Origin of the sequence: Pseudomonas sp. R5(2019), from assembly GCF_009905435.1 — a bacterium.
GTDB lineage: Bacteria > Pseudomonadota > Gammaproteobacteria > Pseudomonadales > Pseudomonadaceae > Aquipseudomonas.
In genome coordinates this window covers 1-109,355 of sequence record NZ_JAAAMT010000011.1, presented here as the reverse complement: position 1 = coordinate 109,355, position 109,355 = coordinate 1, and the positions used below count along the sequence as shown (strand labels likewise).

Below are 109,355 nucleotides of genomic sequence, written 5' to 3'. Positions count from 1 at the left end.
GTCATTCTTCAGCCACAGCGCAGTTATCCGCGCCGTGTCTGAGGTTTCGGTAGCCATGGAAACCGTATCTAGTTTCTGGAAGAAATTTCACATCGATAACCAGAAGCGCAAGCGCAACCCCTTCACTCCAGCCATGCGGAGCAAGGGCGAGAAGGCGCGTAACCGTCACAAGCGAATTAAGTAGGAAAATCTGCATCAACAGCCCGCCAGTCAGAGCGGGCTTTTTTGTGTGAGCAAACTCTAAAACAAACATAATTTCAAATACTGGCCAACGTCGGTGAAAACCTGGCAACGAAAAATTATGGCCACCTTAGGCCCGGTCTTTCAGGACGAAAAAAACCCCGCTTTCACGGGGTCTTTCCAGCTGAAACTTTACAATCAGGTCTCAGGTGTTTGTCAAAAACGCCTGCAACAATCGATAAAGTTCCATATGAGGTAGGTGCTGTCGCTGCCTTGGCCGATGGGATACCGGGTCGTGCCTCCCTGCCATTTGTAGGGATGATCTCCGATCATGTGCCCGCGCTTGGTCTCTGGCGTGGGATAGAACATCGTCATCTTGTATTGCTGTTTCGGAATGGTGGGGTATATCGATCCCCTACAGAGGTTGTCGTCTCCTACGGTCGCGTAGGCCAACCCTCTTCTGTGTTGTTGTGCAAGGATCTTGGATGCCAGCAAGGAGGTAGTTCTTGCAGGGTCCATAGCCTGTCTGAACCCGGCCAGCGGGTACATGCTTCCCCAACTCCCTGCGCACCACCAAAGGCTTTCCGTTGGCATGTTTCCGGCGAATTGGCTGACTGCATCGACCGAACAGGCGGTTTCAGCCAGGATGTTGGCCACCGCGGCTGACTCAGGCGCTTGGAAGAAAGCCAGCTCCTCGTTGTTCCAGGTTGGGTCAATCTCGGTAAACGAAATGATGTCGAAGTCCACGTAGCCGGATACGTCGCAGTCAGCAGGCAAAAACAGATCGAGGATCTCCAGCAATGGGAGCGCGTACAAATGTGCCTCATAGAAGCTGGTCGCTTTCGTTTCTGTGCCGCTTGCACCGCTCATGTGATCGATCTGTGAGCCGTACATATAGTTGCTACCCAGATTCAGCTTCGCCCCGCCCAACGAGCTGAGGCAGCCGGGTGTGCGCGTAAGCTCGATAATTCGTTGTGGCTGCCAAAGCGAGTTCACGATGCCAGGGTGGTAGACACCCAGCCCATCGGAACACGAGCAAAAAACCTGCTTGGATGCGTTGTTAGGTGACTTGCCGCCGCCGAGGGGGATACCGGCCACCCTGATCGGAAAGAGGCATGACCAACAAATATCCGTGAACAGCTTCGAGGAAATAATGTCGTTTGATTTGCACTGAGGATCTACGTTCACGGACCCTGCGGGGGCGTCGGCAGTCGCGCTTACCGGCGTAACCAACGTGCCTAATGCGAGTGCTCCGACGAGCATGAGTTTTGAGCGCCACGATCTGAATGCGGGCAAGAATAATTTGCTCATAGTTGAGCACCCTCCGCGCTTGCTTCAGGAAACTCTTCGACGATGAAGTCACTGTCATTGGCTGTGAGCACGGAAGGGATTTTTTGAATCTGAAAGCGGTTTTTCAGACCTTCGTCCAGAAGCCCAATTCTCGCACCGATGTAATCAGAGGTTTTGCCGAACGTGCTCCAACCATCGTCAGCATCAACATTCGTTGTAATGACGGTGACCCGTTGCTTGCTTTTGAATTGCTCCACCTGGTTCTTGGCGAATTCAACCTGCCAACTCGATGTGGCATCAATGAACACAACACGCTGCGTAAATTTGCGCAGCTTGAGCGGATTGATCGATCCGGCTCTTGCCACTACATCGCCGTTTGGCGAGGTGATGTCCGACGGCAGAATAACCGACGCATCGACGTGCCTAACGTCGTGTTCTGTCGCAGTGGGCAGGATTTCAAGCTTCTTGTTTTTCCAGTAGCGAGCGAGAGCTTTGGTTTTCATCTCCTCGAAATCCAGCTTCTCAATTCGCTCTTGAACCAGGCTCATGAAGTCAGGTTCGAGGATGCTGAGAGTAGGCCCACGTACCCCCAGGTCGCCGCTTTTCCCTTCGGATAAGGCTTGCTCCAAATAATCCGTCGTTGAAAGTCCAGAGACCTTCGCAATAAGTTTCTGGTCCTCCTCCTTTACGACGGTTGGCACCACATCCGTATTGGTGCGCTGAAATAGGAACGGATCTATCAACACGGACACTTCCGACTTGGACTCAACGGTTAACGAGTTCATTTGCTCCAGGGCATCGAGCATGGTGGTGGACTTTGGGATGCCACGGAAAACGACCGCCGCGTTCTGCCCCTGCATCCGGTCCATGATCTCCAGCAGCTCTGTGCGCGGCATGGACCATGAAACCAGCACGTAGGTGACTGGTCCCTGCTCCACCGCCCTGTTCGGGAACGGCTTGCCATTGCCTGTCTGTTCCCCGCTCGATCCGCCGATAGGTAATGCGCCATTGCGGATCAGCTCGGCCACTTGCTCTTGGCGTTTCTTCTGTATGTCACCGATCCACGCGGTATCTTGGTCTGCGCGCTCCTGCGCTCGCTTGCGGGTGCCGTCAATCAGCACTTGGTCATCCAGGCTCAGGGCATTGCTTTTGAGCTGTTGGCTGAGGCTCTGCATGTCATGCATGTCGAGTTCGGTGGCCCACGCCGGGATGGAACCACTAAGGCACGCCGCGACCACCCAGCAGTGAGCCAAACGAATTGGTGGCGTTACCATATGGGATACGCTCTCCCGATGATTGAAGACGCTGAGATGGAGTTCCAGTAGCGCGAGTCAAAGCTGTTATCGGTGCGGCCCATCAGCCAGATCTTTCCGGCAGGCACGTGGCCAGACCGGCTGAGCTGTTGAGGTGTGAAACCGAGCTTTTCTGCAAACATCAGGCCGTGGCCAACAACCTTGCCATTGACTGTGGTTTTCTCGGCATCAACCACTACAAGATCACCAGGCACGCCGTCCACGAACTTGATGCCCTGGCCATACCGCTCCATGTACTCAGACTTAAACGCAAAAGTTTCTCCTCGAACGGGCGTTTTGTCGTACTTGTCGATCAGGAAGATGCGCCATGGTAGGCATTGTTTATTTTGGGGATCGATGCCCACCGAGTATCGGTCAAAGGCATAAATGAACACTGGCGCAACCAGAGTGCAAACCAGCACGACCTTAGGGGCAAAGGTCTTCCAAGGCTTCTTGTTTGGGTTGTGCAGGAGCCTTTGAATGAGGGAGCGTCTTGGGAGGTTCGCGGCATTCACAGCGAGCATTATTCGCCGTTCTACCGACTTCGCTCTCTTTTCAAGGCGAGACTTTTTCCACTTGTCGAGTTTTGTCTGCATTTTCATTTGGATGCCTTGCGTTCTGGTATTGGAAGCAGTTCCAATTCTGTTGGCCACGCTGCCAATTGGTTGGCGTTAATAACGACATAGCCTGCCTTCGCAAGATCCTGGGCGCGATTGATTAGCTCTTCGCCTTGTTCACCAGTTAACCCAACCCGTAGATTAAGCACCGCGATGCGGTCAGGTTCGGGTGCCAGATAGTCTATGAGCACTACCGTGCATATACATGACATCAAAACAGCAACGATAATTGCTGTCACTGGGGTAATTACACGTTCCTTTTGATCCGTCATTACGGCGCTCCCTTAGATTTAAATGTCCCAACCGCGATCATGCATGACTGCCTGAATGGCCGCCGCCGTTTCCATGCCCTGACTCTTTTTCACCGCAATGGCGTTGACATCATCCGGGTTGGTCGAATAGAGCAAGAGCGAAAACTTATCTACAAATAACCGAGCGATGCCGGAACCGGAGTTCGACAGAATAAAAATTTCGGAATAAACGCCGCGAATGGATCTCACAGTTTTCAGAAATTCGTAACCGGTATCGTTCAGGTCAAGGCGCTTCTCTTTTTTCGCTGTATCGAGTGCGCCGGATTTCTGACCTAGAAGGAAGGTATACGGGGAGTTGTCGGCAATTGCTTTACCGGCAGAACCCTCGTAAAGGTCGTTAATTGACTGCGTGATGGTAATAGCTGAACCATTGTATTTACGGAAACGACGATAACCAGTTTCAATAAACTTGGCAATGTTACCTTCCCGAAGCAGTGCCCATGCTTCGTCGATAATCAGGATTTTTCGTGTGCTACGATCTCCCATGTACATATCTTTTTGAATTTGGTAAATAAGTTGTAGCAGAACTACTTGCTGAAGGTGCTTACGGCCCTCAAGTCTGGACAGCTCCAAGATAGTGAACGGATTATTAAAGTCAACGTTGTTCTTGCCATTAAAATATTTACCGTACGTACCCTTGGTCGTGAAAGGGTATAGCTGTTTGCCAATATCTTTTACGCGTGTGTCTTCATCAGCAATCAATGCTTCGGCAATGTCGTCAACAATCATGTTGTTGCCTTTGACCCGGTAGACGTTTGCGGTGTGTTCCTTCAATGCCGCTCGTTGCCTATCGATTAAAGGCTCGGTTGGAGCAGCCATCGCTTCCAGCAAGCCGATGATAAGGTCTTCGTCACCGCCTTCATCATCGTCTTCATCGTCACCAAAATAGTTCTGGATGAGTTCGAATGGGTTACAGCAAAGATTCTTTGAAGGATCGAAATCCACGAAATCTCCGCGATACTCCTCACAGATTTTCTGGTATGAGAACCCCACGTCGATAACCCAAACTTTTGCGCCTGTTGAGCGGTAGGCAGTGATCAGGTAGTTGGTAAGGAATGACTTACCTGAACCAGACTCTGCCGCAACAATGGCGTTATAGGAGGTCTGCGAGTCAAACAAGTCCAGTGTCATGAGCTGGCCGTTGCGACTTGTAAAGCAGAGCTGAGGCGTCGGCGTCCCCTTCCAATCCGAGTACAGCGGGGCCAGGGCGATTGCTTGAGACGCGGAAAAAGTACGGTACCGGAACAACTCCATGGCGGCCGATTCTTCTGTGAACATCGGTAGAGCATTTAGGAAGATTGGTAGCGCCATGTATTTGTCTGGGAGCATGCCGAACTGACGAATGGCGAAGTAAGACTTTGCAGCAGATGTGTTTTTGACCAATTGATCTCGGTTTTCGGCGAAAACCACGCAGGTAAATTTTCCGCGAATGACCGGCTCGCCCTCATCCAGCTTTTTGAATAGGATATCGAACCCTTCTTTCTTCTCCCGTATCCTCGGGACAAAGTTAATGATAGGGCCCTGCGCTTGTTTGATGGTCCAGTTACGCATCCGATTCAATTCACCCTTTTTGCTCTGCTGGTCAGGGAACAGCATGGTGAACGATAAGATGCAGTTGCATCGAATTCCGACCGATCCGGACATCAGGTCGCCGAGATAATAAGAAGCTTCGCCCTGGTATACACCCCGAGGATATCGCTTAACGCTAAGTGTCCTCGCGTAATGATCTCCAATCTGTATGCAGTCCTTGAAGACCGTAACGTCCTTATCATAGTCAAGTATCTGGGAGGCGATTAGCGCGTCTTCATCGACATCGATCTTTCGACCGTCCCGCCAAGATACGTCTTTACCAAGGTTAAGAATTGAACTCATGACGTTGATATAACTGTATGAGTCCAATACTTTCGGTTGAAAGCCACTATTGATTAGAGTGGTTTCCAAGGTTGCTCTTAACTCACTGGCACCAATTATTTCGGTTTCGGTTGGGAACGTTGCGGAGATTTTGATTTTTGCGGTAATAAGCAAAACGTGGTCACGGACCCTAACACCATTGGAGTCAATAGGATGCAAGGTTTTAGACTGTAGGAATTCGCCTCGCTTCACGATTGCATCGCGCAGAGTCCGTTGCGGACAGTCTTCGCGCATTTCCAGCATACGGTTAATATCGGCGGTGATGTTTTGATGGCAAACAAGGTCAAACTGCACGATAGAGCCAGCAGGCCAACCAGCGGACAAAGTTGCTCGAAGTTGTGAGGCTTCCTTTCCGTTCGTGCCATTAAGAGGCTGGCATACAAACCCAAAAGAAATCATGTTTCCCTCACATTGAAACATGAAATTATCTGCGTCGTAAGCCAGGACTGGACACAATTTGTAGAACTTGTCCCGAGCGTTCAGAAAGCGGCTGATAAAGGCGCCCATGTTGTCGTACCTATTCAGTTGTTCAGAAAGTCTTTCAAAGACGACTTGGGAAGTCCCGCCATATACCGCCCGTCATTTCGGATGATAAACGGTACGGCAGCTACCCCAAATATCTGGGCAGCCACACTTCGCTTCATGAACGCCTCTCCGTCGCACGTACCAGGTACCCGCTTTATTGGTGTCGTGTTGTCGCCCGCGAGGAACAATGCATTTGCTTTGCGTTTATCCTCCGCGCAGTAGATGTCAGCTACCCTCTGCTCGCTCTCCTTTCCTAACAAGCCAAGGGTGAGAATCTGCACGGTGTACTCTTTCGGGTCCAGATCTTTGACTTGATCAATAACCTTCTTGCAGTACCCGCAATACGGGTCCGTGAAAATCACAATGCTTTTAGGGCCTGTACCAACTGTAATTGGTTCAAACTCAGCAAAGTTCAGCTTCATGTCTTGAATAGGGATTTTTTGCGCGCTATCTCGGATTGCACCCAGCGAGGTCAAACTTTTCTTTGACCAGTTGTCGATGATTTCACCGATTATCGTATAACGTCCGTTCGTAGTAATGACGACAACCTTGCCACCTTTTTCCGTGGCAAGAACTCCAGTTGCTGGAAGCGTTACAACTTGGTCTGCCACTTGTTGCTCAACTTTCTGCGCTGGTGACTTCTGCGCTGCGTCGGCGGTAAAGCTCTCAGGAAAGATAGGTTCGATTGCCGCCTGAGCCTGGGAAAAGCTCACACAAAGTAGAACTCCCAAGGCAATGTTCGTCAGTTTCATTAGTCACCTCCTAGATTTATAGGAGGAGTCTGCCATTGGCATAACTCTGAAACTGGTCGAATTTGACGAATAATTGCATAAATAAAAAAAATAGCGGACCAGTGGCCCGCTTTCTAAATGTGTACCTGCCAGGCGACGACTGCTGAGCATGCTCCAGAATCGTCCACCACCATTTGAATCTTAGGTGGTTCGGGTAGCTGGCCCAGTGGGAGTGATTGGCGTTGGAGGTGTATCGAAGGGCAAATAGAAAGCGGGCCTTGCGGCCCGCTCGTGTGTTACCAGGTAACTGGGTTAGATCTGCCGCCTGAATCATCAACCCCAACGAGTTGAATTTTCGGTTTCACAGGATAGGAGCGTTTGCTGATGGAGATCGAGCTACCGCGAATCGCTTGAATCTGATTGTCGATAGACCACTCATAAGACGCCATCTTACCGTCTTCATCCCCACATTTTGACGAGACTACGTACGCTGTTGAAGTCTGTTTAACGGCGAACTCGCATACAGGTATTTTGTTCTCAACTACCTCAATTTCGGTTTGGCCATGGCTTCCGAAACCCAGCTCTGTGGTCAGGTCCAGTGCCAGGGTGTACCGACCGGGGGTAGGGAAATCGAGGTTCACATAGCGGGAGTCAGCCGCCACCTCTCTACCATTGACCTTATAGCTGTAGCCTTTGATCGAATCGTATTTGTGCCCTCTGGTGATCTGCGGTTTGGTCCGAATATTGAGAGTCGCCCGATTGGTTGAGTTTGATCCAGTCCATTGCAAGTCAATGATCCAAGGCGGTGCTTTGGAAATCACAAAGTCCTGCTCCAGGACAGTCCGATTGCCACGGGCATCGCTGATGGTGACCTTTACCGGATAGGTGCCCGGCTCAGTGACACTCGCCACTCGCCGGGTGTCCAGTCGGCCATTAGTCATCACGAAGTTGCCAGACTCAGGCAGTTCCCATTCATACGACAACTCTTCAATGCGGGTGGTGCTGCCCACACTTTCTACCCGCATGTCGAGGGACATGGGCGCATAGAGACCCGGATCATCAATGGCGCGAAGTGAGAACACCGGCCAGGCATATTCCCAAGCACGGAGCTTTTTGGTCACGGTACGCTTGGAGTCCGTTTCATAGCCTTCGATCCACGCCTCAAACATGATCAATTCGGTGCCAGTAGGCTTTACCGTGGGCCGGTAATCCAGGGTGAAACCTTCCACGATAGAGCCATCGGGTAGAGTGAATCTGCCTACGACCTGCCCCTGCATGTTCGAGTAAGGAAGATTGACGGTAGCGGCGTATAGGTTTGACTTGTTCACCTCCGGCTGAGATGTGCCAACAAGGCCTATCGTGACCTTGGCCGTCTTCCTGACGGACACCGCTGTTTTGACGATCTTGTACGCGTAGCTGTCTTCAGCTGGGGAACTGGCGTAGCGGATACGCGCCCAGAGGGGGTAGTTGCCAATCTCACTGGTATGGTTAAAAACATATTTGTCCTCGGAGACCGCCCAAGTTTCCCCCCGGTCGGTGCTCCATTCATAGACAATCTCATTGCTGTCGGTCAGCCTGTTTCCTTCTTTGTCTGTGACGTACATATCGCCCTGTTGCCCCATGAGCATGACCGTTGGGCCTTTGATATAACGGGCATTCGGTACGTGGTAGGCCTGAATTTGGAGCGTGGAGGTGTACGACTGGACACCTGAATATTTGTTGGTCAACCTTGCCCGCACTTGATGAATGCCAACGTCATAGACGTGCGAGAGCATTTTGCTCGCGACGGTAGGCGATCCCTCGATACCTTTCCAACTCGCACCGTTGTCCTCGCTTATTTGCCATTCGACCAGACTTACCAAGTCCTTCTGATCGGAGACAAGAGAGGTAGACACGGCCAACGGCGCAACCCCGGAGACCTTGTACGACTTCAACTCACCCTGCACAGGGGAAGCATCGAGCACAGTAATTGTCACGGTGTTGGCAGAAGTCTTCGACATCTCGAAGCCGTCTTGTTGGCTGGCCAGCGTACCTTCCGAGCCAACGTGCATGGTGTCCCCGGCGCTCAAGTTCAGAGGAAGGTCGATCGTCACGGTACCGTCACTGTTGACCGGTACCCAGGACGAAATTGGATGGCGGTTTTTGGCCGACTTCACATCCACCAGTCGCACTGACCAATCACCGGCGTCTGCAACGCTGTACGGCGTGTTGACGTTGGACTTGTTATAGAAGCCAACAGTGACGGGGATCGTGTCACTGGACAAGGCCTTGCTCAGTTCGGTATTGACCTTCATCGACATGTCGTCGTCGGGAACCGTGACCGTCCTGATCTCCTTGGCAATGGTGATGTCCGGCAGCTTCACGTAGCTGGCCATGAGGGTGTATGACTGATTCGCCCAGAGACTGCCTTGCGTCTCGCTGTTCAAGCGGTAAGAGGCAGTTTTTTTGGCGTACTCGGCCTTGTCGGACGAGTCGGCAATCACCGTTCCCCCGCGCAGCACTTTGTACACCACAGCACCCTCGGCCAAGCCGACGAAGTTCACGGTGCCAATATTGGTTGGCTTTTTCTGCACGGTATACAGATTTTCGGCAATGAGCCTGGTGGACTGAACATCAATCGAGGGTGGCGGCGGGTTGACCACATCAACGGTCATGGTCTGCTTCGACAGGGTGACGGGGAACGCTTCGCCCAAAGGGCTGTAAGCGACCAGTTCCCACGCGATGGGATAGGTGCCAAGCTCCGACACGGTACCACTGAAGCTGTAGCCCTTCTGTTCATCGCCGATGGTCTCCACGCCGGGAGGCGCGGAAAGCCATTTGAAATAGCACGCTACAGAAGCGATACCTTTCTCGGCGTTCATCTTCGCGCCGCTGGCTTTCGCCTCGCTCTCGCTGTTGGTGATCGAGCCGCAACTTGGACCCGAGGTTTGGACCAAACTCTGATTTATAGATTGAATTGAACGGTAGAGCGTGATTTTAGCGCTATCGTCACCGAACTTGATGGAGTCAGATGCATCTCGCGCATTTAGTTTTAGCTCAACTGATTCAACGGGAAGCTCAATTACAACCTGCTCTCTACTTCCACTCGAATTGAGATACGTACCTTTCATCTTCGCGCCAGAAGCACTACCGGCGGGAATATAAGTACTGGTCACTTGAGCAAGCCTGCTTTGCAGAACCGAGTAGTTTTTATCTTGGTAAAACTCTAAGCCATTTTCTAGCGCAGTGTTGAAACAAGCTGGGCTTGAAATGATATCAACGCTGGAAATGCTGTTGATCTCCGATTTCGGACGCCAGTTACATTTGCCAGAACTGTCTTTTAATGCTATTGAAAATACGTCAATTAAAATGCGACCATCAAGCTTTGTTTCAAACGGATCGACGGATACTTTCGGAGACCAAATATTAAAACTTCCAACAACTATGGAAGCACCAGGAGCGCCACTGGTAACTAGCAAATTCGCTACCCCTTCACTGCCATTCTTTACAGAATAAACGGGTAGCGCCAGATGGCCTTTGCTTGAGGTAAAGTCAAAACTTCCGATGTTTTTTGTTTCACCCGGCTTCAAAATTACACCGTTGATTGAAATTGGGCCAGAAGTAGAGTCTAAACGCAATGTACCTGTTAGCTCGTATGAGCCGGTGAGGGGAGTACCTTCATAGTTTGTTAGCGTCTCCGAGTAAAACGGAAATTTCCCGTTTGCATGTACCCAGGCATACTGACCAACGGAAGGAATGCCAAAGCCATCTTCCTCAAGCCCGACAGTCGGTGGCTCATACTTGAAGTCTAGCTTGTTGGTGGTTGTGTTACCCGACTCATCCTGAACCGTCACAGTGAGTTTATACCCGGCACCAAGGCTAGGGAAAATGACTGGATACTCAAGATTGTATTCGTTCGGAGTGATTTCCCGAACAGCCAGATAGACCACACTATTTGATGGCCCGCCTTCCAGCTTTACGGAAGTGATTTTTGGTCTTTCCGTAACGTCATCCCCTACAACTACTTTAATATCGTCAAGTGACACAATATTGGCATTGGGCGTATTGAATCGAACAGTTGGGGCCTCCCCATCATTATTGATGGAGAACAGTTCTTTCTCGCCATAGTTTCCATAATTGTCCTGTGCCCAGCCGAAAATATTCCAAGTGCCGGATTTCAGACTTTTATAAGAAGCAGTAAATACTGTGTTATTACCTGAATTGGTCATCTGACTGGACGAGAGCTTAACCTCTGTACCCGTTGCATTTTTTGCGACCAATCCGCCAGCAGCCATGATAACTCGGCCCCACGTTGAGCCAGAGAAAAGCTCAATGCCAGAGAAGACGACCACCTTATTCAAGGTGTCGTGGCTCACCAGTTTATCAATAACCGGATCGGAACCATCCCATTCCCAGACATAAACCGCTTTGTCTGTGGAGGTTCGAGCTTCAGGTTGTCCTTCTCGGTATATAAAAGGCCGAGAGTGGTAGTAACTTGCGGTACCAGTAGTATTAAATTTTAAATTTGTGTCTGCAATGCACTCGCTAGCACCAGCGGGAATGACACAACTAGCGCCATATCCAAGAGCAACGACTTGATTATAAGCTCTTGGCTCGGCGGTGGCCCTGATTTTAGAGATTGTAAGATCTCTTGCGAAACTGCCACCTTTTGTTGTAACCGATAATCCTAGCCAACCGTAACCCTCGATATAAGGACTTGTCGATATCTGTACAGGAGGTTTGGTGCCATCACTGAATACAGGATTTTTTACTGCAAGCGCACTACAACGCCACGTGCTGTTGTTGGTCCAACCCACGCTGTTCCAGTTCATTTGCCCATTGTCTTTAATTGTTTCTTTGACAATAAAGTAAGTGAGCCCACCTTCCGATTTAACGATGGTATAATCCTGTGCCCCAGACGCATAACCGCCGAATATTTTGCCTTCATCAGTAGCTTGAACTTCTCTGTTGGGTAGCCGAAACATCACCCTCGCCGGATTTTGGGATACAGGCGTAGTGCTTTGCCCCTCCAGAGAGCGAAAGCCACTGACCCCCATATAGCCTGGACCAGTATAGGAGCTATCCTGAATAGCCACAGGCTCCGGAACCGCACCGCACTTTGAGTTGTTCCAGAAGTTTAGCGTGGAGTTGGAATGGTTACCCGCCTTGTCCTCTACAATAAACTTTATTGAATATTTTCCTTGCGCACCAACTGGGAATTGGGAGTTGCCGATAGAGTTAACCCCCCCCGTTCCGAGCATTACCTTATTGCTGTCAGCAATGACATTAACAATACCTTGACGCACTTGTTTTACGGTGCCGTCCTGGGCATGTTCAAATGTCTCGTAGGTCGCTTTGCTGACATCGCTGCTATCCGCAACGTTCAATGTGATATGTCTGGCTTCAACTGTTGAGAAGATCGGTAGTCCGTCAGGAGCTGTACCCCTGCCATAATTCATTCCCCATGACCACGCACCAAGAACCGGGGGGGAACTATCGATCACTAGATTGACGGTTTCCGAACTTACCACAACGTCTTTCGAAGAGAGTGTTTCAGCCAGAAGCTTGTACGAGCCATCGACTGGCTTCGTAAACCTCAGCTCAGCACCGTAATAGCTCTTGTCAGCGATTGTAAAGCGGTCAGCAGAACCGATGAGCTTGCTTGTGGCTGTCGAAACAGGAGTGTCATCCTCTTTCAGCAGCGTTACTTTCACCTTCCGGTCGATCCCAGCGCTAATTGATACTGTGAACGCGGCCTTAGGGTTCACATAGCCGAGTGACGACGATACGGACTTTTCCTGGCCGTCGGTATCGGTAAACTTATATTGAAGTACTTCCGCGAAGGCGCTGGAGGACAGGCCCAGCGCAGCAGTCACAAGTGTTAACTTGAAAGCCCCGAAGCTGCGTATTTTCATGATTGTTTTGGCGGGTACCAAAGTATTTGGTCCGGATGGCTCGCGCTTGTGCGCCTTTCCCGCGCCCCTCTCTTTTCGCCATCTCTGTGCTTCAAAAGCAAAAAAGCCGGTAGGGTTTCCCCTATCGGCTTCTGTTTGACCCGCTGGAGTTACATGCCGGTTGGCAACACCAGGCCTGCAACAGCGTGCGTCGAAGTGATGATGCCTTCGATGATTTCCGGGCTGTAGAACAGGCCGATAGCCGCACCGACCGCAACAGCGAAGGACATCAGGGATTGGCGAACAACACCGGCTGCAACGCCGACGATCACGATCAGACCCACCAGCACGCGGCCCATGGTGCCTTTCAAGTACTCACTGATCGCGGCCCAGACGTTATCGAAGCCATCGCCGCCACCGGTACCGGCATGCGCCATGGTTGCGAAGGCAACGGTGCAAACCGCGACGACCAGGAACAGCATTACGTACTTTTGAAACGGGGAGACGTTTTCTTGCTTCAGAGATAGTGCAGTCATGGAAAGCTCCTAAACGGAATGAAGTCGAACGAATTAGAGGACCAAGCGCACTATCGTTTAGGGGTTAAGCCGCCTAGCTCCTCTCGATATACATTTTCCTCAAGACGACGATTACAAAAATACGAATGTTGACAACAAACCGTACCGAATCGACTATTTTGGAGAATAATTGCTGCTATCGTCTTGACTCGATCTTGACTGAACGTTTGAGGCTGATACGTACGATGGAACGGCGCAGAAAGTTGAGAAGGCTATCACTTGAAGCCTGGCATAGTGTTGCCCATCAGCTAGAAGACCACAGTCCAAGGAATTTGGAAGCGGCGCGTATGGTGCTGGTCGAAGGCAAGTCGCAGAAGTATGTGCATGAGCATCTTGGATTAACAAAGCAGCGCGTTAGCCAAATTGTCAAAACAGTAATGACCAAAATAGAAAAGTCTAGAGATGGTTGGGTCTACATATCAACTTGGGCTCCCGCCACACTTGCGAAGGAATTTCAGGCCAAAGTTGAAATCGCGTTGATGAGCATGTCAACCGGGGACATACCAAAACCGGACGAATGAGCGATGTCATTTGCGCGGGTTTGTAAACCGGGAAGGACATTGAAGTGAAAGTCAGAGTAAAAAAAACCGGGATCAAATCCCGGTTTTTTTTATTGTGTGCTCTGTGCGTTGCGTCTAGCGCTTTTTGCAATCTCAGCAGCGCTCTGGTTTGGTGCGGCCTTCGCCGATGGCATCTGCGTCGTTGGGACCGCCTGCACCTGCAAGGGGTGAAGCGTAGGAGTTTCTGGTGGCCGTTCAACGCCAACCTCCCAGCGCCGTGGTGCGATTTCGGTATAGATGTAGCCTGGCACGTTCAGATCCCCCTTCTCATCCTCCCACGGCGCGAAACCGATACGCATGACCGTGGCCGGTGTCCGGATAGGCAATGGATTCCGTGCGGGCCGTGGTGTCACGTACTGCTCCCCAGGCACTTCGCGAAGCACCACCGTGCCGCCTTCTGTTTGGTCGTCCGACGCGCCGTCGTCACCCGCTTTCTTTCGAGCCTTTGCAGCATTTTCCTTTTGAAGCTGGGTCTGGAAGTTCGGGTCATCTGTCATTTGATAAACATCCCGCGCTGACACGCAGTTGACGCCTTCGGCCAGGCCCTTACAAGCGTAATCACTGCTCGCGCTAGAGCAGCCACTTAATATTGTGGTGGCGACGGAAAGCAGTGCAGCGAATCTAAGTATATGCATGAATATTCTCCTAGTTAGCTGGACTTGGACTTAGGCACGGACTTTATTTTCAAGCTCGCACCCTTCTTAATGATGAAATCGATTTGACGACCGGCATCGATCTCAATGATGGGAAACAAATTTTCTGCCATGTCCATGTAATATTCAGAAATTCGGTTTAGCGCATTGCCAACACCGGCTACTGCGGCTCCCTGCACTGCATCTGGATTAAATGCCTGCTGGAATGCTGCTTGATCTTCACTATCGCTATCCCCGCGTGAGATGCGAATAGTAGGAATACTTTGCACTGAGAACAGTTGAGACGCACCTTGTATAAAGGCTGCCATCATCGCTCGGGTGATATATTCTTTCTGCTTGCTCACCACATTCCCGCGCACACCAGCCTTGCCATCTTCGCCACTGGCGTATGCATCAACAGAAACCTCGATCACACCGCCATCGTTTCGCACACAGGAGATTGTTTCTCCGCGAAGGTAGGCCCGTTCAGAACTAAGGTCGCCATAACCCCCGACGATCATGCCGCAGTCGCGCACATCGGCGCGAAAGTTGTTTGGTAGAATTGCTTCTTTTTGAATTCTGACCAGAGCCGGGAACGGATCAGTGCGGGCCTGTTTTGAGGTAGGTGCGTCCATCCCCGTAATAAGCGTGCCTGTAAGCATGGTTGTAGCTGGCAGATATAGCACGTCCGATTGGTCATCCTTTGCCGCGACCTCTTTTGGAAGTTGCTCTTCAATGGTACGAATCTTCAGTGTTGCACCTTCCTTTTTTACATCCGCCTCACCAACAGATGTTTGTATCCCGCTTACGGAATCATTGGGCTCCAGGTCAGCCCTGCGATACACGTCCTCTGGCCGAAGTGACTTCGCGTTTGCAGTAAGGGCATGTTCTGCTGCTGCGACATCATAAGGGCTTTTACCGGCTCCGGATTTTGGCGTGTTTTGAGTTTGACCATTGGCGCTATTCGCCTTCTCGCTCTCTTGGTCACTCTTATGTTTCTTTAACTCCTTAATTTCCTTCTTGAGCTCTTCTAATTCCGCTCTACTGGCATCCTTGCTATCGCTCTTTACACCGTCCTTTACAGTGCCTTTAAGTTCATCGAGTGTAACTCTTAACTCTCGGATTTCGGAGCGCATCGAGTCGATACCGACCCCGCGTGTGTCTGCGTCGGTTAATACAGTGCTGGCCACTGGATTGATCGCTCGGCGCTTTGGCTTTTCTTCGTTGGCTACTGCATACCACACGATAGCGATAACGACCGCAAAGGCGGAGCCAATCATCACAACCCGTTTCGTGGCCGGAGAAAGAGGAACCGAGTCAAACTTGTCTAAAAGATCCTTAAAAGATGCCATGTCGAGTCCTAATTTAATTATCCAGAAGACTTGGACGCTTCGAGGCTCGAACTATGTTATTCGCTGATCTTGTCGCAACGTACAACTCTGTTCGCTCACCCGGTTCAAGTACATTTTTCGGCCAAACGGCGGTTGCCGCTAGTAACGGGTGAGTACACGCCATTTCGTCGAATTGGAGTGTTTGGCCCGAGATGTTTCTTACCGTCGCAACGATGGCGTTGTAATCATGTCCTTTAATCAACTGTGCATTTTTGAAGTCAAACTCGAAGCCACTCAAATGACAACTGGGAATTGCGGAGCCGGAAAGCAATTTGCCTATGGAGTACCCTTGTGGCACTTCACCGAGCGCTAGGGACCGCATGATCACCTTTATGGTCTCCATATAGGGTTGTGCCTGTTCAAACTGCTTGGCTTTTGCTGTGAACGCAGTAGTTCCGTCCACTGAATGGAGACCGCTGAGCCCTGCGTTGATTGGTGCAGAAATTACGAGGTTTGCCTGAATGGGTGGAATTTGCTGCGGCAAAAGAGTTAGCGAGATCGCCGCGGATTCGTCATCTTTCTCTGTGATGTACACAGCGACCGGATTTTTGTCTCCGGGGGATATGTAAATCACATTTTGCATAATTTTGGTTTCAGCGCTGCTCAGTGTTTGCACCACGGGCCGTTCGAATGGAGTAACGATGCGGTTGGTTTGCCCGATGGAAACAGGAATTAGTGTATTAACACCAGGTTTGATAACGATCGTTTGGTTGGTTTGTACTGGATCAGCTGGTCGCCCCAGGTTGCTCACCACCGATTTCGGAACGTTTTGAATATCGTTGTTGTCGGGCGAGCCATCAGCTCTGGATTTGGCAATGGAAACAACATTCGCGTTGGCATCAACCACGAGTGGAGCGAGCGGTGTGCCCACTTGTCTCAGGTCTGTACCTGCGGGTGCCGGTGCACTCGCCGCATAAGGCATGTTGCCGTCTGCGAGCACTTGAGAAGACACGCCCATTGCGAAGGCCCACAGCAACGGCCACCGATTAATGAGTTTATTGGTCATGGTTCGAGTCCTTGCTTTTTCCGCATGTCAGCTTTGCGGTTAGTCATACGTTTCTCCCGCTCTAGAGATTCCGGCGTTTTAGGCTGTCCAGCGTATGTTTTAACCATGGTGAGCACCGGTTTGTAATTTCGAATTTCAATATCCATTTCGTATGTTCTTCTGCCATCGACCTTATTAGCTGAGGTGCCAGTTACGGAAGAGTCGCCATACACGTAATATTTATTTGGGGTGCGCTTGTCCTGGAGGATTTGCTTTGGTTCAAAAGCAATACTCACGCTATCGCGGCGGATTTGGTTAATCTGGTCGTCAATAGCTGCAAGGATATCAGCCTGAATCGCGTTATCAAGCAAGGGGGTGATCGCAGTTTTAATTAGCGCACCGTTTTTCGGGTTTGCGTTGCCAAGCAAATACGAAATATAGAGAGCCCACGATGACGTGTACGACTCTGATGCTTTCTGCCGATCTAGCCAACCTTGCTCTGCCATTGTCGGAGGTACGATTGTTACGATGGTGTCCTTAGAATTTGCTTTCACAACCAAGAACAGAACAACTACTCCCAAAAGCACTACCAAAGCCTTCAGATAGAAGTTGTCCGAATGCAAACCATTGAACGTTTTTTTGAATTTGCCGGCATTCATTGGATATAAATCCTTGAGAAAGGATTAGGGATTGTAAGCTTCCGACCTACAGTCAACCCGCAGTACCAATAAAGAAGATGCATCGCTAGGCCATCTGGGTTTGCGTCTAGAAGCTTTTGATAGAAATGCATGATCACAACACCGATGGTCAGCATTGGCAGCAGTTTCCCTACCACGATTCCCACAAAAAGCATGGATATAACAGGCAGGATCTCATCCAGCGTCCAGAAGAGAAGCATCGGTGGCCCGTCCACCTCGTGCGGTAAGCGAATATAGTCATCTGGCATTTGGTAACTCCTACAATCAAAAAAACGTGGGCACCATCCTATTTTGAACGCGTTAGAAAGATGAAAATGGCAGTAGATGGCAAGATGTTGCACAGTTTGGGGGAAAATTGAGAATTTCACGTTACCTCCAGCGCTGCGCCCTGGCTACTGGGCAGAGAGCAACGCTGGTGGTGGAGCGAACCGTCAGATTCGCTTTGGAAGATTGCTGATAATCCACATAAACGCGATTGGGAGCAGCACCACAATCAGCATGCAGATCAGCATCGGCGGGATCGATACCGGCACCAAGACCGACAGGATCACCAAGAGCGGGGACCACGTAATTATTTGGTGCCCGTAGTGGTTAAAGAACGGTGAACTGTAGTCAAAATTGTATTTCTTAATTTGCCATTGCATGAATCCAGCGAAGATCGAGGGCAACCCCATAGCAACAAAGTAAGGGAACCAGTAGAGATAGCTCACGACGCGATACGTCGCGAGATACACCATTGTTTTTAGAGCCCCTACCCTGTTTGAAAGCCAATCAAACCAGGGCTCAGTAGCTTTTTTCGCAAACCTATCGACAAATGTCGTCGGTGCAGCTTTTGGAAAGAACACATCATGAACCTTGTCATTGAGACCACTCTCGATGAATACGGTCGAATACGCTTCGTTCGTGGACTTCACCAGCTTGTTTGACTCTTGCACCCCATAGATGCTGACAGCCCAGTCCAATTCACGTTGCAGCTGTCCCTGGATCATCGTCTTTGGGAGGGCCACGGCCACCAGAAAGGCTTCCAGTACCAGCACGAGTAGGCAGGCCCATAGTGCTCGCGGCCAGCGTTCGTCCTTTGCTTCCTCTGCCATCTCTACTTACCCTTTGGCGTCGATGATGTCATGTAGGTATCGATTGAGCGGGCCTTGAAGGTGTCCTTGAGACAGGCCCTTCAAGACCTCCACCTGTCGTGTTGCTTCAAGGATCGGCGTAACAAAGACCTCCAGCCGCTCTCGGTCACTTTTCACTATGCTGCATTCTTCTTGATAGTTCGTGAGTGCAGAGGTCAGCCCTTTGGCCACTGTGCTGGACACCGGCAATTCTTCCAGGGTGTATGTCTTGGGATGCCGGTTGCATTTAACGATGAGGTCTCTCTCTTCACTATTGCAGGTAATTTCCACGTACTTTTTAATTAGTCCGTCTACGCACGGCCAAAGTGTAGTAAGCGAGCCAAGCCAAAGCTTTGCACAACGATTATTAGGAAAATAGTCCATAAACCTGAACCAGTTAGTGGTCATGGTAAAAACTCCCTCACTCATACTGCTGTCGCTTTTTTGATTGATTTTTTTAGGTTGGCATAAGCTTTGTTTCGTTTATCGCTACTATCGTTGTAATTGATTAACGGAATTTTCCCTTTCACTAATCGGCCACCGGAGATGATTCCGAAATACTCCAGGTTTGGAAGCTCGCCAGCGAGCGCGGCGGGAAACAACTCTGCTTCTTCTTCCATCAAACGTTCACCAATACTGCCCTTCACCTCATGCGGCGTTGTACCGGCGTTCCCGCTCTGTGTACGCATGACATAACGGAAACGGGTCTTGGGCACCTTTTTGAAAATCTGCTCTTGTGTTTCCGGTGTATTGCTGCGAAGCACGATTACGTGGTTCATGTTTCCCAATATCTTGCCTGCTTTCGCGGCACTCCCTAAGCGGGCTTCAAAATCCTCAATTGTCTGTGTTGCAACGATCAGGTTGAATCCAGCACCCCGGCCTTTGTTCAGCAGTTGAATCAACTGGTCGTTAACTACTTCGGCGGCTTCATCGACAAAGATGTTTACCGGTTTGGCCTCGTGATAGTTGTAAATGTTGCCCGCTACCGAGGTGATGTCGGAGAGAAAGATAGAACCAATTGCTGAGCCAACCATAGAGTCTGACAGGGAATCCAGACCCATAAACAGAACCTGATTGGATGCAACGATTGTTCGAGTGTCGCAAACCTCTACTTCAGCGTTAAATTCACTTTCACTTTGAGGAGAAAGTAATTGCCCTAAATGACCGGCAGTCAGCTTGACGAGAACTGGCAGTAGTGCCGTGATCATCTTGCTGAAGTGCTCTTTGTTATGCTGAAACATGGTCAACCCGCCCTCAAGGTCGGGGTAGTTTTTCTGTGGCTGTATATCTCTGTAGTAGATGCTGCAACAAATCTTTGCGATTTGCTCAAGGTCGTCTTTCATCTGACCTCTTAGCTTCATTTTCTCTTGAGCGAAAATCGTTTCATAAGTGTGCTCACCCAACACTTCGTGCCCGATAATCTTAACCGCATCAATTACGAGTCGCGCCGTGCCAGACTCCAGGGCGCTGCGCAGCGATACTAATGTTGGCTGCTTGTCACAAAACAGCATGAGCTGAACGCAGTTGATCAGAGACATCAGACCGAAGTTCTGGAAAGGGTCAGACGCGGATTCAGTGCTAACCAATTCAGCGATCCGGGTTGCCAATTCAGTTGCACGGCCATAATTTTTTGTAGGTGAAATCCGAACTGACTTTTCCGGGAACGCCGGGTTGAAGTATTTGAACGCCTCCGGACGGCCAACTGTCTCACACGCCCTTCTTGCAAGTTTTGGCAAGTCTTTATCGCCCTTGGGGTCGATTATAACTACCGGTTCTCCTCTGAAAATGCACTGGGATATTAATAGGTCAAAAGTACGGGTTTTCCCGGCACCTGTAGTTCCTATCACCAGTGTATGAAGAGCACGCAAATCATTGCGGATAAACTGAGACTGTTCTTTGAGTCTGCCGATACCGTGGATAAAGGCCTTGCCCATATAGCCTGGTGGTGGTGGGGGAACGAGTTTTGATATGTCGCGCTTTAGCAATTCGAATACTTGCTGTCCTTCCGTTTGCGTCCACTCGAAGCCTTCGCCCAGGTACGTATCCAGCGGATTGTCACTCATCAACTTCATCAGTTGGGAAGAGTCCAGTTGTATCGGCGGCTTTGCCTCTAACCCCTTTTTGGAATTGCGTACATAGAGTGCCTTCGGCATGGCCTTGACCATTAGGGAAGCCTGTAAGCCAAGAGTTACCACATAAGGCAAGGTTGGAAGACTGTAAAAGAGGTAGGCGGCTGAGGACATCGCAATCCCAGTCGCCCACCCAGTGATCTGGTAGGCTTCATAGTTCTTGCGCCAGGGCATATCATAGGACCATTCCCCCATGTTTATTCTCCAAAGAATACAATTTCTGTAGCGCGTGATGGGCTGGGACGAACAGAGCCAAAGTGAATTCTGAATATATTCAGTAATTCCGTATTGGTGATCGATAGATACCGCGCGATATCCGTTTGTGCCTTCTTGCTTAGGTTGTAAAAACTTTTATGATTCAAATCGACTTCTGGGAGACAGAATTTCTGCACTATCCGCTTGAGAGCTGACATATCGATCTCGGGAATTTCGACATCAAAAGGTATGAATGCATCATCATAACTGGCCATTAAAAACGCAGCGTCGTAGGTTAGGCATACCCAGTTTTTTCGGTACTTATACGTCAGTCCCGAATAGCCTTCGATAACACTTTTAAATACCAGCGGTGACGCTACAAAGGCGTGCAACTCATCTTCAGTAAATCTGCCGTCGTCAATCGGTAGTTCCACGCGCATTTCAGGCGTGTACTTCCTTAGCTCACCGCATTCGACAAAGAGTTCCCTTACCTTACCCTGAACAGTTGGGCTCAACTTTTCGAAATCGATGTTGGCTCGCTCTATGGCATGTTCCGATAGCCTGAATACTGCGCCGGTCGCGGGTATCTCAATCGTCGATAACTGCTCACCAGGAACGAAAGTCGGCGTGTCTGCAACTTTGGGCGTTTCGACACATGGGACTTCCGCAATTGCTTCTTTTGTCGGCATCAGCGCTTCTTTCAATAAGTCCTTTTTTTCTGCGGGCTTTTCGTTGGTTGGAGCATTGTTGAGCGCCAAGAAATTCATTGCGACCAACATATCCTCTGTACTTGGTGGCGGCGTGCTGGGCTCCTCCTGCTCTGCTTCAGGCGCTTGACCATCTGCACCCTCAAGGTGATGCGCGGGAATGCCTGCGCTCAACTCTGTTAGCTCTTGCTCGACTTCCGGGGGATCATCGGCCAGAGGTACCGCCACCGTGGGTTCGTCTTTGGATGACATGCCGAGGGCGTTTCGAACTTCATCCGCCTGGACAATCTTGCGAGTGGTTTTCCCCGCGTCTGGCTTGCTGGATGAGGTTTCAGCGGTACCAGGATTGGACTTTGTTCCAGCTTTTTTGCCCGCCAACGCGGCTGGACGGTTGGCAGCCATGTGATCCGCTTTCGGGCCTTCTGCCGGACTTTCGGAGTTTCGAGCGAGTTCCTTTTGCACTTCCCGCGCAGCAGACTTCTCAGTCAAAAACTCCAACACTTCATTATTGGATTTCACGCTGATCGAGACAGGTGCAGGCCGTTGCTCGAAGTTGAAAATGTGATGAGGATCCGGGATGTATAGGCATCTCAACCAAATATCTTTTTTGGTTTCGTCGTGATCACGCTTTCTGAGCATGTGGATTGCGATGGACCAGTAGGTGTCCCCGGTGCTGTCCGCTTCGGCGATCCCATGATCAATCAAAATTGCAGCAAGGCTATCGGAGCTTCGCGGGATCCCTTTGAAGCCGTTTGCCAGTACATCTTTAACGGCATCAGGGCACGCGTCAGCCCATTTTATGTAGATACCTTGAGTAGATACCCAAATTGGAGAGCCTGGCCGGTTAACCTCCCACAGGCCTTTGCCGATCAGGCGTTTGATCGCATCGAGGATCAAGCTCGCCACCGGTACGCCAATTGCTGCCGACCGGGATGCATCACCACCATGATCTCTCATGTCCGTTGCGACCGAGGCGCTGTCAGCGCGCTTGATCATGCGAGTCAGTTGCCGGTTATCGCCCTCACCGGCAATCGCCATGGTCATGTCGGTGTAGATGTCCTCGCCATTTTCTAGGATCCATTCACGGAGATCTGTAGGGATGACGCGCTCGACCAGGGTCAGCGATTGGAGTTTATGGCTTTCGTGCCGATCAGGAATCCAACGGAGGAAATAGCGTTCCAGGTTGTTCACTTCGGCCCATTCAGGAATGGTCCGAATTGAGGGTTGCCAGACGGTTGAACCGTCCTCGCTGATGACCTTGAGGTCTGTTAGGACTTTCCCGGCGTCGTGCATCAGACCTGCGGCAATCGCCGCTACTCGCCACACGGTAGATCGTTGGTCCCGGCGACCCGGCAAGTCCCTCGCGTCAAAGACTTCGCACTGTGCGTAAGTCAGCGCGTTCACTGCTACCTCTAACCCATGCCGGAGTAGGCCGCCAAAGCCACGATGGTGGTGGTGCTGCGATGCAGGAAGCATATGCACGAGGTCTGCAAAGTTGAGCAGCATGGGATAGATCAAGCGCTCATAGTTGGCTTCGTCGAATCCCACGCCACCTTTCAGCATTCGCAGTTTGTCTGTATGCAGCTTCAGTAGGTATGAAGCCGGAACCCACGCGGGGCATCCTTCAGTAAACGGCGGATAGCGCATGATCGACTCATCGCCATCTCGCAATTTAACTAGGAGATGCTCAGGAAGATCTTCTATCGCTGGGTGTTGTTCTTTTCGTAAGCGCGCTAGTTCCTTCAGCTTGGTATCTGCCCCACGCTTTTCACCCCACAAGCTATTAAGCATCGATCTAATAAGTTTCATCCATCTCGCGCCATTCGCACTTCGTCGCCAAATTATCCCCCGGCGTTTTTCGAAAAATGTGCAGAACGTGGCAAATAGTTGTCACCTTTCAAAACATTTTGTTTTTTCCTCATTGGATAATTTGGGCATCAGCTATTAAGGAGGTCGCATGCGAAATCTGAAGCTCGCGGCATTGGCCATTGCCATTGTTGCTGCCCAAGGATGTACAACCGAGAAGCAAAAGCAGGAAACTGCCCGAGTACAAAACGAGGCCCAGTTGACCGCGTTGCGGCAACAAGAGCTCCAGGAAATTCAAAGCGTCCTACCTAAGGACCGAAGCCGTGAATGGGCGAGTTCTTGGGAGCAGACCCAACGCGGCGGCGCAGCATTGCGTCCCCCTGCGTATGAGCATGTTTTGGGTACCGACAGGTTACTTCAGGACCGCAGCGGCCCCATGTATCCGGCACTACAGCCGAAGCCAGCGAACGTGATCGATCAGTACATGAAGTACGGCCCGACGGGTGCAGTTAGCTACGGGGCCAGCAACACGCAACCTACGTTCAATCGCCAAGACCAAGACGAATGCCAGGCCATCTTGAGCAGCGGCCTTGATGAGCAGGGAGCAATTGTCTCTGCACGACGCAACGTTTCGAACTACCTCGTGGTCAAGCAAAAGCTCTGCCGTGGTCAGGAAAGGCTCACCTACGCCGAATGGGAAACCTTGGTGAACGGTACACCTAAAGACCTTCCTCTATACCTGCAATACAAGGGAGCCAAACCATGACCGTAACCAAACGATCGATGTTTTCAGACTTCACTTTTGTCCTTTTGCTGGGTGCTCTGGGCGTGAATGCATGGACGATAAAGCAGGTACAAAGCCTTCAGGATGAGGTCAGCAAACTGAGCAACCCTGTCGAATACGACAAGCTTGTTGAAAGCAGCATGGCGCGTATCCAGCAACAAAAGTTCGCAGCACAGGCCACAAAGAATTTGGCAGAGTGGGAAACATCTTCAGACGCCCCGACTGCCGACCGCATCAAGCTCTACGGCAACCCTTCAGCTCGCTTCACCATCACCGAGTACAGCGACCTTGAATGCCCTTATTGCCGGAATTTCCATGCAACTCCGAAGTACCTGGTGGACAACAGTAAGGGCAACGTGAACTGGCAGTGGAAGCATCTTCCACTCAGTTTCCACGAACCCGCTGCGACCCAAGGTGCGCTTGCGAGTGAGTGTGTCTACGACCAAAAAGGCAGTCGCGGCTTTTGGGCTTTTACAGATCAGTGGTTCAAGCTGAGCCAAGGTAATGGCAAAGGCACTGGCCAGCCGATCACAGAAGTCGCAGCCAGCGTGGGGGTAGATACCGAGGTGTTCGATGCATGTCTAGCGAATGCAGAACATCAGGGGACTATCAACGAACAGAAAGAGTACGGCGCAAAGATCGGCATCACGGGAACACCGGCATCCATGATTGTTGATAATTTGACTGGGCAAAGGGTGTTTGTGAAAGGTGGCCAGCCCGTTGCGAACTTGGCCAAAGCAATCAACGAGCTGGCTAAGCAACCCCCGACGGGGTTACCAGTGCCCGCCCTGGCGGAAGTCGAACAAGACCGTCTTGCCATCAGTGGCCAACAGAAACTGGTCGCCGCCCCTTCCACCAATTGAAGACTGGTTAGTAGGGGATCAGCGACGTAACCGAACGGTACAACGCATTCACATCCACGTTGCCGCCCAGTAGTAAGTAGGTCGTTGCCGCACCAATGAGGGCTTTCCAAAGAAGCCCTCTCACCAACGAAACCCCAGTACCTGCGGCGAAGCCAATAATCATGTCGGTGCTTATGGTCAAATTGCCTACGTCCATTAGAGACCCATCCCCTGCGTTGCATCGCCAACGAAAATAAAATACCAAACGCTTATCAAGCCCAATATCCAGGCCACGATGATCGCTTTGGTCTCCTTCTGAAACTTGTGTTTCAGTTTGTGTTTCAGAAGCCTTTGAGCAATGTAGGCACCCGGCCACCCGCCAAAAATAGCTAGCGCGTGTAACCGGAACTCCTCAATTCGCCAACGTCCCTGTTCGGCATGCCGCTTATCGCGGTGGTACACAATCACTGTGATCAAGCTCCATGCCATCAACCACAGCGTTGAGTATAAAAAGAAATTAAGCATTCTAATGTCTGCCACAGAATTCCACTTAATCTTAATATAAAAAAAAAAGGGCGTCATCATGACGCCCTTAGGAACTGGATTTATCTGCTATTCGTAGGCTTTGGCAAGCTCAAGGAAACCTTCGGACAGCGCTTTGAAATTGGCAGCATGCTGCTCTAGCGTTTTGCCCAATGCTTCGTTGGCGGTGATGTGCTTGTCCAATTTGTTTTTCAGTTTGCGGACGAGTTTTACCCACGATTCGACATCTTCACCTTCGGGTGTTGGTTCACCCTCCAGCTCTCGCTGGGACGCAAGTAACTGGCCTTTCTTGGCTGCCTTGATCGATTCGCGAATCTCCTCCTCGATCTTACTTGCGCTGGTGGTGAGCACGATAGTTTTTGCGGCCAAAGCTGCCATCTTTGTCAGCGACTTCGGTGTCAAATTACCTAGCGGCGAGTTTGCTGCACCCTCATTGTCGTTAGAGGCTTGCCCTCCACCTTGAGTTGTATCAAGCGTCCCGGAATTTTGAGCCGTGTCACCAGAGAATTCGTTGTTGCCATTTTCTTCCAGGTTGCCGGATTGATCGCTGTTGACGTTTGCCATTTGTTTCTCCGAGTAAGAATTTGATTAGGATTAAAGTCTCTCACGCTTTTTTTGGAGTTCAATAGCGAGTGGTGATGTTTTTCAAATGGTAGCGTGCTTGGCCTGTTTAAGGTTGAAGCCCTTTATCCACATCAACAATTGTGCTTCAGGCACTTTGGGGGGCACCGTCTTGGAAAAATGTAATTCCGTTTTTCGAGTTCTTTTTTTATAGGCTGCTTCGACCCAACTAAAATCTTTATTGGTAGTGGCCGCATAGCCCATTAGACCGGCATAAATGTTCTGGCAATCTTCTTCAGATAAATATTCCTTATCCTTTGTGCGTTTCTGGAAAGGATCTCCCGAGAACCATGAAAGCTCACCTTCGGCATGAGCAGGCCGTTCGTAGGAAACTTTGCAGGTGCCACAGCTTGTACAAACTGTCCCTCTCGCAACCACGGTGCATTTAGGGCATATCAGCAGTGGAATATCTGATGGTCGCTTGACATTGCGGTCATGCTGCACGGATTTGCTTTTCCCATCGTCGAGATGACTGGGCGTTGGATCAGTTGGCAAGCCGTTAAGCAGGACGTTACCGGCGTGGTCGAAATAATAGAGATTCTTCTTGCCGAGCCAGGGTGCAGGTCGCGCACCTCTTCCCATTTTCTGCCTGTGCCTCATTAGGCTCCTGGTTGGAGCACAATCAACGATGCAGGACGTTGCCGGATCGTCGTAACCTTTGATGAGCATACCCACCGAAAAAATTACATTCAGGTCACCACGCTCATAGGCCTTCAGCTTCTGGACGGCGATCTCAGGCTCACAATGGCAATCGATAAAGTCTGCTTCCACCCCGCACCGGGAAAACTCCTGCGCGAAGGCCCTCGCCTCGGCTGTGTTTATGGCGTAGCCCAAGGTTTGCCGGTTTTCCCCGTACTCCAGCCAGTGATTGGCCGCATCATCGATAACACGCTTCTGGCCCATGATTTTGGCGAGTTCGCTTCTAATCCACCGGGCATCTGGCCGACCGCCTACAGTAGGCACCTCACTCAAGTCGGGTATGAACGGCGCTCTTACTACGGTCGGTACCAACTGCCCGTCCGCAATCAGCTGATCCGCAGAGGCAAGAACTATCAGCCGATCAAAGTGCTGGCCAAGCCCTTTAGTGAAAGGCGTTGCCGACAGTCCCAAATAGGGAATCCGGTACACACGACAGTCCGCGATGATCCGCTTGTGCGCCTTATAGAGGACGTGGGCCTCATCCCCAACAATCACATCGGGGCGCAAGCCAGGCTCCGCGATTATCCGACACCAGCGTGAGGCTAATGTCTGAATCATGCAGATCTGGACAGGTTGCCGGATATCCGTAAGTGGGTGGTCCGCTTGGATAACACCGAGGCGCACGCCTTCCTTCAGCAAGCGCTCAACTACTTGCTCAAGTAGTCGGAGATCGTCAACGATAAAGAACGCCCTACGTCCCTTCGAGACAGCGCTCTTGATCAACTCCAATGCGGTATGCGTTTTACCCGAACCAGGAGGCCCAGAAATCAATTGACTGATATCACCGGAAAGCCAGCCTAATCGCGCCTTCTCAATTCCTGTGAGCTGATAATTACGAAGCCCTGACACAGCTTATCCCTCCATCAATTACTTCATATTCCCATGCATTTGTTCTCTTTCAAGTCAGCAACTCAAGAAGGGGTAAAAAGCCAAAGTTTTTATTGCATTCAGTTAAAAGAATGGGAAAATTGCGCCAAGCAAAAGGATAGCGGTAATGAACATGTTGACCGATGAGCAGAAACCCATTGCTGAGTTCGATGGTCCAGACAGACTGTTAGTCGTCTTTGCATACGCAGGTTCGGGTAAAACGTGGACGCTGCTTGAGTTCGCAAAATGGCGGCCACAGGTGAAGATGTTGTACGTTTCCTATAACAGGGGAATCCGCGATGAAGCCCATCGTAGATTTCCAAAAAATGTGGAGTGTAAGACGAGCCATCAGTTGGCATGGCCGACTTTTGGCAAAATGTATAGTCATAAGTTGGCAAATGGCAACATCCGGCTTATGGATATATCGCGTGCGTTAGATCTTAAAGATTGGAAATTAGTTCGAAACTCACTAAACACCGTTAATAATTGGTTAGCCAGTGCTGACGACTGCATCACAGAGGCACACGCAATACAATGCTTCAATGAGAAAGAATTAGAGAAAATTAGGCCGGAGCGTATAAGCGTTATTAAAAAAACTGCTGAGCAGATATGGTCACTGATGTGTGACGTGGAAGATGCGCTACCGATGCCGCATGATGGTTATTTAAAACTATATCAGTTGTCTAAACCGGTTATTGACTCCAAGTACAAATGGATACTCTACGACGAGGCACAGGATGCGAATCCGCCTTCGACGGAAATTGTTCTTAGCCAAACTTGCAAGGTCATCGCAGTGGGTGATCGTCACCAACAAATTTATCGGTTTAGAGGGGCTGAGAACGCTCTCGATTATTTTGTGCAGGCCGGAGCCAAGCGATTCAACCTCACCAAAAGCTTCAGATTCGGTCCTAAAGTCGCCGCTGTCGCAAACGTGGTACTTAGCTTTAAGGGCGAGACAGTTCCCGTTGTGGGCATGGGGAAAGAGGACTTTCTGTTTGACGAAATACCGGCAAAGATGATGTACGGTAGTCCTATGATCATTTGTCGAACAGTAATGGGCGTTCTTGAAAATGCAATTGCTGCTGCGATTAATGAGCGCACCGTGAAGTTTGTAGGTGGAAAATCAGCCTATAATCTTCAATACCTGCTAGACGTATTTTATCTTAAGAATGACAAACTGGATGACATCCAGGACAAGCAGTTAAAGCGAGACTTCCAAAACTGGGACGCGTATGCCGCGATAGCCGAGGAAACTAAAGATTCCGAAATGAATCGGGCTATCAAGATAGTCGAAACTTATGCCGACATCCCCGAAACATTGAAAACGCTAGAATCGTTTATCGTTGGCGAGGAGAAGGATGTTGAGGCATACCCTGACTTTCTTCTGACTACAGCCCATAAGTCAAAAGGGTTGGAGTCCCCTGATGTCATTCTGCATGAAGACTTCCCGGATGTACTTGATCCACAAATGCCGCCAGCTACGCAGGAGGACGAACTAAACCTTCTTTATGTTGCTGTGACCCGTGCGATGCGAAATCTTGTGCTCAACGAGACAGTTAAGGATTTGATTAAAAGTGCATATGAAAAGAAAAAGAAGTTGGCCGGGTAGGGAAAATTCAGAATTGTATTGCCAACGGCGGTTTCTTGCTCAGCTCTTGATCTCTCAAGCCAATATGTGAAAATGAATTAACTTTTACGATTCGAAGGGATGCGATCATGACACTGAGAAAGCTTTTTTCGTTGAGCGTACTTTCGTTGACGCTGGTAGGTTGCGCATCTACGCCGCATGACGAGGCACCTTCTCGCGCAATGCAGATCACGAATGAGGCGCAGATCCAGGGCGTTCGTGACGTGTCCTATAAGAAGGTTCTGCAGGGTGATGGTCGCGGCCAGGTTACGTCGAAAACACAGGTGTTTGACGGCGCACTCGATTACTACGCCATCGGTTGGGCAGGCGGGATCTCCGGCCTGATTGGTCAAGCTGTTTCCGGTGGCTATGGGCAGTTCGTAGCCTGGGTACCCGAGTCGGAGGCATCCAGCGGTGAAGAAGCCGTCGCCAAGACCAAAGCGCTACTTGAAAATCGCGCTTTCTGGCCAGAGCTTGAGAACAACCAAAAGCAAAAGTGGGGCTGGCAGGCAGAGCCAAGACGTATGCCGTATGGTGATAATCGGATGAACACGTTGTTGAATCCGGTTAAGTCGTTTGTGTTCACTCCCCCGCCGTTGGTTGATGCTCCAGCATTCGTGGGCGGCAAGGCGTATGGCCCGATCTACTTTTTGGCTCCGAACATCATCGACTGGAACAAGAAGAAAACTAACGTCGAGAATTTCTCAAAGATTTCGAGCGCCCTTCCCGCTTGGATCTATCTCTATCAGCCTGCGCTTGAAACTGACAAGCTCGTTCCAGCAGTGTTTAACAAGGGCGAAGTGCTCGTGTTCGTAACACAGCCTAAGTAATTACCTAGCGGCGCGGCACTCGCGCACGTCACTCAACAGACCGCAATTTGGGCCACTTCAAGCTATTTGAAGTGGCCTTTTTTCGTGTGGTAAGAAGCTGTTATTTGACCTTGACGGCTTCGCGTTACCGAACTCGCCTTGCTGAAGGTCGCTGACGCGCTGCATCCAAGCGGTGCCAAGCCCGAGGTGCGCTTGCGAGCAGAAATCACCAAGGGTGCAGATGAGATTGCGCTTTGAAATTGATGCTCCCTTTTCGTAGCACAGGCACGTCTAGCGCCGAAAATAGCAAAAACTAGCGATTCATAGCGATTCATAGCGATGTATAGCTATGTATAGTGACATTCGCTATACCATGCTATATTTAGGTAGAAATCAGTATATTTGAGGCTCACATGGACCCGTTACGTAATCCTTTCGCTCCAGGAGCTGGAAGCAGACCGCCTGAATTGGCAGGTCGAGACACGATCCTTGATGCAGCAAGGATTTCTTGTGGGCGGGCACTTCATGGACGGAGCGCTCGATCTATCATGCTGCTCGGTTTGAGGGGAACCGGCAAGACAGTACTCTTAAATGAAATTGGGAAAATCGCTAAGGCAGAAGGTCTTCTCGTTTCCAAGGTGGAATCTCCTGAACGTGAGAGCCTGGCACGTCTTCTCTATCCTGAGATGCGCAAGATCATGCGCACGCTTTCAGGGGTCGAGGCTGCAAAGCAAATCGCTAGCCGTGGACTGAAGGGGCTTCGCAGTTTTGCGTCAATCTTCAAAATTGACATTGCGGGAGTTGAGATCGGCGTTGAACCTGAAGCTGAACCGGGATTCGCCGATAGCGGCGATCTTCAGTACGACCTCCCAGACCTGTTTGAGGTAATCGGCGAGGCCGCACAAGCTGCTGGGAAAGGATGGATTCTTCTCATTGACGAAGTGCAGTACCTCTCAGAGGCCGATTTATCTGCACTTATCGTGGCCATACACCGAATGGCACAGGAAGGTCTTCCAGTACTACTAGTCGGCGCTGGCCTTCCCCAGGTTGCGAGATTGGCGGGTGAGGCGAAGTCCTATGCTGAACGGTTATTTCTCTACCCCGGTGTTGGTGCACTCGATCCATCGTCAGCAATGCAAGCTGTTCAGAAGCCGATCGTAGAAGAAGAAGCCTCAATCGATGAGGCGGCTCTTAGCAGCATCGTAGATCGCACACGAGGCTATCCTTTCTTCCTACAGGAGTGGGCTTCTACAGCTTGGAACAACGCAGACGGACCAGAAATTACTGTTGGTGACGTGGACCAATCTTACACAGAGACATTGGCTTCTCTTGATGCGGGCTTCTTCAGGGTCCGTATTGATCGACTGACAAAGGCAGAGGTTCAGTTTGTAAAGACAATGTCGGTACTTGGCGATGGCCCCTATGCCATGGCTGATATTGCGAAGGCGATGGGGCGCTCTCCAACATCGCTGGGCCCAACTCGGGCCAACATAATTTCGAAGGGAATGATCTACAGCACAGATCACGGCTACCTGAACTTTACGGTTCCACTGTTTGCGGAATACATGCGGCGTCAGGGCTGATCAGAAATCCGCTCAGCTGCACCCCAAGCCCCGCCTCAACCGCGGGGCCAGGTGCGTAAAAGGACGCCATTTTTCGCGTCCACATAATCGAAGGGATAACGATATGGCGACTACGCACACAGCGAAGGCGAAGGTAGATAAAGCTCTGCGCAATCTTAAATATCAATTGGCGCGAAAAAATCAGACAGCAAGGTTCTGGTCTGTAGGTTTCTACCGCTGGTTCTGGACTACGATCTTGAAGCGGCACCCTGCAAGGGAATATTTCCACAAAGACTGCCTTGATTTGGAACGTCGGATTGTTCGTATCGAACAACGCTTCTGGTATCTCTTCGAAGTCAAGCAGGCCATAACAAAGTGAGCCCGACGGGTTTTGGCAGAACCGGGGTGCATTTTTTCTCATCCGTGAAATCAGCAGAAAGGATCTCCTTTGATGACGACCCAAAACGAAGAAGAAATGGCGCTCAACCGCAATCGAGTCGCTAATTTGATTCAGAAAATCCAGTCAGCGCCTACAAGCTCGGATGCGGTACAAGCGATGCGCGTTGTAGAAGGATATCTCAAGGCTCTGGGCGACTTGGACGCGCTGCCATGGTCCGAGTGCAACGTCCTTTTGCTACGTGCGCAAGATGCCTGTGATGCCTGGAGTGGGGACGCCAGCTAAACGCCGGACAACATTGAAGGCGGATATGCAGCCCCCCGAAAACAGGATAAGCCCTGGAACATCCAAGCCCCGCATCTATGGGGCCGTGGACGTAGAAGAGGCGCGAAGCGTTCGCGAATATAGGTAGGTAATCTTCATTGAAAATTGACGCTGGCACGCTCAACGACTATCTGACAGCAACCTTGGAGAACGCTCAGAATCATACGGCTGAGCCACCTCAGTTGATGTTCCTGGTAGACCAGATGGACCAGATATTCCATCAAGAGATCTTCGAACACAGCTTTGAGGTGCACCCCGTTGTCGGCCTTCTTGTAATGAACTCGTACACGCTGGTGTTAAGTGCAGTTCGGCAGGCGCTTTCGGGACATGTAGTGTCAACATATCCGATAGCACGTGCGGCGCTCGAATCAGCATGCTATGCGTTTCTGATTGCTCGTGATGAGGCTAAAGCAGACATATGGATTAACCGCCACAATTCAGAAAGCGCGCTTCAGAGATGTCGTAAGACCTTTACTGCGAAGAATGCAGCAAATGAGTTGAGGATAATTGATCCAGTTATGGCCGAGTACGTGCTTGCTCACTACGACGCCTCAATAGATTTTGGCGCACACCCAAATCGTAAATCTGTGATCGAACATGTGGAGGACATGGGGCCAGTTGGGGATGATTTACATGGTTTCTCGCTAGTAGGTGTATACGGTCGGAATAGCTGGCACGTAAACCATGCGTTACTCGTCTGTGTGGAAGCTGGCCAGGCTATCGCTTTTCTAATCGCGGCATCTGTAGAGAATCACCCTCTCATTCACCATCGCGTCAGTGTCTTCCAAGACTGGATGGATGCAAAAAATAGAATGGTTGAGGAGCTCAATGGTGGGCCAATCGAATACACAGGACCAATGTACTGTTCGGTAATACCGCCGACTTAGGACGAGGGCACATAGGCCCTCGGGATCGAGCAGGAAAAAAAACGGGGCTATTAGCCCCGTCTTAACTTAAACACTGCGTCTATTTATTCCTTAACCCAGTCTCGGTATCCTTCTTGATGGTGTTGAAATCAACGCCTTGCATATTCTTGATAGTGCGCTCGCTAGTGTCATCCCGGTTGCCACCCTCAGAGACACTGTTTAACACACTGCCGGTCCCTGTTAGGCTGTCGAGCGTATATTTCGTGTCCAATATGCCCGCTTGGTACAGCGTGCCAATCCACTCACTAAGATCAAGTTTGGTGAAGTCGATACGCGAAAACTCATCAACCGTTAGTCCTCTACACTCAGGGGACTCTGCGTCACCCCAAGATATGCCGAGTTGAGCCCGCCCCTGCTCTTGAATTATTCGGCCTACCTGAGAGTTATAGGTGCAGTAAGATTTTCTCTTCTCGATACAGCCAAACGGTGTTTTGGTAGCGCAATAGCTGCCGACATACACTGCCAGTTTAGTTTCACGTTTAACTGCAAGAGTGAAGTCTGTTTCACTGCACTGCCACACCATTTTGACGAGCATGTCTGCGATCTGATAAATCATATACGCCATCGCCACGGCACTCATGACAGCGGTAATCGCCGGGTTCAGCGCGACTACAGTTCCATTGCCCGCGTTGGAGCTGACAGCCCCTGCCGCATCGGTTGATACCGCACTACCGCTCGCGGTGAAATTCCCGGCAGCGTTCACACTACCCGACACGAACAGTGTGTTTGCCGCAGCAGCACCAAATTGCTGTGCCACCCACATCGCAATTTTTTCCTGAAGGTTGTAAACCACGGTATCAATTGCAAAGCCCACACCTTGGTCTGCCAGGGCGGATGCAGCCTCGTTCGACCCGCCCATTATGGTATCCAAGCCTGACACCACCGGTTTTACAATAGGGCTGACCGCTTCATTCACGGTCGCTTTGGCGGCATCGAGTACCCCGGCCCCGTAGGATTTAATGCCGTCCAGCGCACCGGTTTTATTCGCCAGGGATAGTGAGGTTACAGACAACTTCACGTAATCCAGCCAGGTTGTGTTGACCGGCATGTCACAGCAATCCTGCCAACCACCGACAGCCTGTAGACATTCCATCGCCTCACCTTTGAACAAGGTGCAGGCCTTTGTCGTGGTAACGTCATCATTGTTGCCGCAATCAAGGTCCGCTTCAGCGTATTGCGCGACTTGTAGAGCGGCTACGGCCTGATTGAAGTCTTGGCTTTGCTCATATACTGGATTTACACAGTCGCCATTCATGCACTGCACCCCGCCTTGGCAACTGATATTTTCGCCTGTACCAATGACGGTAGGGGTTGAGACATCCACGCCACAATCCCAGACTTCATCAAATGCGAAGCAACCATTTTGGTCTCCCTCCGAACCCTTGATGCACTTTTGGGAAATAAACCCACAACTAGGATTCTGCTCGAAAGCAGCGCAAGAATTTAAGTTCCCACCACCATTGGTTGGACAGATCCGATTGCCTTTGACATCCGTATAGCAAGTCATTTCACCTGTGTAGAAACTGCATTGCGCGGTAACTGTGACTTTTTTGCAAAGCGGGGATATACCTGGGACTGGACTAGGTTTGAAAAAGCTTTCGCACACTTTTGTGCCAGCAATTTCGGTACAACCTTGCTCGTTGAGAGCTGGCATCGAGTCACAGCTATACGATTGAGATGAGCACATACCATTGTTAATCGCATCAATGGTCTTAAATGCTTCAGCACCTTCCCAAATATCTTCAGAAACAATCTTTGTTGGGTCATACAGGATTTTGATACGTGCGTAGATTTCCCCACGGACACCAACGGATACACGCATTTTTAGTGTTTGAACATCATCCGCATTTTTAAATTGGTCCGTGATATCGACACCTCCCCCTACAAGCGTGCCCGTCCCACCAAGATTACCTACATACTCACATTCCCAACCAGGCGGCAACTGCCCAGGATTTTCCGGAAAGAAGCCGACAGGGTTTAACCAGATTCTATCGTTATTCAAGTAGATTTCGGCGAAGTCATCCCACTGAACATAATCGAGTTTCGCGCTAATAATTGCTTGCTTAGTGATTACACGATATTGAATTGCCTGCTCGTAAACCGTACACCATCCCGACAAATAGTTGTCACCGACGGTACCTACCCATAGATAGAGACACCCCTCCCCGCAGCTCTGGAAATTTGGATCTCCGGACATGTAGTCAATCAATCCAGCACTGTAATTATGAGTAAGTGTTGTGGTCCCCGTAGCATCTGTAACGCGAGTGCATTGTTTGTAGTCAGGTATGTGATTGACCTTGCTGGTTGTCACAGTGTTGATGCTTTTCGAGCAGTCCCCGAGGATATCTTTGTACTGGTTTAAATTGCCATATACATCCATCTGGGTGTTAAAAATCGGGTCTTTAGAGAAGTCTACCGAGGCTCTCTTTGAACTGTCCTTCAGCGTCCTATAGGCATCCCCCGTTAGAGAGTTTTCAGTAGACAGCGTGACGTTTGCAGAGTTACCAATATTTGTTGTACCTAAGTCGTCTCCATAAACACTTTTCAAACCAGGCAGGTTGGAACTCGCCGTGTTGCTTTGCGGGTACACCGAATTCATATCAATTGGTGTGCTGCTACCCCACGACACAGCACCGGAGCCGGTGACAGATACACCGGGGAGCGAGCTGGCCAAATCTTTGGCTGACTTCGCTGCGGCCACCTCCGCGTAAGCTGGGAAGATCGATAGGTTTACATAAAGTGGTAGCACTAGACTCGCGACGGTCAGCTTGAAAGGCTTACTGCGAAGACATTCGAAAAAGCGCATGATTCAGCAATCCGTAATATAACTTTTGACATGGAAACACAGCGGCAGCCCGGATATTGGCGGAATTGTGCAATAAGTTGTTCATTTCCATGAATTCCCTAAAAAAGTACAAAACACAAATTAAAGGCAAAAAAAAACCGGCCACAGGGGCCGGTTTCATTCATCTGCTTCGCGATATCAAGGGATAACCTGCGCGAAGAATTCTTTAGCATCACTGACTCGTGTACCTTTCGGAAAACACTGCCACTCTAATTCAAGGTTTTGCAAATTTTCGTACTTTTCCAATACATGATCTATCGATTGAAAGAAGTCAGGGTGATGTTCCTGCTTCCACGCTAGGTGCTGCGATAATCGAGCCTGGGCCATATGACGGCATGCACCATACGTTGCCAAGACGACGCTCGCAACGCAACTACCATCGCGTTCCTCAATGAGTTGATAGTCGTTATCGGCAGTACGCTTGATCATGAATCCGGAATCAGTCACGCCTTCCCAGAAGATATAGTGCGTGCGCCCGTAGGAGACACTGTCGTCCAGAGCATGACTGGCCACATACAACGGAAGTAGTCCCGCAGCATAGCAACGGGACTTCTCAACCGCGTCTACCAGGTTATCAGCTGTGACGAACACCAGCTTGGTAGCCAGTGTGTTTTGATCGTCACATTCCGGTTGGTACGAATTGCTAAAAGCGATTTGGTAGTTTTTCATTTCAATCTCCACTTAAATGCTAAGCGGAGCTATAACCCCGCAGGGTTATAGCCCTGCAAGGGTTATTATTTATTAGAAAAGCATCGCCTGAAGTTCAGGATTTGCTTTCAAGGCTTTAGGGTCAACGTTTGAAATCGCGGTGAACTCAGATACAGCATCTTCCTTTCTGATCCTGAACGGGATCACGATCCCGTCATACGCTTCTGGTTGTGCTTCCACGTCCACTAAGGAACATAACAGAACGCCCAGATGGGTATTCACCGATACAAATTTTGGAAAAATTCCAGACTGACCTAATACCTCGTTTGCAGTTGTATTGGACAGTCCATTGATTACCTCAAGAGGCACGCCTTTAACTCGTGCGTGTTCATTTGGTGTTAGAAGGCGCGACAACTGTGGGTTAGTTGGATGCAGTATAAACGGCTCCGTTGACCTACAGCGGGAATAACCACGCCCAATGGTGCCGCAAGTTGGTTCTTTACCAGTTAAAAGCTGCCGAGCAAAGTTCTTGCCAGCCGCTTTATCCCGTATTTCTTTCTTAGCAAGGTATTCAAATGGTTTCCAAAGCTCTGAATCCAACGGAATGTTTTCGAGCACATCGGAAAGCATCTCTTCCTTTTGCTTGACTGAGCGCAATTTAGAGAAATCGAACTCAATATCAAGCCCTCTCGTTATTGCAATTACGACCATTCTGCGCCGATCTTCCAGGGCCCCAAAATCACTTCCAGTCAAGACCCCTTCATACAGCACGTAGCCAAGTGACGACAGGACCGAACGAATGACCGCCATTCCAGCTGAGTTGGAATACTCAACGACATTTTCAAGCTCAATAATTGCAGGATTGGTTGCTTTGACGGCCTCTAAAAAGTCCATAAACAACGTTCCCGCAGTTTCGTGCTCCTCGATGATTTTATTTTTATTCTTTGCACGACCAGCCTTTGAGCTGGAAGTGCAAGGAATACCCGCGATACAAATATCTGCCTGTGGTGCATTTCGCCCGAAATTCACATCCCGGATGTCAGAGCAAATAGCGATTGAATCCCCCGTCCAGATTTCAGGATTATTCCTGAGCGAACTGTCCAAATAATCAGAATCCATTTCCACACCGACCTGCACAAATGAGTCCAGGCCAACACGTCTCAAGCCACTATGCAGGGCTTTATCGATCACGCCACCACCGTGAAAAAGGCTGAGTATCCCCAGCTTTTCCTTGTTACGGAGTTTAGTCATCAGACGGGTAATGCGTTCGCGTATCCGAGTTTCAATATAGTTGGAAGTTACAAGAATACGACCGAGCCGGATTGCAACCTTAACTCGTTCGATATTCTTGAACACCGTCTTCAGCAAATTGGTTCGAATTTCAATGAGCGGCGTGGTGATGCCATTCCGTTCACGTTTAGAAACGCTGAATGTAGGGCCGGTGAAGTCAGCATCAACTTCCTTGAACTCCAAATGCTCAGAGTCCGCGTCCCCTTTAATCAGGCCGTATTTACTACCTATCTTCAGGCCTGCACGAACCAGCTTATAACCCTCCAGCCAGATACGTGGAACATCCCGCGACATACCTATTTTGGTATTTACGATTGTAGTCATGTTCATTCTCCTTGACCCGCAATAGGAGAATGCCCAAGCGGGAATTCTCCCGCGCAGGGTTTTGTATTATTAGTTAACGAGCAATAACACGAGCGATGAATAGCAAAATACGCCATTCATCGCTCTATTGATTATGCTGCTTTTGATGTGGAACTATTGGCAACGGCGGTAGTGCTTGGTTTAAGTTCCTCAGCAAACTCCTGAATGAGGTTATATAGCGTGACCTCACAGGCCAATTGAACGTCAAGTCGCATGAAAAGCTCAAACTTATAGACATCAGAGTGTGAGCATTCGATTGAGAATGACGTGCAGTGACCAAAAACCTCAAGCACACCCAAAACATCAGACTCACTAAGCACACGAAACGTAGCTCTGGGAGATTTCCCCAAAACAAACACTAATTTCGCAGGCCCCATACGAACTTCGTAGAGATCAGTTACACCGGTCTCCATGATTTTCGTTATACGAGAGTTACCAACCTCGATAAAATTCCTGTCATCACCACCCAGGGATAAGAGATCAATCGTGAGATTCATCGTCGTTCTCCCGAATTTCGACAACCCGAACTATCCAGTGGTTCTTTTTCGCGTGAACTTCTTTGCTGCCAATGAATTTTCCATTGCTATCAATCAATCGCTGTTGGACAACAACATCAGATTTATCGATTTTCTTAATGGCTATTTTATCACCAGTATTAACCCCTGCATCTTTTAACGCAGAAGCAAGTTCAACGCCCCAAACATCACGTCCATCAAGCCTTACCACATAACACGTGTTTTGGCCTTTTCTGAATTTATAGGGGTGATAGCCCATGTATTGGACGGTCCCAGTAATCCAGCCTGCGATGCTTCCAAGGTCGTCGTTCTCAGCTTGTTCACGTTCAATGAACTCACCAGAATGGACTTGCTGCACCTGCTCAATTTCCGGTAGAGATGGCAATTGCTCAGGTACGACCGCGACACTTGCGACAGCAAATGAACGCAGTGTTTCACCTTGGTTGAGTAGACGCTGTTTACGCTGCTCAAAGGACTCCGACAGAGCGTCGGTAGAAGGACTTTGAGAGATGAGTACATCAATTATTTCATTCGATACGCCGACCCGTTGCCAAGACGGTTTATCGAAAAGACTCCAGTCACGCTCAGGCGTCATCAACTCTTTCGGAAAGAGACGTTCTGCTTGGGCACGGGGAGCTTTAGGTTTGAACAGGTTCAGGTTGAGGTTCAGCATTTTCATTCTCCTTGGATTACAGGCGAATGAACCCCTCAGGGGACATTCCCCTGCGGGTTTTGGTTATGTGATTTTTCGCCGGAAACGACAAAACACCCGGAGGGTGTGAATTCACTAACCTATTTTTTGATTGGCTTTTTACGCCAACTCTATTTAATTAAGTACTGCATTTTTTTGGATCAAAAAATCATTTTTAAGGTTTTAGTCGCTTTATTTTTACTGGTGCGATGCCAGCATCAGATATGTAGCGCTGCTACATATTAGAATTTCTGCAAATTTTCTGTTGCTAAGCCTGTCTGTAAGGCTTGATTTGAGGAAATGTAAGCACAGGTTCTCCAACAAATCAAGCTCCACCGACGCTGCGTAGTTGCGTTAGATCTTTACATAACCTCTCGCTGGATAAAGCTATTTTTCGAAGATGATCATGTTGTCGCGTTCAGCCGGGTTCCTAGTCAACGCCAGGGTGAACGAATAGAACCTGTCACCATGTTGGATCAGCAAATCCGCTACCGAAGTCGATGAGGCATTCGGCTTCCGCTCGACGATCACGACCCCCTGATTGAACTGCTTTACCACCCAGTCTTGGTCGTTCGACAGGAATGAAATCAGTTTCCCCTTCGGATCCGGCAAGAGTCGAATTTTCGTCGGCAGGTCTTTTGCTACCTTCAGGAAATAGACCTGCTCGCTGGAATGCTTGAGTTTCACCACTTTCCCGACGACGGTCTCTGGCGATGGATCTCGGTAGACCGTTACACCTTGTGGCGCACCATAGCTGCCATTTGTTACTGCTGGGGCTATGGTGCTGCTGGCAGGGGGCTGATTGGACGATATGGCCACCTCGGGCTTATCACGCTTGTAAGCCGCCGCAATGCTGCTGCCTGGAACGTGATTGAACGCCGCTGACGCCGCTTCGCGGAGCGCGATGGCTTCCTGTTCCGGGTTAGGTTGGTTCTTGGCTGGTACGGCACTGGAGGCACTACCCTGCGAGCCGATCGCTTCGGGTGCGGGCTGCTCAAGCACCATCTCGGGCTTCGCCTTTGGCGGCAACTGACCTTGTTCTGTTGAGGGCTTGTCCTCAGTCACCAGTGGCTTGACGACTTCGGGCTCAACGGGTGCCTTAGCGACTTCAGGCTCAACCATTGGCTCAGCGGTCGTTCCCGTCGAGTCCAGGGGCTCACCATCCGTGACCGGCTTGCCCAAGAGGCTCAACACCGGTTTGGTTGTTATCGAGCTGTCTATTGGCTCATTCACTTCGTCGCTGGTTTCAGTCGGCTGCTCCTGCGCCGCTGCAACGACCGGCTCTACAACACCAGAGTCAGAACTCAAAGATGTTTGGGGCTGAACCTTTTCCTCACCACCAGGCAGCAGGCTATAGACTGCCGCCGCCCCGGCAGCGGCCATAGCCACGCCCAGCAAAGTTTTTTTCAGCCGTGGCGTCATCAGTATTTTTTTTGGCCGCTGCTCACCTACGATGCTCTCTGTGGCGCCGCCGAGTTCTTCGGGCTGTTCATTTTCAGTTTGCATTGGTTCCATCCTCGATCTAATAAGCCGATTGCCAAAGAACACCGTCGGAGTACCGGGACTCCCAGTGGTTTAAATATTGTTTCGCTAACTCAGGTACATTCCATATTGCTAAAACATTCTCGCTATTGCGAGTTTCAGCGGATCTCGAATAGTTGAATGAACCGGTCTGCAAGTGCGCTCTATCTGATACGACGAATTTGTCATGATGAATTTGATACTTGCCATTCAATCGTACAGATATTCCGTTGTTCACTAACAAGTTGAGAGCCTGGCGACTTGCGCTGTTTGAGGCGTTGCCTTTTTTATCAACAACCACTTTCACATCAACACCACGTCTCTTGGCTGCGATCAATGCCTTTACGACTTCAGGGCTGGTAAACGAATACGCCGCGAGTCGAAGTTCATGCTCGGCCCCATTGATCATGTTCAGCACTACACGGAGCCCTCCGGGTCCGGGTGAAAAGCCGACTTGCAGCACTGCCGCCCCCGGTAGTGGCATGCCGGTGGACGCTTCTGGCGTTGCCCCTTGAGTACGGCCTTTAAACGATTGCGAGTCATCGATAATGGGTCGAATGCTTCCGGCATCTGCCCCTGAGGTAATGGTTGCAGAAGCCGTTTTTGTATTGCGGGTGGAGTCTATTAGCGGCCTGTACGCCAATGCTGCAATCACGACGGCCCCGACACCAACCATGATCAAGCTGTTTCGTGCCCTTGGGGAAAGCTTCATTTACTGCGGTTCCCTGGCATTCGCTTTTTTCGCTGGCTCACCATCCGCTTTGGTCAGCTCAGCGAGCGCTTCCATCAGCTGCTCGCCCGAGTACATGCCTTGCAACAGCGCATGGCGATCCTTGTAAACAAGCAGAGAGCTAGGCGTTTGTTGAATGCCCAAACCGATGGCCTCATCGAGGTCTGCACGCACCTTACCGATTGGCGTTTGCTGATCCATGCAACGCATAAACTCTCGGTGGTCCAGGTTGAGCTCCTTTGCCAGTTGACCAACCGGCCTGACCACGCCCGCGCCGTTTCCTTCCGTGGTCTCGAAAATCAGTCCGGCCATTTTGAAGAAACCATTGTTGCCGTCCTGCAGGGCGGCACACTCGGCCGCAATCGCCTCGTTCATAGAGGTCTTGCCGTGAACGGGAACGTGCTTGAAGACGACGGAGATGTTTCCTCCCGAAGAGTCCACCAGGTTGATCAGCTCCGGGAAGTGTGCCCGACATGCCGGACATTCGAAGTCCGAGTACTCGATGATGGTGAACTTGGATGTTGCGCTGCCGTAGGAGCGTTCAGCGTTAACCAACTCAAGCCCCGGCACCACCGCCCGCTTGTCCGGTCGGGACACACCATAGGTCGCTAGTGCCGATGCCAATTCACCCGCGCTGTACGCCCATGGCTTTACGGCCTGCACCCGCTGGGAAAGCAGTTGCCCTTCTGCCAACACATTTGAGGTTCGTTGGTAGTTCAGCATGGAAACAGCCAGCGCCGTAGCGGACAGCGATAGCGTTAGGCCTGTTAACCACTTCTTACCCTTACCGGCTGCCTGATTGGTTGTTGTACTGTGCTCGCCCATAAACCCACTCCTCCATTATCGGGCTGAATCCTACATTCCTTTTCGACTCCGAATTCTCCGCTTCTTGCAATTTATTGCGCAGTTTCCAGAATTTTTTCACCATCTGGGATTTCGACAACAACGACCGGTAATACCGTGCCTTTTTTGGCACCGGCAATCCGCCGAAACTGTACCGCCAGTTCGTTTACGAAGAGTCCCTGCGCTTCCCCAGTTGCTGCGTAGCGTGCATCTGCCTCTGAAGCAAAACCAACTCCAGAACCGGTTTCGTCTTTGACGTAAAAAATTTTCATAAGTACTCCAATACCCGACTTTCAGGCAGCCGAATGCAGCCATTGATTAATAGAACGGATTAAATACTGTTACGCAGATAAGTTTGTAACTATGGTTGTTGCTCTTTTCCTTTGTGAAGCTCTGCTAGTTTCTCAGCGTCGTCTTTCCTTGCCACACTGGATGTCTTGGCGTAAATCCGCGTCGTGCGAGGATCTGCGTGGCCGAGTTCATCTTGTGTCGTTTCGAGACTAGCCCCGACCATCAACCGGTGGGTGGCGTTGGTATGCCTGAGCCAGTGCGCCGACATGGCAGCCACTTGTTCCGCGATCTGCGGATCCAGGCAGCTTGCCGCTGCTCGCTGGCCGACTTCAGTGATAATCGCCTGAATCGTACGAGGGGACACCCCTACTCCACCCTTGTACGACTGACGCGGCACCAACGGAAAGCTTTCGGCGGGCAGTGGGTAAACGGGCAAGCCACAAATTTTCCTGAAGCGCATCAGTTCAGCCAGCAACATCGAGTTGATCGTTACAAGCCGCGCCTTGGATCCCTTTCCGACCACCTTCAACTGCCAGGTAATGTCACGGCGTACAAAATCGCTCATCCTGCCATTCGCTACTTCCTCGCACCGCAGCCCGGTGTGATAGAACAAGGCAAAGACCCAGCGAACACGATCTGCATGCTTTTTCTCAAGGGGCGTCCGGTTGGCCATCCCCAGAATGAACATCCACAGGTAGTCCCACGCCTCGACGGAAAGGAAGCGATCCTGGTCCGCGTGCACCACCACAGTTGGCTTGTGGGAAAGTTCGAAAGGGTTGAGCCGCATGTACCCGGCAGCGATCAGATAGCGGCAGAGGCCAATCAGAACGGTACGGCTGAAGCAGATTGACTCGTTCGACACAGCAGCCCTAAGCAACTGAGTATCGGCAAGCTTTTCTCCGCTCTTCGCCTTCGCCGGTCTGATCCAGTGTTTAGGGGGGTTACCCAGATGATTGTAGAAATCATGCACATGCTCAACGTTGAGCGAATTCAAGTTAAGGCGCTTTTCCATCATCCAAATCAGAAGCTTCTTTGCTTCTGTTTTATAGCTCTTGAACGTGTGCCGAGAACGGAGACCTTTGGCCTTCATCCAAGCACGCACAGCCTCAAAATCATTTTTGGCACCAATGATATTGCCAGCCGGGGAATGCTCAGCAACCGCCGACAGCGGGTCAGCAATGCTGGCTGGATCAATATCTGATGATGGGGCCGGGATAGCGTCCAATTCAATCTACCCTTTTTCTAATATCTTCTTTAATTTAATCACGCCGTTGGCCCAAGTTATTCGAGACTTCAGCATTCGATTGGTTTCCGTCAGCATGGTACTTTGATCGCCCCAAAGACAACCAAACAGACAACACACTTTATTGTAGTCCCGAAAAATTAGCAGGCGTTGTCCAGGTTCATCGACTACAAGCATACTGTCCGAGTAAGAAACGATGAAACGCACTGCTTTTCGGAAGCTAATTTTCAGAACCGGGTCGCCACGCATTGTCATTGTGCGTACGGCAAAATCGTCACCGGCTTTTAAACTGCAATCGCGAATATCCAAATGCACTGAGCTACGTTCGAACTCGATTGGCGAGGAGTAATGTTCATAATCCTCCCTTTCCATGATCAGTACATTTTCATAATTTTGGAATAACTTTGAAATTTCAGTATGCATCTCACCAAAGGCAAATGCTCTACTTGCATCGTTTAACATCAAGCGCCTCACGATTAAAGGTATTCACCACTCGCGAGATTCTGGCATTTCACTACTGGGTTCACCGAGTCATAGCTTTTGGTCAAACTTCCGCGCACTGAAGCGATACCAGAACCTCACAGCACTCGTACTCTAGCACTTTCCTGCATCGCTTTCTCGAACGCTACCAGGAGGTTCGGACTCTGCATCGCTTCGAATCGGTTTCGAGCGATGACCTCTACCTGAAAGTTTGGCCGGGGAGCAGAGCAGACAAACACCGTGGTGCTGCCCTGCTTTTGAGAGATAACAATGCCAATGGTTTGCATGCGACTCATACTGCCCCCGTTCAATTACCGCCAGCAGCGGTACGCCACGAGTTTTGCGCGGCCTCGGTCACAACCATGCCCTGTTTCCATTCCTCGGTGCTCGCCAGCTCATCGAGCGGGCTTGCGCAGGTAATGGCGTAGCCCATATCAAATACTTCGGCAATCGCCGCGTAGGGCGAAGGGTAGACCCCATGGCCCACAAAGCCGCGGCGGTCGAACAGTTGATAGCGGAAGCTGGAGGTTTGGGCAGTAGCAGTGTTCTCCGTCGCATCGAGAATGATCATCGCCCACGAATCGTTACTGCCACTGACGAAGGTTACGCCGAGACCCTGCGCGTCATATGCATCGAGCGCTTGCAGCAGTCCGGTGTTTTTACCTTTGAGTTCGTCGATGATCTGCGTGCATTCCTCGACTGCTTTGCCATCGGAATCAGCCCGCGCTTCAGTTAACCAGGTCTCCCAGATGCTGACAGCGCCCAGGTACTTCTTTTCGTAAATGGTGCGGTTTTGCTTGCTCATGTTGGTAATACTCTGACGGCTTGTTTATTCCATTGAACAACAAAAAAATCCGGTTTCAATAGCTGGCAGATAAATTATTCATGGCCGACTGCTTACTAAGCGTGACTACAACTTTCGCGTTAGCGTTTTGCAATCTACCCCATCAAGTCTGGCCTTCTCAGGAGCGACTTTACAGTACAGCGCCAACTTCTCGGCTTCGGCCTGGGCATTGCGATGCTTCATGAGGTACGGCGTTGCCACCGCAAAACAAAGCACAATCAAGATCAAGAATTTACCGTACGACATAAGGCACCTCTCCTAAGTTTTTCGTCGCGTACTTTCGCACCTTACCCAATCTTGCGCTAGCTTCATCGCCTTGATCACCAGAGCGCGGAGGTTGGGGGAACAAGCACCTCGCGCCTACATGGATAGGATAAAAAGCTATTTTATTGAAACCTCAACCCCTCCTCTTGTACGTAACCACTCAATTCAACCCCAGTGCCATTTCCTGTGGGGAGCCTGAATGTCTCCAGGCCGTGAAGTCTGAAGTGGTTTTCGATGTGGTCGATCTTCTCGGTTGCTTCCCCAGGCAGCACCACTACCCAACGATTCGTGCTATCGCACCACCGGCAACCATACCCACCAGCGAACTTGTTTTCTGCGCATGGACGCATCGGATCAACAGTTCCCAAGTAGCGGTTCAACGCTCTCGCAAGGTGTCTATCATGAATGTTTTTCAGCACCTTAAACCCTTATAGAAGAAAGCCATGTCACTAGTTGTACCACTAAAAATTCGATTCTCAATAGCTAGCACTAATGGTATAAAGAGAATACTAATTTCAAGGATGTAATTTTAAATGAAGGTCAATTCATTAGTTTCCAAGTCCATCCGTGACAATTTGGTAACCGCTGTCACCTCATACCAGGGCGTAGGCCAACACGACGACTGGCAGACTTTTGAACGGGCCTCCAAGTTTTTCTCTTTTGCCCTCAGTGGGTATGATCGTTTCGCAAGTCTTCAGGAGAACTCCTTAATTACTCGGGAGTCCATGGCGGTTCTGCGCGCTTGTACCGAAGTCGAGGTGTATTACTCCAACATGGGAGACCTCAATTACTTCCAAGCTGTACACCGCGCCAAGCGCACGCGAGAGCAAGCGTCCAAAGCCCGTTGGTATGGGTTAATAAATAGCGCCATCAGCACTCACCGGGAGTTGTTCGCAAAGTTTCGCTTCTACGAGCTGGTCAATCTGCTGGATACCGGCACTCAGACGAACAACAAACCAGTCTTCGAGTTGCCCAAGGCTGCGGCATTTCCCCTAGGTCACGCCGTAGGCAGCGTAGAAACGCTATCACTGATCGGCAGTTCGCCGCTCTATGCTGATCCGCTGCGTTCGCCGTCGCTGGCTGTGAAGCTCGGTTTGGTAACAGTCGAAGAGTTCATGCAGCAAGGGATCGATTGCGCGAGACCACTCAGTTCGGCCAAAGCCCGACAGGAGTTCGAGGACAAGCGACGGGGTTATGCGCAGGAGGCCTAACGAGGGCACGCCCCTTGCGGGGCGTTGGATGTAGATCGTTCACCACGCCGATTTGACGAGATTTAGAGCCTCTAGCGCCGGGGGCTCAGGGATTACGTAGTCCCGATACGCAAGAATGTCGTCGTAAATCGGTTCCAGGCAACTCACCCCACGCCAGCAGCCCGCCTCACACCACGTTTGGCCGTCGTGTACGGCCAATACTACGTTGGTTTCGGACTCGCCCCGCTCAACCACACAACCTCTTATAAGAAGCCAACAAACATCTTTATTTTTCGGTGGCTCTCCAATTATCCAATTGTCTTCCATTGGGCAAACTCCTAATTCGAAAAGCATAGTGTCCTATAAAAAAACACAGATGCAAGTACATGGCTCTACAAATTTTACGACAAATAATTTATTGCATACTTTGTTACGGCACCACTTGAAAGCCGAAACTTATGGGGTACGTTAGTTTCATTGAAACTAATCACTGAGGAACTAGAAATGCCTTCTACTGAACCCTGCGTTAAAGTGCTCGTTGCTCACTCTGAAGTTGGCTGCAACCTCGAAGAACCTAACACGGCTGAAGTCACGTTCTATCAAATGTTTGATGGATATACCAAGTTGCTTGAGCCGAATCCGGGTAAAGCCTTGGTCTTGGGTAACAACGAGGTGGCACTCTTGCAGGATGGCGCGTTGCTGTGCGCTACATTGAGCGACGATAGTACCCGTGCGGTGTATGTTGGCGACTTCGACCCTCGCGGTTGGGAAGATGAAGAGAACGCAGCAGAAGTGCTCGCCGCGCCGACGTTCATGGATGTCGAGCAGATCGATTTTCGTAGCGTGTGCGACGGTGAGAAGCGATGCGACGAAAGCACAGCCCCGAGCATCCCGACCGTGGGCCAATGGTCTGAATTCAATCACAATGGCCAGCGCTGGTCGTTTGACAGTGATGAACTGGCATTGTGGAACGAGGATGAAGAGCAGTTTGAGTTCTACAACTTTCACGGGATTGAAGAGCCTTCCAAGGAAGCGGTGGTAGCGTTTATCGAGCAATGCGCCCTTGTCCCTGTGTACTCTCCACCGATCGTTTCTTGAAGGCCGTAGCGAACGCCACTCGGTTTCCCAACCACCGGCCCCTTCACAGGGGCCGCGCCTGACCTAATCGCTACTTTCACAATCAATGAGCGCTTCCAAAGCGAACGCCAGTGCTCCGTCGGCATGCTCCAACAGATCACTGAGTTCCTCTTTGCTGATCACATTCGCCAGGTGCAGCGCATGGGCCTGCTGAAGAAGCGCTTTATGGTGTGCACCAGGTTTCGCGAGCAGTGCTTGTTTGTCACGCAGCAACGCTTCCCACCGCGCAACAGCCTCGGCCTTACTCGGCTGCAAACCGGGAGCGCCAACGTTCATCTCAGGCATTGGATATGTCCTCAAAATATACTGTATATAACAACAGTATATCCTAAAGACTCGGGCCGCTAGATCTGCCAGATGAGATGCAAAGGTCGGCACTGGCCAGTGACCTTGCACTGATCACCTCAGGCTACAGGTCGGACTGCCGACCACACCCAGTAGCCATAAACACAACGGTGAGCGACCCGAACACTCCCATCAGCGTTGATGACCTCAGTTACCCGCGAGGGGTCGTAGGTATCGCGGATCACCCCATTGACCACAGCAGCAGTATGTCGGCTGAGCTTCACGACCAGCCGCCCCAACGGTAATTCACCTTGCGAAAGGTGCGTGGTGCAGCCCTGACCGACCTGCATAGTTGGCACCCAGGAAAAACCAAGCTCGTACATGAAATCTCGAAACCATTTGCGCCGGGTGTCCACTCCGCGCCTCGCTGTCGCGCCCTTACTACCGCGTTCAGCGCCTACACCTTTTGCGATGGCCGCATAAACCTCGGCATAGGGACGGTCGCTCGCAATCGCCACTGCGCGCACAACGCAGTCGTCTGCTTTCCCGCGAAAGCCCGCCTCGGCTCTACCGCCGTCGTCGAAGACGAAAGGAAGACGTAGCTTTTGGTCGAGCGCAGTCATGGTCGATGGTTCCCCTGATCTGATTACTCGATTAATAGATCACACCTTCGGCGCAGCCCTGTCCATCCTGCAATGAGGTGCCAGCCAGGTCATGAGTATCGCTTATCGATTACTGGCAGTAGCCACGGCGAGCGCCTGCCAACATACTGTTCATATGTACAGCAAACAGGTTGCAATCATGACCCGCGAATTACCGTCCTTCGATACGGTCACGAAAAAGGAACTGCGTGCCCTCTGGAGGCAGCACGCCGACCCCGACATACACCGCCTGATCCTTGAGGTCGTCCGCTATCGCCAGGTGATGAAGGAAATCGATGAGCTTTACAAAAGCACCCATCAAGCGTGGCGCGATCAGGTCGGCGGCAATCTAATTGCCCTCCACATGCTGTTGCAGATAATGACCATCGAACGTCAACGACTGCCCTGAGACAGGATAGCCGACGGATAATTGCCAGAGACTAATGGAGAGTCTTTGGCAATTATGTGCATCTTAACTAACTTAGATGGAACAATTGTTTCGAACTCGTGAGTACATTTCTGCAAACCCATCAAGCCTGAAATTTACGGTGCGAACAGTAGTCGGAGTGACAATTTTAAGGATACCTTCCCTTCCGGATAGAAGATCATCAACAAGAGCCTTCGGCGGCGTAGATACAAGAGCAGAGTACGTTGCCATTTGCGCTGGCACATCGTACGTTTGCTGCCGATCTACATAAATACGATATGAAACCGAGCTACCTGGGGCCGCGATAATATCGGATTGTTTCACAGTCAGGAATACTGTTCCTTTGGTACAAATAGCACCCAGACCCTCTCGCCGATTTTCACCGTGTGCTACCGGGCCGTCGAGCCGTGTATTTTCGACAGTGGAGGTATAGCTGTAATCATCGCCGAACAGCTTTCTGCCATAACCGTGCTGTTGCTTTCCGAGTACCCCTGCCCGAACCTTGTTCTCATCTACAGATTTTTGAACTGGGTCGCCAATCTCATCAACCAGCCCCAGATCGCCCAAACTGTAAGGCTTATCTAAGATCACTTTTCCCGTATCGCCTGCAACTTTTACAAGCAGCAATCCTTGAGGAGATCTAAAGGTTTGCACGACTGTTACTTTTTGACCGTCCATCAAGGCGTCACGGATTCCCATGTACGCCTGATCTTTTGTGACTACATAACTCTTGCCAAGATAATTCGCGTCAGCCGCATACTCACCCCGGCCTTGCTGATTGCTCTGGCAGCCGACAAGCGCAAAACCCAGCATCGCGACACTTAGAAAACTCCGCTTGTACATCCCTGTTTACTCCTAAACCTGTAGTTGAATGGCGGCAAGGGGCTTTACCTGTATGTCGCAGACGCGAAACCCGCACCCTGGCACTGCAACAGGCCCAGTCAAGGGCCGTGCGTGCAGCGAACTTTTCCTCAACCGTCAGACCGCTTGGCAATTGGGCGACCTGACCATACTTTGTAGAGGAAGAAAACTGTGGCCAACATTGCGCTGCCAACTCCCATGCTATCCGGTCGGAACCTGAGAGAGTCGGCTATGTTACCTGCACCAAATCCAACCAAAATAATGATTACAAACGGCAAATATGACTTCCATTTAGACATGCGCTTATCCTTTGTATCCGGACGCGAAAACCGCGCCGTTTCTACTGCCGCTGCCCAACTCGATGGGCTGGGCTTTGGCGTACCTGGGCGGGACTTTCCTACCTGTGTGAAAAGTCAGCGCGGCGCGTAACCGGCACGGCCCAAGGCATCCTGCAACTTGCCGACCGCATCGCGGATAACGTAAGTCTCGGCATCATCCACAGCGCAGCCACGCATATCGTTCCAAGTCAGGCGCTTGACCAACTGGGCCAAGGCCATGGCTTCCTCATGACTCAGTTGGGCGTCGGCTTGCTGGCCGGCGTTGTCAACGGTGATGGTGACGACTTTGGCTTGGCTCATGTTCGAAGTTCCTTTGCGGTTGTGGTGGTTCTCGGCCCAGTACCACGGATGCAGGGCATGGGCAGTTATAGCTCTTTTCCTCTCATTGCTCGCCGATGATCATACGTCGCACAGGTCCATCGATCATCGCCAAAGCTGCTTTGGCCGTGAGAATGTAATCCTCGCTGCTGAGCTTCTGCCCCTCCATCATGGCAATGTCCCATTTGATCACTGCCTGCGCGATAACAAATACAGCCGTTAGGCTGACATCCTTAGGTAACTCAAACGTGTTGTTGGTCGCGGCATTTACGGAAACCACCCACGTTGTTTCGGCACCATTTATTCGGTGACCAACAACGATATGTGGGTCTACCTGGGCGGGATCGATACCGGCGCTGCGAAGGTCTTGGGCTACCTGGTCAAACGGAAGGTTTGTCATCGGCTGGGTTCCTATCGTTGTTTTCCTGCTCATGCCCGCAGTGGCAAGCGCGATTCACTGGCCTCAATTTCAATCGGGTTGGACTTTGGCTCGATCAGCTATTACTGAAAATACATAACTTGTTTGATCAACTATATCGCTTTCAGATAATTCAGAATTTTGAGACTGTACAGATTTGATATAATCCTCAAAATACAGGTCACTAGTTCCTTCTATCTCATAGACGGCAGCCCCATTATATATTTTCGGCAATACCTTATCTAAATTTTTATTTAAGTCGATGGTATTTTTTAGTATAGACATAACCTCACATAGTCCGGGCTCTGATTTATCACTTTCCTTATTCGTACAATGAGCTTCTGTAATCATCGTAGACAGTTGCATGCTGGCCTTAGAGACGGAGACGGCAATCTTCGGATGTTGCAATGAAAGAAATATGATTGACTCAGTAGCTTGTGAGGCATGCGCTCCGACGCTAATTAAGAACGCAAAACCAAGTATTGCTCTCATAAAATACTTCCCTTATTGAAATTGATAGATGCTGTTTCGTCTTCAGGTATAGCAGAAAATCGACTTGCTTCTAGAACGTCAATAGAGCAAATGTCATATCCAACGGCTCAAAGCCCAAGGCGGGTTGATTGCCCTAACCTCGATAGCCCGCGACGGCGGGCTCAAATTGCAGCGGCTTTTCTTGACTTAAAGGCTGTAGATCAAAAAGCCAGCCCCCATCACGAGAGGCACAACTGCGGTCCAAGCCAATCGCTTAGCCTGAAAAATCATGGCTCCGATGCCCGCAATCACCCCGCTCATGCACAACACGAATCCGGTGGTTTCTACAAAGTTCATTTGTCACTTCCTATCATCCTTGAAAACATCAACGCGCAAACGGTTGCTTGCGTTTAGTGACCCGAGCTTTTTACCAACCACTCAACCCAAAATGCTGCCGCTCCGGTAACAGCGATTACAAATGCGGCTATTGCGATACCGCGCTTCGCGCTCTGCATAATTCCTTCCTCCATTTCCCTTAACTGGCGAGTTGTTCGGCAAACGCCGATTTCAGCGCGACAAGGTGAGTAATCGCGGCCTGCAAATTCACCGCTGGATTGCGCACAAACGCCGGTTGGCCTATGTATGTTTTCAGGGACTGAGCAATGCTGTCGCAATAGTTGATGACCTTCGCGGTATTACCAGCCGCAAGGTATTCGCCCATGAATTCAAAGCTGACCAGCGTATCCGAAAGGAACATAACGTCTTTGGGTGCGAACTCATCCAAATCGGTGCCGCTTTGGTTATATGCGGTGTACATGCGGATGGCGGTTGCTACTTGGCCGGTGAAAATGAGAATTCCCGCCAAGTGTTTTGTCTGATCGCTCATACCTAATCTCGATTTTGCGAGCGCGAAAACCGCGCCTTTCCTACTGCCGCTGCCCAGCATGGGCTGGGCGTGGGCGCACCTGGGCGGGAGACTCCTAGAACGGTGCGCTGTCGAGCGCGGGCATGGTTTCGGGTCGAACGGCAGCGGGCGACTTGGCTTCGCGGGCCTGCACTTTCGCCCATGCCTCGGTGCTGTCTTCGCTGTGTCCACAATGCCGACACTGATAGCCGTCACTGCGCCCGCTCGGGTCGGAGTCGCATTCGTGGAACTCCATCGGCGTGAAATGGCACATTGGCACCGGCCCAACGTCGAGGCTACGCATCAGGTCGTTGTAGTCGGTCATCACCTGAAAATAGCGAGCTTCGTCTTCGGGGGTAATGGGATGCTCGATCATGGCCATGGCTTCCTTTCCTCTCTTTTTCCGATCAGAACCGAGTTCCCGGCACAATGCCGAGAGCCAAGCGAATTTCAGTCGCTTTGTCTTCCTGGCCACGGGTGCGGCCATCTTCGTATGCCTTTCGCCGTGCCTTCTCTACCGCATGACCGATAGCCTCAAGCTGTTCGGGAGTCAGCTTCAAGCCTCCCGGCAGTTCAATCAACACTTCATCGGTATCGACTGAGGCCAGACGCACACGACCCAGTGCGTCGTGGCTCATCAAGAAGTCTTCTCCAACCAATGTCTCATCGCGGCTCATCCAATGCTCTCCTGGTGCGATGCTCTTAGCCCGACTGACGGGGCTGTGGTGCTGCGGGGTTTACCGTTCTGCCGCAGAGGACTCACTTGAGCCCGTAATTTCGCTTCAGCTCAACGATACGAGCTACACGCTGCTGGTGGGCCTGGGCGGTGTCCTGAGCGGCTTCGATTGCGCCGTAGGCGACAGCAGCGGTGTACTGTTCGTCCTGTTTTACCAAGTCCACCAGCTCCTGGAGCTGTGCTTGCATTTCTTCGTAGATGGCCATGGGATTTCCCTTTAACAGTTTTCTCAGTGCTGCACATTGATTGCGAAGACTTCGACCGGCTCCGGTCCGAAGTGCGGATGCGTCAATGTCGTCGTGCGGTAGCCCTGCCATGGCAGCGTCAGGCGACGGCTTTGGTCGTCGCGCTTCGGGTAGCCCTTGGTCAGCTCAATTTGGTCGTAAATCCGACCTTCCAGCCGCTGCCGCCAGTACGGCGTCACCAAGCGAAATTCTTCGGTCTTGGTTCCGGCTTTGATCGCGTCGAAGTATTCGCCCTTGAGGGCCAAGGTCAGCGTGGCCATTGGTTCTTTTCCTACGCTGCGGCACGTTCGGGACGGAACACGCATTTGCACTCGTCGAAGTGTGCAATGACGGTGCCCGTCTCGTCGAAATACTTCACGTTCCAAGTCGGGTGGCAGTTGTGCAGATGCTTGCCGTACTGGAGCTGGTTAGTGAAGCGCACATCAAGGTTTGCACTGCCGTTCATGCCTTCGATAGTGCCCATGTCACCATCGACCTCAACCATCATGCCGAGGCGAGCAAACTCGATCCCACGGCAACGGATCATGTCCGCCTGAAACTGTTCCGCCTTACTTTTTTTGCTTGATGCAGCCATGGTCATTCCCTCGCTTCAACGATTTTTCGTGGTCCGTGGACTAGATGAACTGCGGAAGCTTTGCGCCTAGTGCAATCGCTCCTGCCGCGATGGCGACGTATATGAAAATCTTGGCCGCCAAGGTGTCTGTCAACCGGGCCATGATGCCCGCGTAAACGATAGCCAACAGAGCAAAAGAACCGGATACGATGACGGGAATTTTGAACCCGCCAAATTGATCAGCTATCCCCGGTGCTGCCAACAAGATGAACGCTGCAATCAGGGGCTGAATCCAGCGAATATTTTCGGCAAAAAATCCTGCTTTTTCTTTCGACGTATTGATCACTTTTAATTCCCTGTCTCGGCTGTATTCATAGGCGCGAAAACCGCGCCTTCCTATCAGTTCGGAAGCTGTACCAAACTGCCTTCTAGCCTCCCACACTATTTACGAGTTTCAACTCAAATGCATGTATTGCAGGAGATACCGGTCGCGTGAGTCACGCTAAAAGAATTACCGGGGCTGACGGCCTAGTCCGGGCAAGCCTCCCCCTTCAACGCACTCTTCCGAAGTCGATTGACCGACACCAGGAACGCCGCATGCTTATCTGCTTGCTGTAGCTTCTCCAGCATTCTGGGGAGATTGTTTCCATTTCTCGTTGCAGTCAGCTCAGTGTCCGGATCCACCTTGATTGAATCACCAGCCGGATACCCACCAGCGATAATCCACGGCTCCGGGGCGCGGCCAGGTCGAGAGCCCTGCATAGCTTCGGCGGTCGTGTACGAGTCTCCGTAGGCATGCCGGTTAAATAGGTGGATGGCTAGTGTCACGGGAAGAATTTTCCGGTCCGAGACCGCTTGAGCAAGCAGACGCTCAAGCATTGCCCGCGCATCGGTACCTACAGATGCATGGCCGCATGGCTCAAGCTGGACTTGATCCCGAATCGCTTTGCTATGGGAAAAATGATCAGGCCGCAGAGAGGCGATTTTTTGCCAAGCGAGCTGAATCGCGACCTTTAGACTGGGACAGTCCGTCACTTCAAATATTATTTGGAAATCGTCGCTATTTGTTATGCGGATAAACATGTCTTCCCCCAAGGCCGAAAGCAATCTAGCTAAATCGACTCAAACCGCATGCGGGTTCTTGGGGGAACGTCGAAATTTAGCTAGGCATCGCTGTCGCAATTATAGGGAAGATGCTGCAATAAATGTAATCAAAGGACTGCAACCCAATGCAGCCATATGCAGGCCCGTAGGCCGTATTAAGCGGGAGGCTATTTGATCCCGGTGGGATCATATCGCTCTGCATGTAGGTCCCAGGTCTTGCGATCTTGGTAGCAAAGGTAGATTTCGTGTTTTGGGTGCTTTAAGTGAACCCGTGGCAACTCGTCGTCATAATCATCTATTAGGGCAGAAAAATATTTGGCTCCTAGGTAGACAGCTTTAATGGCGGTGCTAGGAATCTCGAAGTCTTGGTGTGGCACTTGCGGCGTGTAGTCAACGCGACGTGCCACCCTGATCTCCTCTTCGTATGACCAATGCAAGGATTTGTAGAGGAACAGTCTTTCAAGCATCAGCCTGTCATGCTGTGCCGTAATTTCACCGTGGTGAGGGAGATGGTCATCCTCCACGCTAGGCCTGACGGTCGTGTAGATCACGTTGCCAGCGCTGGCAGAGATAATGTTTGTCTCTGTGCATTCGAGGCCCGCCTCCTCGGTGTCTATAGCTATCACTCCTCCCCTGTGGTTCTCGCCATAGTGTGCCCACATCAGAGGGTTGAGTGGATTTCGAGTTAGGGAAAGGATGCCTATGGCGTTTCTGATCGTGAAAAGCTTGTCGGCATTAGTCGAGCCAGCGGTGCGCATGTTCAGCCCTTTTTCCATTTCCTTCTCCGCCGCCGCTGCACAGTCGAAGGGATCGTTAAAGTTGACCGGCTTCGTGAACCTGATCGTTCGTTGGTTCAGACACGCATCCAGCCCTTGTAGACTCATGTATTTGTAAACAAGCATCGCAGCTCCTTTATGGCTGATTCGGCAAAGGGCACGGGCTCGCCCATTCGGTGGCGGCGATATTTCGTCCTGGTGGCTCTCTGCCGGTCGTCACTACAGCGTGTGCTGGTCAAGTCTATGCAATTACACATCTACCGTGTCACCCAGGCCATAAAACCGGCTTCATGCCTGTTTGAAATCATACGCATCTTTTCGGAGGACAGAACGCACCGCACGCGTGCGCGACGAGTCCCATGAAGTGCCTGAGCGCTCCTGTCGAAAAACCTGCGCAGCGCTGCTAATCTGACGTAAGCGCGAGCGGAGCCAATTCGCGTCAGCCGTGTAGTAGGCCGCTGGATTGTTGGCCAACAAGGCATTGAGTTTGCTCTTGAGCTCCTCCGTCAGGATCACGCGCCCCAAAATATGGAAGTCAGAGTGACGAAGTGTTGCTGCATCGGCAGCAGTCATAGCTTCTAAATTGGAAGGTATGCCCGCGCAGAAACGATCTGTCTTGAAGATCTGCTTGGCTCTATCGAGCATTGAACCGGCACTGAGTTCACCGCATTGCAGCGGAATGATTACGCGAGCACCAGCATCAATCCAGGCACGAACGCGTTCAGCATGGACTTCCCACAGTGCGAGCGTTCCGCGCTGATCACCGATCACGTCAGGGGCAACGATGCTCAACTTCTGGGGCCTGTCGGTCATATGGAGAACGCTTTCGTAGGCACGAAATACCCTGGCCCACTCAACCACCTCCCGCTTCTGAAACGCCGCAAAGGCCCCGGAATCGATGAACACAGCGAAACCGGCATCAAGGTGACGCGGCAGGACTAAAATTGTTTTAGCGACATCCAGAAGCGTGGCAACAACACCTACAGGAACACCCTCATCAACTGCGGCTCGTAAATCACTTCTCGAACTCATACCTGAATGAAAAGCTAAGTCGAACTTAAACATCTTTCCCCCTTATTGAATAACTTCAACTAGGGGAAACGTTAAACTACAAAAGTCCAGTTACAAGAGCGAAGAACTAATTAATAACCACTTCAGACGGTCACAATCATGGAGCAATGTTAACCAACCATTCCGTGTCCTTTAGGTTTCCATACATCTGGCATGCACGCGGTATCGGATCGTCGAACGTAATTTGGGCAGTTTCCTGCATATAAAGAAATTTTAACTTCATACCCGAGCAATCCTTGTCGGTTGATTTGAAATCTACAAGTTGTCCAGGCTGGTTTGTCAGCAAACCATCCACCACGCCATTCATCTGTACAACCTTATCGGGAGACTTTACATAAATAGTCGTGTTGTATACCCCTTCTTTGACTTTATCGCGCAATACAAAATGCTTGCCGTCCTTCAACGAATTCACATCGATTTCTTTATCAGTGCCAATATGCAGCAACGAATATGCGATCACACATCCGACAGCCACGACCATCAAATTGTAAGGAAAAGCCAAAAGAGAGTTCTGCATATTTATCACTTATTCGATTAGTGAGTTTCTGTAAAAATGCTGCTGCACAATTTCCAGTCATGGTCTCTGCGTAGGCAGGTAGGCCGCGACCAGTGGTAGGCAGAGGCGAACCGCGCTGCGCCTGTGTAAGTTGGTCGGTGCGTAAACGATTCGACTCAGCAACCAATGCCACGACTTCACGAGTCGCTGGTCTGGTGGGGTTTGCGCTTCGAGTTCCGTCTTGAACGTAGCGATTAGCTCGGCTGAACGATTAAACAAACCGGTCTTTTCGCATGAATCGGACAAATCGCGGACCAGCTCTGCGTGGCTCATCAAGCGATCCCGCACCTCCCCATCTGTTTCAACACCATCCAACGCATCGAGCAAATCGGCCATACGCCGATCAATATCTGTCTCGGCAAGCATTGTGACTTCTTGAATGTCGGTAGGCAGCGCTTCGGAACCAGGGCGCTGTTCAGTGCCCGCTCCCTGCTCGGCCTCATGGCTGTTGTACCCAGCGATGTAGTCCTTATATTGCCTGCTGCCGACGCGGAGGTTCTTGAGCGCAGAATCCTCCAAACTGATTCCTTCTTCTTTGGTCTTGCGACCAGCAATGAACGCTGTAGACCTTTTTTTATTCATGAGCTTTTCCTCCGTTCATTCGATTCAGGACCGTCGGTTTGCGCGACATTGTTGGCCTCCGATGAAACCAATTGTCGGGTACCACGGCAGGCTGGAAAATTGGTACATCCGAGAAAAACTTTGCTGGCACTGAGGCTTCCGCCCCCGGCCCTTGCGAATCTCGGTGTCATCACATCGCCGCAGCGGGGGCACCGAGGAGTAGGTGCAGGTTTTGCAGCCGCATCACCTACTGCGCGAAACCAGCTCGCCAGGCTCTTACCGTCGATGAGTTGAATGTTTGTGCCCGAGGCAAATTTCATTGCCTCTGAAGTAAACGCTCCAGACGTGACAACGAATCCGCCCGTGGCTCCCTGCGCTGCCATAACTCCGTACAGCTCGCGTACGACTTGGACACTCACTCTTTGCGCTTTCCATTGTTTGCACTGCACGAGAAACAGTTCGTCGTTCATGCGCAGTACTAAATCAACACCGCCATCTGGCCCTTTTTTCGTCTCCTCAACGAGGTAGCCCTGTCGGCGTAGAGCCTCGCCAGTCATCCGTTCGAACTCGTGCCAAGTAAGGCTTCGAATCGAAGCTCCAGGGTCTTGAGTGGATGAAATCCGGCTGAACTGGTCAGACCGTAATTTGCGCCGGAACGAACCGATTATGCCTCCAAGGATGAAGACCGGAGGCAGTAGGAACTGACCGTAGTAGCCGAGCACCTTGAATATGTTTCCAACAATGGCCTCACCAACATTGCCTGAGGTCATGTTAATAGTCGGTGTTTCCCCGCCAGCATATAAATGCAGACCGACGAATAGCACGGCGGCAATGAGCAGATTTGCCCAAAGTGGAATAGATATGGATATGTCTAGTAAATCGTCAAGCGCTGAGCTTTTACGGCGTCGTGCCATCGTAAATCCCTTTATTTCCTATTTAAGTTGTATGAATACAGGGTGGCTTATGCAGTAAGCAGTGTTGCTCGTGCTTAAATCGGCATCCCAACAATCGTTGTCGCTGTCCCAGCCACTATGATCAAAGTCAAATGAAACACCTACATCGAATCCGTTATCTTGAGCAGCCAGGTGAGCACCACACAAATAGCCGTCAACGAGAATCGCTACGCAGTCGTCACCGATGCGCAGAGCTTTGCCGGGGTTTTCTTCCAAAAGGCGGCGATACGACGAAAGCGTGTTCTCGTAAGACATTTTGATGCTCCAAAAGCTAACTGTGTAAAATGTGCTTGGGTTGGTTTCTGTGGCGTATCCGATATTTCTCAGGGATTGCTGACGGGTGTAACTTCGAAATCACGGCATTCAGTTTCCACGCAATCTCTCCACCAACCGTTAATTCAGTTACTCCCGCCTTATCAAAGGTAAACTTTAAAACCCCGCCGTCAACATCACAGACTGCATCCTGAGTAGTTTTTGCGCGATAAAGCAATTTATACGTTGTTGTAAAGTGTGGTTGTTCATTAGCACCTTTGAATTTTGAAACTATCCAGCGCAGCTCATTTATAAGGCCAAGCTTTTGATAATTGACTCTCTCCCGCTCATCTAGGCCGAGGTCTATTACGAGCGGCTTGTAAAAAGCTTCAGGCTGAGTTGCTAAACACTTTTCTGATAGCCCAACGAAAATTCCGTGTACACGCTCAGCAAGGAAAAGTGGCCGACGGTTAAGCAAATTGGAGATCAAGTTATCGACCGATTCCTTGTCGAACTCGGGTAGATCCTCCGCTGGATTGACGCCCCTCCTGTAACCGGGCCTAAGCCAAGCGAGCAACCGAGTATTCCAGGCCTCCTGGCGCGCTTGAGGCATGGATTCGTAAACATCGGTTAGCTGGAGCGCTCGGGACCAGAAATCTGACCTCAGAGCGGTTAACGCCCCTTCAACGTCGAGCGGATGATCAGGCGAAGCGCTCAAGGGGATGCCGGTACAAATACCGTTCCCCTTGCGAAAGTACCGCAGGTCATCAGGGCTGTGTTCCGTGGCCATCGTAGAGGCCATGCCCTTGATACGCCCCCGCAGCTCCCAGTAGGAGACAACCAGCGCAGCAAGCTGGCCATGGGGTACTGTCGCGAACACGCTTCCACCACGCTCGGTTTTATATTCATCTCCGAATTCGCCCCCGGCAAACTGGCGTTGAACATCCATGTACCGCGCTCCATATGAATCAATTCGCGTCATTAGATCATTTATTAGAAAGCTGTCAAACCAGCAGAATCTGTCAATCAAAAGGTAGACAGCACAAGGCACTCAATGCTGTTGTACGACGGCGACTCTACATGTTCGCCGTCTACCAACTTCTTTAGACAGTTCAGAACCATTCCGGATGACGGACTTTGTCCTGTGTTGCGACTTGCTTCGAAACGTCAATTACAGCTTCTGCATCAACTACAGTTCTATCGGATTTGATAATGAAAGGGCGAACCCAAGGTTGCCCTGAGCCGGGGTAGATGTTCAACACCGCATGCATTCGCTCGCTGAGCGCCGCCTGGCCACGCCAGACGCGATAGCTTTGGGTTTCCCTGAGATAGTCAACAATAGATGCGAACATAGCGCCCGAGTCAGCCTGAGTAAGCGTCCCTTTGAACGATTGCCCCAACAACCAGCAGAGGGCATTCACCGATGCATCCAAAGATGGAAAACCGTGCGACTTAGAAAACTGTTCGCGCTCGATGCAAACTACTTTTAATTTATTGCACCGGAAGTCATGCACATAAATTGCGTGACTTTCAATAGGGTTAGACTGGTTGTACTCATCGAGAGCCCAGCCCGCTGCTGCCAAATGAGCAAGTGCAATCTCTTTATCAACATTAAGAGTCATATTCTGTCCTGCATTTTCGTGGAAGGCTTTGTTTTTCTTCAGAGACTAGACTCCCACAAAAAAACGCCGATTCAAGCGCGACAGTTAATCTTTTCGAATGAATCGAGAGTAATGAAATGCGACATATAAAGAGATTTAATATTTTAATGTTGTGAAGAGGATCAACACATAATCTTTCCCGCAAGAGACTAACTCAAACGACGTTTCATTATTTCCTCAATGGCGGTCAGGAGTGCTGACCGGCGAGAAGCTCTCCGCACCACTGTACTATTCGCAAGCGTTCATCTGGCGTGGCTCTGCTCATCACTGCACGCACCTCCTCCACAGCATGCTCCAATGCTTCAGCGCGAGAGTCTGCAAACTTCCCCCACTTCGGCAGCGGCGCATAGCCCTGGCCCGAGCCATTTCGGGAACAAAAACTGATGGCCCACATCCATTGGTTTTCGTGCGGCTTGAGCATTATCTCTACAAGCGCTAACTCGCCCGTGATCTTGTTGGCCCAGCGGTGGGGACGCATCAACGCAATCCGACCTTCTACGCAAGCAGCCTCCATTGGAGCATGCGGAAACATCTCTAATTGAATCTCGGGACGATATTGCATGGCTGACTCCTGGAACACCTTTCAATACCTCTGCAAAGCTATTGGCGCGGAGGCCTACAAATCCAACTCTTCAGTCGCTGTGAACGTTACCCAACCCTGACCACCGCAGAGGTGGCCATCGCCGTCAGCCATGCGGCGCGCTTTGTTGTTGGCCTCGCGCTTGGTCGTAGCGAAAATGCCGCGATACAAAATTCCATCCACCTCATTCCAAGCTGGGTACGGGTTATGCCGAGATAAGGCAAAAATTAGGACATTCGTTCTGCAAGATATTGAATTAAAAGGAAATTTATTGGCTTTTGATTGCTGATCATCCCCGCCTGACTAGCCGTCTATGCTGATGTTTTGCCTTGCTTGGGGGATGAACTTAATGGCTTCGGTGGAAAGGACAGCCTACCCGCTCTTGCCCAGCCAGTTACCAGCTAAGGAGCTGCATCGATGCTATTCTCTGTCTGATTCAGAGATCGAATGGGTCAACAACACCGCTAAGAGTCCGGCGTTATCGATTGGGCTAGCAATCCAGCTAAAGGTGTTTCAGCAGCTTCACTATTTTATTCCGTTCGAGGAGCTTCCTCAGGAGCTCATCAGTCATGTCCGACAATGCCTCCGCTACGGCGCACGAATAGCTCCGCGCTACAGCAACCCCCGCACCCTTTACCGGCACCAAGCGGCGGTACGACAGTACCTGCAGGTTACACCCTTTTACAGCAGCGACGGGCTAGCGATCACAGAGGAAATCGCACGTGACTGCGCTGTAGTGCTTGAACAGCGAGTCGATCTCATTAATGCCATGCTTGATGAGCTGATTCAGCGTGGCTATGAGCTTCCGGCTTATTCGACGCTCAACAACATCGCAGAAACCGCTTTGGCGAGTGCTCAGGAAGTTACCTTCAACCTGGTCGTGGCCCGAGCGCCAATCGAGGTGATCTACAAGCTAAAGGAGCTGCTCGACACGGATTTCGGGCGTCGGCAGAGTGACTTCAACGCACTCAAACAGGCACCCAAGAAGCCTTCCCGCAAGCACCTGGAAGTGTTGATCGACCACCTGGCGTGGTTAGAGAGCTTCGGAGATTTGGATGCCATTCTTGAGGGGGTCGTCGATGCTAAGATCCGCCACTTCGCCACCCAAGCCGCCGCGTCGGACGTTGCCGAGCTGAAGGACTGCTCGCTGCCGAAACGCTACACACTGATGCTGTCCCTGATCTATCGGATGCGGGTGCGAACTCGGGATCACCTGGCCGAGATGTTCATCCGACGGATTTCGACGATCCACAAACGCGCCAAGGAGGAGTTGGAGCAAATCCAGGCGCGGCAACGCCAGAAGCTGGAGCAACTGGTGGCCACCCTGGACGGCGTGGTGCAGATTCTGGTTCAGGAACCGGATGACCAGGAGGCTGGCAGTCTGATCCGGGAATACCTCTCTCCCGATGGCAACCTGGATCGGTTGCGCGAGACTTGCGCCGAAGTCCAGGCTACGGGCGGTAACAACTACCTGCCGCTGATCTGGAAGCACTTCAAGTCCCATCGCTCGCTGTTGTTCCGTCTCAGCCACCTTCTTCAACTGGAACCCACGACTCAGGATCGCTCACTTATCCAGGCGCTTCAGCTCATCCAGGACAGCGAAAATCTACACCGCGAGTGGATCGACGAGCATGTCGACTTGTCGTTTGCGTCGGAGCGCTGGGTTAAGGTCGTGCGTCGTCCTGCCAGTGAAGGGCCACCGACCAACCGGCGCTATCTGGAAGTCTGCGTGTTCTCTTATCTGGCCAGTGAGCTGCGCTCGGGTGATATGTGCGTGCTGGGGTCGGAATCTTTCGCCGACTACCGTAAGCAGTTCTGCCCTGGGAAGAATGTCTCCAGCGTCTACCGGCCTACTGCGAAAAGGTGGGGCTGCCTGGCACGGCAAAGGAGTTTGTTGCCTCCCTCAAGATCCAGTTGGAGGAAACCGCGCAGCATCTGGATGAAAAAATCCCTTCTTGCCGAGGTGACGTATCGATCAATGAAGCCGGCGAACCGGTGCTACGCCGAGTGGTAGCGCGGGACATCCCGCCTTCGGCCATCTCGCTACAGACGGCGCTTATGCAGCGCATGCCGGCCAGGCACGTGCTCGACATCATGGCCAACATTGAGCATTGGATTCAGTTCACTCGGCATTTCGGGCCGATGTCCGGCAACGAGCCAAAGCTCAAAGAACCGGCCGAGCGCTACCTGATGACGATCTTCGCCATGGGCTGCAACCTCGGCCCCAACCAGGCCGCACGGCATCTGGCCGGTAATGTCACGCCGCACATGCTGTCCTATACGAATCGCCGCCACCTCTCGCTTGAGAAGTTAGACAAGGCTAACCGCGAGCTGGTGGAACTCTATCTGCAACTTGACCTGCCCAAGCTCTGGGGCGACGGCAAGGCGGTGGCCGCAGACGGTACGCAGTTCGACTTCTATGACGACAATCTGCTGGCCGGCTACCACTTCCGCTATCGCAAGATGGGGGCCGTGGCGTACCGACACGTGGCCAACAACTACATCGCGGTGTTCCAGCACTTCATCCCGCCTGGTATCTGGGAGGCAATCTATGTGATCGAGGGGTTGCTCAAGGCCGACCTCAGCGTCGAACCCGATACGGTGTACTCCGATACCCAAGGGCAGTCGGCCACGGTGTTCGCCTTCACTCACCTGCTGGGCATCAACCTGATGCCACGTATCCGCAACTGGCGCGACCTGGTGATGTGCCGGCCGGATCGCGGCGTTGCGTATAAACACATCAACCGTCTGTTCACCGACACCGCCGACTGGCACCTGATCGAAACCCACTGGCAGGATCTGATGCAGGTCGCGCTGTCGATCCAGGCCGGCAAGATTTCCTCGCCTATACTGCTGCGCAAACTTGGCTCCTACAGCCGGCGCAACAAGCTCTACCATGCCGCGCAAGCGCTGGGCAGCGTGATCCGGACAATATTCCTACTCAACTGGATCGGCAGCCGCGAGTTGCGCCAGGAAGTCACCGCTAACACCAATAAGATCGAGTCCTACAACGGCTTCTCTAAGTGGCTGTCCTTTGGCGGTGACGTGATCGCCGAAAACGATCCGGACGAGCAGCAGAAGCGCCTGCGCTACAACGACATGGTGGCCTCGTCGGTGATCCTGCAGAACACCGTGGACATGATGCGCATCCTGCAGAAGCTCGCCCGTGATGGCTGGCAGTTCACTGACAATGACGTATCGTTTCTCAGTCCCTACCTGACCAGCAATGTCAAACGCTTTGGGGAGTTCAACCTGAAACTCAAACGCCCACCGGAACCCTGGATCAAGGATTCCATTTTCCAGCAGGCTGCGGGATCAATGCGTGCGAAACAGATGCCCGACAGCAACGTTGAGGTGACGAACTGATGCATATCCCGCCAGCTTCGTTCTGCGTGACACCTTATGGGGACGTCGATGCCAAGGTACTCGACTCTCTGCGTGCAAGCTACGACACCGCTCAGTTGCTCAACTTGGTCGACCGGCTGGATGCCTGCCTTGCTGAAATCGGAGGGGTCGGTAGCATTCGAGAAGACTTCCTACGCCTGCATGCCATGGCCATGACGGTACTGGAAGGTTTCCCCCTCACTGTGGCTTCCAGTGATATCGACAGTATTTGGGAACAGGCGATGGCCCTTCAAGAGGATATTTCTGCTTTATGTTCATGCTTGCAGGCGGGTTCTAAACACGTTGCTCCTTTGGCAGCGCTTGCTCCTGACTATCAGGACTAGACTATCCGTGCAGATGGGCTGCCGGCAGACTGAATACAATGGAGGTGCAGAGTAAAACTGATGACGAGTAACTCTATAGCATCGCTGTACTGTGGGGTGGACTTTGACTCAGAGTAGCCGGTTTTGACGCCCTGTAGGTACGCTGCCGTCCTCCTGGGCATCGGCCTAGATAAAACTACTGACGAAGCCTTCGGGCTTACATTAGCCACGAGCGGACTTGCATTTAATCTCAATGGGCTCACGCTTTCTGCAAAAAACCAGAGCCACTTTCCAGAGGCAAAGATTAGTCGTCGTGACGGGTACTGACCTTTGGTGTGCAGGGGTGATCAGGCTCGGATGCCGCTCTCTTATCTGCGCGCGACATAAAACGCTGATAGCACTCCAGGCCACAGAAGTGCACGACGTACTCGGTACCTTCCGGCGTCAGTGCGGCGTCAAGGGAAATTTCCTTGCAACATTCGCAGCAGCTGATAGTGGGGGTGTCGTTTGCGTTCATGATGGGGTTCCTCCATCGTCCAAGAAAACCTAGTAACCCTTCCGCACCTGTGATCGAACCTGTGCGCAGATCGACCTGCGGCTGGTAGTGCAGCAAAAATTCCCAACGCTTCCAAGCCTGCCGCAACTCGGCAGTGGTGGTCGGTCGCGCTGTGCTCCGAGCGGGTCACGGCCGCTTCCGAAAGGCCTGCAATGCCGCTCGCAGGAAGAGGATGAAGAAAACCGCCAGCACGAGCGTCGCGAAGCTCCAATGCTCGCTGACGAACGCGCCGGCCGCTGTCCCCGAAAGCAGCAATGCCAGCACTGGCAGATGGCAAGGGCAGGTGAGCGCGGCGAGCACACCCCACGTGTAGGCGCGCCAGCGGGGCATCTTGATTGATTCGGATTGGTTGGTATTACGCATGGGTGTGACCTTCGATGGCGCGATGGGTCAGCCCGGCCAACTCCGTTTTCACTGCGGCTAAAGCCGCCTGCCGTGTCGCGATTTGCCTGAGCAAGTGCTCGATACACCCGATCACATCGGTACTATTGTCCGCATCGAGCGCTCGACAGAGCCTCGCCAATTCGTCGAGCCCGATACCAGACTTGAAGGCGGCGCGCACGAAGCACAGCCGCGCGAGGGACCGCTCATCGAAAATACCGTAACCGCTTTCCGTGCGCCGCGCGGGATGCAGCAAGCCGCGCAGCACATAATCTCGGACTATATGGACACTGACGCCCGCGGCCTCGGCCAATCTGGATATGGAGTAGACATTCATCACCGACACTCCCGATCATCACCGCAAACTGGGGCACTCAGATATTTCCGTCCGGCTAGGCGCTCGGGTAGCCAGATGAGCAACGGTACGGTAGCCAGAGCCAGTAGCAGCCACAGCCTGGAGAGATGCTCGCCGTTTTGGTCAAACGCATAAGCCAGTAGCGCACTCAGCGCGAGCATCAGGAAGTAAGGCCCTGTGATGTAGCAGTGCAGGCGGCGACAGCGCGCGGCGTTGACCAGGCAGGCGCCGCCCATCACGACCAGCGCGGTGCTTGCTGCCAGGAACAACGCAGGGCGTCGATCCGCCAGAACAATTGCTATCGTCGCCACGACGGCAGGCAGCCCCCAGAAACTGACCACCTGCCAGGTCTTGCGTAGGCTGTCGCACCTACCGAGTTCGCCTGCCGTGTTGCTCATGCTTCAACCTCGCTCTCTCATTACCCTGCGCAGCAGGACAATTGTTTGACGTCCTTGTTAAAGGTCTGTGCGGCGAGTTTCAGGCCCTCGACCATCGTCAGGTAGGGGAACAACTGGTCAGCCAGTTCCTGCACGGTCATACGGTTGCGGATGGCGAGCACCGCCGTCTGGATCAGTTCACCCGCTTCGGCAGTCACCGCCTGCACGCCGAGCAATCGGCCGGAACCCGCTTCGGCGACCAGTTTGATAAAACCCCGCGTGTCGAAGTTGGCCAACGCGCGCGGCACGTTGTCCAAGGTCAAGGTGCGGCTGTCGGTTTCGATCCCCGCGTGGTGCGCTTCGGCTTCGCTGTAGCCGACGGTGGCCACTTGCGGATCGGTAAACACCACGGCCGGCATGACGTCGAGATTGAGCGTTGCCTCGCCGCCGGTCATGTTGATTGCCGCGCGGGTGCCAGCAGCAGCCGCCACATAGACGAACTGCGGCTGGTCGGTGCAGTCGCCGGCCGCATAGATATCCGCTGCGCTGGTGCGCATGCCCTGGTCGATCTGGATGCCACCGCGCTCGTCCAGCTTCACGCCGGCGCCGTCCAGATTCATGCCCTGGGTGTTCGGCAAGCGCCCGGTGGCAATGAGCAGTTGGTCGGCACGTAACTCACCATGGTTGGTGGTCAGTACGAACTCCCCGTTGGCGTGGGACACCTGGCTGGCTTGCGTTTGCTCCAGCACTTCGATGTCCTCCATACGGAAGGCCTCCGTCACCGCCGCGCCGATGGCCGGGTCTTCGCGGAAGAACATCGCACTGCGTGCCAGGATCGTGACCTCGCTACCCAGCCGGGCGAAGGCCTGCGCCAGTTCCACCGCCACTACGGAGGCGCCGATCACGGCGAGCCGCTTAGGGATTGTGTCGCTCGCCAGCGCCTCGTCTGAGGTCCAGTACGGCGTGTCTTTCAGCCCTGGAATCGGCGGAACGGCCGCGCTTGCGCCGGTGGCAACCAGGCAACGGTCGAAGGCTACGATGCGCTCGCCACCCTCGGCCAGTTCCACGCTGAGCGTGTGGCCGTCCTGGAAACGGGCGGTGCCACGCAGCACGCTGATGGCCGGGGTGCTCTCCAGAATGCCTTCGTACTTGGCGTGGCGCAGTTCGTCGACACGACCCTGTTGCTGGGCGAGCAACCGCTCGCGCAGGACGGTCAGGCTCGTGGTGGACAGTCCGGCGTCGAACGGGCTCTCGCGGCGCAGATGGGCCACATGCGCGGCGCGAATCATGATCTTGGAGGGCACGCAGCCAACGTTGACGCAGGTGCCGCCGATGATGCCGCGCTCGATCAGGGTGACGCGCGCACCGCCTTCCACCGCCTTGAGCGCGGCCGCCATGGCGGCGCCACCACTGCCGATGACCGCTACGTGGAGCCTGTCACCTTCTTTCCCGACGTCAGTGTTACCGCTCAGCCAGCCCCGTGCCTTGTCGAGCAGGCCGGGACGGACTGGTGCCGTGGCATCTTCGAACGCCGCTCGATACCCCAGGGCCTCGACGGCGGCCTGCATTTGTTCACGACTTACGCCATCGTCGACCTTCAGTTCGGCCTTCCCGCTGGCGTAGGAAACATCCGCCCGATGCACGCCGGGGATCTTCTCCAAGGCCTCTTTCACATGCTCGACACAGGAAGCGCAGGTCATGCCGACGATTTGTAGTTTGGTCATAGTGTTATTCCTTCATTTTGACGGCGTCGGACAGGACGTCGGGGAGCAACGGCGGTGGGCGGGCGACACGAGATCCCAGATGGACACCCCAAACATGAGGGCTAGGCCGATATAGAGCAGCCAGCCGCTCCGCCAGCCGTGAGCCAGCATCAAATACACCGCTATCAGCACCAGGGCCGGGCCGATCAGGCTGAGCGCAGCCCGTCGCCACTGCCGGTGACTGAACCCGCCGAGGACATTGACGACCAGGGCCAGCCCGGCAAATAACGGCAACAGCGTGGTGATGAACAGTTCTTCCCACTGGCTCAAAAAGCCCAGACCGATCGCAGCCCCCAGGCTAGCAAGGGCGGGGAAACACGAGGCGCAGCCTATGGCGGAAACCAGCACGCCGACGGAACCGGCTTTGTCACCGATCCGCGTGAACAGATTGAAAGGATTTTCCATCGGAATGCCCGCCTATTGCTTGACGCTGGACGGGTAGCCGGCGTCCTCGGTCGCCTTGGTCAGCGCCTGGGCATTGGTCTTGACATCATCAAAGGTGACGGTGGCCTCGCGGTTCTCGAAACTCACCTCAGCCTTGGTCACGCCCTCGACCTTGGTCAACGCCGTCTTCACCGTAATCGGGCAGGCGGCGCAGGTCATGCCCGGCACCGACAGGGTGACGGTCTGTGTGGCCGCCCAGACAGGTGTGGCGACCAGGCTGGCGAGGGCTAAGGATGCGAGCAGTTTTCTCATGATGAACTCCTGATCAGTAGAACAAGGGAAGGATGTAAGGGAAGCCGAGCGCGACTAGCGCCAATGCCGCCACCAGCCAGAACAGCAGCTTGTAGATGGTGCGTACCTGGGGCACGGCGCAGACCTCACCCGGTTTGCAGACCTGAGTCGGGCGGAAAATGCGTCGCCAGGCGAAGAACAGCGCCACCAGTGCTGCGCCGATGAAGAGCGGCCGGTAAGGTTCCAGCACGGTCAGGTTGCCGATCCAGGCCCCGCTGAATCCCAGGGCGATCAGGACCAACGGCCCAAGGCAGCAAGTCGAGGCGAGAATCGCAGCAAGCCCTCCGGCGACAAGAGGGGCGCGCCCGTTTGACGGTTCAGACATGCATTTCTCCTTTCGAGCATTTGAGCGATAGTTTAAGGTTACTTCCGTAGTCAAGTACGGAGTCAAGCGCTATGGAAAACACTGTGGACAGCCTGACCATCGGCGCCTTTGCCAAGGCGGCCGGGGTCAACGTGGAAACCATCCGGTTCTACCAACGCAAGGGGCTGTTGCCCGAGCCGGACAAGCCCTATGGCAGCATTCGCCGTTACGGTGAGGCGGATGTGGCACGGGTGAAATTCGTCAAATCCGCGCAACGCCTGGGCTTTAGCCTCGATGAAGTGGCCGGGCTGTTGCGATTGGAGGATGGCGCGCACTGCGACGAAGCGCGGGTGCTCGCCGAGCAGAAGCTTGAGGATGTGCGGGGGAAACTCGTGGACCTGCAGCGAATCGAATCGGTGTTGGCGCGGCTGGTTCACGACTGTTGTGCGAGCCACGGGACTGTTTCCTGTCCGCTGATCGTTTCGCTGCAGGGGGACAACGAACCGCGCTGACTTCGGGCGTTAACCGAGGATTTCCCGTTGCGTAAGGCGCCCCTGTTGGTCGGCTTGCGCTTAGAAAAAAGCGGCGCTCAATGAGCGCCGCTGAATGGCCACAGAAGTACTTGCCAAGTGCCACAGGTTGGTCCTGCTATTTGCCCTCGCGCCTCAGCAGGGTGGGCTCACGCTGCATCTGGTCGAGTAGCACAGGCTCTACTTTGCAGGCGGACAGGCGGGCTGCGCTTCGACACGGCCTGCCGCGGTGGCCCCCAGTTGCTTAATCTCCTTGACGGTTTCCGCCACCAGGGTCGCCTCAGCCTTCTCGCGCATAGAAGCAATCCGCTCAATCGCTCGGTCGCTCCCGCCTTCGGCCCATACGGTGGATGACAGCAGAGTCGCACTCACTATCAGCAGCAGTCTTAGGTGTTTCATAACGGCAATCTCCTCTCGGGTTTTCGACCCACGATCCGACTCTACCTCCGTAGCTAAGTACGGAATCAAGGAGAGAGGAGATGAAGGTCCTGGATTATGGCGCTGAGAGGAAATGGCAGGGCTTAAGTGCACTTTCTGTTCCGTTGCTCCCCCAAACCCTTTTCCCCGCTTGACCTTCCCTCCGTGACAACCACTACCTTGACAGTGTGTACTACCAAGGGATTCACCATGGGAACGACTTATCTTGAAAGGCTCCTGTTGAGTGCCTACAGAGAGGCGATTCGCCAGAACGATTTGATGGTGGCCGATATTGTCCTGTCCGCCATCGAAGCCTGCGCAGCGCCCGAAGCCGCGATGACTGATGCGGTGATCGAAGCCTACTGCGATCTTGCCGTTCGGGCAGCACCACCCACAGGTACATCAGACCGCGTGGTTATTGGGGCGGCAAAACCGAGGCGTCATCGTGAAAACTATCAATTGGAAAATCGAAGGCATGCAGTGTGGGGCTTGCGCCCGCACGATTGAGGCGCGGCTCGTTCGAGAGCCCGGCGTCATGCAGGTTGAAGTGGCGTATCCGGCGGGGACGGCGCGCATCTTTGTGGATGCGCAGGTCGCCGATCTCAACCAGGTGGTCGCCCTGCTAGAGCAGGCTGGGTACCGAATCGAGACGCAGCAAAGCTGCTGAGGCTGCGGTATGAGTGCTCTGGTTCGAGGTTGCCGCAATCCGTTCCGCAACCGCTTCCGTAGCGCGGTCGTGGTGCTGTTGCTCGCGCTGGTCATCGGCTTGTTCGCCGTGTTGGTGCAGGGCGCGCTGGCCACCCGCGAGAAGCTGGAAAGTCTGCAGGCCGGTGTTCGAACGGTGGTCGAGTTGCGCGAAGCGGGCGCTTTCGGCACCGGCGGCTTCGGCGGTGACAAACCGGTGGGCGCAGAAGATTTCTCCGTAGCGCGGCTCGATGAAATCCAACGTATCCCGAACGCCCGCTACATCAAGAAGGTCGAGGAGTACATCCACTCCCCGCAGATCGACCCTTCGGTGCCGAATGCGTACGCCATGGTCATCGGCCTTCGACCCGGCTCGCCGATGCGGGCGATCGGCGAGGTTGACTACGAGAACGCGCGTATCGAGGTGGGTCGTGCGTTCAGTCCGGCCGACGAAGGCGACAACGTCGCCATCGTCGGCAAGCTGTACGCCCGCGAGCGGCTTCGGATTGCCGACGGGTACATCGGCGCTGCAGGGCCAGCCCTGGCCGGCAAAACGCTGATGCTCGACGGGCAGCCGCTGCAAGTCGTGGGAATCTACTCGACCGGCAACGACTTTGGTGACAACCACGTCTTCGTGCCCCTCGAGACCTTTCGGCGCATCCTCAAGCCGGGCGGCAAACTATCCAAGATTCGCGTCACGGTCGACGCCGTCGATCACGTCGAAGCCGTCACCGCAGATCTCCAGCGCCTCAAGGGCGTGGACGCCGTCACCGCGGCTGAACAGATTGCGACCGCGCGAGCGACGCTGGGCAGCATCTCCGCAGCCACCGTCTATGGATCACTGTTGCTGTTCACGATCGGCGGTGTGCTGGTCGTTTTCATCATGGTGCTGTCCACGCGTGAGCGCATCAGCGAGATCGGGACACTCAAGGCGATCGGCGCGTCGAACGCCGAGGTCGTGAAGCAGTTCCTCGCCGAGGTCTTCACATTGACCGGCCTCGGCGCCGTCGGTGCGGTCGTGGTCTCGGCAGTCTTTTCCGCGGTCTTCCACACCACACTGGACGTCGAGTTGCAAATCGGGCCCCGCACCTTCGCCCTTATCGCGCTTGGCGGACTTGCCTTCGGCGCGCTGGGGTCCCTCTATCCCATCGTCAAAGGCATGCGTTTGAGCCCCATCCAAGCCATGAAGAGCACATGAGGAACAGTCGATGAGCATGGTTACCCTCGGCCTGCGCAATCTGATGCGTAGCAAACCGCGTCTGCTGCTGACCGCGGTACTGATCGGCGTGCCGTTCTTCCTGCTATTGACGATGCAGTCGATCGGCCAGGCGGTGCAGAAGCAGGCCGACGTACTGACTCGCGAAGTCAATACCGTCGTGCAACTGCGTGCGCGCGGTTCGATGGGGCACGTGAACATGACCGACCAAGACCGCATCCTGCCGCAGGACGTGATCGAGAAAGTGCGGGCGATCGAGCATGTCATCCAGGTGGAGCCCTACTTGCTGGCGATGGCGCCGATCACGCCGCCGAACTTCGTGATGCACGTCGGGCTGGCGCCGAACGCGGCCAAGCGGCTGGAGTCGCACGGCGAAGCGGGCAATCCGCGCATCATCGCCGGCCGCGACTTCTCGCCGGCCGATGCCGGGCAGGACGTTGGCATCATTGGCCAGGGATACGCGAAGTGGGCGGGCATCAAGGCAGAGGACATCGGCAATACGACGCTGACCGTGGATCTGACGCGCACGCACCCTGTCATCTACGCCATGGATCGGCCGAAGCGGGAGCTGCGGATCATTGGCATGTATGCCAGTGGCTACGTCTTTGGCGATCAGCAATTGTTCATGCCGATCGACACCTTCCGCTCGATCTACGGGATCGACAGCGGCATTTCGTGGCTGTTCGTGCGGGTCGACGCGGTGGACAACGTTGTGGCGGTCACGCAGCGCCTGAAGGCGGCCGTGGGCGACGTGGCGGATATTCTGGCTCCCGAGAGCGCCGCCATGTTCACATCGACCACCAGTCGCAACGTCATCCAGTTGACTTGGGTCGGCGCCCTACTGGCCATCATTCTGATGGTCGTGGTCGTCTTCTTCGTACTGCTCATGCAGGTGCAGGAACGCTCCTGCGAGATCGGCACGCTCAAGGCCATCGGTGCAAGCAACGCAGGAGTAACGCAGCAGTTCCTCGCGGAAGCGATCGGGCTCACGCTGCTCGGCGGTCTCTTCGGCCTGGTGCTCTTCAAGTTCGCGGGCGAGGCGCTTACCGGGCGACTGTTCGCGATCGGGATCGGGCCCTTCTTGCCGAACCAATACAAGCCACTCTTCGACAGCCTGACGGTGGACAGCGACATCTCGGCGGCGCTCGTCGCATCAGTAGTGCTCACGGCCGTCATCGCGGCCGTCCTGGGCAGTGCTTATGGCGTGTGGCAGGCGACCAAGCTCTCTCCTCTGGAGGCCATGAAACATGAATGAAGCAGCAGAAACATCCGCGTCGCCGGCAATCCGATTGCTCGGTGTCTCCAAGTCATACCATAAAGGCGATGAGGTCGTGCACGCACTGTTTGACGTCTCGCTCGAAATCGGCGAGTGCTGCATGGTAGCCATCGTCGGCCCGAGCGGCAGCGGCAAGTCGACGCTGCTGCACATGATAGGCGGCATGGACGAGCCGACGCAGGGCGACGTCATCGTCGCTGGGCAGACCGTCAACCGCTTGGCGGAGCAGGAGCTGACGCGCTTTCGGCGCCAGACGGTCGGCTTCGTCTTCCAGACCTTCAACCTGATCCCGAACCTGACGGCGCTCGAAAACGTGGCACTGCCGATGGAGTTCAACGGTGTGCCGAAGGCCGCGCGGCTCGACCGGGCCACGGCGCTGTTGCAGCGATTCAACCTCGGGCAACGACTCAAGCACCGGCCGGGTGAGCTGTCGGGCGGCGAGATGCAGCGTGTGGCCATCGCCCGTGCCGTTGCAAACGAACCGCGACTCGTGCTCGCCGACGAGCCGACCGGCAATCTGGACTCGCGCTCGGGACAGATCGTCTACGAGCTGCTGCGCGAAATCGCCCGCGAGCGCACCGTCGTCGTGGTCACCCACTCCGAGGAGCTGGCCCGTCTGGCCGATCACGTCATTTACATCCGGGACGGCCAGCTTCTGGACGCTGCACGGGCAGCGCTACCCGCGTCACTCGTCGTTCCGACAGGGCAGTCAACGTCGTGACCGCCGTGCCGTCTGCTCTGAGAATCGACGGGAAGGAGTGCGCGATGAAGTCGCTGACGATGAAAGTAGAGGGCATGCGCTGCGAAAGCTGCGCCGAAATGATCCGCTCGCGCATGGCCACGCAAACCGGCGTTCAAGCCGCTGACGTGTCGTTCGACGAAGGTCGGGCGCGCGTCTTGTACGACCCGCAAGCCACCGATGAGGATCGGCTTGTCGAGACCGTCCAAAAGCTCGGATTCCGCGTCGTAGACCACGTGGCATCGTGAACTGAGGGACCGAGGAGATAGCAATGAACGTTACTCCAACACTCGCTGACGATAACCGGCCCTGGAGTGAGGAGCCGGCGAGCCGGCCTGACCGAGCCCGTATTCGCGCGCGCATCGGCGGCCTGCATTGCTCGCTGTGCACCGGCACGATCGAGAAGGCGCTGGGCAGCCGGCCGGGCGTCGACAAGGTGGCAGTGAGCCTCACCCACGAGCAGGCCCTTGTCGAATACGACCCCAAGGTCGCGCGGCCCGAGGAGTTGCTCGGCATCTTGCGCGACATCGGTTACACAATTTCTGACCCGCGCAAGGTGCGGCCGTTCGAGGAGGATGAGCGCGACCTCGTCAACGAGGGCCAGCGGTTTCTGACAGCCACCGCCTTGAGTATGCTCTCGATCGCTCTGATCGCGCACCCGATGGGCATCGGCACCTGGCTGCTGCCCGGCGTCGTGTTCGCGAGCTTATCGGCCTTCGTCTTCCTCGTGTTGCGGGCCCGCGGTCTTGCCACCGCTATCATCGGCAGCCTGGCCCTGACGGCTGCTGCACTGGCCATAATCCCAATGAAGGGACAGGCCTGGTTCGAAGCGGTCGTGCCATGGATCGTCGCGGTCATGGCGCTCGCGCTCGTGTTCGGCCTCGGGCGGCACATCCTCAACATGGCGTTCCAGGCGCTGCGCCGCGGCATCCTCAACCAGCATGTGCTGCTGGAGATCGGCGCGTTTGCCGGCATCGTGGGCGGGCTGATCGGCTTTGTCCTCGATCTGCCGGGGTACCCAACGGCACCGTTCTTTGCCGTGACGGTGATGGTGACGACGTACCACATCTTCTCGGAATGGCTGTCGCTGATCGTCAAGACGCGCAGCTCACAAGCGGTGAAGCGCTTGCTGGACTTGCAGGCCGATACGGCGCTGGTCGTCCGCAACGGGCAGGAGCGAGAAGTCCCGATCGAGCAGGTTGCTTTGGACGATATGGTGCGCATCCGTCCCGGCCAGCGCGTGCCGGTGGATGGGCAAGTCGTTGGCGGGCACTCGGCGGTCGACCAATCCCTGGTCACCGGCGAGCCGATCCCGGTCGAGCGGCGCGAAGGCGACACCGTCATCGGCGGCTCAATCAACGGCACCGGCACACTGCTGGTGAAGGTGATGGCGGTCGGTGAAAGCAGTTTCCTGCAACGGGTGGTCCGCGAGGTCGAAGACGCGCGGGCGCTCAAGCCCGGACTGCTGCACCTGGTGGACCGCGTGCTGCGCGTTTACACGCCCACGGTACTGATCGTCGCTGCGCTTGCCTTCGCCGGCTGGCTGATCGGCTCTTGGTTGCTAGCCGGTCAGGTCGATGTGCAGCGTGCAGTGTTCGCGGGCTTGAGCGTGCTGGTGATGGGCTAGGGGTTGGGGGAGCAACGGAACAGGAAGTGCACTTAAGCTCAGTCGCTGCCCCGCAAACCCTTGCAACGTCTGGATAGTTTTCGAAAAACGACCGCTTTATGAAACCGTTTCCGCTATCGCGAGGAAAGGTCACCCACACCCGAAAATCAGTGCAATAAACCCGTCTCACGAATCAAAGTTCGTTAATTCGCAGTCGCTGACGAGTAAAACGAACTCTAATTCGGCTTACGTTGGTTTTCAGTTCCATTGCTCCCCCAACCCCGAAAACAACTGTTTTTCGACAGCCCTCGCCGTTGCTGGGTTTGGGACACTGCCGGAAAAATAGGGGGTTCCGGCGTACACCCTCTAGAGGTCGATACGTTGACCCGGACGGACACGACCCAGACGGAACGCCGATTCTCGAAGTATTACCGCGTGGGGGACATGATCCAGCCCGAGGTGGACTACAAGAAAAGCGGGTTGAAGCGTGGCGAACTGTACGAGATCAAGGACACCGGGCCAGGTAATCGCCTGACGCTGAAAAGTGAGGCAGGCGATCACCTGCGACACCAGCAGCATCGAACAGTGTTTCGACAACGCCATCGGCGTCGAAGAAACTCTGCCAATAGTCTCTTCTGGCATGCCGCTTTCACGTCCTTTCATGTAGATCCTGCGGGTGGTAGCGCGTACTAGCGTGGCCAGCCAATCTAACCATCAGAGAGACAGGCAACAAGCAGTACCTGCACTGGACGCGACCTAGAGACAGTATTGCCTACAAGCAAAAAACCCCGCTTTTGAGCGCTTTTGAGCGGGGCTTTTGCTTGTACACGAATAGCGTTGTGAACTTAACGCATGCGATGGGCCAAGCGGTAGAGCAATGGCAGCACCAGCAGCGTCAGCGCCGTTGATGACAGGATTCCACCAATTACCACCGTGGCCAGAGGCCGCTGAACCTCCGCCCCCGTGCCAATGGCCGTGGCCATTGGAATAAAGCCCAGAGACGCCACCAAGGCAGTCATCAGCACAGGCCGCAGACGAGTCAACGCGCCTTCGCGAATGGCCTCGTCCAACCCCATGCCGTTCTCACGCAAACTACGAATGAAGGAAATCATGACCAGGCCGTTGAGTACCGCCACACCCGACAATGCAATGAAGCCCACCCCCGCAGAGATCGAGAGCGGAATATCACGCAGCCACAAGGCCATGATCCCGCCTGTCAGTGCGAAGGGCACGCCGGTGAATACCAGCAGACCATCTTTGACATTGCCGAACATCATGAAAAGCAGCGTGAACACCAGCAGCAGCGACACCGGCACGACAATTTGCAGGCGCTTGGCAGCCGATTGAAGCTGCTCGAAGGTCCCCCCCCAGGTTGTCCAGTAACCTGTAGGGACACTTACCGCCTGGGCGATTTTGCTCTCGGCCTCGGCGACAAAAGAGCCAATATCGCGGCCACGAACGTTGGCAGTAACTACCACACGGCGCTTGCCACTTTCACGGCTGATCTGGTTCGGACCAGGGGCGGAAATCACACTCGCCACATCAGCCAAGCGCACAAACCCTGGGCTATCTAGACCGTCGCCATTGGCCAGGCGAATAGGCAGCTGCTGGATTTTGTCGACGTCATTGCGCCACTCGTCTGCCAGGCGAACCTGGATATCGAAGCGCCGGTCACCTTCAAACAGCGCTCCAGCTTCGCGCCCGCCGATGGCGGTGGAAATGGCGTCCTGAATCTCCGAGACATTCAAACCGAATCGCGCGGCTTTCTCACGGTCGATTTGTACACTGAGCATCGGCAGCCCCGTGGTCTGCTCAACCTTCACATCGGCGGCACCCGGAATACCCTCCAGCACCTCAGCGATTTGCTCGGCGGTCTCATTCATCACGTCCATGTCGTCGCCAAACACTTTCACCGCGACGTCACTGCGCACGCCGGAGATCAGTTCGTTGAAGCGCATCTGGATGGGCTGAGTGAATTCGTAGTTGCTGCCGGAAACCTGTTCGACCGCTTCCTGCATCGCCGCAACCAGATCGGCTTTGCTGCGATCAGGGTCGGGCCACTGGTCGCGCGGCTTGAGCATGACAAAGTTGTCCGCCACGTTCGGCGGCATCGGGTCAGTCGCGATTTCAGCGGTTCCCAGCTTGGCGAACACCGTATCAACCTCGGCAAAGGATTTGACCCTTTGTTCGAGTTGCACCTGCATGTCAATCGCTTGCGAGAGGCTGGTACCTGGAATGCGCAGGGCATGCAGCGCGATATCGCCTTCATCCAGACTCGGCACAAACTCGCTACCCATCCGCGAAGCAGCCAAGCCTGAAAGCACCATGATGACTGCCGCAATGGTCAACACCAGTGGCTTGCTGACCATGACCCAATCCAGCAACGGCGCGTAGCCTTGCTTGACCCAGACCATCAAGCGGTTTTCTTTCTCGCTGACGTTGCCATTGAGGAACAGCGCAACAGCCGCCGGGACGAACGTCACCGAGAGGATCATGGCCCCCAGCAGGGCAGTCACTACGGTGAACGCCATCGGGTGGAACATCTTGCCTTCCACACCCGTCAGCGCAAAGATCGGCAGGTACACCACCATGATGATCAGTTGACCGAACAGCAGCGGACGACGCGCTTCCTTCGAGGCCGCGAAAACCTCATGAAAACGCTCGTTACGGGTCAGCGTTCGGCCCGCGGCGGCCTGAGCGTGGGCCAGACGCCGCACGCAGTTCTCAACGATCACCACAGCACCATCGATGATGATGCCGAAGTCGAGCGCGCCGAGGCTCATCAGGTTCGCGCTGACCTTGTTGCTGACCATACCCGTGAAGGTGAACAACATCGATAGCGGAATCACCATCGCAGTGATGAGGGCAGCACGGATGTTGCCCAGGAACAGGAACAGGATCGCGATAACCAGTAGAGCACCTTCGATCAGGTTCTTTTTCACTGTGCTGATGGCTTTGTCGACCAATACGGTGCGGTCATAGACTGTCTTCGCCACGACCCCTTTTGGCAGGTTGCGATTGATCTCCTTCAGGCGCTGGTCGACAGCCTGCGATACATAGCGACTGTTCTCGCCAATCAACATGAACGCCGTGCCGAGCACTACCTCCTGACCGTTTTCAGTGGCGGCACCGGTACGCAGTTCTTTACCCAGGCCAACCTCGGCCACATCACCGATACGCACAGGAACGCCATCGGTGTTCTTGATGATGATATTGGCGATGTCCGCGATAGTGCCGACCTGCCCTGGAGCGCGGATCAGGTACTGCTCGCCGCTGCGTTCGATGTAACCCGCCCCAACGTTGGCGTTGTTGTTTTCCAGCGCCGCAACAATGTCCTGCAGGCTAAGGCCATGGGCGACCAGACGCTCCGGCATAGGCGAAACCTGGAACTCCTTGGCATAGCCGCCAATGGTGTTGATCTCGGTAACGCCTTTAACGGTTCGCAGTTGCGGCTTGACGATCCAGTCCTGAATCTCTCGCAGATCCATCGGCGTATAGCCGCTGCCATCCGGCTTTTTCGCGCCGTCTTCCGCCTCGATGGTCCACATGTAGATCTCGCCCAGACCAGAGGCGATGGGTCCCATGCTCGGCGACAGATCGCTGGGAAGATTGCCGCGGGCTTCCTGTATCCGCTCATTCACCAACTGGCGCGCGAAGTAGATGTCCGTACCGTCTTCAAAGATGACGGTGACCTGCGACAGCCCATAACGCGAGATGGAGCGCGTTTCCTGCAAGTTGGGGAGCCCCGCCATGACCGCCTCAATCGGGAAAGTCACACGTTGCTCGGTCTCCAGCGGCGAGTAGCCCTTGGCCTCGGTATTGATCTGCACCTGCACGTTGGTGATATCGGGAACCGCATCAATCGGCAGTTTCTGGTAGCTGTAAACACCCAACGCTGCCATGCCGAGCACAGCCAGCAAAACCAGCCAGCGCTGATCGATGGCGAAGCGAATTAATCGTTCATACATGTCAATTTCCCCTAAAGCGCAGCATCACCGCGCTCTCCAGTACGGATGCGCAATGCGTCAGTCAAAGGGGATACGGCAACGATTCCGTCACCGGGCACACCTGTGTGGGCAGCCTTCTCTATGGCCTGAACGATCTCATCGGCAACCTCGTCGGAACAGAACGCCAATAGCACGAGATGCTGGTGAGAGTCGGGGTTCCACTCGTCTGCGATGTAGCCGTGATCCTTGCCGTGGCCACGTGGATGGCCATGGGCAGGCAGAATGGTAAATCCAGGCAGATGCGGCAGTGCGTGCAACGCTTGCTCGACGGCCTCAAGCCGGATCTGGCGAAAAATAGCTGTAACTTGTTTCATGGCTCGACTCCGGATTAGTGGTCATGGCTCGCGCCGGCTTTGCCAAGCTCAGCTTTGATCAGGAAGCTGTTCTTCAGTGCGTAACGATCACCCACCTTCAGACCCGAGATAACCTCGACGAAGCGTCCGTCGGATTTGCCCAGCTCAAGAGGCCGAGCTTCCAGCTGGTTATCGAAGCGGCCGAACACCACTTGCCAATCGCGAACGGTCTGGATTGCTTCGACCGCCACAGCAACAGGCACGTCGTTTTCCTCAGTAACCACTTCGACCGTCACCGGCAAGCCGGGACGCCATACCCGATCTGGGTTAGTGAGAACGATGCGAGCCGTCGCCGAGCGGGTCTGTGCCCCAACCAGAGCGCTGACATACGAAATGGTGCCCTCAGCTTTGGTGGCGAATCCGCTGAAGCTCACGACAACTTTCTGCCCTTCGGCAATTACGCCCAGGTCCTTCGCCGCGATGGTTGAATCCACCCAGACGGTCGATAAATCGGAAACGGTAAAGACCGCAGAGTCCTCTTTGAGAACCTCACCAACCGAGATGTTTTTGCTGGTTATCACGCCATCAATAGGGGCGCGAATCTCGAACTCGGTGAGGTTCCGGCCTTTGGCCGGGGCACCGCCCAGCGAGGCAATTTGTTGCTGGACGCGCTGCACCGCGATAGCAGCCTCCTGCATGGCAACCTGCGCCTGCAGGAAATCCTGTTCGGCAGAAATCTTCTCCTCCCACAATTGTTTTTCACGCGCATAGGTCGTGCGGGCAAGCGCCGAACGCTGCTGGGCAGCAAGCAGTTCGCCACGCAGTTCGGCAAGCGCCTGGCTGGAGATCTTGGCCAGCACCTGGCCCTTGCGGACCGTATCGCCAGCACTAACCCCCACCGAATCGACCCGACCGGCAAGTTGCGGGGTCACCTGAACCGTGCGGTCGCCGTTGTAACGAACCTCACCCAGCACCTGCAGCGTGGAGGCGATTTTCGCGGGACCAACAGTAGCGAGCGTGACACCGCCCTGCTCAAGCTGTGCATCCGTCATAGTCACGCGCGCCTCAACCTGCTCGTAACCGAACGAATAGCTTTTGCCACTGTGCTTGGCGCTGATGGAAACCTGGAACGAATGCGGCTCTACAACCACGGCATCGCCACGCAGATAGTCATTCTCTTTGCTGAAGTTGATGATTTGCGCAGGCTGACCAAGCCGAGACAATGTCACTTGCACCGTGCTGTCCGCAGGATTTAGAAGCTTGCCATCCAGGTAGGTATAGAGTTGGAACTGAGGTTCTACGCCTTCCTCAAAAATCGTCACTTCAAGCGCGTAATCACCCTCAGTGAAAAGCTTGCCGCCATGCTCGCCCTTGGTGGGTTCTACGGCTTCATGGTGCTCTTTATCTGCATGCTCGTCCGCCTCTTCATGCGCCTCTGCCGAAGCATCCCCGTGGTGCTCGGGATCTGCGTGAGCCGACGCCCCGGACTGACCAGGGCTACCACTTAGAATCAGACCCGCCACGGCCAAACCGATGGCGACAACGGCCGCGATCATCAGCCACTGCTTTCTGGGAGTTGTTGATGCCATTGGTAACTCCAAATTATCAAAAGTATTGAATTTGGCCCAGCGGTGACTAAACGCGCTCAATAAACATGAAGCCGCCTGGTAAACAGGCAAGGCTTTATGCCGCATGACGCGACCGTCTAAGGCGTTATGTAGGTGTGCAGGGATGCTTATTTTTTGAATTCGACGTTGAGCTGGGAGCCGTAAATCTTCTCCAAGCTCACCCAAGCCGAAATAGCTTCATCCAGGGTATTCAGGTATTGGGAGCGCATGCTTACAAGGGTGCGCTGAGCATCGAGCACATCGATAAAGGCAAACTTGCCCATCTCAAATCCCCGAACGGCCCCCTCTACCGCTTGCTGCGCAGTCGGAAGCAACGTGCTGCTGATCGAGTCGACTTCACTTCTCGCGCTTTCCCATTGCTCAAACGCCTGCTGAGCCTCCGCCCGCAGGCGAAGTTCTGTGGCATTGCGCAGATCGCTCGCTTGGTCAGCCCCCCGAGCAGCGGCCAGCACATTGCCCTGGTTGCGGTTGAACAACGGAATAGGCATCGACAAGCCGAGCAAATTGACTCGTTCGCCAAGCCCTTCGTCGTATTGGCTGCCAACGCTGACGTTGATGTCGGGAATGCGTTGCGACTTTTCGAGCTCCAAGGAAGACTCGGCACGCCGGATTTGCATGCTGGCCAGCCGCACATCCGCTGTATCCGTTATGCGCGCGAGCATCTCAGCCTGCGATGGCAGGTACGGCAGGCGCTCAAGATCACCCTCGACATGCTCGAAGTTCGGCGTCTTTGCACCAGTTATGAGCGCCAGTTGCTTGTAGGCATTGCTTCGATTGAGGCGCGCGCGGTTCAGCTCTAGTTGAATTTCCGAGAGCTGCACCTGAGCACGCGAAATTTCGATTGGAGAAGCCTTGCCGGCTTTTACGCGCCCTTCGACCACCTGGAGTCCGCGACTGGCAAGGTCCAGCGACTGGGTGGAAAGCTGCAGTCCTTCCTGGGCACGCAGTGCTGAGTAAAAGGCCTGGATTACCTCTGCGCGCAGGGTATTTTTCTTACGCTCAAGGTCAATCGCTACAGCGTCCTGATTACGCTCAGAAACATCGATTCGCGCGCCACGCTTGCCGCCCAACTCAATTGACTGGGATACCTGAATGCTGGTGATGCGGGACTCACTGCGCGTGTCCTCAACGCTCCAGGACAACTCAGGATTGGGGATCAGCCCGGCTTGAGTACGAGCGCCTTCGGCAATGCCTGTATTCCACTGGGCTGCCGCGAACTCCGGGTTCTCTGTGAGCGCTTGCGCCAACGCATCTTCAATCGTTATTGATTGCCCTACTGATTCGGCAGCAATTGTTGTTACTGAGGCAATCAACAATGCAGCCAGCAGGCCTGAAAACATACAGAACTTACCTATGCCTACCCCATGACCGGCCATTGGTTTTACGTACACTTAAAAGCCCTCTGCGGCACTAGCGCTGCGTGGATAAACGAAGGCTTTACTACTTACTTAGCCCGTTTGATTAATCAATTATTGCCCGGAGAAAACAAGTAGAAGACCAATTACCTGAATAATGTAGTTCCTGATACCTATCAGCAAGGTGACTGTAACATTACAAATTCGTCATCAAGAGTTTTTTCTTGGAATTTTGCATTACCATACACGGAGATCCTGCCGTAGAGAGTGACAGCAATGCAGAAAAATGCTGTTACACAATACAGGAGGCCACTGCCGCTTATACCTATGCTGCTTCGCCGAAGCATGATAGCGCCAGGCTCAGCCTGGTCTGTAGTGCCCGCTGGGGCCTATGTCAATCTGTGCGAAGCAATACTTCATATTCATTTTATAGGTGAACCACATGCGAATCCTTGTAATTGAGGACGAGCCGAAAACTGCTGAGTATTTGCACCAAGGGCTCAGCGAAAGCGGATATGTTGTCGACTGCGCTTCCACGGGAGAGGATGGACTTCATCTTGCAAACCAACATGCATACGACTTGGTAATTCTTGATGTAAATCTCCCTGAAGTTGATGGTTGGACAGTCCTTGAACATCTGCGCAAAAAAAGCTCCACCCGCGTAATGATGGTCACTGCGAGAGGGCGGTTGGTTGATAAGGTTAGAGGATTAGATTCTGGGGCGGATGATTATCTGGTAAAGCCATTTGAGTTTCCAGAACTGCTCGCACGAGTCAGAACCTTAATGCGACGCAACGATCAAATGCCAACGCCAGAAATATTGAGAGTCGCTGATCTTGAGCTCGATCAAGGTCGACATCGCGCATTCCGTGGATCGCAACGTATAGATCTCACCACTAAAGAGTTCGCCTTATTGCATCTTTTGATGAGGCAAGCTGGCGTGGTATTGACACGCACTCAAATAATATCTCATGTGTGGGATATGAATTTTGACTGCGACACGAACGTGGTTGAGGTTTCAATGCGTCGGCTGCGGGCTAAGATCGACGATCCGTTTGAAATCAAGTTAATTCACACCCTCCGAGGCGTTGGCTATGTCTTGGAGGAGAGGTGATGAAGCCAACTAGCTTGTCCACACGGCTAGGTTTGACAGTCAGTCTCATGGGGGCTGGACTCGTAATATTATTAGCTGCTTTGGTTTTTTTATCGCTTTCGCTTGCCTTGGAAAAACAGGCGAAAATAAGTCTTAACAAGAAGATGGAGCAGATTCAACACATTTTAGTTACGGATATAGATAAAGAGCAGATTTACCTGAAGCCTCATGCGCTTCAAGATTTAGTGATGGGTCATGATAATTTGCACCTTACAATTTTTGACCAAGACCTGACAAAATCGCCGCTCTTAGATATCGGGTCGAAAGTTATAAATATAAATGCGTTGGACGTTGATCTCGGCGAAACCTTGGCGTATGTAAATTGGGTGGATGATGTCGGCAATCGTATCCTTACTGCATCGAAACGGATGCGGTCGCAGGGTGGGGAAAACGTATACGTTTTGCTTTCTACCGATCGTTCATATGATGAAGGGTTACTCAGGAGCTACCTCAGTGCGACTGCCATCGCTGTTCCTTTTCTGATCATTTTAATCGGCTTGGTAGCATGGTGGATAGTTCAAAGAGGTCTGTCGCCGCTCGAGCAGTTCAGTAGAATAGCGGCTTTGGTATCCGCGCAAGATCTCACTCACCGTATTTCAGTTGACAAACTGCCTCAAGAGCTTGGTGAGCTGGCACGCGCTATAAATTTTATGTTGCACAGGCTGAACAGTGATGTTCAACAGCTCTCTCAGTTCTCAGATGATTTGGCTCATGAGTTGAGATCCCCCATTACCAATTTGATGGGCAAAGCTCAAGTTACCCTTTCGAGGGAGAGACCGCCAGAGGAGTATAAAGCTGTTCTTGAGTCGTGCACAGAAGAGCTGGAGCGCGTGACTCGAATAGTTTCGGACATGTTGTTTCTGGCTCAAGTCAGTGATCCTGCTTCTCAAATTCAGTTTGAGAAAATATCTCTTCTGGATGAAGCCTTAAAAGTTGTCGATCTATTTAGTATTTCAGCGGATGAGAAGAAAATTTCTTTGAAGGTCGCTGGTAAAGGATGGGTGCTTGGCGATAGGATAATGGTTCAGCAAGCGATATCTAACCTTCTGTCTAACGCTATTAGACACAGTCCGCTCGCGAGCGAAATATTAATTTTAATTGAAGCCCATGCTGACACAACCTCGCTGTCTGTGAGCAATCCCGGCATTGGTATCCCTGCGCAGCATATTCCGCATTTATTTGAGCGCTTCTATAGGGTCGACCCTAGCCGAGCACGACAAGAAGGTGGTACTGGGTTGGGGTTAGCAATAGTTAGATCCATAATGAGCCTTCATCAAGGGTCTACAGAAGTGCGGAGTTTACCCGGCAGCATTACGGTATTTCGTCTTATCTTTCCAAAATGTACAAGTGAGTAATCGGGTCAGTAGTGCAATCCTGCATTGCTATTGAAATTCAGGCTTCAGGCAATGATGGGGTACAGAGCTCGCCTGTAGCCCGCTCGAATGGACAGGGCAAGAGAAGCATCCAGACCCATGAGAGAGTACAAGGCCGTCCATAAATGGCTGGCGGCAGGGCGGGTATGCTGATTTTTGGCGATAAAAACCTGCTCACATTGAAAAAGCCTCATCAATCGAGGCCTTTATTTACGCGCTATTACAGGAAGCTATACGTGTAGTTGAAGATTAGGCGAGTCTGGTCTTGGTCGGCAATACTTTCGCCGCTGCCACGGTAGGTACCGTGACGCACGGTGGCGCCGAAGCCCTTGAGCACGCCTTCCGGGAAGAGGTAGTCGACACGCATGTCGCGTTCCCACTCGGAGTAGTTGCCGTTGCCACTCTTGTTCTTGATGTCGTCGCCGCTCAGGTAGGCGATCGACGCCTTCAAGCCTGGCACGCCGAGGCGGGCGAAGTCATAGGAGTACTGGCCGAAGGTGGTGTTCTCACCGGCGCGGGCGAACTGATTGACCATGCTGTCGGTGAAAAGGTAAAAGCTGGAACCCCCGGCGCCTTCATTACGACCGTTTCCATCTACGACCCCACTTTGGTTCACCCAGACGAAGCCGCCATCATCACCCACTTGCTGGTGGCCCAGCAGGAATGCATGACCACCCAAGGTATAGGTGAACATGGCACTCCAGGTCTTGTTGTCGACCTCGTTCGCGTTCTTGGCAAAACCACCATTGTTGTCAAAGAAATAGCCGGTCTGGCCGTTCTTGCCATCAGAGCGACTGTCGAAGTAGCGTAAGTCAGTCTTGAACGATTGGTCGGTGCCGATCGGGAAGACATGAACCAGGCCCAGGAAGTTTTGCGTGTAGTAGTTTTCCAGGTTCGAGTAGTAGTACTGCAGGGTCAGGTCTTTGGTGACCTTCCAGTCTGCACCGCCAAAACGGAACTGGTTGCTGTCCTGCTGACCACCGGAGACTGCAAGGCCCGTACGGTTGCTCGAAGCACGGCCATAGGCGTGTTCAATCTGGCCGGCAGTGATGGTCAGGTTGTCGATTTCTTTGGAAGTAACGATGCCGCCATCAAAGGTCTGCGGCAGCAGTCGGCCGTCGTTGGCGACCAGGATCGGCAGGTTTGGTGCCAGGGCGCTGCCCAGGCGGCCTTCGGTCTTGGAGATGCGCGCCTTGACGTTGCCGCCGAAACGACTCCATTCATCTACAGCCGAGCCATCGGTATCGCTGGGAAAGAAGGTGTTGTTGTTTGGATGATGCCCCTTGCCGCCATCCAGGTGTATACCCCACAGCGCTTGAGCGTCAAAGCCGATACCGATGGTACCTGGCGTGAAGCCGGACACGTAATCGAGCTTGAAGCCCTGGGCCGATTCCTTCTGGTCGGGGCCAGTCTCACGGTTGTCAGCATTGAAATACATGGTTCGGGAACTGAGCGCGGCTTTGCTGTCCTCGAAAAAGCCGGCAGCGCCGGCTTGCTGGGTCAATACCCCAACGGCCACGGCAAGCGTCAAGCTGGATTTGTACATGTTCTGCTCCTCTGGTTTCTAATTCTTGTGTTCATAGGCGGGGGCTTGTGCGACCTGGCCGCTAATGCGCGTTTAGTGCTATAGCATCAGTCCTAAGTCAATCATCATTGGTGACCTCAAGAACTTGCTCTAGGGAGGCGCTGATTAATTTAGTTTTTCGCGCTCGAAGCTCCCCCGCAGGCCTTGATTTATCAGGGGGCATCAACTGGACTTCTGAATAAATCAGCGCTCCCTAGCACTGGTGTACTGAACGTTAATATTCTCATCGAGCTTTAAATATCCATCGCTCTTTCCAAGGTGATTGTGAAAGTGTTGAATTTCATAATCAGCGCATGAGGCCGTGGCCGGCACAGCACACAAATGCTCGCAGCATCAAATTATTTGAGCAGCCATTCAAACTAACAAAATATATCGGCTAGCCAGCGTAGAGATCACGCTCAGCGGTCAGACCCGGAGATGGCAGCCGAACCTCCCAAGCAAATACTTTAGGTGGGGTAAGCTAAATGTAACTATAAGCTACAGGCGGGAGGGACGGAAGTGATTTCAAAAAAAAAGCGCCCTAAAGGGCGCTAAAGATTCACCTCTTTCCAAAGGAGCACTAAGCTTCTAAAGGTGAATTTGGTTGAATCCAGCTCAATTTTTTGGTTTTTGCTCTTCTGCTAATTGATTGCTTGATTCAGTTTTTTTCTTCGCGACCTCGGAAGTCTTTGGTTGGTCAGGTTTCCCATGGATTTTTTCCTGATTGGCCCTAAATTCCTTCCAATATGCTTGAGACCGTTCAATGCCGTCTTCCGCCATTGCAGATGTAGAGCTGATGGCAACAACACCGATAAGGAATAGTTTAACTAGGTTCATATATGGCTACCTCTCATTTGTCCGGAGAACCAGACATGCTGCGTGCTACTTCTGGATTTGTTTGAAGTATAGAAAGATCAACCTAACACCACGATGAGTGAAAAATTACAATATTGACATGTTTGATGGGTTTTCGGGCAGTTCGGCCTGTGATGCGTGCACTGTTTTGATTCATCCGATGAGTGGTGAAACCACTCATCGGATACCGATGGGTTAAAGGAGAGCCAGCGGATATTCCACGATCAGGCGAACCTCGTCCAGGTCAGACTCAAACTGAGTTGCACGGGTGTTCATTTGGCGGATGCGGAAGGACATGTCCTTGATTGCCCCCGTTTGAACCACGTACTTCACTTCAATGTCACGCTCCCAACGCTTCTGATCTGTCAATGGGTTTCCATCGGCATCACGGCGCATGTAGACGGAGTTGGCGTTGGAATAGTCCGCATCTGTACCCTTGGCGTAGCGGGTCATGAACGTAAGCCCCGGTATGCCATAAGTCGCCATGTTCAAATCGTAGCGAACCATCCAGGAGCGTTCTTTCGGGGAGTTAAAGTCGCTGTATTGGATCGAGTTATCCAGGAAAATCGAGTCAGACTGACGTAGGTAATCGAAATCATCGTCACCATTGTTACGCTGATGGGACAGAGCAACACTATGTGCTCCCACTGCTATACCGACTCTGCCGCTCCAGATGTCGTTGTCAAACTCGCCTAGAAGTTTTTTGCCCTCGTCCACTGCTTTATAATAATTGAATCCACCGAAAATGCGGGCGTTATCCGAAAGTGGATAACTGATAGTAGTTGCTGCGTAGTACTGATTCCAGGCATCCTTGAGCTCGCTGGAGTACAGGCTAAACAGAACGTTGGTATTCAGATTGTAGTCGCCACCGAAGTATGCGATCCAAGGAGAGTCAACCGGGCCGGCATAAAAAGTGGCGAAACCGTCGTTCATGTCACTTGAGGTTGGTTGGCTCATTGCGTGCAAACGGCCACCCTGAACTGTAAGCCCTTCAATACTGGTGTTTTCTGCGGTCACACCGTGAAAGCTCTCGGGCAGCAATCGAGAGTCCCCCGCCGCTACTACCGGGTTCGAAGGGAACACATCCCCCACTTTTATAACAGTATCGAATGCGCGTACCTTTACGGCCCCACCAACTTTCGACCAATCATCGCGTGCTTCACCCTCACTGTTAACGGGAAGCACATCAAACGAACTACGACCACCATTACGACCGTTGCCAGTGTCCAGTTTAAGACCAATCATTGCAAAGGCGTCAACCCCAACTCCAACAGTACCTTGCGTAAAACCAGACTCGAACTTACCGATGATACCGTGCGCCCAAGCTTCAGAGTAACCATTTCCAGTTGCGCTGGACTGGCCATTGCGGTGATCACGGTTAAAGTAGAAGTTCCGATTCAGTACGTTGAGGCTGCTTCCCTCAATAAAACCCTCTGCTTTATCTTCTGCGAGGGCTGCGAGAGGACTCGAACTTACGATAGCCGCAAAAACTGCAAGGGATAGCTTCGACTTTTTATTCATTTTTTACTCCTTTGATTTTGGCAGCTATTAGTGTCTTTTTCGACCTACAGCTTTTTTTATAATCCTGCCCCACAGGGTATACACCGACCGTGGCGGCCGAACCCTATCCTTGCAATTCTCAGATAACAGGAAGGTGACTCGATGATTACAATTCTGTAATTATCAATAGCGGTTAATTTTTCAGTCTACGTGCGCCTGCCATCACCGAGCCCGGCTGGCGAGTAAGTTTACGCTTTTCAGCTCAAGGCCATTACCCGCCCAAAGCGGGTTCTGGGGGGTTATGTCTGGATGGGGGGTTCATGTGTCGGCTATAAGGCGCACTCCGATTCATCGAAGTGGCAAGGGGAAGGCATCTTTACAACAGTGTTAATGGTTGTCGCGAATGCGATGGTAAATGACGCTTTTGAAGTGGCTGTGTCAGTGATTTTTTAGAGTGGGGTTTGGGGAGCAATGAAACCGTGCTGTCGTTTTCAAAAGGCGAGTGCACGGAATGTCAAAAGTCGATAGCACTGTGGTTGGCCGCTGTTGGCCGATTCTGTTGAAAAAGTCGCCACGGCCTGGCCGCCCATGCATTGGGCAGTGAGAACGTCCATTTTGCATGCTGCTACGTCAAATCTGAGCCCTGAACATTCTGCGCAAAGCATGGATTTCAATCTCCGACGCGTACTTTTCTGCCGTGGAAACCGAAGCCGACTTTTTCAACAGAAATGGCCGATTGCCGCCAGTGACGTCAGGCCGGGGTCCCCTCCCAGAGAGGTCGTTCGGGTTAGCCACCAAATGAAAGCCGTTCAACTCCTAGCCCGCTAGCCTCGTGAAAATCCACCTACATCGACTTGATCGAAACCACTTCCACAAATCGGAATTTTTTCCTAGCCGCCCTAGTAGCTTCTTGCTCAGCTAGGAGGGTACTCAACGTATTGGCCTCATGGACCATCTCGTGCGTCTTGCCTTCAAATTCATTGCCCACCCGCAGCGTGACTCTCAGCCTGGGCGTGAATGCTTTCGAGACCTTCTTTTTCTCTGCCGCCTTCGCCGACTGCGTGATCACGATATCCGAGAGAGGCTTTTGCACTGGAGGCGCACTGCCCTGCGCAACTTGCTCGCCACCACCGAACAGCGCCCGGCGCATCTCTTCTTCAGTTAATTCTGGGTTCATGCCAATTCTCAGAGGGATGTTATGAGTAGCTAGTCCGATTCTATCAGCATGACGAATTTCTCCAGTAGCGAGTCCCCTCCCTTGGCGACCACGGCTGGAGGATTTAGGTTCGCTGTGTATCGATACGGCCACATGAGGCCGAACCACAGCTGACTGCGGCGACAGGCAGCAATCGGCCCAGGCTGTGTAAAAACGCATGTGTCGTTTTCAGAAGACGATTGCACGTAATGTCAGAAGCCGACTGCGCTACTGAGAATTTGAACGTTTAGCAGCACGCCTTCCTCAGCTCCGGCATCACCTTGGCAAACGTAGCCGGCAACTGCTCCAGGGAGGCGGGCCAGTTCCCATGCCTCGCCGGGCAGGGTCGCCACTCCTCGCTCGGTAATTCGTGGTGTGTCTGATTCCATGCTCAGACTTCAATACGGTGCACACGAGTATTGAGCATAAACGAGCTTGGTGCGGACGACTGCTGATACTGGGCTGTCAGGAGCCGCCTGCACAACAGCCGTCAAACCCAGTCAGTTGGTGCAATCGTCTTCTGAAAATGACAGGGGTGATCAGGCTCGGATGCCGCCCGCTTATCTGCGCGCGACATGAAACGCTGATAGCACTCCAGGCCACAGAAGTGCACGACATACTCGGAACCTTCCGGCGTCAGTGCGGCGTCAAGGGGAATGTCCTTGCAGCATTCGCAGCAACTGGAGGTATTGTTTGCGTTCATTGTGGGGTTCCTCCATCGTCCAAGAAAACCTAGCAACGCCCCGTGACTGAGCGTCGATCGACCTGCAGCCTCCCTTCCCAACTCGGCAGTGGTGGTCGGTCGCGCTGTGCTCCGAGCGGGTCACGGCCGCTTCCGAAAGGCCTGCAATGCCGCTCGCAGGAAGAGGATGAAGAGAACCGCCAGCACGAGCGCTGCGAGGCTCCAATGTTCGCTGACGAAGGCCCCGGCCGCAGTCCCTGATAGCAGCAATGCCAGCACAGGCAAATGGCAGGGGCAAGTGAGCGCGGCGAGCACACCCCACGTGTAGGCGCGCCAGCGGGGCATCTTGATTGATTCGGATTGGTTGGTGTTACGCATGGGTGTGACCTTCGATGGCGCGATGGGTCAGCCCGGCCAACTCCGAATTCACTGCGGCTAAAGCCGCCTGCCGTGTCGCGATTTGCCGGAGCAAGCGCTCGATACACCCGATCACATCGGTACTATCGTCCGCATCGAGCGCTCGACAGAGCCTCGCCAATTCGTCGAGCCCGATACCAGACTTGAAGGCGGCGCGCACGAAGCACAGCCGCGCGAGGGACCGCTCATCGAAAATACCGTAACCGCTTTCCGTGCGCCGCGCGGGATGCAGCAAGCCGCGCAGCACATAATCTCGGACTATATGGACACTGACGCCCGCGGCCTCGGCCAATCTGGATATGGAGTAGACATTCATCACCGACACTCCCGATCATCACCGCAAACTGGGGCACTCAGATATTTCCGTCCGGCTAGGCGCTCGGGTAGCCAGATGAGCAACGGTACGGTAGCCAGAGCCAGTAGCAGCCACAGCCTGGAGAGATGCTCGCCGTTTTGGTCAAACGCATAAGCCAGTAGCGCACTCAGCGCGAGCATCAGGAAGTAAGGCCCTGTGATGTAGCAGTGCAGGCGGCGACAGCGCGCGGCGTTGACCAGGCAGGCGCCGCCCATCACGACCAGCGCGGTGCTTGCTGCCAGGAACAACGCAGGGCGTCGATCCGCCAGAACAATTGCTATCGTCGCCACGACGGCAGGCAGCCCCCAGAAACTGACCACCTGCCAGGTCTTGCGTAGGCTGTCGCACCTACCGAGTTCGCCTGCCGTGTTGCTCATGCTTCAACCTCGCTCTCTCATTACCCTGCGCAGCAGGACAATTGTTTGACGTCCTTGTTAAAGGTCTGTGCGGCGAGTTTCAGGCCCTCGACCATCGTCAGGTAGGGGAACAACTGGTCAGCCAGTTCCTGCACGGTCATACGGTTGCGGATGGCGAGCACCGCCGTCTGGATCAGTTCACCCGCTTCGGCAGTCACCGCCTGCACGCCGAGCAATCGGCCGGAACCCGCTTCGGCGACCAGTTTGATAAAACCCCGCGTGTCGAAGTTGGCCAACGCGCGCGGCACGTTGTCCAAGGTCAAGGTGCGGCTGTCGGTTTCGATCCCCGCGTGGTGCGCTTCGGCTTCGCTGTAGCCGACGGTGGCCACTTGCGGATCGGTAAACACCACGGCCGGCATGACGTCGAGATTGAGCGTTGCCTCGCCGCCGGTCATGTTGATTGCCGCGCGGGTGCCAGCAGCAGCCGCCACATAGACGAACTGCGGCTGGTCGGTGCAGTCGCCGGCCGCATAGATATCCGCTGCGCTGGTGCGCATGCCCTGGTCGATCTGGATGCCACCGCGCTCGTCCAGCTTCACGCCGGCGCCGTCCAGATTCATGCCCTGGGTGTTCGGCAAGCGCCCGGTGGCAATGAGCAGTTGGTCGGCACGTAACTCACCATGGTTGGTGGTCAGTACGAACTCCCCGTTGGCGTGGGACACCTGGCTGGCTTGCGTTTGCTCCAGCACTTCGATGTCCTCCATACGGAAGGCCTCCGTCACCGCCGCGCCGATGGCCGGGTCTTCGCGGAAGAACATCGCACTGCGTGCCAGGATCGTGACCTCGCTACCCAGCCGGGCGAAGGCCTGCGCCAGTTCCACCGCCACTACGGAGGCGCCGATCACGGCGAGCCGCTTAGGGATTGTGTCGCTCGCCAGCGCCTCGTCTGAGGTCCAGTACGGCGTGTCTTTCAGCCCTGGAATCGGCGGAACGGCCGCGCTTGCGCCGGTGGCAACCAGGCAACGGTCGAAGGCTACGATGCGCTCGCCACCCTCGGCCAGTTCCACGCTGAGCGTGTGGCCGTCCTGGAAACGGGCGGTGCCACGCAGCACGCTGATGGCCGGGGTGCTCTCCAGAATGCCTTCGTACTTGGCGTGGCGCAGTTCGTCGACACGACCCTGTTGCTGGGCGAGCAACCGCTCGCGCAGGACGGTCAGGCTCGTGGTGGACAGTCCGGCGTCGAACGGGCTCTCGCGGCGCAGATGGGCCACATGCGCGGCGCGAATCATGATCTTGGAGGGCACGCAGCCAACGTTGACGCAGGTGCCGCCGATGATGCCGCGCTCGATCAGGGTGACGCGCGCACCGCCTTCCACCGCCTTGAGCGCGGCCGCCATGGCGGCGCCACCACTGCCGATGACCGCTACGTGGAGCCTGTCACCTTCTTTCCCGACGTCAGTGTTACCGCTCAGCCAGCCCCGTGCCTTGTCGAGCAGGCCGGGACGGACTGGTGCCGTGGCATCTTCGAACGCCGCTCGATACCCCAGGGCCTCGACGGCGGCCTGCATTTGTTCACGACTTACGCCATCGTCGACCTTCAGTTCGGCCTTCCCGCTGGCGTAGGAAACATCCGCCCGATGCACGCCGGGGATCTTCTCCAAGGCCTCTTTCACATGCTCGACACAGGAAGCGCAGGTCATGCCGACGATTTGTAGTTTGGTCATAGTGTTATTCCTTCATTTTGACGGCGTCGGACAGGACGTCGGGGAGCAACGGCGGTGGGCGGGCGACACGAGATCCCAGATGGACACCCCAAACATGAGGGCTAGGCCGATATAGAGCAGCCAGCCGCTCCGCCAGCCGTGAGCCAGCATCAAATACACCGCTATCAGCACCAGGGCCGGGCCGATCAGGCTGAGCGCAGCCCGTCGCCACTGCCGGTGACTGAACCCGCCGAGGACATTGACGACCAGGGCCAGCCCGGCAAATAACGGCAACAGCGTGGTGATGAACAGTTCTTCCCACTGGCTCAAAAAGCCCAGACCGATCGCAGCCCCCAGGCTAGCAAGGGCGGGGAAACACGAGGCGCAGCCTATGGCGGAAACCAGCACGCCGACGGAACCGGCTTTGTCACCGATCCGCGTGAACAGATTGAAAGGATTTTCCATCGGAATGCCCGCCTATTGCTTGACGCTGGACGGGTAGCCGGCGTCCTCGGTCGCCTTGGTCAGCGCCTGGGCATTGGTCTTGACATCATCAAAGGTGACGGTGGCCTCGCGGTTCTCGAAACTCACCTCAGCCTTGGTCACGCCCTCGACCTTGGTCAACGCCGTCTTCACCGTAATCGGGCAGGCGGCGCAGGTCATGCCCGGCACCGACAGGGTGACGGTCTGTGTGGCCGCCCAGACAGGTGTGGCGACCAGGCTGGCGAGGGCTAAGGATGCGAGCAGTTTTCTCATGATGAACTCCTGATCAGTAGAACAAGGGAAGGATGTAAGGGAAGCCGAGCGCGACTAGCGCCAATGCCGCCACCAGCCAGAACAGCAGCTTGTAGGAGGTACGTACCTGAGGGATGGCACAGGCCTCGCCCGGCTTACAAACTTGTTGCGGTCGAAAGATGCGCCGGTAGGCAAAAAACAGCGCGATTAACGCCGCGCCGATAAAGAGCGGGCGGTAAGGTTCCAGCACGGTCAGGTTGCCGATCCAGGCCCCGCTGAATCCCAGGGTGATCAGAACCAACGGCCCAAGACAGCAAGTCGAGGCGAGAATCGCTGCAAGCCCCCCAGCGACAAGAGGGGCGCGCCCGTTTGATGGTTCAGACATGCATTTCTCCTTTCGAGCATTTGATCGATGGTTTAAGGTTAATCCCGTAGTCATGTACGGAATCAAGCGCTATGAAAAACAATTTGGAAAGCCTGACCATCGGCGCTTTCGCCAAGGCGGCCGGGGTCAACGTGGAAACCATCCGGTTCTATCAACGCAAGGCGCTGTTACCCGAACCGGACAAGCCCTACGGCAGCATTCGCCGCTACGGCGAGGCGGATGTCGCCCGGGTGAAATTCGTAAAGTCCGCGCAACGGCTGGGCTTTAGCCTCGAAGAAGTGGCCGGGCTATTGAGGCTGGATGACGGCGCTCACTGTGATGAAGCGCGCGTGCTCGCCGAGCAGAAGCTCGAGGACGTGCGTGGCAAGCTCGCGGATCTGCGACGGATCGAGTCAGTTTTGGTGCAACTGGTTCACGACTGTTGTGCGAGCCACGGGACGGTTTCCTGTCCGCTAATCGTTTCGCTGCATGGGTAAAACGCTCTGCGCTGGCCAGTGGTTGTGAAGGGAGCCAGCGGACAAGGTCTACGGCTGCCGCGGCTGTGAAGCCGCACCGGTCACCGAAAAGAGAATGGCCAGTCCTAGCATCCTGGCGATGCTGTTGACCACCAAATACGTCGATGGTCTGCCGCTGCACCGCTTCGAAAAAATCCTCGGTCGTCACGGCGTCGATATCCCCCGCCAAACCCTGGCGCGCTGGGTGATCCAGTGCGGCGAGCACCTGCAACCGCTGCTGAATCTGATGGAGGTGTCTACGAAAACAGCCCGGCGTGCCGCGTCGGCACGAAGGCCGTATTGCGGTGCAAACCAGCGATACGCGTTGGTGCTCGGACGGCTTTGAGGGAGAAAACTCTCCAGTAAAACAGAAATTCAGACGACCTCAGGTCGCACGGTTCCATTGCTCCCCAAACCCCAAAGTGTACTTAAGCCCTACCATCTTCTCTCAGCGCCATAGTCTAGGTTCTCTTCAACTCCATTTCCTGCTTGATTCCGTACTTAACTACGGAGTTATAGTCGGCTCGTGGGTCGAAAACCCGAGAGGAGATTGCTGTTATGAAACACCTAAGACTGCTGCTGATAGTGAGTGCGACTCTGCTGTCATCCACCGTATGGGCCGAGGGCAGTTCCGATCGCCTGTATGGCAAGATGATCCAGGCCAACGAGCAATCCATGCGCGAATACGCTAGCGCCCAAGGCAAGAACTCGCCAGAAGTCACTCACTACCGCTATGGCATGAAGCTCGACATCGCCAAGGTCATTCACGTCACGTCGACCAATGGCAGCTGCGGCGTGATGCCTGCGCAAATGACCTACGAGGATTCGAGCGGAAACCTGAATATTCTGGAGTACCGCGTATCAGGAACGAACTGCAGCAGCGAGAACTGAGCATTGATGACGCGTTGCTGACGGAAAAGTAATTTTCAAGTCACCCTGACGTTATTTTGCATGTGGAAGTATGTCGGTAGCGCACCCGGCTATGCCCGGCGCGCTTCGGCATATAGACAACCTCACATTGAAAAAAACTGCCAAAACATCAAGAGCGTTTTATGAACAACAAGGCCCTGTTGGGACTTTCTCTGATCGCCTTGAGCATCAGCGCTGCGCAGGCTGCAATGGCCGCCGAGGAAAAAGGCGAGGGATTCATCGAAGGCAGCAGCCTGAGCATCCTCAATCGAAATTTCTACTTCAACCGTGATTTTCGCAAAGACCAGTCCAGTGGTACAGGAAACGGCTACTCGGAAGAATGGGCCCACGGAGTCATAGGCCGATTCGAGTCGGGCTCGGCCAGGCCGAGGACAATTACTCCAAGCTCGGCGGCGCCGTTTCCTGGACACTGAAATGTCTTCCCTGTCACGCCTGTCGTGCAGTACGGCGATTCGCGACTGCTGCAGGAAAGCTTCCGCGGCGTCATCGCATCCAACATCAGTGTCGAGGGCTTGGTGCTACAGGGCGGACGGCTGCACGCGATGAGCCAACCCAACTCCAGCAGCATGCGGGATGACTTTGCACCCTTCTATGCAGGCGAAGTCAACTCTCCGTGGATCGCCTACTTCGGCGGTAATTACACACCCAACGACAACCTTGGCTTCAGCCTTTACACCAGTCGTATCAAGGATGCCTGGAACCAATACTACGCCGGCACTACGTGAATGCGTCAGCCCATTTGAACGCGATGGTTTATCAGAGTAAGAGCCGACGAGGGAAAAGCCTTGATTGGCCTCAGCGCGTCAAAGTTATGCAGCAGTTTATTCACGGGAAGATGGGATTTGACGTTGAGTATGCCATGACACCTCAATTTGAACTTAGGTCTGACCTTAAGGACATCCCACCTGAGTTTGTCATAGATTTCGAGCGTGCCTCTGCACTTCGAACCTGGGGTTGGGAATGTATTCTTGAAGGGCGTTCAGAATGCTTCCCTCCGGTTGATTTACTCCTGTAAGCCCATTCACTCTATAACTCACTGAATTAGAACATTTTTCGGCGCCTTCAAATTTGAACTGATGACTCCGTCGACAGACCAGCCTCAATCCTCTTTTCGCGGTCCCGTCCAGCAATCACATTGATGCTTGACCTTGCCGCAGTGGCAAGGTCCAACCTTATAACAGATAGGTCCCTCAGGAGGTGGGTGATGGCCAGCCTATTCCCCCATACCACTACCGCCACATTCAGTCCTGTCCAGCAATGGACGCTCGGCGTAGCGGGAATGACCTGTGCTTCCTGTGTAGCACGTGTCGAAAAAGCATTAGCCCGAATACCCGGTGTTTCTTCTGCGAGCGTCAACTTGGTCAGCGAAACGGCAACCGTCGAAGTTGATGCCAATACAGCGCTGACACCGCTGCTCCAGGCCATAGCAGACGCGGGCTACCGCGTGAAAGAAGACGAACTGGTCCTGGCCATCGACGGCATGACTTGCGCCTCGTGCGTCGGGCGCGTCGAAAAAGCCCTGCTGAAAGTACCGGGCGTACAATCGGCCACGGTGAATCTGGCCAGTGAAGTGGCCAGGGTCCGGGCGGTGTCCGGCGTAGTGTCGCTGTCAGTGTTGATGCAAGCGGTGGCAACTGCAGGCTACGAGGCCAGCATTCCGGCTGCCGAGGTGTCCACTGGTACGCCGCGTCGCCGTGACGGGTGGCCGGTAGTTGTGGCCGCCGTGCTGTCCTTACCGTTGATGATACAGATGCTCGCCGCATTGTTGGGCGCACGGTGGAGCCTACCAGGCTGGGTGCAACTGCTATTGGCCACGCCTGTTCAGTTCTGGCTGGGTGCGCGTTTCTATAGGGCGGGCTGGCGAGCATTGCGTGTAGGCAGCGGCAATATGGACTTATTGGTGGCGCTCGGTACCAGCGCGAGCTACGGGCTGTCGGTCTATCTTCTGGCGGCGTATTCCGGCCCCGGCGTCCCGCACCTCTATTTCGAGGCTTCCGCAGTGGTGATTACCCTGGTCTTGCTCGGCAAGTGGCTGGAAGCGCGTGCCAAGCATCACACTGCGGACGCTATCCGTGCGTTACAAGCGCTACGACCGGACATCGCTCGCGTGCAACGCGACGGGATGGAGTACGAGGTTCCAGCCAGCTCACTGATCGTCGGAGACCTGGTGGTAGTGCGGCCGGGCGAGCGAGTGCCAGCGGATGGCGTGGTGCATGAAGGGCGAAGCCATCTCGACGAGTCGCTGCTGACCGGTGAGAGTCTGCCAGTGGAGAAAGGTGAAGGCGATCCAGTGACTGGTGGCGCAATCAATGGCGAAGGTCTGCTACTGATCATGACCTCGGCGGTAGGCGCGGAAAGCACCCTGTCCCGAATCATTCGACTGGTCGAAAACGCCCAGGCGACCAAGGCGCCGATCCAGCGCCTGGTTGATCGGATCAGTGCCGTCTTCGTACCGGTGGTGCTTGTGGTCGCGGCCCTGAGCTTGCTAATTGGCTGGTGGCTGACCGGCGAGGTGGCCGGCCCGCTGATTAACGCGGTTGCGGTATTGGTGATCGCATGCCCTTGTGCGTTGGGCCTCGCTACACCGACCGTGATCATGGCCGGTACCGGGGTCGGCGCGCGCCACGGCATTCTGATCAAGGATGCGCAAGCCTTGGAGATTGCGCATCGGGTGAGCGTAGTGGTCTTCGACAAGACCGGCACGCTGACACTGGGCAAACCCCAGGTCACGGCGCTGGAAGCGAAGGATGGGAACAGTGTGTACTTACTGCAACTAGCGGCGTCAGCTCAGACCGGAAGTGAGCACCTACTGGCCCAAGCCCTACTGGACAGAGCCCAGCAAGAAGGCATGACGTTACTACCGGCATCCAGGGTCACGGCCTTGCCAGGGCGAGGTTTGGCGGCCTCAGTGGCAGGCCACGATCTGCGGCTGGGTAGCTCACAGCTGATGCGGGAGATTGGTGTGGACCTGTCGCCGCTAGCCGTTCGCGCAGCGGCATTGGCCGAGGCTGGCAACACCGTGTCCTGGCTTGCAGATCTATCCAAGCGACCACAGTTGTTAGGCCTGATTGCCTTCGGTGATGAGCTAAAACCCTCCGCCCGGTTAGCCGTGGCCAGGTTGAAAGCGCTGGGTATCCGTACCGTGATGATTACTGGCGACAACCTTGGAGCCGCCAGCAGCGTGGCCAGGCTACTCGGCCTCGACGAGGTACGCGCCGAGGTGCTGCCCGGTGACAAAGCAGCGGCGGTACGGGCACTGAAGGTCAACAGCGTAGTTGTGGCGATGGTTGGCGACGGCATCAACGACGCGCCGGCACTGGCGGCGGCCGATGTCGGCATCGCGATGTCGACCGGTACCGACGTGGCGATGCACACCGCGGGTATCACCCTGATGCGCGGCGACCCGGCGCTAGTGGCGGATGCCTTGATGCTGTCCCGTCACACCTATGGGCGGATTTTGAAGAGTCTGTTCTGGGCCTTCATCTATAACCTGATCGGTATTCCGCTGGCGGCGATAGGGCTGTTGAGTCCAGTGGTGGCTGGCGCGGCAATGGCGCTGTCCAGTGTCTCCGTGGTGACTTACGCCTTGCTGCTGAAGCGTTGGCAGCCAGCACATCGAGAATCGAGTTGATTCGGCGGTTCAGCGAACGGGAGGAACTAATGAACATTGGTGAGGTGGCAAGTGTCAGCGGCTTGTCCACTCGAATGATCCGCTACTACGAGCGCATTGACCTGATCCCGCAGCCACAGCGCACATTGTCTGGTTATCGCGTTTACTGCGAACGCGATGTACACATTTTACGTTTCATCCACCATGCGCGAGATCTGGGGATGCCGATCGAACGGGTTCGTGCCTTGTTGGCGTTATGGCTGGACCGCAATCGTCCTGACGACGAGGTTCAGGCCATTGCGCTGAGTAACATCGACGCGCTGAATGCGCGTATTACCACGCTTCAGATCATGCGCGAGGCCCTGTCGTATCTGGCTGAGCAACCACCTGGGCCGGCTCTGGATGAGCTTCCTCCCACGACAAGCCCAAAAGGAGAGCATCATGATTCGTAATAATCCCAACATGGTCCGGCTGGGTGTCAGTGCAGCCATTGTCTTGGCAGTTGCCTATGTCTTGTTCCCGGCTTTCCAAACCTGGATCGTGGCGGCCGCGCCACTCTTGCTGTTGCTGCTTTGTCCGCTAATGATGGTGTTTTGTATGCGTGGTATGCACAAAAATGCGCCGACTACCGAGGACACGCAGAAGCTCAAACCGACCAAGCGTGACCCGGACGATAGGCCGTAAGCAGTAACCACTTTCCACGCTTAGGGAGTTGGGCTTAGTTGTTCAGCGATATCCGCGTGAGTGGCGTGATTCGCTCGGTGGTGCCGGACAACTACCGATCTACACCCCACTGGGGAGCCAGATCACCCTTGGCACGGTGGCGAAGATCAAGGTCAGCGACGGTCCGCCGATGCTCAAGAGCGAGAATGCACGGCCTTCTGGCTGGGTCTATATCGATGTGCGGGGGCGGGATATTGCCTCGGTGGTCGCCGACTTGCGCCGTGTCGTCAGTGAGCAGGTCAAGTTGCAGCCAGGGATGCCGGAATGACAAAGAGAGAAAGCAAGGGAGCAGTGACCATGCCGCCGACCATGGGCGCGGCGATGCGGCTCATGACCTCGCTACCGGTGCCGCTGCCCCAAAGGATCGGCAACAGGCCGGCGATGATCACCGCCACGGTCATCGCTTTGGGTCGCACGCGCAGCACTGCGCCTTCGCGAATGTATCCACCACCCCTCAAGGAAAAGTCGTATGAAACTGACCCTGATCGCCGTTGCAAGCGCCGTTGTCGCACTGTCTCTTTCCACCCAGGCAGGTGAAAGGCTGGCGGCCCTACGGGGTAATGACGAGTTGATTGCTCCACCATCCTCCTGTTTGGCTCCTTTGGTTTGGAGGATGGTTTCAGGCGCCTGAGTTAGGCGCCTTTTTTCGGTCAACAAGTATCCTCTGTGATCCGTTTGTAGTGACGTGTTCATCACGTAGGCTCAGAGGACACGAGGTTATTGCTGATAAGCAAAGAGCAGTGAATGGATGAACTCCCGCCAATTCCGCAACCGTGGGAACAACATGGGCACCCGCTGCCGATAGGTCTGATACTCCTCGCCAAAACGTTCGGTCAAGGCCGACTCCTCCCGCTTCGCTAGACGGACATAAGCCCAGACGATCAGGGGAAACAACAATAACGTGATCACCGTCGGCCAGTGAATGACCTGTCCAAAGACCGCTAGCATGATCCCAGTGTATTGCGGGTGGCGGACCACACCGTAGATACCCTGTGTCGCCAGCTTCCCCTCCAGACTTGTGCGGTAAACCTGAACCCAGCCCCGGATCAACAGAGCCAGGCCGACCACGATAAACACGCCGCCCAACATCATTTCCAGCATGGCTCCAGTAGCACCGTAGCCCAGCATTGTTGCCCAGAGATGGCCCGAGAATCCGGTCAGTGGGAGATCGATTCCCTGGAAACCCGTCAGCAGGTAAATAGTCAGAGGAAAGCCGTACATCTCGGCATATAACGCGATGATGAACCCTTGCACTAAACCTGCGCCCATCCAGTCACGCCAACTGCGTGGAGCGACGAAATGGTAGAGGCCCCAGGATACAATGAGCACCATGATCAGCACCCACCCCCAGTGCCCATAGTGCATGGTGAAGTCACTCATGGCCGGACGCCTCCTTTGCCTGCCGCAATGAAATGGCATCTCACGCTTAGCCTGGGGAATCGGGGTGGCGACCCTACAAACAGCGTCGCCACCCACGGAGCAATAGTTCGCTCCAGGCGAGGGACGGAGACGGCCGACGTGAACCAGATCGCTATTGTGCCTTGCTATCGCCCTTCGAGGACTCCATGCCCATGTGTTGGCTCATGTTCTCCATCATGGCATTGCAGTTTTTCATCATCTTGGACATTTCCTGCATGTCCATCATCGGCATATGGTTGCCGTCCATCATGTGCATGTCTTCACCCTTTTTTGTCTCGGCACTGCTTTGGGCGGGGGCTTTGGCCTGTTCGGCAAATACCGTGGCAACAGTTCCAAGGGCTATGAAGGTAGCAAGGGCGGTGTAGGTAATGGCGTTACGCATGGCGGCTTTCCTCATCTACGACCTTGGTTTCTGGCACGCCCCGGCAGCAGGCTACAGAATTGCCAGAAGGTAAGGACGGCGGCAGCTGTAAAGGGGCGTGCTTGGTTACGAATAACCTCTGGCCGTCCCTATTAAAATCATGGACCTTGCCGCAGGGGTAAGGTCAAGCGTCGTTTTGCTCATCCCCAGCTCAATAGCAGTGAGCCGTTTAGCTGAAGCGCCCAATAGAATTTGCTACTTTCTCAGTCGCCTAGGTGTTCAACAGAGTCGCCGGAAGCGGGCGTACGAGCAGAATCGCTGGGCTACTCATGAGGTGAATGAACGGTTGCCGCTCGACCTCGAAAATCTGTTAAGGCAGCAATAGGCGCACAGATCAGCGAAAGGCTTCCAGCCATGCTGTGTATTGAAGAGTTGATTGCTCCACTGTCCTCCTGTTTGGCTCCTTTGGTTTGGAGGATGGTTTCAGGTGCCTGAGGTAGGCGCCTTTTTCGGTCAACAAGTCTTCGGCTTCATCGCTCTGGACTCTGCGAGCTGGCTTGACAGCACCGCGTTGTCTTGCACGAGAAGCTGCTTTTCTGTGGCCAACTGGCTCAATTGGCTTTCAGTTTGGCTTAAGCGTTCCGCCAGCAGGCTTCGCTCCCGTTCATTGACGGCCAAGTGCGTCCGCGTCTCAGCCAAACGCTGCTCACCTTGGCCATGGCGCTGCTCCAGTGCCTGATTCGACTGTTGCAAGTCGGTGAATTGAAGTAGGACGTGTTCATGCGCAATCTGACTCTGCGCGAGCGTCGCTTGCGTCGTGAGCAGGGTGCCCTGTAGACGATCATGGTCCTGCACCAGGCGTTGTTCCTGCGCCTGCAGTTCTCCCAGGCGGGTTTGCTGCGCGAGCAGACGCTGCCGGAGCGCTGCCAGTTCGTGTTCCAGGCGCTGCTGGCGTTGCTCAGTGGCCTGGCGCTCGTCGCTGCGTTGTTGCGCGACCGATGCCTGGTAATGTTCAAACTGCTCCCGCGCGTGTTGCAGTTGCCGGGTCAGTGCGGCCGCCTCGGCAGCGCGGTCAGCCAGACGTTGTTCGAGCCCGAGCTTTTCACTGCCCAGGCTGGCCAGGGCGATCTCCTGACGCTGCAGGGTTTCAGCCAGCCCCTGGCTGCGCGTAGTGGCTACGGCAAGCGCCTGGGCCTGCTGTTCCTGAACGCTGAGCAAGGCGTCGCGCTCGACGAATGCCTGCTGCAACTGTTCCTGCAACGCGGCGGCCTCTGCCTGGTGAGCCGCTACGGCCTGCTGGAGTTGGACGGCCGCCTCCGCCTGAACTTTTTCATACAGTCCTTTCAGCGCCAGGACCAGCTCCGCGGGCAATCCCAGTTCGGCCTGGGCCAGCGTGCCGGGGTGCGCGGCTTTCCAACGCTTTAACAACGGCGCCAGCGTGCTTTTGCTGCCAGTCCCACCCAGGGCGACGCGGATGCGGTCGATCGTCGGGTTGTGGCCCTCGGCCACGAGCCGAGCGGCGGCATGGGCAACATGCACATAGAGGACGCCGGAACGGGCCATGACCACCTCGGATTTTTTCGTACCGTATTATGGAAAACGTAATACCTCGATTTAAGTACAGAATAGTTCAGCCGACTGAGACCGCCAGTTAACCCACGATAAGCCTGGTTATCGTGAGTTAAGTCATCGCGATCGAGGGTTGTGTCTATAATCTGCGGTACACATGGCCTAAACGGGCGCTTCGTGATGACAGCCGGCAATAATGACGAAAACCTCCCCTCCAGTCGGCAAGAAGAACCGACGGTGCTTGCGCGTACCCCCGGTACGTTCACCACCCCTGCACAGTTGGCCCAACAACACCAACGCTTTCTCGCGGCGGCGACCGCCGACAACACCCGGCGTACCTACCGCTCGGCCATCCGCCACTTCCTCGCCTGGGGTGGCGTGCTGCCATGCGATGAAACGGCGGTGATTCGTTACCTGCTGTCCTTTGCGGACGTGCAGAACCCACGCACCCTGGCTCTGCGCCTTACAGCGCTAGCGCAATGGCACCGCTATCAGGGTTTTCTTGATCCGGCCGCCACCGCCACCGTACGCAAGACCTTGCGCGGTATTGAGCGGGTGCATGGGCGTCCGCGACAAAAAGCCAAGGCCTTACTGCTGGAGGATCTTGAACGCATCGTGTCGCACCTGGACACACTCGAAGGGATCGCCGCCCGGCGTGACAGCGCGTTGCTACAGGTGGGGTACTTCGGCGCGTTCCGGCGCAGCGAATTGGTCACGCTGGAGGTGGAAAATCTACAGTGGGAGCGGGAGGGACTGCAGATCACGCTGCCGCGCTCCAAAACCGATCAGGGTGGAGAAGGACTGAATAAGGCAATCCCGTACGGCGACAGCGTCTGCTGCCCAGCGAAGGCATTACGGTACTGGCTGGATGTCGCTCAGATCGAACAGGGGCCGCTGTTCCGGCGCATCAGCCGCTGGGGCAGCGTCGGCGAGGTGGCGCTGCACGAGGGTAGCGTGAATACCATCCTGGCGGCCCGTGCCCAAGCCGCAGGGCTCTCGTATGTGCCCGAACTGAGCAGTCACAGTCTGCGTCGTGGACTGGCCACCAGTGCGCATAGGGCTGGGGCGGACTTTCTGGAAATTAAACGTCAGGGAGGCTGGCGGCACGACGGCACCGTCCACGGCTATATCGAAGAGGCTAGAGCCTTCGAGGAGAATGCGGCGGGCTCGTTATTACGACGAAAACCGTAAGGCTGGTTAGAATCCCAGGCGGCCACCCTCTAATCTCGACCTTCCTTCCACAGCACATGAGTAGTTCCCTTAAAAACAGTTACTTACGGAACGAATGTCCTAATTTTTGGCTTATCTCGGCACGCCCCCGGGTACTGGAAACGCAGGGTTACGTCGAACGTCTTGCAATCATGATGCGCTGCCTGTTCGGCGGGTACGTGCACCACCGCGGCTATCAAAGGTTCAGGTTCACCGGCCAACAGTGCTTCCAGTGCTTCAGCAGTGTCTCGGTAGGTTGGCTCATTGTCGTAGCCGTTGAGGTAGGCATAGAACTTGCCGTTGTTCAGTTGACCGATCGCCGGGTGCATTTTGCGCTTTCCTTATCAATTGGGCCTTCGATGGCCGCGACCTACCCCAACCGGCTAGCTGGATTCGACGCGCTTTGGCTGCATTCATTGAAGCCACCACCTGAAAATAGAGTGCCAGCTCATTTCGGCGATTCAAGGGCAGGATCGCCGCTCGTACCTATAAAACGTACAAGCAGTACGTCCGTAGCTCATAAAGCCGCGAAAAATCCCCCTCAAACCCCCGAATTTAGCGCCGTACCCCACTTTCCGTAATTGTTCCACGGGGCAATTTTGCATCGATTTAACCGGGGGTATGACCCAACATTTTCAGCAACATCCCCCCGAAAACACCCCTCCCCCAGCCGTGGAACATCTGCTGCGTACGCTAGAAATGGAGCAGGTTTCCATTTCCTCAGATAATCCCAATTATCTGAAATAAACACCTATTTACGTACGTATTCGAATCACATACCATACTGATACTTATTGTACGTTTTCAGCTAAATATGCGAACAACACAGCAGCTCCTGTGGTCGCGCCTACGCCACGATCCGCACTGAAGCCACCCAACCGGGTGACTAAGGCTGGAATCGTCGCTCCTGCGCGATCCTAGAGGCTCGCTCATGAACGACAAACGGCAGCAAACTCGCTGAACAGGCAAAAACCGGCCCTGCGGTCCAGGTCAATTCGACCGGCTGCGGCCAAAAATGGACAAGCGCTGGCAGCAAGGGATTACCCCACTTCACGGCTGGTACGACACCGAGCGGCACCGACACGGAGGACAACACGATGAATCTCAACCCAATGGGCATCACCCAGACCCGCGCACGCCTAGTCCAAACCCCGGACTGGGACAAGATGTCGGCCTACACGCGCACGTTGGTGTGCTGCCGCGAACTGACCCGCTGTGGCTATGCGTTGCCGGGATGGAACGTATTGCGCGAGATCATCGAGAAAGGGTCAGCGGGTGACATCAGCCGAGGGAAGACCGACTACCAAGCGGAACTGGCCACCCAGGTCAGCCATGCGGAAGCAGAAAGCGTCGGGCTCAACCTGGACCTGCCAACCAGTATCTCGGCGTTGTTTGAACAGCTTTGGCACAAAGCGGTGAAGGAAGCCGGTCTGGCGTTCGGCATCCGTAAGGCAGAGATCGAGCGCGAGTTAGAAGCGAACCAGGTGGTGATGGAGAATGAGCGCGCCAATGCGCAGCAGGCCATGGAGCAATCCAACAGGCTCAGCTTGGAAATCCATACGCTGAAGCAACAGTTACAAGATGCTCTCCGGCAATGCACTGTCCTTCAGGCGGAAAAAGATCAGACCGAGAAATTGGTATCGGAAGGCCATGAAGCGGTCAGATTCCAAACTGAACGAGCAGACCTGATTCATGCCAACGCGCAAAAAGAAATCAAAGACGCGGTGGAACGACTGGAAGGTGTAGAGAATCACTGTTTGCGTGAAATTGAACGAGCGCGAGTAGAAGCGAAAGCACTTGTTGACGAAGGAACAGCAGCATCGACAAGAACCATCGAGAGCTTGAAAAAGCGGATCGATGATTTGAAACAACAAAATGCCCTTCTCTCAGAGAATGCGACAGAAAGTCGAATCAATGCCGACTTCTACCGAAGCAGATATCAAGAACTTCATGACTCCGCGACTGCTCAACAAGCGACTCGCCAGGACAATGGGATCAAGTCCACCCTTAAAACTATCAGGGCAAACCGGGACATCAGGAAACAGCGGACCGTTCACGCTGCACCCGCACCGTTAAAAAGCACTACTAAGAAAAAGCCGTAAATTTTAAAAAAGTTATCGACACGGCAAGAACAACAGAAATAGAATTAGTTTATCTTCTCTATACATGGAGCACCTAGCATGTCCCTGATCAATGAATACCGCGCTACTGAAGAAGCAATCAAAGAGTTGCAATCCCGTTTGGCTAATCTGCAAACTGATGACCGCCTGCAAACCGAACTGCAATTCGAAGAAAAGCTGCGCACTCTCATGGGTGAGTACAGCAAGTCGCTGCGCGACATCATCGCGATCCTCGACCCACAGAAGCTGAGCACCGTTAAAGCCGCCGCAAGCAGCTCCGCAGGTACTCGACGAGCGCGCAAGGTTAAGACCTACAAAAACCCGCTGACCGGCGAAACCATCCAGACCAAAGGCGGCAACCACAAGCAGCTGAAAGAGTGGAAAGCCGAGTATGGCAATGACGAGGTTGAGTCTTGGCTTCAGGCTGACTGATTCAGCACAAGTAAAAAAAAGGCCGCTCATGAAGCGCAATGCTGTTCACTTAAGGATTGTTGACTAATCCTTGAACAGCTGGAGAATCCGGAGTCCGATAAGGATTCCGGATTTTTTATGTCTGTTGCACAGGATTTGAGCACCGTTTTGGAAACCGCT

General features: G+C 53.7%; 118 protein-coding genes and 6 pseudogenes (1 of these 124 running past the window's edge). 37 read left to right on the top strand and 87 right to left on the bottom strand.

The genetic code is table 11. The features are described 5' to 3' along the window. Nucleotides 1-184, top strand: the 3' portion of a protein-coding gene (locus GUY40_RS10100; RefSeq protein ID WP_166568802.1) for a hypothetical protein. The gene continues 20 nt to the left of window position 1, outside the view; only the last 184 of its 204 coding nucleotides appear in the window; its start codon lies beyond the left edge, outside the window; it ends in the stop codon at nt 182-184. Nucleotides 185-396: 212 nt separating this feature from the next. Here GUY40_RS10100 and GUY40_RS10095 read toward each other — a convergent pair whose 3' ends face one another. The 8 genes from GUY40_RS10095 to traA all read right to left on the bottom strand — a co-directional run bounded on the left by GUY40_RS10095 (nt 397) and on the right by traA (nt 13,266). Further along, nucleotides 397-1,443: a TraU family protein gene (locus GUY40_RS10095; protein WP_371924768.1), complete on the bottom strand. Its 1,047-nt coding sequence runs from the start codon at nt 1,441-1,443 to the stop codon at nt 397-399. Between the two features lie 44 nt (nt 1,444-1,487). Further along, nucleotides 1,488-2,744: a TrbC family F-type conjugative pilus assembly protein gene (locus GUY40_RS10090; RefSeq protein ID WP_166568800.1), complete on the bottom strand. Its 1,257-nt coding sequence runs from the start codon at nt 2,742-2,744 to the stop codon at nt 1,488-1,490. Beyond that, entirely contained in the window at nt 2,738-3,364 is a 627-nt protein-coding gene (locus GUY40_RS10085; protein WP_166568799.1) for a S26 family signal peptidase, read from the bottom strand. Before GUY40_RS10085 ends, GUY40_RS10090 begins: the two co-directional genes overlap by 7 nt. Then, on the bottom strand, nt 3,361-3,651 hold the full coding sequence (locus tag GUY40_RS10080; protein ID WP_166568798.1) for a hypothetical protein: 291 nt from the start codon (nt 3,649-3,651) through the stop codon (nt 3,361-3,363). Before GUY40_RS10080 ends, GUY40_RS10085 begins: the two co-directional genes overlap by 4 nt. 18 nt (nt 3,652-3,669) lie before the next feature. Continuing rightward, nucleotides 3,670-6,108 carry a type IV secretion system protein TraC gene (gene traC, locus GUY40_RS10075; RefSeq protein WP_166568797.1) on the bottom strand — a complete coding sequence of 813 codons (2,439 nt, stop codon included), beginning with the start codon at nt 6,106-6,108 and terminating at the stop codon, nt 3,670-3,672. Nucleotides 6,109-6,122: 14 nt separating this feature from the next. Beyond that, nucleotides 6,123-6,878 (bottom strand): DsbC family protein, encoded by a 756-nt coding sequence (locus GUY40_RS10070; RefSeq protein WP_166568796.1) that lies wholly within the window; start codon nt 6,876-6,878, stop codon nt 6,123-6,125. Nucleotides 6,879-7,153: 275 nt separating this feature from the next. After that, nucleotides 7,154-12,751, bottom strand: a complete 5,598-nt coding sequence (locus tag GUY40_RS10065) for an Ig-like domain-containing protein (protein WP_166568795.1) — start codon at nt 12,749-12,751, stop codon at nt 7,154-7,156. 149 nt (nt 12,752-12,900) lie between these two features. After that, nucleotides 12,901-13,266: a TraA family conjugative transfer protein gene (gene traA / locus GUY40_RS10060; protein ID WP_256675694.1), complete on the bottom strand. Its 366-nt coding sequence runs from the start codon at nt 13,264-13,266 to the stop codon at nt 12,901-12,903. 194 nt (nt 13,267-13,460) lie between these two features. On the opposite strand from traA, the gene GUY40_RS10055 reads away from it, so the two are divergent. Beyond that, nucleotides 13,461-13,826, top strand: coding sequence for a TrfB-related DNA-binding protein (locus GUY40_RS10055; protein ID WP_166568794.1), 366 nt, complete (start codon nt 13,461-13,463; stop codon nt 13,824-13,826). An 89-nt stretch (nt 13,827-13,915) separates the two neighbouring features. On the opposite strand, the gene traV is transcribed toward GUY40_RS10055, so the two are convergent. From traV to mobH, 9 genes are all read right to left on the bottom strand, one after another. Further along, nucleotides 13,916-14,500 (bottom strand): type IV conjugative transfer system lipoprotein TraV, encoded by a 585-nt coding sequence (gene traV / locus GUY40_RS10050; RefSeq protein ID WP_166568793.1) that lies wholly within the window; start codon nt 14,498-14,500, stop codon nt 13,916-13,918. A 14-nt stretch (nt 14,501-14,514) separates the two neighbouring features. Next, the gene (locus GUY40_RS10045) at nt 14,515-15,849 is read right to left on the bottom strand and encodes a TraB/VirB10 family protein (RefSeq protein WP_166568792.1); all 1,335 of its coding nucleotides are present in this window, start codon (nt 15,847-15,849) and stop codon (nt 14,515-14,517) included. 13 nt (nt 15,850-15,862) lie between these two features. Then, entirely contained in the window at nt 15,863-16,894 is a 1,032-nt protein-coding gene (locus GUY40_RS10040; RefSeq protein ID WP_166568791.1) for a type-F conjugative transfer system secretin TraK, read from the bottom strand. Continuing rightward, nucleotides 16,891-17,532, bottom strand: coding sequence for a TraE/TraK family type IV conjugative transfer system protein (locus GUY40_RS10035; RefSeq protein ID WP_166568790.1), 642 nt, complete (start codon nt 17,530-17,532; stop codon nt 16,891-16,893). The genes GUY40_RS10040 and GUY40_RS10035 overlap by 4 nt, the downstream gene beginning before the upstream one ends. Beyond that, entirely contained in the window at nt 17,529-17,819 is a 291-nt protein-coding gene (gene traL / locus GUY40_RS10030; RefSeq protein ID WP_166568789.1) for a type IV conjugative transfer system protein TraL, read from the bottom strand. The genes GUY40_RS10035 and traL overlap by 4 nt, the downstream gene beginning before the upstream one ends. A gap of 183 nt (nt 17,820-18,002) precedes the next feature. Beyond that, nucleotides 18,003-18,665, bottom strand: coding sequence for a DUF4400 domain-containing protein (locus GUY40_RS10025; RefSeq protein WP_166568788.1), 663 nt, complete (start codon nt 18,663-18,665; stop codon nt 18,003-18,005). A gap of 6 nt (nt 18,666-18,671) precedes the next feature. After that, on the bottom strand, nt 18,672-19,091 hold the full coding sequence (locus GUY40_RS10020; RefSeq protein ID WP_166568787.1) for a hypothetical protein: 420 nt from the start codon (nt 19,089-19,091) through the stop codon (nt 18,672-18,674). A 17-nt stretch (nt 19,092-19,108) separates the two neighbouring features. Beyond that, nucleotides 19,109-21,007: a conjugative transfer system coupling protein TraD gene (traD, locus tag GUY40_RS10015; protein WP_166568786.1), complete on the bottom strand. Its 1,899-nt coding sequence runs from the start codon at nt 21,005-21,007 to the stop codon at nt 19,109-19,111. A gap of 2 nt (nt 21,008-21,009) precedes the next feature. After that, a complete protein-coding gene (mobH, locus tag GUY40_RS10010; RefSeq protein WP_166568785.1) occupies nt 21,010-23,523 on the bottom strand; it encodes a MobH family relaxase in 2,514 nt (837 codons plus the stop codon). A gap of 148 nt (nt 23,524-23,671) precedes the next feature. Here mobH and GUY40_RS10005 point away from each other — a divergent pair, with 148 nt between their 5' ends. Next, nucleotides 23,672-24,286, top strand: a complete 615-nt coding sequence (locus GUY40_RS10005) for a hypothetical protein (protein ID WP_166568784.1) — start codon at nt 23,672-23,674, stop codon at nt 24,284-24,286. Further along, nucleotides 24,283-25,167 (top strand): DsbA family protein, encoded by an 885-nt coding sequence (locus tag GUY40_RS10000; RefSeq protein WP_166568783.1) that lies wholly within the window; start codon nt 24,283-24,285, stop codon nt 25,165-25,167. The genes GUY40_RS10005 and GUY40_RS10000 overlap by 4 nt, the downstream gene beginning before the upstream one ends. Nucleotides 25,168-25,362: 195 nt before the next feature. Here GUY40_RS10000 and GUY40_RS09995 read toward each other — a convergent pair whose 3' ends face one another. From GUY40_RS09995 to GUY40_RS09985, 3 genes are all read right to left on the bottom strand, one after another. Further along, on the bottom strand, nt 25,363-25,731 hold the full coding sequence (locus tag GUY40_RS09995; RefSeq protein WP_166568782.1) for a DUF1294 domain-containing protein: 369 nt from the start codon (nt 25,729-25,731) through the stop codon (nt 25,363-25,365). Between the two features lie 27 nt (nt 25,732-25,758). After that, nucleotides 25,759-26,253 (bottom strand): hypothetical protein, encoded by a 495-nt coding sequence (locus GUY40_RS09990; protein ID WP_166568781.1) that lies wholly within the window; start codon nt 26,251-26,253, stop codon nt 25,759-25,761. Between the two features lie 81 nt (nt 26,254-26,334). Continuing rightward, nucleotides 26,335-27,858 (bottom strand): DEAD/DEAH box helicase family protein, encoded by a 1,524-nt coding sequence (locus tag GUY40_RS09985; RefSeq protein WP_166568780.1) that lies wholly within the window; start codon nt 27,856-27,858, stop codon nt 26,335-26,337. A gap of 145 nt (nt 27,859-28,003) precedes the next feature. Between GUY40_RS09985 and GUY40_RS09980 the strand changes: the two genes are divergently transcribed. The 6 genes from GUY40_RS09980 to GUY40_RS09955 all read left to right on the top strand — a co-directional run bounded on the left by GUY40_RS09980 (nt 28,004) and on the right by GUY40_RS09955 (nt 33,482). Further along, a complete protein-coding gene (locus tag GUY40_RS09980; protein ID WP_166568779.1) occupies nt 28,004-29,485 on the top strand; it encodes a UvrD-helicase domain-containing protein in 1,482 nt (493 codons plus the stop codon). A 107-nt stretch (nt 29,486-29,592) separates the two neighbouring features. After that, nucleotides 29,593-30,333 (top strand): hypothetical protein, encoded by a 741-nt coding sequence (locus GUY40_RS09975; RefSeq protein WP_166568778.1) that lies wholly within the window; start codon nt 29,593-29,595, stop codon nt 30,331-30,333. A gap of 392 nt (nt 30,334-30,725) precedes the next feature. Next, a complete protein-coding gene (locus GUY40_RS09970; RefSeq protein WP_166568777.1) occupies nt 30,726-31,895 on the top strand; it encodes an ATP-binding protein in 1,170 nt (389 codons plus the stop codon). Nucleotides 31,896-31,998: 103 nt separating this feature from the next. Then, nucleotides 31,999-32,253, top strand: coding sequence for a hypothetical protein (locus GUY40_RS09965; RefSeq protein ID WP_166568776.1), 255 nt, complete (start codon nt 31,999-32,001; stop codon nt 32,251-32,253). 72 nt (nt 32,254-32,325) lie between these two features. After that, the gene (locus tag GUY40_RS09960; RefSeq protein WP_166568775.1) at nt 32,326-32,556 is read left to right on the top strand and encodes a hypothetical protein; all 231 of its coding nucleotides are present in this window, start codon (nt 32,326-32,328) and stop codon (nt 32,554-32,556) included. Nucleotides 32,557-32,693: 137 nt separating this feature from the next. Continuing rightward, nucleotides 32,694-33,482 (top strand): hypothetical protein, encoded by a 789-nt coding sequence (locus GUY40_RS09955; protein WP_166568774.1) that lies wholly within the window; start codon nt 32,694-32,696, stop codon nt 33,480-33,482. 79 nt (nt 33,483-33,561) lie between these two features. Here GUY40_RS09955 and traN read toward each other — a convergent pair whose 3' ends face one another. The 12 genes from traN to GUY40_RS09895 form a co-directional block, all read right to left on the bottom strand. After that, complete coding sequence (gene traN / locus GUY40_RS09950; RefSeq protein WP_166568773.1) at nt 33,562-36,327, bottom strand: conjugal transfer mating pair stabilization protein TraN; 2,766 nt, start codon at nt 36,325-36,327, stop codon at nt 33,562-33,564. Nucleotides 36,328-36,504: 177 nt separating this feature from the next. After that, on the bottom strand, nt 36,505-37,035 hold the full coding sequence (locus GUY40_RS09945; RefSeq protein WP_166568772.1) for a hypothetical protein: 531 nt from the start codon (nt 37,033-37,035) through the stop codon (nt 36,505-36,507). 72 nt (nt 37,036-37,107) lie between these two features. Further along, on the bottom strand, nt 37,108-38,628 hold the full coding sequence (locus GUY40_RS09940; RefSeq protein WP_256675692.1) for a DNA cytosine methyltransferase: 1,521 nt from the start codon (nt 38,626-38,628) through the stop codon (nt 37,108-37,110). A gap of 131 nt (nt 38,629-38,759) precedes the next feature. Then, nucleotides 38,760-39,164, bottom strand: coding sequence for a hypothetical protein (locus GUY40_RS09935; RefSeq protein WP_166568770.1), 405 nt, complete (start codon nt 39,162-39,164; stop codon nt 38,760-38,762). After that, nucleotides 39,148-39,855 carry a hypothetical protein gene (locus GUY40_RS09930; protein WP_166568769.1) on the bottom strand — a complete coding sequence of 236 codons (708 nt, stop codon included), beginning with the start codon at nt 39,853-39,855 and terminating at the stop codon, nt 39,148-39,150. The genes GUY40_RS09935 and GUY40_RS09930 overlap by 17 nt, the downstream gene beginning before the upstream one ends. A gap of 405 nt (nt 39,856-40,260) precedes the next feature. Next, nucleotides 40,261-41,379, bottom strand: coding sequence for a hypothetical protein (locus tag GUY40_RS09925; protein ID WP_166568768.1), 1,119 nt, complete (start codon nt 41,377-41,379; stop codon nt 40,261-40,263). 16 nt (nt 41,380-41,395) lie between these two features. After that, on the bottom strand, nt 41,396-42,106 hold the full coding sequence (locus GUY40_RS09920) for a phospholipase D family protein (RefSeq protein ID WP_256675691.1): 711 nt from the start codon (nt 42,104-42,106) through the stop codon (nt 41,396-41,398). Further along, the gene (locus GUY40_RS09915; protein ID WP_166568767.1) at nt 42,107-42,949 is read right to left on the bottom strand and encodes a thioredoxin domain-containing protein; all 843 of its coding nucleotides are present in this window, start codon (nt 42,947-42,949) and stop codon (nt 42,107-42,109) included. A gap of 71 nt (nt 42,950-43,020) precedes the next feature. Next, nucleotides 43,021-43,239, bottom strand: a complete 219-nt coding sequence (locus GUY40_RS09910; RefSeq protein ID WP_166568766.1) for a hypothetical protein — start codon at nt 43,237-43,239, stop codon at nt 43,021-43,023. Between the two features lie 89 nt (nt 43,240-43,328). Beyond that, nucleotides 43,329-44,483: a tyrosine-type recombinase/integrase gene (locus tag GUY40_RS09905; protein ID WP_166568765.1), complete on the bottom strand. Its 1,155-nt coding sequence runs from the start codon at nt 44,481-44,483 to the stop codon at nt 43,329-43,331. A 6-nt stretch (nt 44,484-44,489) separates the two neighbouring features. Next, on the bottom strand, nt 44,490-44,963 hold the full coding sequence (locus GUY40_RS09900; RefSeq protein ID WP_166568764.1) for a hypothetical protein: 474 nt from the start codon (nt 44,961-44,963) through the stop codon (nt 44,490-44,492). Between the two features lie 325 nt (nt 44,964-45,288). Then, nucleotides 45,289-45,786 carry a hypothetical protein gene (locus GUY40_RS09895; protein WP_166568763.1) on the bottom strand — a complete coding sequence of 166 codons (498 nt, stop codon included), beginning with the start codon at nt 45,784-45,786 and terminating at the stop codon, nt 45,289-45,291. An 836-nt stretch (nt 45,787-46,622) separates the two neighbouring features. Between GUY40_RS09895 and GUY40_RS09890 the strand changes: the two genes are divergently transcribed. After that, nucleotides 46,623-47,300 (top strand): hypothetical protein, encoded by a 678-nt coding sequence (locus GUY40_RS09890; RefSeq protein WP_166568762.1) that lies wholly within the window; start codon nt 46,623-46,625, stop codon nt 47,298-47,300. 483 nt (nt 47,301-47,783) lie between these two features. After that, on the top strand, nt 47,784-48,377 hold the full coding sequence (locus tag GUY40_RS09885; RefSeq protein ID WP_166568761.1) for a hypothetical protein: 594 nt from the start codon (nt 47,784-47,786) through the stop codon (nt 48,375-48,377). A 63-nt stretch (nt 48,378-48,440) separates the two neighbouring features. Here GUY40_RS09885 and GUY40_RS09880 read toward each other — a convergent pair whose 3' ends face one another. Further along, nucleotides 48,441-48,692, bottom strand: a complete 252-nt coding sequence (locus GUY40_RS09880; protein WP_166568841.1) for a hypothetical protein — start codon at nt 48,690-48,692, stop codon at nt 48,441-48,443. Between the two features lie 128 nt (nt 48,693-48,820). Then, on the bottom strand, nt 48,821-49,324 hold the full coding sequence (locus GUY40_RS09875; RefSeq protein ID WP_166568760.1) for a hypothetical protein: 504 nt from the start codon (nt 49,322-49,324) through the stop codon (nt 48,821-48,823). Between the two features lie 91 nt (nt 49,325-49,415). Here GUY40_RS09875 and GUY40_RS09870 point away from each other — a divergent pair, with 91 nt between their 5' ends. Then, complete coding sequence (locus GUY40_RS09870) at nt 49,416-49,751, top strand: hypothetical protein (protein ID WP_166568701.1); 336 nt, start codon at nt 49,416-49,418, stop codon at nt 49,749-49,751. Nucleotides 49,752-49,823: 72 nt separating this feature from the next. Here the strand turns inward: GUY40_RS09870 and GUY40_RS09865 are convergent, their stop codons facing one another. From GUY40_RS09865 to GUY40_RS09760, 22 genes are all read right to left on the bottom strand, one after another. Next, nucleotides 49,824-50,612, bottom strand: a complete 789-nt coding sequence (locus GUY40_RS09865) for a hypothetical protein (protein ID WP_166568759.1) — start codon at nt 50,610-50,612, stop codon at nt 49,824-49,826. Between the two features lie 431 nt (nt 50,613-51,043). After that, nucleotides 51,044-51,268, bottom strand: coding sequence for a hypothetical protein (locus GUY40_RS09860; RefSeq protein WP_166568758.1), 225 nt, complete (start codon nt 51,266-51,268; stop codon nt 51,044-51,046). Between the two features lie 82 nt (nt 51,269-51,350). Beyond that, nucleotides 51,351-51,686, bottom strand: a complete 336-nt coding sequence (locus GUY40_RS09855; protein ID WP_166568757.1) for a hypothetical protein — start codon at nt 51,684-51,686, stop codon at nt 51,351-51,353. Nucleotides 51,687-51,755: 69 nt separating this feature from the next. Next, entirely contained in the window at nt 51,756-52,196 is a 441-nt protein-coding gene (locus GUY40_RS09850) for a hypothetical protein (protein WP_166568756.1), read from the bottom strand. A gap of 186 nt (nt 52,197-52,382) precedes the next feature. Then, nucleotides 52,383-52,532: a hypothetical protein gene (locus tag GUY40_RS09845; RefSeq protein WP_166568755.1), complete on the bottom strand. Its 150-nt coding sequence runs from the start codon at nt 52,530-52,532 to the stop codon at nt 52,383-52,385. A 178-nt stretch (nt 52,533-52,710) separates the two neighbouring features. Further along, entirely contained in the window at nt 52,711-53,061 is a 351-nt protein-coding gene (locus tag GUY40_RS09840; RefSeq protein ID WP_166568754.1) for a hypothetical protein, read from the bottom strand. Nucleotides 53,062-53,155: 94 nt separating this feature from the next. Continuing rightward, on the bottom strand, nt 53,156-53,455 hold the full coding sequence (locus GUY40_RS09835; protein ID WP_178117758.1) for a hypothetical protein: 300 nt from the start codon (nt 53,453-53,455) through the stop codon (nt 53,156-53,158). 31 nt (nt 53,456-53,486) lie between these two features. Continuing rightward, a complete protein-coding gene (locus GUY40_RS09830; protein WP_166568753.1) occupies nt 53,487-53,756 on the bottom strand; it encodes a hypothetical protein in 270 nt (89 codons plus the stop codon). Between the two features lie 82 nt (nt 53,757-53,838). Further along, on the bottom strand, nt 53,839-54,021 hold the full coding sequence (locus GUY40_RS09825; protein WP_166568752.1) for a hypothetical protein: 183 nt from the start codon (nt 54,019-54,021) through the stop codon (nt 53,839-53,841). Nucleotides 54,022-54,044: 23 nt separating this feature from the next. Then, complete coding sequence (locus tag GUY40_RS09820) at nt 54,045-54,320, bottom strand: ASCH domain-containing protein (protein ID WP_166568751.1); 276 nt, start codon at nt 54,318-54,320, stop codon at nt 54,045-54,047. A gap of 11 nt (nt 54,321-54,331) precedes the next feature. After that, nucleotides 54,332-54,634: a hypothetical protein gene (locus GUY40_RS09815; RefSeq protein ID WP_166568750.1), complete on the bottom strand. Its 303-nt coding sequence runs from the start codon at nt 54,632-54,634 to the stop codon at nt 54,332-54,334. Nucleotides 54,635-54,674: 40 nt separating this feature from the next. After that, nucleotides 54,675-54,959: a hypothetical protein gene (locus GUY40_RS09810; RefSeq protein ID WP_166568749.1), complete on the bottom strand. Its 285-nt coding sequence runs from the start codon at nt 54,957-54,959 to the stop codon at nt 54,675-54,677. Between the two features lie 182 nt (nt 54,960-55,141). After that, entirely contained in the window at nt 55,142-55,696 is a 555-nt protein-coding gene (locus GUY40_RS09805) for a hypothetical protein (protein WP_166568748.1), read from the bottom strand. 188 nt (nt 55,697-55,884) lie between these two features. Further along, nucleotides 55,885-56,619 carry a DUF2971 domain-containing protein gene (locus tag GUY40_RS09800; protein WP_166568747.1) on the bottom strand — a complete coding sequence of 245 codons (735 nt, stop codon included), beginning with the start codon at nt 56,617-56,619 and terminating at the stop codon, nt 55,885-55,887. A 162-nt stretch (nt 56,620-56,781) separates the two neighbouring features. Continuing rightward, on the bottom strand, nt 56,782-57,558 hold the full coding sequence (locus tag GUY40_RS09795) for a hypothetical protein (protein ID WP_256675690.1): 777 nt from the start codon (nt 57,556-57,558) through the stop codon (nt 56,782-56,784). Nucleotides 57,559-57,661: 103 nt separating this feature from the next. Beyond that, nucleotides 57,662-58,081, bottom strand: coding sequence for a hypothetical protein (locus GUY40_RS09790; protein ID WP_166568746.1), 420 nt, complete (start codon nt 58,079-58,081; stop codon nt 57,662-57,664). 57 nt (nt 58,082-58,138) lie between these two features. After that, nucleotides 58,139-58,702 carry a hypothetical protein gene (locus GUY40_RS27975; RefSeq protein WP_178117757.1) on the bottom strand — a complete coding sequence of 188 codons (564 nt, stop codon included), beginning with the start codon at nt 58,700-58,702 and terminating at the stop codon, nt 58,139-58,141. Continuing rightward, complete coding sequence (locus GUY40_RS09780) at nt 58,699-59,595, bottom strand: restriction endonuclease (protein WP_166568745.1); 897 nt, start codon at nt 59,593-59,595, stop codon at nt 58,699-58,701. The genes GUY40_RS27975 and GUY40_RS09780 overlap by 4 nt, the downstream gene beginning before the upstream one ends. Nucleotides 59,596-59,613: 18 nt before the next feature. Continuing rightward, a complete protein-coding gene (locus tag GUY40_RS09775) occupies nt 59,614-59,889 on the bottom strand; it encodes a hypothetical protein (protein ID WP_166568744.1) in 276 nt (91 codons plus the stop codon). Between the two features lie 16 nt (nt 59,890-59,905). Beyond that, nucleotides 59,906-60,835, bottom strand: a complete 930-nt coding sequence (locus tag GUY40_RS09770; RefSeq protein WP_166568743.1) for a hypothetical protein — start codon at nt 60,833-60,835, stop codon at nt 59,906-59,908. A 163-nt stretch (nt 60,836-60,998) separates the two neighbouring features. Beyond that, nucleotides 60,999-61,508 carry a hypothetical protein gene (locus tag GUY40_RS09765; protein ID WP_166568742.1) on the bottom strand — a complete coding sequence of 170 codons (510 nt, stop codon included), beginning with the start codon at nt 61,506-61,508 and terminating at the stop codon, nt 60,999-61,001. Nucleotides 61,509-61,734: 226 nt separating this feature from the next. Beyond that, complete coding sequence (locus GUY40_RS09760) at nt 61,735-62,109, bottom strand: hypothetical protein (protein WP_166568741.1); 375 nt, start codon at nt 62,107-62,109, stop codon at nt 61,735-61,737. Between the two features lie 367 nt (nt 62,110-62,476). Here GUY40_RS09760 and GUY40_RS09755 point away from each other — a divergent pair. Beyond that, nucleotides 62,477-65,493: pseudogene (locus tag GUY40_RS09755) on the top strand (Tn3 family transposase). Further along, nucleotides 65,493-65,855, top strand: a complete 363-nt coding sequence (tnpC, locus tag GUY40_RS09750) for a Tn3 family transposase post-transcriptional regulator TnpC (protein WP_178117756.1) — start codon at nt 65,493-65,495, stop codon at nt 65,853-65,855. Before GUY40_RS09755 ends, tnpC begins: the two are co-directional and overlap by 1 nt. Nucleotides 65,856-66,138: 283 nt before the next feature. On the opposite strand, the gene GUY40_RS09745 is transcribed toward tnpC, so the two are convergent. The 8 genes from GUY40_RS09745 to merT (GUY40_RS09710) all read right to left on the bottom strand — a co-directional run bounded on the left by GUY40_RS09745 (nt 66,139) and on the right by merT (GUY40_RS09710) (nt 70,326). Beyond that, nucleotides 66,139-66,351, bottom strand: a complete 213-nt coding sequence (locus tag GUY40_RS09745) for a DUF3330 domain-containing protein (RefSeq protein ID WP_123085811.1) — start codon at nt 66,349-66,351, stop codon at nt 66,139-66,141. A gap of 165 nt (nt 66,352-66,516) precedes the next feature. After that, the gene (gene merE / locus GUY40_RS09740; protein WP_166568740.1) at nt 66,517-66,753 is read right to left on the bottom strand and encodes a broad-spectrum mercury transporter MerE; all 237 of its coding nucleotides are present in this window, start codon (nt 66,751-66,753) and stop codon (nt 66,517-66,519) included. Then, a complete protein-coding gene (merD, locus tag GUY40_RS09735; protein WP_166568739.1) occupies nt 66,746-67,108 on the bottom strand; it encodes a mercuric resistance transcriptional repressor MerD in 363 nt (120 codons plus the stop codon). Before merD (GUY40_RS09735) ends, merE (GUY40_RS09740) begins: the two co-directional genes overlap by 8 nt. Beyond that, complete coding sequence (locus GUY40_RS09730; protein WP_166568718.1) at nt 67,108-67,524, bottom strand: hypothetical protein; 417 nt, start codon at nt 67,522-67,524, stop codon at nt 67,108-67,110. Before GUY40_RS09730 ends, merD (GUY40_RS09735) begins: the two co-directional genes overlap by 1 nt. 20 nt (nt 67,525-67,544) lie before the next feature. Continuing rightward, nucleotides 67,545-69,227, bottom strand: coding sequence for a mercury(II) reductase (merA, locus tag GUY40_RS09725; RefSeq protein WP_166568717.1), 1,683 nt, complete (start codon nt 69,225-69,227; stop codon nt 67,545-67,547). Nucleotides 69,228-69,239: 12 nt separating this feature from the next. Beyond that, nucleotides 69,240-69,671, bottom strand: a complete 432-nt coding sequence (gene merC / locus GUY40_RS09720; protein ID WP_166568716.1) for an organomercurial transporter MerC — start codon at nt 69,669-69,671, stop codon at nt 69,240-69,242. Between the two features lie 12 nt (nt 69,672-69,683). Continuing rightward, entirely contained in the window at nt 69,684-69,962 is a 279-nt protein-coding gene (gene merP, locus GUY40_RS09715) for a mercury resistance system periplasmic binding protein MerP (protein WP_166568715.1), read from the bottom strand. A gap of 13 nt (nt 69,963-69,975) precedes the next feature. Beyond that, entirely contained in the window at nt 69,976-70,326 is a 351-nt protein-coding gene (merT, locus tag GUY40_RS09710) for a mercuric ion transporter MerT (RefSeq protein ID WP_166568738.1), read from the bottom strand. Between the two features lie 71 nt (nt 70,327-70,397). Here merT (GUY40_RS09710) and merR (GUY40_RS09705) point away from each other — a divergent pair, with 71 nt between their 5' ends. Next, nucleotides 70,398-70,817: an Hg(II)-responsive transcriptional regulator gene (merR, locus tag GUY40_RS09705; protein WP_166568737.1), complete on the top strand. Its 420-nt coding sequence runs from the start codon at nt 70,398-70,400 to the stop codon at nt 70,815-70,817. Nucleotides 70,818-71,015: 198 nt separating this feature from the next. On the opposite strand, the gene GUY40_RS09700 is transcribed toward merR (GUY40_RS09705), so the two are convergent. Continuing rightward, nucleotides 71,016-71,234: a co-regulatory protein PtrA N-terminal domain-containing protein gene (locus GUY40_RS09700; RefSeq protein ID WP_166568700.1), complete on the bottom strand. Its 219-nt coding sequence runs from the start codon at nt 71,232-71,234 to the stop codon at nt 71,016-71,018. Nucleotides 71,235-71,462: 228 nt separating this feature from the next. Between GUY40_RS09700 and GUY40_RS09695 the strand changes: the two genes are divergently transcribed. Genes GUY40_RS09695 through GUY40_RS09665 form a run of 7 tightly spaced genes read left to right on the top strand, consistent with a single transcriptional unit; the run spans nt 71,463 to nt 76,794 of the window. Then, entirely contained in the window at nt 71,463-71,759 is a 297-nt protein-coding gene (locus GUY40_RS09695; RefSeq protein WP_166568699.1) for a hypothetical protein, read from the top strand. Beyond that, nucleotides 71,728-71,919 carry a heavy-metal-associated domain-containing protein gene (locus tag GUY40_RS09690; protein ID WP_256675696.1) on the top strand — a complete coding sequence of 64 codons (192 nt, stop codon included), beginning with the start codon at nt 71,728-71,730 and terminating at the stop codon, nt 71,917-71,919. Before GUY40_RS09695 ends, GUY40_RS09690 begins: the two co-directional genes overlap by 32 nt. 9 nt (nt 71,920-71,928) lie before the next feature. After that, nucleotides 71,929-73,134, top strand: coding sequence for an ABC transporter permease (locus tag GUY40_RS09685; protein ID WP_166568735.1), 1,206 nt, complete (start codon nt 71,929-71,931; stop codon nt 73,132-73,134). Nucleotides 73,135-73,144: 10 nt separating this feature from the next. After that, the gene (locus GUY40_RS09680; RefSeq protein WP_166568734.1) at nt 73,145-74,407 is read left to right on the top strand and encodes an ABC transporter permease; all 1,263 of its coding nucleotides are present in this window, start codon (nt 73,145-73,147) and stop codon (nt 74,405-74,407) included. Continuing rightward, the gene (locus GUY40_RS09675; RefSeq protein ID WP_166568733.1) at nt 74,400-75,149 is read left to right on the top strand and encodes an ABC transporter ATP-binding protein; all 750 of its coding nucleotides are present in this window, start codon (nt 74,400-74,402) and stop codon (nt 75,147-75,149) included. The genes GUY40_RS09680 and GUY40_RS09675 overlap by 8 nt, the downstream gene beginning before the upstream one ends. A gap of 44 nt (nt 75,150-75,193) precedes the next feature. Continuing rightward, the gene (locus GUY40_RS09670; RefSeq protein WP_166568732.1) at nt 75,194-75,415 is read left to right on the top strand and encodes a heavy-metal-associated domain-containing protein; all 222 of its coding nucleotides are present in this window, start codon (nt 75,194-75,196) and stop codon (nt 75,413-75,415) included. Nucleotides 75,416-75,438: 23 nt separating this feature from the next. Continuing rightward, nucleotides 75,439-76,794: a cation-translocating P-type ATPase gene (locus GUY40_RS09665; RefSeq protein WP_166568731.1), complete on the top strand. Its 1,356-nt coding sequence runs from the start codon at nt 75,439-75,441 to the stop codon at nt 76,792-76,794. 345 nt (nt 76,795-77,139) lie between these two features. Here GUY40_RS09665 and GUY40_RS09660 read toward each other — a convergent pair whose 3' ends face one another. The 5 genes from GUY40_RS09660 to GUY40_RS09640 all read right to left on the bottom strand — a co-directional run bounded on the left by GUY40_RS09660 (nt 77,140) and on the right by GUY40_RS09640 (nt 84,041). Continuing rightward, entirely contained in the window at nt 77,140-77,436 is a 297-nt protein-coding gene (locus tag GUY40_RS09660) for a hypothetical protein (protein WP_166568730.1), read from the bottom strand. Nucleotides 77,437-77,618: 182 nt separating this feature from the next. Then, a complete protein-coding gene (locus tag GUY40_RS09655) occupies nt 77,619-80,741 on the bottom strand; it encodes an efflux RND transporter permease subunit (protein WP_166568729.1) in 3,123 nt (1,040 codons plus the stop codon). Between the two features lie 11 nt (nt 80,742-80,752). Beyond that, entirely contained in the window at nt 80,753-81,094 is a 342-nt protein-coding gene (locus GUY40_RS09650) for a P-II family nitrogen regulator (protein WP_166568728.1), read from the bottom strand. 14 nt (nt 81,095-81,108) lie between these two features. After that, entirely contained in the window at nt 81,109-82,767 is a 1,659-nt protein-coding gene (locus GUY40_RS09645; protein ID WP_218585440.1) for an efflux RND transporter periplasmic adaptor subunit, read from the bottom strand. 41 nt (nt 82,768-82,808) lie between these two features. Beyond that, a complete protein-coding gene (locus GUY40_RS09640) occupies nt 82,809-84,041 on the bottom strand; it encodes a TolC family protein (RefSeq protein WP_178117755.1) in 1,233 nt (410 codons plus the stop codon). Nucleotides 84,042-84,498: 457 nt separating this feature from the next. Here GUY40_RS09640 and GUY40_RS09635 point away from each other — a divergent pair, with 457 nt between their 5' ends. Then, a complete protein-coding gene (locus tag GUY40_RS09635; RefSeq protein WP_166568727.1) occupies nt 84,499-85,170 on the top strand; it encodes a heavy metal response regulator transcription factor in 672 nt (223 codons plus the stop codon). Continuing rightward, nucleotides 85,170-86,564 (top strand): heavy metal sensor histidine kinase, encoded by a 1,395-nt coding sequence (locus GUY40_RS09630; RefSeq protein WP_166568726.1) that lies wholly within the window; start codon nt 85,170-85,172, stop codon nt 86,562-86,564. The genes GUY40_RS09635 and GUY40_RS09630 overlap by 1 nt, the downstream gene beginning before the upstream one ends. Nucleotides 86,565-86,802: 238 nt before the next feature. On the opposite strand, the gene GUY40_RS09625 is transcribed toward GUY40_RS09630, so the two are convergent. From GUY40_RS09625 to merT (GUY40_RS09570), 12 genes and pseudogenes are all read right to left on the bottom strand, one after another. Beyond that, entirely contained in the window at nt 86,803-88,128 is a 1,326-nt protein-coding gene (locus GUY40_RS09625; RefSeq protein WP_166568725.1) for an OprD family outer membrane porin, read from the bottom strand. Nucleotides 88,129-88,761: 633 nt separating this feature from the next. Further along, nucleotides 88,762-88,983 carry a hypothetical protein gene (locus GUY40_RS09620; RefSeq protein ID WP_166568724.1) on the bottom strand — a complete coding sequence of 74 codons (222 nt, stop codon included), beginning with the start codon at nt 88,981-88,983 and terminating at the stop codon, nt 88,762-88,764. 213 nt (nt 88,984-89,196) lie between these two features. After that, the gene (locus GUY40_RS09615) at nt 89,197-90,522 is read right to left on the bottom strand and encodes an OprD family porin (RefSeq protein ID WP_166568723.1); all 1,326 of its coding nucleotides are present in this window, start codon (nt 90,520-90,522) and stop codon (nt 89,197-89,199) included. Between the two features lie 823 nt (nt 90,523-91,345). Then, entirely contained in the window at nt 91,346-91,678 is a 333-nt protein-coding gene (locus GUY40_RS09610) for a hypothetical protein (RefSeq protein WP_166568722.1), read from the bottom strand. Nucleotides 91,679-92,186: 508 nt separating this feature from the next. After that, nucleotides 92,187-92,426: pseudogene (locus GUY40_RS28230) on the bottom strand (DUF3330 domain-containing protein); the annotation flags it as partial. Nucleotides 92,427-92,519: 93 nt separating this feature from the next. Further along, nucleotides 92,520-92,756, bottom strand: coding sequence for a broad-spectrum mercury transporter MerE (gene merE, locus GUY40_RS09600; protein WP_166568720.1), 237 nt, complete (start codon nt 92,754-92,756; stop codon nt 92,520-92,522). Next, a complete protein-coding gene (merD, locus tag GUY40_RS09595) occupies nt 92,749-93,111 on the bottom strand; it encodes a mercuric resistance transcriptional repressor MerD (protein WP_166568719.1) in 363 nt (120 codons plus the stop codon). The genes merE (GUY40_RS09600) and merD (GUY40_RS09595) overlap by 8 nt, the downstream gene beginning before the upstream one ends. Then, nucleotides 93,111-93,527, bottom strand: a complete 417-nt coding sequence (locus GUY40_RS09590) for a hypothetical protein (RefSeq protein WP_166568718.1) — start codon at nt 93,525-93,527, stop codon at nt 93,111-93,113. The genes merD (GUY40_RS09595) and GUY40_RS09590 overlap by 1 nt, the downstream gene beginning before the upstream one ends. 20 nt (nt 93,528-93,547) lie before the next feature. Continuing rightward, the gene (merA, locus tag GUY40_RS09585) at nt 93,548-95,230 is read right to left on the bottom strand and encodes a mercury(II) reductase (protein WP_166568717.1); all 1,683 of its coding nucleotides are present in this window, start codon (nt 95,228-95,230) and stop codon (nt 93,548-93,550) included. Nucleotides 95,231-95,242: 12 nt separating this feature from the next. Continuing rightward, nucleotides 95,243-95,674 carry an organomercurial transporter MerC gene (merC, locus tag GUY40_RS09580; RefSeq protein ID WP_166568716.1) on the bottom strand — a complete coding sequence of 144 codons (432 nt, stop codon included), beginning with the start codon at nt 95,672-95,674 and terminating at the stop codon, nt 95,243-95,245. Between the two features lie 12 nt (nt 95,675-95,686). Next, complete coding sequence (merP, locus tag GUY40_RS09575; RefSeq protein ID WP_166568715.1) at nt 95,687-95,965, bottom strand: mercury resistance system periplasmic binding protein MerP; 279 nt, start codon at nt 95,963-95,965, stop codon at nt 95,687-95,689. A 13-nt stretch (nt 95,966-95,978) separates the two neighbouring features. Continuing rightward, a complete protein-coding gene (merT, locus tag GUY40_RS09570) occupies nt 95,979-96,329 on the bottom strand; it encodes a mercuric ion transporter MerT (protein ID WP_166568714.1) in 351 nt (116 codons plus the stop codon). A gap of 71 nt (nt 96,330-96,400) precedes the next feature. Between merT (GUY40_RS09570) and merR (GUY40_RS09565) the strand changes: the two genes are divergently transcribed. The 8 genes and pseudogenes from merR (GUY40_RS09565) to GUY40_RS09530 all read left to right on the top strand — a co-directional run. Continuing rightward, a complete protein-coding gene (gene merR / locus GUY40_RS09565; protein WP_166568713.1) occupies nt 96,401-96,805 on the top strand; it encodes an Hg(II)-responsive transcriptional regulator in 405 nt (134 codons plus the stop codon). A gap of 43 nt (nt 96,806-96,848) precedes the next feature. After that, nucleotides 96,849-97,097: pseudogene (locus GUY40_RS09560) on the top strand (transposase); the annotation flags it as partial. A 284-nt stretch (nt 97,098-97,381) separates the two neighbouring features. After that, nucleotides 97,382-97,714, top strand: coding sequence for a DUF2790 domain-containing protein (locus GUY40_RS09555; RefSeq protein WP_166568712.1), 333 nt, complete (start codon nt 97,382-97,384; stop codon nt 97,712-97,714). A 161-nt stretch (nt 97,715-97,875) separates the two neighbouring features. Then, nucleotides 97,876-98,475 (top strand): annotated as a pseudogene (locus tag GUY40_RS09550) (OprD family outer membrane porin); the annotation flags it as partial. Nucleotides 98,476-98,957: 482 nt separating this feature from the next. After that, nucleotides 98,958-101,384, top strand: a complete 2,427-nt coding sequence (locus GUY40_RS09545; RefSeq protein WP_166568711.1) for a heavy metal translocating P-type ATPase — start codon at nt 98,958-98,960, stop codon at nt 101,382-101,384. Nucleotides 101,385-101,413: 29 nt separating this feature from the next. Beyond that, nucleotides 101,414-101,815 carry a MerR family DNA-binding transcriptional regulator gene (locus GUY40_RS09540; protein WP_178117754.1) on the top strand — a complete coding sequence of 134 codons (402 nt, stop codon included), beginning with the start codon at nt 101,414-101,416 and terminating at the stop codon, nt 101,813-101,815. Continuing rightward, a complete protein-coding gene (locus tag GUY40_RS09535) occupies nt 101,805-102,047 on the top strand; it encodes a DUF2933 domain-containing protein (RefSeq protein WP_166568710.1) in 243 nt (80 codons plus the stop codon). Before GUY40_RS09540 ends, GUY40_RS09535 begins: the two co-directional genes overlap by 11 nt. A gap of 46 nt (nt 102,048-102,093) precedes the next feature. Then, a pseudogene (locus GUY40_RS09530) lies at nt 102,094-102,345 on the top strand (efflux RND transporter permease subunit); the annotation flags it as partial. Here GUY40_RS09530 and GUY40_RS09525 read toward each other — a convergent pair. After that, nucleotides 102,326-102,517: pseudogene (locus GUY40_RS09525) on the bottom strand (efflux RND transporter permease subunit); the annotation flags it as partial. The pseudogenes GUY40_RS09530 and GUY40_RS09525 sit on opposite strands and share 20 nt — an antisense overlap. Nucleotides 102,518-102,555: 38 nt before the next feature. On the opposite strand from GUY40_RS09525, the gene GUY40_RS09520 reads away from it, so the two are divergent. Beyond that, entirely contained in the window at nt 102,556-102,717 is a 162-nt protein-coding gene (locus tag GUY40_RS09520; RefSeq protein WP_166568709.1) for a hypothetical protein, read from the top strand. A gap of 86 nt (nt 102,718-102,803) precedes the next feature. On the opposite strand, the gene GUY40_RS09515 is transcribed toward GUY40_RS09520, so the two are convergent. The 3 genes from GUY40_RS09515 to GUY40_RS09505 form a co-directional block, all read right to left on the bottom strand. After that, nucleotides 102,804-103,466: an isoprenylcysteine carboxylmethyltransferase family protein gene (locus GUY40_RS09515; protein WP_166568708.1), complete on the bottom strand. Its 663-nt coding sequence runs from the start codon at nt 103,464-103,466 to the stop codon at nt 102,804-102,806. A gap of 151 nt (nt 103,467-103,617) precedes the next feature. Next, a complete protein-coding gene (locus GUY40_RS09510) occupies nt 103,618-103,887 on the bottom strand; it encodes a hypothetical protein (protein WP_166568707.1) in 270 nt (89 codons plus the stop codon). A 492-nt stretch (nt 103,888-104,379) separates the two neighbouring features. Then, entirely contained in the window at nt 104,380-105,429 is a 1,050-nt protein-coding gene (locus tag GUY40_RS09505; RefSeq protein WP_166568706.1) for a DNA-binding protein, read from the bottom strand. Nucleotides 105,430-105,615: 186 nt separating this feature from the next. Between GUY40_RS09505 and GUY40_RS09500 the strand changes: the two genes are divergently transcribed. Then, nucleotides 105,616-106,626 (top strand): tyrosine-type recombinase/integrase, encoded by a 1,011-nt coding sequence (locus tag GUY40_RS09500; protein ID WP_166568705.1) that lies wholly within the window; start codon nt 105,616-105,618, stop codon nt 106,624-106,626. Nucleotides 106,627-106,709: 83 nt separating this feature from the next. On the opposite strand, the gene GUY40_RS09495 is transcribed toward GUY40_RS09500, so the two are convergent. Further along, complete coding sequence (locus tag GUY40_RS09495; RefSeq protein ID WP_166568704.1) at nt 106,710-106,973, bottom strand: hypothetical protein; 264 nt, start codon at nt 106,971-106,973, stop codon at nt 106,710-106,712. Between the two features lie 768 nt (nt 106,974-107,741). On the opposite strand from GUY40_RS09495, the gene GUY40_RS09490 reads away from it, so the two are divergent. Continuing rightward, nucleotides 107,742-108,746, top strand: coding sequence for a DNA-binding protein (locus GUY40_RS09490; protein ID WP_166568703.1), 1,005 nt, complete (start codon nt 107,742-107,744; stop codon nt 108,744-108,746). Nucleotides 108,747-108,824: 78 nt separating this feature from the next. After that, on the top strand, nt 108,825-109,196 hold the full coding sequence (mvaT, locus tag GUY40_RS09485; RefSeq protein ID WP_166568702.1) for a histone-like nucleoid-structuring protein MvaT: 372 nt from the start codon (nt 108,825-108,827) through the stop codon (nt 109,194-109,196). Nucleotides 109,197-109,355 lie beyond the last annotated feature (159 nt).

What these genes read in the sequence shown, in the direction of transcription:
- GUY40_RS09840 (WP_166568754.1), bottom strand. Translation starts at nt 53,061, where the DNA reads ATGAGCGATCAGACAAAACACTTGGCGGGAATTCTCATTTTCACCGGC.
- GUY40_RS09805 (WP_166568748.1), bottom strand. Translation starts at nt 55,696, where the DNA reads ATGTTTATCCGCATAACAAATAGCGACGATTTCCAAATAATATTTGAA.
- GUY40_RS10085 (WP_166568799.1), bottom strand. Translation starts at nt 3,364, where the DNA reads ATGAAAATGCAGACAAAACTCGACAAGTGGAAAAAGTCTCGCCTTGAA.
- GUY40_RS09775 (WP_166568744.1), bottom strand. Translation starts at nt 59,889, where the DNA reads ATGTCTTACGAGAACACGCTTTCGTCGTATCGCCGCCTTTTGGAAGAA.
- GUY40_RS10090 (WP_166568800.1), bottom strand. Translation starts at nt 2,744, where the DNA reads ATGGTAACGCCACCAATTCGTTTGGCTCACTGCTGGGTGGTCGCGGCG.
- GUY40_RS09590 (WP_166568718.1), bottom strand. Translation starts at nt 93,527, where the DNA reads ATGAGCAACACGGCAGGCGAACTCGGTAGGTGCGACAGCCTACGCAAG.
- GUY40_RS09860 (WP_166568758.1), bottom strand. Translation starts at nt 51,268, where the DNA reads ATGAGCCAAGCCAAAGTCGTCACCATCACCGTTGACAACGCCGGCCAG.
- GUY40_RS09935 (WP_166568770.1), bottom strand. Translation starts at nt 39,164, where the DNA reads ATGAATCTCACGATTGATCTCTTATCCCTGGGTGGTGATGACAGGAAT.
- GUY40_RS09975 (WP_166568778.1), top strand. Translation starts at nt 29,593, where the DNA reads ATGACACTGAGAAAGCTTTTTTCGTTGAGCGTACTTTCGTTGACGCTG.
- GUY40_RS09620 (WP_166568724.1), bottom strand. Translation starts at nt 88,983, where the DNA reads ATGAACCTAGTTAAACTATTCCTTATCGGTGTTGTTGCCATCAGCTCT.
- GUY40_RS09760 (WP_166568741.1), bottom strand. Translation starts at nt 62,109, where the DNA reads ATGCAATATCGTCCCGAGATTCAATTAGAGATGTTTCCGCATGCTCCA.
- merC (WP_166568716.1), bottom strand. Translation starts at nt 95,674, where the DNA reads ATGGAAAATCCTTTCAATCTGTTCACGCGGATCGGTGACAAAGCCGGT.
- GUY40_RS09900 (WP_166568764.1), bottom strand. Translation starts at nt 44,963, where the DNA reads ATGTTAAACGATGCAAGTAGAGCATTTGCCTTTGGTGAGATGCATACT.
- merT (WP_166568714.1), bottom strand. Translation starts at nt 96,329, where the DNA reads ATGTCTGAACCATCAAACGGGCGCGCCCCTCTTGTCGCTGGGGGGCTT.
- GUY40_RS09680 (WP_166568734.1), top strand. Translation starts at nt 73,145, where the DNA reads ATGAGCATGGTTACCCTCGGCCTGCGCAATCTGATGCGTAGCAAACCG.
- GUY40_RS09670 (WP_166568732.1), top strand. Translation starts at nt 75,194, where the DNA reads ATGAAGTCGCTGACGATGAAAGTAGAGGGCATGCGCTGCGAAAGCTGC.
- GUY40_RS09970 (WP_166568777.1), top strand. Translation starts at nt 30,726, where the DNA reads ATGGACCCGTTACGTAATCCTTTCGCTCCAGGAGCTGGAAGCAGACCG.
- merE (WP_166568720.1), bottom strand. Translation starts at nt 92,756, where the DNA reads ATGCGTAACACCAACCAATCCGAATCAATCAAGATGCCCCGCTGGCGC.
- merR (WP_166568713.1), top strand. Translation starts at nt 96,401, where the DNA reads ATGAAAAACAATTTGGAAAGCCTGACCATCGGCGCTTTCGCCAAGGCG.
- GUY40_RS09800 (WP_166568747.1), bottom strand. Translation starts at nt 56,619, where the DNA reads ATGCTTGTTTACAAATACATGAGTCTACAAGGGCTGGATGCGTGTCTG.
- GUY40_RS09665 (WP_166568731.1), top strand. Translation starts at nt 75,439, where the DNA reads ATGAACGTTACTCCAACACTCGCTGACGATAACCGGCCCTGGAGTGAG.
- GUY40_RS09990 (WP_166568781.1), bottom strand. Translation starts at nt 26,253, where the DNA reads ATGGCAAACGTCAACAGCGATCAATCCGGCAACCTGGAAGAAAATGGC.
- traD (WP_166568786.1), bottom strand. Translation starts at nt 21,007, where the DNA reads ATGGGGGAATGGTCCTATGATATGCCCTGGCGCAAGAACTATGAAGCC.
- GUY40_RS10035 (WP_166568790.1), bottom strand. Translation starts at nt 17,532, where the DNA reads ATGAATGCCGGCAAATTCAAAAAAACGTTCAATGGTTTGCATTCGGAC.
- GUY40_RS09545 (WP_166568711.1), top strand. Translation starts at nt 98,958, where the DNA reads ATGGCCAGCCTATTCCCCCATACCACTACCGCCACATTCAGTCCTGTC.
- GUY40_RS10070 (WP_166568796.1), bottom strand. Translation starts at nt 6,878, where the DNA reads ATGAAACTGACGAACATTGCCTTGGGAGTTCTACTTTGTGTGAGCTTT.
- GUY40_RS09895 (WP_166568763.1), bottom strand. Translation starts at nt 45,786, where the DNA reads ATGAGCAAGCAAAACCGCACCATTTACGAAAAGAAGTACCTGGGCGCT.
- GUY40_RS09890 (WP_166568762.1), top strand. Translation starts at nt 46,623, where the DNA reads ATGAAGGTCAATTCATTAGTTTCCAAGTCCATCCGTGACAATTTGGTA.
- GUY40_RS09745 (WP_123085811.1), bottom strand. Translation starts at nt 66,351, where the DNA reads ATGAACGCAAACGACACCCCCACTATCAGCTGCTGCGAATGTTGCAAG.
- GUY40_RS10065 (WP_166568795.1), bottom strand. Translation starts at nt 12,751, where the DNA reads ATGAAAATACGCAGCTTCGGGGCTTTCAAGTTAACACTTGTGACTGCT.
- GUY40_RS09765 (WP_166568742.1), bottom strand. Translation starts at nt 61,508, where the DNA reads ATGACTCTTAATGTTGATAAAGAGATTGCACTTGCTCATTTGGCAGCA.
- GUY40_RS09555 (WP_166568712.1), top strand. Translation starts at nt 97,382, where the DNA reads ATGAAACACCTAAGACTGCTGCTGATAGTGAGTGCGACTCTGCTGTCA.
- GUY40_RS10020 (WP_166568787.1), bottom strand. Translation starts at nt 19,091, where the DNA reads ATGACCACTAACTGGTTCAGGTTTATGGACTATTTTCCTAATAATCGT.
- GUY40_RS09655 (WP_166568729.1), bottom strand. Translation starts at nt 80,741, where the DNA reads ATGTATGAACGATTAATTCGCTTCGCCATCGATCAGCGCTGGCTGGTT.
- merD (WP_166568719.1), bottom strand. Translation starts at nt 93,111, where the DNA reads ATGAATGTCTACTCCATATCCAGATTGGCCGAGGCCGCGGGCGTCAGT.
- merT (WP_166568738.1), bottom strand. Translation starts at nt 70,326, where the DNA reads ATGTCTGAACCGTCAAACGGGCGCGCCCCTCTTGTCGCCGGAGGGCTT.
- GUY40_RS09885 (WP_166568761.1), top strand. Translation starts at nt 47,784, where the DNA reads ATGCCTTCTACTGAACCCTGCGTTAAAGTGCTCGTTGCTCACTCTGAA.
- GUY40_RS10000 (WP_166568783.1), top strand. Translation starts at nt 24,283, where the DNA reads ATGACCGTAACCAAACGATCGATGTTTTCAGACTTCACTTTTGTCCTT.
- GUY40_RS09610 (WP_166568722.1), bottom strand. Translation starts at nt 91,678, where the DNA reads ATGAACCCAGAATTAACTGAAGAAGAGATGCGCCGGGCGCTGTTCGGT.
- GUY40_RS09880 (WP_166568841.1), bottom strand. Translation starts at nt 48,692, where the DNA reads ATGAACGTTGGCGCTCCCGGTTTGCAGCCGAGTAAGGCCGAGGCTGTT.
- GUY40_RS09495 (WP_166568704.1), bottom strand. Translation starts at nt 106,973, where the DNA reads ATGCACCCGGCGATCGGTCAACTGAACAACGGCAAGTTCTATGCCTAC.
- GUY40_RS09845 (WP_166568755.1), bottom strand. Translation starts at nt 52,532, where the DNA reads ATGAACTTTGTAGAAACCACCGGATTCGTGTTGTGCATGAGCGGGGTG.
- GUY40_RS09865 (WP_166568759.1), bottom strand. Translation starts at nt 50,612, where the DNA reads ATGTACAAGCGGAGTTTTCTAAGTGTCGCGATGCTGGGTTTTGCGCTT.
- GUY40_RS09615 (WP_166568723.1), bottom strand. Translation starts at nt 90,522, where the DNA reads ATGAATAAAAAGTCGAAGCTATCCCTTGCAGTTTTTGCGGCTATCGTA.
- GUY40_RS09945 (WP_166568772.1), bottom strand. Translation starts at nt 37,035, where the DNA reads ATGAAAAACTACCAAATCGCTTTTAGCAATTCGTACCAACCGGAATGT.
- GUY40_RS09535 (WP_166568710.1), top strand. Translation starts at nt 101,805, where the DNA reads ATGATTCGTAATAATCCCAACATGGTCCGGCTGGGTGTCAGTGCAGCC.
- GUY40_RS09830 (WP_166568753.1), bottom strand. Translation starts at nt 53,756, where the DNA reads ATGAGCCGCGATGAGACATTGGTTGGAGAAGACTTCTTGATGAGCCAC.
- GUY40_RS09625 (WP_166568725.1), bottom strand. Translation starts at nt 88,128, where the DNA reads ATGTACAAATCCAGCTTGACGCTTGCCGTGGCCGTTGGGGTATTGACC.
- GUY40_RS09925 (WP_166568768.1), bottom strand. Translation starts at nt 41,379, where the DNA reads ATGCAAACTGAAAATGAACAGCCCGAAGAACTCGGCGGCGCCACAGAG.
- GUY40_RS09515 (WP_166568708.1), bottom strand. Translation starts at nt 103,466, where the DNA reads ATGAGTGACTTCACCATGCACTATGGGCACTGGGGGTGGGTGCTGATC.
- GUY40_RS09505 (WP_166568706.1), bottom strand. Translation starts at nt 105,429, where the DNA reads ATGGCCCGTTCCGGCGTCCTCTATGTGCATGTTGCCCATGCCGCCGCT.
- tnpC (WP_178117756.1), top strand. Translation starts at nt 65,493, where the DNA reads ATGCATATCCCGCCAGCTTCGTTCTGCGTGACACCTTATGGGGACGTC.
- GUY40_RS09540 (WP_178117754.1), top strand. Translation starts at nt 101,414, where the DNA reads ATGAACATTGGTGAGGTGGCAAGTGTCAGCGGCTTGTCCACTCGAATG.
- GUY40_RS09645 (WP_218585440.1), bottom strand. Translation starts at nt 82,767, where the DNA reads ATGCGGCATAAAGCCTTGCCTGTTTACCAGGCGGCTTCATGTTTATTG.
- merE (WP_166568740.1), bottom strand. Translation starts at nt 66,753, where the DNA reads ATGCGTAATACCAACCAATCCGAATCAATCAAGATGCCCCGCTGGCGC.
- GUY40_RS09770 (WP_166568743.1), bottom strand. Translation starts at nt 60,835, where the DNA reads ATGGATGTTCAACGCCAGTTTGCCGGGGGCGAATTCGGAGATGAATAT.
- GUY40_RS10095 (WP_371924768.1), bottom strand. Translation starts at nt 1,443, where the DNA reads ATGCTCGTCGGAGCACTCGCATTAGGCACGTTGGTTACGCCGGTAAGC.
- mvaT (WP_166568702.1), top strand. Translation starts at nt 108,825, where the DNA reads ATGTCCCTGATCAATGAATACCGCGCTACTGAAGAAGCAATCAAAGAG.
- GUY40_RS09930 (WP_166568769.1), bottom strand. Translation starts at nt 39,855, where the DNA reads ATGCTGAACCTCAACCTGAACCTGTTCAAACCTAAAGCTCCCCGTGCC.
- GUY40_RS09820 (WP_166568751.1), bottom strand. Translation starts at nt 54,320, where the DNA reads ATGGCCACGCTGACCTTGGCCCTCAAGGGCGAATACTTCGACGCGATC.
- GUY40_RS09780 (WP_166568745.1), bottom strand. Translation starts at nt 59,595, where the DNA reads ATGGCACGACGCCGTAAAAGCTCAGCGCTTGACGATTTACTAGACATA.
- GUY40_RS09980 (WP_166568779.1), top strand. Translation starts at nt 28,004, where the DNA reads ATGAACATGTTGACCGATGAGCAGAAACCCATTGCTGAGTTCGATGGT.
- merA (WP_166568717.1), bottom strand. Translation starts at nt 69,227, where the DNA reads ATGACCAAACTACAAATCGTCGGCATGACCTGCGCTTCCTGTGTCGAG.
- GUY40_RS09875 (WP_166568760.1), bottom strand. Translation starts at nt 49,324, where the DNA reads ATGACTGCGCTCGACCAAAAGCTACGTCTTCCTTTCGTCTTCGACGAC.
- GUY40_RS09870 (WP_166568701.1), top strand. Translation starts at nt 49,416, where the DNA reads ATGAGTATCGCTTATCGATTACTGGCAGTAGCCACGGCGAGCGCCTGC.
- GUY40_RS09660 (WP_166568730.1), bottom strand. Translation starts at nt 77,436, where the DNA reads ATGAAAGGACGTGAAAGCGGCATGCCAGAAGAGACTATTGGCAGAGTT.
- merP (WP_166568715.1), bottom strand. Translation starts at nt 95,965, where the DNA reads ATGAGAAAACTGCTCGCATCCTTAGCCCTCGCCAGCCTGGTCGCCACA.
- merD (WP_166568739.1), bottom strand. Translation starts at nt 67,108, where the DNA reads ATGAATGTCTACTCCATATCCAGATTGGCCGAGGCCGCGGGCGTCAGT.
- GUY40_RS09490 (WP_166568703.1), top strand. Translation starts at nt 107,742, where the DNA reads ATGAATCTCAACCCAATGGGCATCACCCAGACCCGCGCACGCCTAGTC.
- traC (WP_166568797.1), bottom strand. Translation starts at nt 6,108, where the DNA reads ATGGGCGCCTTTATCAGCCGCTTTCTGAACGCTCGGGACAAGTTCTAC.
- merP (WP_166568715.1), bottom strand. Translation starts at nt 69,962, where the DNA reads ATGAGAAAACTGCTCGCATCCTTAGCCCTCGCCAGCCTGGTCGCCACA.
- merR (WP_166568737.1), top strand. Translation starts at nt 70,398, where the DNA reads ATGGAAAACACTGTGGACAGCCTGACCATCGGCGCCTTTGCCAAGGCG.
- GUY40_RS09675 (WP_166568733.1), top strand. Translation starts at nt 74,400, where the DNA reads ATGAATGAAGCAGCAGAAACATCCGCGTCGCCGGCAATCCGATTGCTC.
- GUY40_RS10045 (WP_166568792.1), bottom strand. Translation starts at nt 15,849, where the DNA reads ATGGCATCTTTTAAGGATCTTTTAGACAAGTTTGACTCGGTTCCTCTT.
- GUY40_RS09960 (WP_166568775.1), top strand. Translation starts at nt 32,326, where the DNA reads ATGACGACCCAAAACGAAGAAGAAATGGCGCTCAACCGCAATCGAGTC.
- GUY40_RS10040 (WP_166568791.1), bottom strand. Translation starts at nt 16,894, where the DNA reads ATGACCAATAAACTCATTAATCGGTGGCCGTTGCTGTGGGCCTTCGCA.
- traA (WP_256675694.1), bottom strand. Translation starts at nt 13,266, where the DNA reads ATGACTGCACTATCTCTGAAGCAAGAAAACGTCTCCCCGTTTCAAAAG.
- traL (WP_166568789.1), bottom strand. Translation starts at nt 17,819, where the DNA reads ATGCCAGATGACTATATTCGCTTACCGCACGAGGTGGACGGGCCACCG.
- GUY40_RS09910 (WP_166568766.1), bottom strand. Translation starts at nt 43,239, where the DNA reads ATGAAAATTTTTTACGTCAAAGACGAAACCGGTTCTGGAGTTGGTTTT.
- GUY40_RS09825 (WP_166568752.1), bottom strand. Translation starts at nt 54,021, where the DNA reads ATGGCCATCTACGAAGAAATGCAAGCACAGCTCCAGGAGCTGGTGGAC.
- merA (WP_166568717.1), bottom strand. Translation starts at nt 95,230, where the DNA reads ATGACCAAACTACAAATCGTCGGCATGACCTGCGCTTCCTGTGTCGAG.
- GUY40_RS09915 (WP_166568767.1), bottom strand. Translation starts at nt 42,949, where the DNA reads ATGGGCGAGCACAGTACAACAACCAATCAGGCAGCCGGTAAGGGTAAG.
- mobH (WP_166568785.1), bottom strand. Translation starts at nt 23,523, where the DNA reads ATGAAACTTATTAGATCGATGCTTAATAGCTTGTGGGGTGAAAAGCGT.
- GUY40_RS09510 (WP_166568707.1), bottom strand. Translation starts at nt 103,887, where the DNA reads ATGCGTAACGCCATTACCTACACCGCCCTTGCTACCTTCATAGCCCTT.
- GUY40_RS09730 (WP_166568718.1), bottom strand. Translation starts at nt 67,524, where the DNA reads ATGAGCAACACGGCAGGCGAACTCGGTAGGTGCGACAGCCTACGCAAG.
- GUY40_RS09500 (WP_166568705.1), top strand. Translation starts at nt 105,616, where the DNA reads ATGACAGCCGGCAATAATGACGAAAACCTCCCCTCCAGTCGGCAAGAA.
- GUY40_RS09815 (WP_166568750.1), bottom strand. Translation starts at nt 54,634, where the DNA reads ATGGCTGCATCAAGCAAAAAAAGTAAGGCGGAACAGTTTCAGGCGGAC.
- GUY40_RS09835 (WP_178117758.1), bottom strand. Translation starts at nt 53,455, where the DNA reads ATGATCGAGCATCCCATTACCCCCGAAGACGAAGCTCGCTATTTTCAG.
- GUY40_RS09850 (WP_166568756.1), bottom strand. Translation starts at nt 52,196, where the DNA reads ATGAGAGCAATACTTGGTTTTGCGTTCTTAATTAGCGTCGGAGCGCAT.
- GUY40_RS09630 (WP_166568726.1), top strand. Translation starts at nt 85,170, where the DNA reads ATGAAGCCAACTAGCTTGTCCACACGGCTAGGTTTGACAGTCAGTCTC.
- GUY40_RS09855 (WP_166568757.1), bottom strand. Translation starts at nt 51,686, where the DNA reads ATGACAAACCTTCCGTTTGACCAGGTAGCCCAAGACCTTCGCAGCGCC.
- GUY40_RS09795 (WP_256675690.1), bottom strand. Translation starts at nt 57,558, where the DNA reads ATGTTTAAGTTCGACTTAGCTTTTCATTCAGGTATGAGTTCGAGAAGT.
- GUY40_RS10005 (WP_166568784.1), top strand. Translation starts at nt 23,672, where the DNA reads ATGCGAAATCTGAAGCTCGCGGCATTGGCCATTGCCATTGTTGCTGCC.
- GUY40_RS09920 (WP_256675691.1), bottom strand. Translation starts at nt 42,106, where the DNA reads ATGAAGCTTTCCCCAAGGGCACGAAACAGCTTGATCATGGTTGGTGTC.
- traV (WP_166568793.1), bottom strand. Translation starts at nt 14,500, where the DNA reads ATGCATATACTTAGATTCGCTGCACTGCTTTCCGTCGCCACCACAATA.
- GUY40_RS09640 (WP_178117755.1), bottom strand. Translation starts at nt 84,041, where the DNA reads ATGTTTTCAGGCCTGCTGGCTGCATTGTTGATTGCCTCAGTAACAACA.
- GUY40_RS09995 (WP_166568782.1), bottom strand. Translation starts at nt 25,731, where the DNA reads ATGATGACGCCCTTTTTTTTTTATATTAAGATTAAGTGGAATTCTGTG.
- GUY40_RS09635 (WP_166568727.1), top strand. Translation starts at nt 84,499, where the DNA reads ATGCGAATCCTTGTAATTGAGGACGAGCCGAAAACTGCTGAGTATTTG.
- GUY40_RS09685 (WP_166568735.1), top strand. Translation starts at nt 71,929, where the DNA reads ATGAGTGCTCTGGTTCGAGGTTGCCGCAATCCGTTCCGCAACCGCTTC.
- GUY40_RS10080 (WP_166568798.1), bottom strand. Translation starts at nt 3,651, where the DNA reads ATGACGGATCAAAAGGAACGTGTAATTACCCCAGTGACAGCAATTATC.
- GUY40_RS09650 (WP_166568728.1), bottom strand. Translation starts at nt 81,094, where the DNA reads ATGAAACAAGTTACAGCTATTTTTCGCCAGATCCGGCTTGAGGCCGTC.
- GUY40_RS09695 (WP_166568699.1), top strand. Translation starts at nt 71,463, where the DNA reads ATGGGAACGACTTATCTTGAAAGGCTCCTGTTGAGTGCCTACAGAGAG.
- GUY40_RS09700 (WP_166568700.1), bottom strand. Translation starts at nt 71,234, where the DNA reads ATGAAACACCTAAGACTGCTGCTGATAGTGAGTGCGACTCTGCTGTCA.
- GUY40_RS27975 (WP_178117757.1), bottom strand. Translation starts at nt 58,702, where the DNA reads ATGAATAAAAAAAGGTCTACAGCGTTCATTGCTGGTCGCAAGACCAAA.
- GUY40_RS10025 (WP_166568788.1), bottom strand. Translation starts at nt 18,665, where the DNA reads ATGGCAGAGGAAGCAAAGGACGAACGCTGGCCGCGAGCACTATGGGCC.
- traN (WP_166568773.1), bottom strand. Translation starts at nt 36,327, where the DNA reads ATGCGCTTTTTCGAATGTCTTCGCAGTAAGCCTTTCAAGCTGACCGTC.
- GUY40_RS09965 (WP_166568776.1), top strand. Translation starts at nt 31,999, where the DNA reads ATGGCGACTACGCACACAGCGAAGGCGAAGGTAGATAAAGCTCTGCGC.
- GUY40_RS09940 (WP_256675692.1), bottom strand. Translation starts at nt 38,628, where the DNA reads ATGACTACAATCGTAAATACCAAAATAGGTATGTCGCGGGATGTTCCA.
- GUY40_RS09790 (WP_166568746.1), bottom strand. Translation starts at nt 58,081, where the DNA reads ATGCAGAACTCTCTTTTGGCTTTTCCTTACAATTTGATGGTCGTGGCT.
- GUY40_RS09690 (WP_256675696.1), top strand. Translation starts at nt 71,728, where the DNA reads ATGCAGTGTGGGGCTTGCGCCCGCACGATTGAGGCGCGGCTCGTTCGA.
- merC (WP_166568716.1), bottom strand. Translation starts at nt 69,671, where the DNA reads ATGGAAAATCCTTTCAATCTGTTCACGCGGATCGGTGACAAAGCCGGT.
- GUY40_RS09520 (WP_166568709.1), top strand. Translation starts at nt 102,556, where the DNA reads ATGAAACTGACCCTGATCGCCGTTGCAAGCGCCGTTGTCGCACTGTCT.